This is a genomic window from Pseudescherichia sp. L3, from assembly GCF_024656065.1.
Lineage (GTDB): Bacteria > Pseudomonadota > Gammaproteobacteria > Enterobacterales > Enterobacteriaceae > Pseudescherichia.
The window spans coordinates 51,770-167,112 of sequence record NZ_JANKYC010000003.1; the positions used below are offsets into that span (position 1 = coordinate 51,770).

A 115,343-nucleotide genomic window follows, 5' to 3' on the forward strand; every position below is an offset into this window, starting at 1 on the left:
GTCGCCCGGCTGATCGACACCCTGATTGGCTGCCTGATCGCCTTCGGCGGGATGGTCTGGCTCTGGCCGCAGTGGCAGAGCGGTCTGCTGCGCAAAAACGCCCATGATGCCATTGAGAAGGATCAGGATGCGATTCGCCTGATCCTCAGCGACGACCCGCAGCCGACGCCGCTGGCCTACCAGCGCATACGGGTCAACCAGGCGCACAACGCCCTCTTTAACTCGCTCAATCAGGCGATGCAGGAGCCGGGGTTCAATACCCACTATCTGGAAGATATGAAGCTCTGGGTGACCCATAGCCAGTTTATTGTCGAGCATATAAACGCCCTGACGACGCTGGCCCGTGAGCACACCATGCTGACGCCGGATCTGACCCAGCGCTATCTCGAGTCATGCGAAATTGCGCTTCAGCGCTGCCAGCAGCGGCTGGACTATGACGGGGCCGGGGCTTCCGGCGACGCGAATATTCTTGAAGCGCCGGAGACGCTCACCCAGGGTCCAATGAGCCCAATGGAGATGCATCTTCAGCGCATTATCGGGCATCTGAACAGCATGCACACCATCTCGTCGGTGGCATGGCGTCAGCGCCCGCATCATGGCATCTGGCTTAATCGCCGGTGGAGTAAAGATTAAGCCCGAGTGATGTTGGCCACCGCCACAGCAAAGCGCTGCATACCCTCATCAATATCCTGCTCGGTGACCACCAGCGACGGCGCAAAGCGCATCACGTCCGGCCCGGCGTTCAGCACCATCACGCCCTCATCGGCGGCCGCGTAAAGCAGATCGCGGGCGCGCCCCTTGTATTGAGGTTTTAGCTCTGCGCCAATCAACAACCCCATGCCGCGAATATCGCTGAATACGTCAAACTGCTCGTCGATCTGCTGCAAATGCTTCACAAAGCGCTGACGCTTCTCGCTCACGCCTTGCAGCACCTCAGGCGAGCTGATGATGTCAAAAGCCGCGCCCGCTACCGCGCAGGCCAGTGGGTTACCGCCGTAGGTCGAACCGTGAGAGCCCACGTGGAAGGCGCTGGCAATCGCCTCGGTGGTCAGCACCGCGCTAATCGGGAAGCCGCCGCCCAGGGCCTTGGCGCTGGTGAGGATATCCGGCGTCACGCCGTAGTGCATGTAGGCAAAGAGATCGCCGCTGCGCCCCATCCCGCACTGCACCTCATCAAAGACCAGCAGCGCCTGGTGCTGGTCGCACAGCTCACGCAGACCCTGTAAGAATTCTGGCGTTGCGGCAGTCACGCCCCCTTCCCCCTGCACCGGCTCAACCACCACCGCACAGGTGTGATCGTCCATGACCGCTTTCACTGCATGAAGATCGTTGAACGGCACGTGGATGATATCGGCGGGTTTTGGCCCGAAGCCGTCAGAGTACTTCGGCTGGCCGCCAACCGAGACGGTAAACAGCGAGCGTCCGTGGAAGGCATTATGGAAAGCAATGATTTTGGTTTTGTACGGACTGTGGCGCGTAGAGGCGTAGTAGCGCGCCAGCTTAAAAGCGGTTTCGTTGGCCTCGGTGCCGGAGTTCATAAACAGCACGCGTTCGGCAAAGGTGGTATCGATAATCTTGCGCGCCAGGCGCAGCGCCGGCTCGTTGGTAAAGACGTTGCTGGTATGCCACAGGGTTTCGCCCTGGCTCTTCAGCGCCTCTACCAGCGCAGGATGGCAGTGGCCCAGCGCCGTCACGGCAATCCCGCCGGCGAAATCAACATACTCCTTGCCCTGCTGATCCCACACTCGGCTGCCTTTGCCTTTCACCGGAATAAACTCCGCCGGTGCATAAATGGGCAGAATTACTTCGTCAAATGTTGCGCGCGTAACTGCGTTCTGTTCAGTTGCCATGTCATGCCCATCCGTTATATGCAGCAATGATTATGAAAATATAATCACAAAATATGCATAAAAAATCAGTGCATGGCAACTAAAAATCGGCATGGTTGAGAAAGTTTGCCAGTAGCGCGTGCCCCTGCTCGCTCAGGATGCTCTCCGGGTGGAACTGCACGCCCTGCAGATCCCACTCCCGATGACGAATAGCCATAATCTCCTGGGTATCGCTCCAGGCGGTCACCTCGAAGCAGTTGGGCAGCGTAGCGGGATCGATCAGCAGCGAGTGGTAGCGGGTGACGGTAAGCGGATTGTTGAGCCCATGAAACACGCCCCGCCCGCTGTGGGTAATCGGCGAGGTTTTGCCATGCATCACCTTCTGCGCCCGCACGATGGTCGCGCCAAAAACCTGCGCAATGGCCTGGTGGCCCAGACAGACGCCGAGGATCGGCAGCTGACCGGCGTAGTGACGGATGACCTCCAGCGATATGCCCGACTCGTCCGGCGTGCAGGGTCCGGGAGAGATCACGATCTTCTCCGGGGCCAGCGCCGCGATATCGGCGAGGGTTACCTCGTCGTTGCGCTTCACCACGACCTCAGCTCCCAGCTCGCAGAAGTACTGATAGAGGTTCCAGGTAAAGGAGTCGTAGTTGTCGATAAGCAGGATCATGGTGCAGCATCTTTAGGTCAATAAACGCGGTGCGCCTATTATACCTGTTTTATATCCGGCGGCGCAGGCTTGCCAGCCTGCAAAAAGTAGGCCGGATAAGCGCAGCGCCATCCGGCAACGTTCTACTCCGCTTCGCTCACCACCTGAGTGAAGATAGCGATCAGTGCCGAGAGGTCGCCCATTGCGCCGCTCTGGTTGGCCGCGCTCCAGGCGTCTGGCTCAATGCCGCGCCAGTCCAGCAGATAGCCTGCATGGATCGCCAGCTGCTCGAAGAAGATCCGCTCGGCAATGCCGTTGCCGATCCGGAACGGGTGCAGGACGTTAATTTCGCAATAGTAGTGCGCTAAACGCTCAATAAACGCGCTTTTCTCCAGGCCCTGCAACCACTCTTCATCTTCCAGCGCCTGCATCAGGGCGTTGCCCTCTTTCTCGATATAGTCAAAATTACAGAAGCGCGTATCGCCCTGATAGATGTTGACCTCACGGATCTCACCGGCCCATTCAAAGATATCCTGGTAGAGATGACGATGGATGGCGCAGAGGTGCGGCAGGCCCCGGGCAACGGGACCCAGCTCCAGCGTCGCGGCACGCAGTGCGGTAAATTCGTACGCCGCCTCTTCGAGCTGTTTCGCCTGGTGAATGCCCAGCCGGTTGCTCATCACGTTGCGGCCGGCGTAGAAGTACGGGTCGCGCCCGTCGCCAAACTTATCGCTCATGTTGCCTCCGCAGCGCCTCAAGGCGCGCCTCTGCTTCTTCTGCGTTGAGCGTTACCAGGGCGCACTCCACCCCTTCCAGCCGTCTGCTGGCCTGGAAATTGACGTTACGCTGCTGCTCCCAGAGACGGGATTTTTGCCGGTCGGTGAGTTTTTTCGCCATTGTGTCTCCCTGATGATGTGCGTCATTTGCCACAAGTATAAGCGGCATTTTCACGTTACGCAGGGAAGCAGGCGGAGCACGGGCAGGTGATGCCCGTGCAAAAAAGCGTTAGGGCAGAACTTTTGCGGAGAGAATAACCACCGGTTTCGATGGCACATTCTGATAAGGACCGACGTTGTGGGTCTGTACCTGGGAGATCTTGTCCGCGATGTCCATGCCTTTCACAACTTTACCAAAAACGGCGTAGCCGAAGTCGCGCTGGCCGTGATCGAGGAAAGCGTTATCCGCCACGTTGATGAAAAACTGGCTGGTGGCACTGTCTTTATCAGCGGTACGGGCCATGGAGATGGTGCCGCGGGTGTTGCGCAGGCCGTTGTCCGCTTCGTTCTTGATCGGTGGGTTCGGCTGCTTCTGCTGCATCTGCTCGTTAAAGCCGCCGCCCTGCACCATAAAGCCGGGGATCACGCGGTGAAAGGTGGTGTTGTTGTAGAAACCGCTGTTCACATAGTCGACAAAGTTCTTCACTGATACCGGGGCTTTCTGGCTGTTCAGCTCCAGCTCAATGTTACCGGCAGAGGTGGTTAACAGAACATGAGGATCGCCTTTTGCGGCGAAGGCAGCCGGAGAGAGTGCAGAGAGAGCAAAAATAGCCGCTACAGCCGCCAGAGTCGTTTTAACCATGTGAATTCCTACAGTGAACAGAGAAGAGAGCGAGTCGCTTGATTCTAAAGAGCATACTGCCCCCAGGCCAGCGCTTTACTCAATTTTACGAATTTGAAACAGTTGTGTCAGTAGCGCTCTGTGTCGCAACAGGCGGAAAATATGTGACACATTTCAAAATAAAATGTGCAACATGAGCAATTTTCATTTTTAAAGATTTAAATGTGTCACCTGAACGCATAAAATCTGCCCGTTCACGACGCAGTCAATGCGTTTTACACTTCTCTTCACAGGCCAGTCATGACTAACAGCAACAGAATTAAGCTCACATGGATCAGCTTCTTCTCCTACGCCCTTACCGGTGCGTTGGTGATCGTCACCGGTATGGTGATGGGCGATATCGCGAAGTACTTCGATCTTCCGGTATCCAGCATGAGCAACACCTTCACTTTCCTGAACGCTGGGATCCTTATCTCTATCTTCCTGAATGCCTGGCTGATGGAGATCGTCCCGCTAAAAACGCAGCTGCGTTTTGGCTTTGTGCTGATGGTGCTGGCCGTCGCCGCGCTGATGCTGACCCATAGCCTGGCAATCTTCTCTGGCGCGATGTTCGTGCTGGGGCTGGTGAGCGGTATCACTATGTCCATCGGCACCTTCCTGGTGACGCAGATGTATGAAGGTCGCCAGCGTGGCTCTCGGCTGCTGTTCACCGACTCCTTCTTCAGCATGGCCGGGATGATCTTCCCGATGGTGGCCGCTTTCCTGCTGGCCCGCAGCATCGAGTGGTATTGGGTCTACGCCTGCATTGGTCTGGTCTACGTCGCTATCTTTATTCTGACCATTGGCTGCGAGTTCCCGGCCCTGGGCAAACATGCTGCCCCAAGCGACAAGCCGGTGGTGAAAGAGAAGTGGGGCGTTGGCGTCCTGTTCCTCTCTATCGCTGCACTCTGCTACATCCTCGGCCAGCTGGGCTTTATCTCCTGGGTGCCGGAGTATGCCAAAGGTCTGGGCATGGACGTCAGCGGCCAGGGCAAGCTGGTAAGCGACTTCTGGATGTCTTACATGGTCGGTATGTGGGCGTTTAGCGTTATTCTGCGCTTCTTCGACCTGCAGCGTATTCTCACCGTGCTGGCAGGAATGGCGACCGTGCTGATGTATCTCTTCATCACCAGCAGCCCGGAGCATATGGCGTGGTTTATTCTGGCCCTTGGCTTCTTTTCCAGCGCCATCTACACCACCATCATTACCCTTGGCTCTCAGCAAACCAAAGTGGCGTCGCCGAAGCTGGTTAACTTTGTCCTCACCTGCGGCACCATTGGTACCATGCTGACCTTCGTGGTGACCGGACCTATCGTGGCCAACAGCGGCCCACAGGCGGCGCTGATGACCGCTAACGGCCTCTACGCCGTGGTATTCGTTATGTGCTTCGCGCTGGGCTTCGTGACTCGCCATCGCCAACACAACACTACCGCCTCCGCGCACTAAGCTATTCCCGCCCCTTTTCGTCCTGAAAAGGGGCTAGCTCCTCTCCTCCTCAAGGGTTCACTCCCATTAATCTTTAGTGGTAACTCTTCCTGCGCAAAAACCCTCTTTTTTGTATGTTATTTGCTCTACACCGAAAAGCCAGCTAATTCCGTGACTTAGAAAAAAGCTTTTAAATCAGCAATATACTCCTTAGGGAGTAGGTAAAGGTGAACTTGATTTGCATCAATAAACGCCACGGCTGAATCGTTAAGGTAGGCAGTAATAGAAAAGAAATCGAGGCAAAAATGAGCAAAGTCAGAATCGCTATTATCGGTAACGGCATGGTCGGCCACCGTTTTATTGAGGATCTCCTCGATAAAGCTGACGCTGCCCGCTTCGACATTACCGTATTTTGTGAAGAGCCGCGGAAAGCCTACGACCGCGTCCATCTCTCTTCCTACTTCTCTCACCACACCGCCGAAGAGCTCTCCCTGGTGCGCGAAGGCTTCTATGAGAAGCATGGCGTCAAAGTGCTGGTGGGCGAACGAGCTATCACGATCAACCGTCAGGAGAAGGTGATCCACTCCAGCGCGGGCCGCACGGTCTATTACGATAAGTTGATAATGGCCACCGGCTCCTATCCGTGGATCCCACCGATTAAAGGCTCCGAAACCCAGGATTGCTTTGTTTATCGCACTATCGAAGATTTGAACGCCATTGAAGCCTGCGCGCGCCGTAGCCGCCGGGGCGCAGTGGTGGGCGGCGGCCTGCTCGGTCTCGAAGCCGCTGGGGCGCTGAAGAACCTCGGCGTTGAGACCCACGTCATTGAGTTCGCACCGATGCTGATGGCCGAACAGCTTGACCAGATGGGCGGCGAGCAGCTGAAACGCAAAATTGAGAGCATGGGCGTGCGCGTGCACACCAGCAAAAATACCCAGGAGATCGTCCAGGAGGGCGTCGAAGGGCGCAAAACCATGCGCTTTGCCGACGGCAGCAGCCTTGAGATCGACTTCATTGTCTTCTCAACCGGTATTCGCCCACGCGACAAGCTGGCGACCCAGTGCGGGTTAGCAACAGCCCAGCGCGGTGGGATCATGGTGAATGACACCTGCCAGACCTCCGACCCGGATATCTACGCCATCGGCGAGTGCGCCAGCTGGAACAACCGCGTCTACGGCCTGGTTGCGCCGGGCTACAAAATGGCACAGGTGGCGGTGGACCATATCCTTGGCACCCCGAACGCCTTTGAAGGTGCCGACCTCAGCGCCAAGCTGAAACTGCTGGGCGTGGACGTCGGCGGCATTGGCGATGCCCATGGCTGCACGCCAAACTCCCGCAGCTACGTCTACCTGGACGAGAGCAAAGAGGTCTATAAACGCCTGATCGTCAGCCCGGATAACAAAACCCTGCTCGGTGCGGTGCTGGTAGGCGACACCAGCGACTTTGGCAATTTACAGCAGCTGGTGCTGAACGCCATCGAGCTGCCGGAAAACCCGGATGCGCTGATCCTGCCCGCCCACGCGGGCAGCGGCAAACCCTCAATTGGCGTTGATAAGCTGCCGGACAGCGCGCAGATCTGCTCCTGCTTCGATGTGACCAAAGGCATGCTGATCTCGGCCATCAACAAAGGCTGCCATACGGTAGCGGCGCTGAAGGCAGAAACCAAAGCCGGTACCGGCTGCGGCGGCTGTATTCCACTGGTAACCCAGGTGTTGAACGCCGAGCTGGCGAAACAGGGTATCGAAGTGAACCACAGCCTGTGCGAACACTTTGCCTACTCCCGCCAGGAGCTGTACCACCTGATCCGCGTGGAAGGGATCAAGACCTTCGACGAGCTGCTGGCCAAACACGGTAAGGGCTACGGGTGCGAAGTGTGTAAACCCACCGTTGGCTCCCTGCTGGCCTCCTGCTGGAACGAGTACGTTCTGAAGCCGCAGCATACGCCGCTGCAGGATACCAACGATAACTTCCTTGCCAACATCCAGAAAGATGGCACCTACTCGGTGATCCCGCGCTCTGCCGGTGGCGAAATCACTCCGGAAGGGCTGATGGAGGTAGGGCGTATCGCCCGCGAGTTTAACCTCTACACCAAAATCACCGGCTCACAGCGTATCGGCCTGTTTGGCGCGCAGAAAGATGACCTGCCGGAGATCTGGCGTCAGCTGATTGAAGCCGGGTTTGAAACCGGTCATGCCTACGCCAAAGCGCTGCGCATGGCGAAAACCTGCGTCGGTTCAACCTGGTGCCGCTACGGTGTCGGCGACAGCGTGGGCTTCGGCGTCGAGCTGGAGAACCGCTACAAAGGCATCCGTACCCCGCACAAAATGAAGTTTGGCGTCTCTGGCTGCACCCGCGAATGTGCGGAAGCGCAGGGTAAAGACGTGGGCATTATCGCCACAGAAAAAGGCTGGAACCTCTACGTCTGCGGTAACGGCGGGATGAAACCCCGCCATGCGGATCTGCTGGCGGCGGATCTCGACCGCGACACGCTGGTACGCTATCTCGACCGCTTTATGATGTTCTACATCCGCACCGCCGATAAGCTGACCCGTACCGCATCCTGGCTGGACAATCTGGAAGGCGGCATTGAGTACCTGAAGAGCGTGATTATCGACGACAAGCTTGGCCTGAACAGCCAGCTGGAAGCAGAGATGGCCCGCCTGCGCGACGCCGTTATCTGCGAGTGGACCGCTACCGTTAACGATCCGCAGGCGCAGGTGCGCTTCAAACACTTTATCAATAGCGATCGCCGCGACCCGGCGGTACAAATTGTACCGGAACGTCAGCAGCATCGCCCGGCCACGCCGTATGAGCGTATTCCGGTCACTCTGGTGGAGGAAACCGTATGAGCCAGTGGAACACCGTCTGTCAGCTCGCTGACATTGTGCCAGCAACCGGCGTCTGCGCCCTGTTGAATCACCAGCAGATCGCGATTTTTCGCCCGCGGGCCGATGAGCAGGTCTATGCCATCAGCAACATCGATCCCTTCTTTGAGGCCAGCGTGCTGTCGCGCGGCATCATTGCCGAGCACGACGGCGAACTGTGGGTTGCCAGCCCGTTGAAGAAACAGCGCTTCCGCCTGCGCGACGGCCTGTGCATGGAGGATGCGGACCACTCCGTAGCCCGCTTTGATGCCCGGGTTAAAGACGGCGAAGTACAGATTAAAGCGTAATACCCCGGCGGGGGTGCAATGCCCCCGCCTGTTAACCTTCTCTTTTTTAACTTTTTCTTTTTTAACTTTGGATAATCATCATGTTCGCAGACACTATCAACAAGTGTGCGGCCAACGCTGCGCGCATTGCACGCCTCTCTACAGATAATCCGCTGGGCTTCTGGATCAGCTCCGCAATGGCTGGCGCCTACGTGGGCCTGGCGATTATCCTCATCTTTACCCTTGGCAACCTGCTTGACCCGGCGGTACGTCCGCTGGTAATGGGCGCGACCTTCGGCATCGCGCTGACGCTGGTAATCATCGCCGGCTCCGAGCTGTTTACCGGCCACACCATGTTCCTGACCCTGGGCGTGAAAGCGGGCACCATCAGCCACGGCCAGATGTGGACAATCCTGCCGCAGACCTGGCTAGGTAATCTGGTAGGATCGGTCTTCGTTGCCCTGCTCTACTTCTGGGGCGGCGGTAGCCTGCTGTCGGTCGATACCAGCCTGGTGCACACCGTAGCGCTGGCAAAAACCAGTGCTCCTGCCAGCGTGCTGTTCTTCAAGGGTGTGCTCTGCAACTGGCTGGTGTGTCTGGCGATCTGGATGGCGATCCGTACCGAAGGCGCGGGGAAATTCCTTGCTATCTGGTGGTGCCTGCTGGCATTTATCGCCTCTGGCTATGAGCACTCGGTCGCCAACATGACTCTGTTCGCCCTCTCCTGGTTTGGTCATCACAGCGACGCCTACACCCTGTCCGGTATTGGGCATAACCTTTTGTGGGTAACCCTGGGGAATACTTTATCCGGAGCCATATTTATGGGACTGGGATATTGGTATGCTACCCCTCGCGCAGAGCGTCCTATACCTGCTAAAAACGCCGCGCAGGAAACCGTTAGCCCTTAAAGCGAGTTAGCGCTTAAAACTACAACGAGGTTACGTCGTGCACCATCTTCCTATTTTTTGCCAGTTACGCGATCGCGACTGCCTGCTCGTCGGCGGTGGCGATGTCGCAGAGCGTAAAGCCCGCTTACTTCTGGAAGCCGGTGCGCGGCTTACCGTAAATGCGCTGCACTTCGATCCGCAGTTTACCGTGTGGGCGGACGAAGGCATGGTCACTCTGGTAGAGGGCCACTTTAATGAGGCGCTGCTCGATCCCTGCTGGCTGGTGATTGCCGCTACCGACGACGATGCGGTCAATCAGCAGGTCAGCGATGCGGCGGAAGCGCGCCGCATCTTCTGTAACGTGGTTGATGCACCGAAAGAGGCAAGCTTTATCATGCCGTCAATCATCGACCGCTCGCCGCTGATGGTAGCGATCTCCTCCGGCGGCACCTCGCCGGTCCTGGCGCGCCTGTTGCGGGAAAAGCTGGAGTCGCTGCTGCCGCTGCACCTTGGCAAAATTGCTGGCTACGCTGGCACCCTGCGTGGACGGGTGAAGGCCACCTTCGCCACCATGGCCGAGCGCCGCCGCTTCTGGGAGAAGTTTTTCACCAACGACCGTCTTGCCCAGTATCTGGCCAACAGCGATCGCCTTGCCATCGACAACGAGACGGAGTCGCTGTTTAACACGCCGCTCGATAACCGGGGGGAAGTGGTGCTGGTTGGCGCAGGGCCGGGCGATGCCGGGCTGCTAACGCTGAAGGGCCTCCAGCAGATCCAGCAGGCGGACGTGGTGGTCTATGACCGCCTGGTCTCCGACGACATTATGAACCTGGTGCGCCGCGACGCCGACCGTATTTTTGTCGGTAAACGTGCGGGCTATCACTGCGTGCCGCAGGAGGAGATTAACCAGATCCTGCTGCGCCAGGCGCAGTCCGGCAAGCGTGTGGTGCGCCTGAAGGGTGGCGATCCGTTTATCTTTGGTCGCGGCGGCGAAGAGCTGGAGACGCTGTGCCACGCGGGGATCCCTTTCTCCGTGGTGCCGGGCATTACCGCTGCCTCGGGCTGCTCCGCCTACTCGGGCATTCCGCTGACCCACCGCGACTACGCCCAGAGCGTGCGGCTGATCACCGGCCACCTGAAAACCGGCGGCGAGCTGGACTGGGAAAACCTGGCCGCAGAGAAGCAGACCCTGGTGTTCTATATGGGGCTCAATCAGGCCGCAACGATCCAGCAGAAGCTGATCGAGCATGGGATGCAGGCGGATATGCCGGTCGCGCTGGTGGAAAACGGTACGGCGGTACAGCAGCGGGTCGTGAGCGGAGTATTGAGCGAGCTGGGTACGCTGGCGCAGCAGGTTGAGAGCCCGGCGCTGATTATCGTTGGCCGCGTCGTCGCCCTGCGTGACAAGCTGAACTGGTTCTCGCACCACTGATTTTTGAAAAACGCCCGGCGGCACTACGCTTGCCGGGCCTACATATTACATCCGAAAATTATGGCTTGGCCACAAAGCCAATCGCTGCGTATACCGCTTTCAGCGTCTCTGCGGCGCGGGCGCTGGCTTTCTCAGCTCCCTCTTTCATAATGCGCTGCAGGAAGGCTTCATCGTTACGGTAGCGGTGGTAGCGCTCCTGAAGCTCGGTCAGCATGCCAGAGACCGCTTCCGCCACTTCACCCTTCAGGTGGCCGTACATTTTACCTTCGAAGTGCTGCTCCAGCTCGGCAATGCTCTGTCCGGTCACGCCAGAGAGGATATCGAGCAGGTTAGAGACGCCCGCCTTCTCCTTCACATCGTAGCGCACGACCGGCGGCTCTTCGGAGTCGGTTACCGCACGTTTGATCTTCTTCACCACCGACTTCGGATCTTCCAGCAGGCCGATAACGTTGTTGCGGTTATCGTCAGACTTGGACATCTTCTTGGTCGGCTCCAGCAGGGACATTACGCGCGCGCCGGATTTCGGAATGAACGGCTCCGGTACTTTAAACACGTCACCGTAGATAGCGTTAAAACGCTGGGCGATATCGCGGCTCAGCTCAAGGTGCTGCTTCTGATCTTCACCAACCGGTACCTGGTTAGTCTGATAGAGCAAAATGTCTGCCGCCATCAGCACCGGATAGTCAAACAAGCCGGCGTTGATGTTCTCAGAGTAGCGCGCTGACTTATCCTTAAACTGGGTCATGCGGCTCAGCTCGCCGAAATAGGTGTAGCAGTTCAGCGCCCAGCCAAGCTGCGCATGCTCCGGCACGTGGGACTGCACGAAAATGGTGCTCTTCTCGGGATCGATCCCGCAGGCCAGGTAGAGCGCCAGCGTATCCAGGGTAGCCTTGCGCAGCTTCTCTGGATCCTGACGGGCGGTAATGGCGTGGAGATCCACGATGCAGTAGATGCAGTCGTAGTCATCCTGCATGGTTACCCACTGACGCAGCGCACCCATATAGTTGCCGATGGTCAGTTCACCTGAGGGCTGTGCGCCACTAAAGACGATGGGCTTAGTCATTTTTCTGTTCCTGATGTTCACTATATGGAAGCCCAAGCGCGGGCAGTAACTCTTTGAAATGGTCGAAGATATGATTCGGTTCGCTCAGCGCGATGGCTTCGCCGTAGTTGTAGCCGTAGGTGAGGCCCACGGCACAGCAGCCAGCCGCTTTCGCCGCCTGAATATCATTCCGCGAATCGCCAACAAACAGCAGCGCCTGCGGCGTCACCCCGAGCTTCTCAGCGACCAGCAGCAGCGGCTCCGGGTGCGGCTTTTTGTTTTTGACATCGTCACCGCCTATCACCAGCGTGAAATAGCGGGCAATATCCAGCGCCTCCAGCAGGGGCGCAACAAACGGCGTCGGCTTATTGGTTACCAGCGCCAGCGGATAGCCCTCTTCATGCAGGGCGGCCAGGGTGGCGGCTACGTCCGGGAAGAGAAAGCTGCCCTCTTCAACCACGTCGGCATAGTAACGATCGAAAAGCTTGCGCAGAATGCGGGCCTGCTCCTCTTCGGGAATAGCCGCGTGATCGATTGCCGGTTTGCCCGCCATTGCACGCTGGCTGGCGTGCTCCTGACGAGACCATGCCAGCGCCCGCTGCATCAGCACGTCAGCGCCGTTGCCGATCCACGTGACTACCCGAGCCTCACCGGCAGCGGGCAGCTCCAGGGCATAGAGCGCCTGGTCTACGGCGTGGGTCAGACCCGGAGCGCTATCGACCAGCGTACCGTCGAGATCGAAGGCAATAGCCTGAATTCCATCGATTTTCTTAGCCATGATGAACCTTTGCCAGTTCGCTGCGCATTTTATCGATCACGCTACGGTAGTCCGGCTGGTTAAAAATAGCCGAGCCAGCGACAAACATATCTGCGCCTGCGGCGGCAATTTCACCGATGTTATCCGCCTTCACGCCGCCATCAACCTCAAGGCGAATGTCATAGCCGGAAGCATCGATGCGACGGCGCACTTCGCGCAGCTTGTCGAGCGTATGAGGAATAAAGCTCTGGCCGCCGAAGCCCGGGTTGACGGACATCAGCAGGATCACATCGAGTTTGTCCATGACGTAGTCAAGCCAGCTCAGAGAGGTTGCCGGGTTGAACACCAGCCCCGCTTTACAGCCGTGCTCTTTGATCAGCTGCAGCGAGCGGTCGACGTGTTCGCTGGCTTCGGGATGGAAAGTAATAATGCTCGCCCCTGCGGCAGCGAAATCCGGGATCAAACGATCTACCGGCTTCACCATCAGGTGGACGTCAATGGGGGCGGTGATGCCATAGTCGCGCAGGGCTTTCAATACCATCGGCCCCATCGTCAGATTGGGGACGTAGTGGTTATCCATGACGTCAAAATGCACCACGTCGCCACCGGCCGCCAGCGCGTTAGCGGTGTCCTCACCCAGGCGGGCAAAGTCAGCCGACAGAATTGAAGGGGCAATCAAATACTGTTTCATCCGCATCTCCTTGAGAACTATTTTTTGTCTGCCGGGCGATAGAGCGCCAGCAGTTCGTCCACCTTTTTGCGTGTGCCACCGTTGCTGCTGATACTGCGGCGCACTTTAACCTGAAAATGCGTCGCGGCTTTGTACCACTCACGGGTGTCCGGCGTATCGTGATTCGAAATTAACACTGGGATTTGCTTACTGACCAGTAATTCCGCCATCTCTGCCAGACGCGCCTGCTCTAGCGGACTAAAGCTGTTGGTATGATAGGCGGTAAAGTTCGCCGTCGCAGAGAGAGGTGCATAGGGCGGATCGCAGTAGACCACGGAATTAACGTCGGCGAGTTCCATGCACGCCTCATACGAGAGGCAGCGAAACTCTGCGTTCTGGGCCTTTTCAGCAAAGTGGTACAGCTCGGCTTCCGGGAAGTAGGGTTTTTTATACCGGCCAAAGGGCACGTTAAACTCGCCGCGCAGATTATAGCGGCACAGACCGTTATAGCCGTGACGGTTTAGATATAAAAACAGCACCGCGCGCCGCAGCGGATCCCGGCACTGGTTGAACTCGGTACGCAGCCGGTAGTAGACCTCAGCCTGGTTATGCTGCGGCGTAAACAGCTCGCGGGCGTTGAGGACATACTCATCGGTGCGGGTTTTAACGATGTTGTAGAGACCGATCAGATCGCTGTTGATATCCGCAAGGATATAGCGAGAAAAGTCGGTATTCAGAAATACCGACCCGGCCCCGACGAAGGGTTCTATAAGACACTCACCGGGTGGTAAATGCTTTTTAATGTCGTCGAGCAGGGGGTATTTCCCCCCTGCCCATTTCAGAAAAGCGCGATTTTTTTTCATGCTGACTAACTAATGACACCCTTTGCAGCTGGGGCGTGAGCCCGACAGCATTTGCGCTTTACTCATTACTTGAGATCGGCCTGCACCTGATGCAGCGGCTTCGCCCACGGGTTTTTCGCCTGCACGTCGGCTGGCAGCGTAGAGACGGCGCGTTTAGCATCATCTTTCGACGCATAGACACCGCTTACCAATACGTACCACGGCTGACCGTTACGCGAAGTCTGATAAACCACGAAGTTTTTCAGGTTCTCTTTCTTCGCCCACGCGTTCAGGTTGTTGTAGTTCGACGAGCTGCTCAGCTGCAGCGTGTAGTGGCTGCCCGGCGCTGACTTCAGGAAACCCACGTTGCCAGTAGAGGCATTAGCCGTGGCCGCAGGCGCTGCTGCTGCCGGTGCGGCGGCCGCTGGCGCAGGGGTCGTGGCAGGCTTCGCCGACTGGGTCGGTGCCGTTGCCGTGACCGCTGCAGACGGTTTCGCCGCAGGGGCTGCGCTGGCCGTTGCTTTTGGCTGGGCCGTGCTGGTCGTCGCTGGCGCGGTCGTGGCCGCCGTCTCGGTGCGCTTCGGCTGGGCTGCTGCTTTCGGCGCGCTTTGGGTTGGCTTCGGCTCGATTACCGCCTGCTGGCGCTCGGTGCGCGGCGCGGCGCGGTGCTCGGTTGCGGAGGCCTGACGCTCAGACGCGGCGGTCTGGCGCGACTCTGCTGCTTTCGCGTTATGCACTGGCGCTACGGTAGCGGGCTCGGTTGGCAGAGTGGAGTTCACCGCCACGCTGTCTACCTGGTTTTGGTTCTGCGGCTGCGCCAAGGCGTTGTTCAGATCGCCCTGCACTTCAACGCGCTGCTGGCCTTCCGGCGCGGCAGGTGTCTGCCCCTGGGTTGGCGTAGAGGCGATCGGCGGCAGAGAGACATCCTGCGGATTACCCGCCGTTTGCTCAGCCGAAGTCGCGCCCGGCGCAGGCTGCGTGCCGTTGGCCTGGTCGGCGGCGTTATCTGACAGGTTGACGCTCTTCTCCGAGGATGCCTGTTCACTGCCGGACTTATCGGCAGGTGACTTCAGCGCGGATCCGATGCCGACGATCAGCAGGAGTAGAACCAGGATCCCCAGCCCCATCATCAGGTACTGGCGGGAGGCAGGTTTAGCGGCAGGGGCTTTTTTACGCTTGCGAGGGCGACGCTCTACGCGCTCCTCATCCACGGCGCTCTCCTCCAGCTCCTCTTCCTCATAGCTTTCATCACTCTCTTCACGTGCTTTACGCGTCCGTGAAGGGCGACGATCGTCAGCGTCCAGATCGACATCATCGAAGTTGATCTGCGGATCGCTGTCGCGTTCAGAAGACTGGCGCGTACGACCAGGACGACGATCGCTGGGATCGGTTTTCAGCTCGTCTTCTGGTTTGAATTCATCCATTTAACACCCCACTCAAAGGCTAATGCCTACCACTAGTGCGCATTGCCCGAAGTTAAACACCACGACTGGCGTGGCCAGACCTTTCTCGTTTTCACGCCTGCTGGCAATCAGCAATGGCGCCAAGAACAACATCATGTGGCACTCCGCCACGGACTTCACTCTTCCCTATCGCCAGCGGCAGGACTAAACGCATCTCGCCCGCCAGCACCTTTTTGTCACGCAGCATGTGAGGAATATACGCCTCTGCGGACATCTCCCGCGGACCGTTGACCGGCAGGCCAGCGCGCGTGAGTAAGGTAATGATTCGCTGCGTATCGTCCCGGCTAAACTGCCCGAGGCGTTCGGCCGCGCGTGCTGCCATGACCATTCCCGCCGCCACCGCTTCACCGTGCAGCCAGTTACCGTAGCCCATTTCGGCTTCGATAGCGTGACCAAACGTGTGGCCCAGGTTGAGTAAAGCACGTAAGCCGGTCTCGCGCTCGTCCGCGGCGACAACTTCGGCTTTTAGTTCACAACAGCGGCGAATGCAGTAGGCCATGGTGGGACCGTCGAGGCGCAGAAGCGCATCGAGATTCTCTTCCAGCCAGCTAAAGAATGCGGCGTCAAGAATGATGCCGTACTTGATGACTTCAGCCAGGCCAGAGGAGAGTTCGCGCGCGGGAAGCGTCGCCAGGCAGTCGAGATCGACGACCACAGAGGCGGGCTGGTAGAACGCGCCGATCATATTTTTGCCGAGAGGGTGATTCACCGCTGTCTTGCCGCCAACGGACGAATCGACCTGAGAAAGGAGCGTGGTGGGCACCTGAATAAAGCGCACGCCACGTTGATAGCTCGCAGCCGCAAAGCCGGTAAGATCGCCTACCACGCCGCCGCCAAGTGCCACCAGCGTCGTATCGCGCCCATGAGGTTTTTGCAACAGGGCGGTGAAAACCGTATCCAGTACCGCCAGGCTTTTGTACTGCTCACCGTCCGGCAGCACGACGCTGTCAACCCGCACACCCGCCTGTTCAAGAACATGGCGGATTTTTTCAAGATAGAGCGGAGCCAGCGTCTCGTTAGTGACCAGCATGACCTGGTCGCCTGACTTCAACGGCAAAAAGGAAGCTGGATCGTTAAACAAACCAGCCGCGATGGTGATTGGGTAACTACGTTCCCCAAGAGTGACGGTGATCCTCTCCATGACGCGACATCCACCTTAATTGCGTAAACCTGCAGGCGTTATAGTAAGCCAGAATCAGTTGCTTTCCAGCATATGAATAATCTGGTTTGCAACCACTTTTGCGCTCTGATCGTCGGTGCGGATGGTGACGTCGGCAATCTCTTCATAGAGAGGATTCCGTTCGTCGGCCAGCGCTTCGAGAACTTCTCGCGGCGGCGTCTCCACCTGTAACAGTGGACGCTTTTTATCGCGTTGAGTACGAGCCAGCTGCTTTTCGATAGTGGTTTCCAGATACACCACTACGCCACGGGCGGAGAGACGATTACGGGTTTCGCGGGATTTCACAGAGCCGCCGCCTGTCGCCAGCACAATGCCCTGCTTCTCGGTCAGTTCGTTAATGACCTTTTCTTCGCGATCGCGGAAACCTTCTTCACCTTCTACATCGAAGACCCAGCCCACATCAGCTCCGGTTCGTTTCTCAATCTCTTGATCAGAATCGTAAAATTCCATATTGAGTTGTTGAGCTAACTGACGCCCAATAGTGCTTTTGCCGGCACCCATAGGCCCAACCAGAAAGATATTGCGTTTCTCTGCCATTTTTTCGGTACTACTATAAGACTATTCGTTAATGGTAAACCCACTTCGCAGACACCTGGCGGAGCAGGACATGAACTGAAACCTCATATGCGTAAGTTCGAGAATCAGACTGAAAATTATCTCAATACTCGCGCTGTTTTGGCAACTGAATAAATCACCAACCTTGCGAAGAGGCCAATTGAGGTAAGACGGGAGTAGCTGACGCTCAAAATCGGTACTCCTTGTAAGCTAATTCATGTCTCACGTCAAACACCTGAGTTCAGTTCATGGCAAAAATCATCATATTTGAGCTGCGCCCTTCCCGCCTTAATGCAGCGGCATAAGGCGTGGCGTGATGAAAACCACCAGCTCGCGCCGCTTGTTATCGTTACCCTCATGGCGAAAAAGACGTCCCAGCCAGGGCACGCTGCCCAGCCCAGGCACGCTCTCGCTGCCGGATTTCTTCTGTTGCTGAAAGATGCCGCCCAACGCCAGCGTATCACCGCTGCCGACTTCGACCTGAGTTTCGATCTCCTGCTTATCGATAGCTAACACTTCGCCATCCGCCTGCTGAAGCACCTGGCCGGGCATATTCTGGCTGATATGCAGCTTCAGACGCACCCTACCGTCCTGTAGCACCGTTGGCGTTACCTCCATTCCCAGCACCGCCTCCTTGAACTCGACCGAGGTCGCGCCGCTTTCGCCGCTGGAGACCTGATAGGGAATTTCGCTCCCCTGCTTGATGCTGGCTGGCTGCTGATGAGAGGCGAGCAGACGCGGGCTGGCGATGATTTCCAGCTGCTGCGCCTGCTCAAGGGCCGACAGCTCGGCGTCCAGCATGCGGCCATTGATGCGTCCGATATTAAAGCCCACGCGCGTCGTGGCCTCGCTCACCGAGAGATCGCTACTGAGCGTGGTGACATCGCCAATTTTCCCTGCCGCCTGCGCTTCGGCTAGCGTCCACTTCACCCCGAGCTCACGCAGGCTCTTTTCATTAATCGTTACGATATGCGCCGACAGCTCTACCTGGGCGACCGGCAGATCCATCTCTGCGATCCAGCGCGCTATGACCTGCAGCGAAGCCGCGTTGTCCCGCAGCAGCAGGCGGTTCATGCGTTTGTCGGCCATCATCGTGCCCTGCGGGCTGAGCAGCTTTCCACCCGCCCTGGCCAGCTCTTCCGCCTCGGCATAGCGTAGCGTAACGCTCTTCTCCACCAGCGGCAGAGCGCTTTGCTGCTTCGCCCTGTCGGCCTTACGTTTCTCCTGCTGCTGCTCTCCCCACGCCTGGGTATGCACCTGGAGAACGCTGTTCTCTTTCTGCACGATCAGCTCCGCGCTGGAGAGCACCGTCTGCAAAGCCTGCTGCCACGGAACGTTTACCAAATGCAGAGAGAGGGTGCCGCTGACCTCTGGCGCAACGACAAGGTTGTAGCGACCCAGCTCTGCCAGGGTCTGCAGCACCTGCACCACCGGAACATCATCGACGGCCAGCGTCACCGGTAGCGGGCTTTTTGCCCATGCTGGCAGCATGCTGAGAAGCAGCCCGGCTGCCGCTATCCATTTTTTCATCCTTAGCTCCTTGTCGCTGCCACTGCCACTGCGCTGGTTCGCAACCTGCAGCGGTGGCAATGTGCAACGTCTGCTCCGTAACCGAGACGACCTGCCAGCCGGGTGGCAGACGCCCTCCCGGCGCCGCTCTGATCCACCGTCCTTCGGCGTTACGCAGCACGCCCCGGCGATGACCGTTAACGTCAATAAAACCCTGGTAGCGCCACTGGGCCAGCATCGCCGTCTGACAGCGGTCCGGCAGCGGCTGAAAAGGATCGCGCATGCCGAGCAGCAGCGGCAGGGCCAGTAGCCATACCCGGCGTGTGTCAGGAGCCATCGCTGCTCTCCAGCTCAAGGCGCAGATGCAGCACGCCCTCTTTTAACGCCAATGAAAAGGCGGTGGCCTGCATACGCTGTTTGGCGAGGCGGGCAAAGGTCTCGGGCACATCCTGCCACCCGGTTTGCAGCACCAGCTCACCGCCGCGGGCGTTCGGATGCCAGCTCAGCAGCCGGGCGCTGCCGGTCTGGAAAGCCAGCGCGGAAAAAGCGCGCTCGGGTAGGATCGCAGAGGTCGCCAGCTCCTCTGCCTGGCGCAGCGGCATCACGCCTGCCCACAGCTGGCTGCGGCTCTGCTGCTGGGCACGGATCTCGGCCAGCCGCTGCGTCTGCTCGTGTATGCATGGCCGCACCGCCAGGAGCCAGGCCAGCGCGGCGCAGCCTAAGGCGATTGTCAGCCAGATGGCGCTTCGGCTATGGGCAGAGAGCGAGAGCCAACGCTCAGGGTTGAGGTGCATGAGGCGCGTCCGGAAGCAGAGCGTAATTAAACTGCCAGCGCCCCTGGGTATCCCGCGAGGCAGCCCCGGGCTTACTCATTCGTAGCCCAGGAAACGCATTGAGTACCGTTTCCAGCTCACCTAGCGCCGCGAAGCTCACCGCATAGCCTGCCAGCGACAGCGTCCCCTGCTGAAAGCGCAGCTCACTCAGCCACGCCTGCGCTGGCAGCGCGTCAGCAAGACGGGTTAACGTCCGCTGCCACTCCCGCGTGGCCTGTAACCGCTGATGACGCTGCTGCCGAGCCTGCCGCTCTGCCTGCTGGGCAAGCAGGCGCGTCTGGCGCTGGGCCAGCCCTGCCTGCAACGTTACGCCCGCCTGCTGCACCCATGTTAGCCGCTGGTTCTCCTGCAACGCGTACATTCGCAGCACCGTGGCCAGCAGCACAATTAGCAGCAGGCTAGCAGAGAAGATCGTTATCCAGACGCGCAGGCAGCGGCGCTGCTGTCGGGCACGCCAGGGAAGAAAGTTGACCGCCTGCGCCACTATTCACCTCCCAGCGCCAGGCCAATGGCGACCGCCCAGGCCGTGCCGTTTTCCGGCAGCGGTGGGCACAGCCGCGCAATGGCGCTCCAGGGGTCGAAGCTGCCCGGTTCGACATTGCAAAGTGAGCCCTCCGCCAGCGGCAGGCCCAGCACCTGGGCCAGCTCATCAACGGTATTGGCCTCCTCATGTGCGCGCCGTCCCCAGTCGCTGCGCGTTGCCCAAAGCCACTGGCAGGCGTCACGCCAGGCCAGCCAACGCAGCGGCGGCACAAGCAGCGGAATAAAGCGCTGGAGGGCACAGGCGTCAGGGGTGATGGCCGAGAGATGCAGGTTAAGGTTATCCGCCAGCGTCATCAACGCGGCAACGTCACTGGTCTGCGCCGCCGTCACGCTGTAAGCGCGCTGTACGCTGTCATCGGTGTAGTCGATGCGCAGGTCGTCGGCAGGTATGCCCAGCTCGCGGGCGAGGCTGTTGGTCACCCACTGTAGCTGGGCGCTTTCGCCTAGCCGTACGGCGGGCCGGGGCAGCCGCTTTTGCAGCGTGCGGCCGGCTGGAAAAGCGATGCTAATCTGGTGCCTGCGCGGCAGGGTTTTACTCCATGCCTGCAACGCCATATAGAGACGTTCAGGCTGCCTAATCTGCCCGTCAATAATCGTCCCTGCTTCCAGCGGCAGCTGCCACCAACGGCGCAGCACAAAGCGGGATTTTTCCTGCGTTAGCGCGATGGCATAGACGCCATCCTGCTGAATATGAAGGCCTATTCGCCAGCGACCGAGTGCCATAAATCGCGATCTCCTTATCGTTCGTCGGGGTGACGGCTATATCAATGCATCAGGCTTGCCTTTATACTACGCCGCGATTGTTTATAAACTGCCCAAAGAAAACTAAATGGGAAATCTCCGGTGAAGTTCGTAAAGTATCTATTTATCCTTGCAGTCTGTTGCATTCTGCTGGGAGCAGGCTCGGTTTATGGCCTCTACAAATTTATTGAGCCACAGCTGCCTGACGTCGCCACGCTGAAAGACGTGCGGCTGCAAATTCCGATGCAGGTTTATACCGCCGACGGCGAGTTGATTGCGCAGTACGGCGAAAAGCGCCGCATTCCGCTGACCCTGGATCAGATCCCACCTGTTATGGTCAAAGCCTTTATTGCCACTGAAGACAGCCGTTTTTATGAGCATCACGGCGTCGATCCGGTGGGGATTTTCCGTGCTGCCAGCGTCGCGCTCTTCTCCGGCCACGCCTCTCAGGGGGCGAGTACCATTACGCAGCAGCTGGCGCGTAACTTCTTTCTCAGTCCGGAAAAGACCCTGATACGTAAGCTGAAAGAGGTCTTCCTGGCGATCCGCATTGAGCAGATGATGAGCAAGGATGAGATCCTTGAGCTTTACCTGAACAAGATCTACCTCGGCTACCGCGCCTACGGCGTGGGCGCGGCGGCGCAGGTCTATTTTGGTAAGTCTGTGGACCAGCTTACCCTGAGCGAGATCGCGGTGATTGCGGGGCTGCCAAAAGCACCCTCAACCTTCAACCCGCTCTACTCTCTCGACCGTGCGACCTCGCGGCGTAACGTGGTGCTGGCGCGTATGATGAGCGAAGGCTATATCAACCAGTCGCAGTACGACAGCGCCCGCAGTGAAGCCATTGATGCCAACTATCACGCCCCGGAGATCGCCTTCTCCTCCCCTTATCTCTCGGAGATGGTGCGCCAGGATATGGTGTCGCGCTACGGCGAGAAGGCCTATGAGGATGGCTACCGGGTCTACACCACCATCACGCGGAAAACACAGGAAGCGGCCCAGAAGGCGGTACGCGACAACGTGATGGATTACGACATGCGTCACGGCTATCGCGGACCGGCGAACGTGCTGTGGAAACTGGGCGAGAGCCCGTGGGATAGCAAAAAAATCACTGACTCTCTGCGCGCGCTGCCGACCTATGGACCGCTGCTCCCTGCCGTAGTGATGCAGGCCAATGCCCAGGAAGCAACGGCGATGCTGGCCGACGGCACGTCAGTGTCGCTGCGCATGGACGGCGTACGCTGGGCACGCCCTTTCCGCTCGGATACCGCTCAGGGCGCAACGCCGCGCCGGGTGACCGATGCAGTACAGGCCGGACAGCAGATTTGGGTTCGCCAGGTGAACGACGCCTGGTGGCTGGCGCAGGTGCCGGACGTGAACTCGGCCCTGGTCTCCATCAACCCGCAGAACGGAGCGGTGATAGCCCTGGTCGGCGGCTTCGATTTCAACCAGAGCAAATTTAATCGCGCCACTCAGGCGCTGCGCCAGGTCGGCTCGAACATCAAGCCGTTCCTCTACACCGCGGCGATGGACAAAGGGCTCACGCTGGCGAGCATTCTTAACGACGTGCCGATCTCACGCTGGGATGCCGGTGCAGGCTCCGACTGGCGACCGAAAAACTCGCCGCCAGAGTATGCCGGTCCTATTCGCCTGCGCCAGGGGTTAGGCCAGTCGAAAAACGTGGTGATGGTACGGGCCATGCGGGCGATGGGCGTCGATTACGCTGCGGAGTACCTGCAACGCTTCGGTTTCCCGGCCCAGAACATTGTTCACACCGAGTCGCTGGCGCTCGGCTCCGCCTCCTTCACCCCACTGCAGGTGGCGCGCGGCTATGCAGTCATGACGAACGGTGGCTTCCTGATCGACCCGTGGTTTATCAGCAAGATCGAAAATGACCAGGGCAAGGTACTGTTTGAAGCCCAGCCGAAGGTCGCCTGTGCGGAGTGTGATATTCCGGTGATCTACGGCGAGACGCAGAAGTCCAACGTGCTGGAGAACAGCAACGTTGAGGACGTATCCGTGTCGCAAGAGCAGCAGAACCTCACCGTGCCTATGCCGCAGCTTGAACAGGCCAACCAGGCGCTGGTGGCGCAGACCGGTGCGCCGCAGTACGCGCCGCATGTAATCAACACCCCGCTGTCGTTCCTGATTAAGAGCGCGCTGAACAGCAACATCTTTGGCGAACCGGGCTGGCAGGGCACCGGCTGGCGTGCCGGACGCGATCTCAAGCGTAACGATATTGGCGGCAAAACCGGCACCACCAACAGTTCGAAAGATGCCTGGTTCTCCGGCTACGGTCCTGGCGTCGTGACCTCGGTATGGATTGGCTTTGACGATCACCGTCGCGATCTGGGCCGGACTACCGCCTCCGGCGCGATTAAGGATCAGATCTCAGGCTATGAAGGCGGGGCGAAGAGTGCCCAGCCAGCATGGGATGCCTTTATGAAAAGCGTGCTGGACGGCGTGCCGGAAGCACCGCTAACGCCGCCGCCGGGTATTGTGACGGTGAACATCGATCGCAGCACCGGGCAGTTAGCGAACGGTGGCAACAGCCGTCAGGAGTACTTCATTGAAGGTACGCAGCCAACCCAGCAGGCGGTGCATGAGGTGGGGACAACCCTTATCGATAACGGCGAGACGCACGAGCTCTTTTAGGTGACCAATACGCCCGGCGGGGCTATTCCCGCCGGGCGTGAGTTACGCTACAGCCGTCCCTGCCCTTTCAGCCATTCGCGCACTAAAAACAGCGCGCTCACGTTGCGGGCCTCGTTGAAATCGGGGTCTTCCAGCAGATCCATCAGATGTGCCAGCGGCCAGCGCACCTGCGGCAGCGGCTCTGGCTCATCCCCTTCCAGCGACTCCGGATAGAGATCTTCCGCAACCACAATGTTCATCTTGCTGGAAAAGTAGGAGGGCGCCATGCTGAGCTTTTTCAGGAAGGTCAGCTGGTTAGCACCAAAGCCGATCTCCTCTTTTAGCTCACGGTTCGCTGCCTCATAGACGCTCTCGCCAGCGTCAATAAGCCCTTTCGGGAACCCTAGCTCGTAGGATTCAATGCCGACGGCATATTCACGGATCAGCATCACGTGCTCATCGACAATGGCGACAATCATAACGGCTTCACGGGTCGAGGGGCGCATACGCTCATACACGCGGCGAACGCCGTTACTAAATTCCAGGTCCACGCTTTCGACGTTAAACAGGCGAGATTTAGCGACCGTTTCAACGTTAAGAATGGTGGGTTTTTGCAATGATTTGCTCATTCTGATGGGTCTTTAGAGTGAAAACTTTCATCATTGTGCGGCAAACCGCACGGTTTCGGCAACGGCAATTGCCTTTTATTTACATTTGTGCAACTTAGAGGTAGGGCATTAATCATTTAGCCAGGAAAGTCAAGAGATTGAAATAAAACTAAGAATTTGCTGATATGGTCTACGACACGGCTTTGTTACCATCGCGCGCTGCTACTATTCGCTTCGCCAACAAGGTGCACCGACTACACCTCTGTAAGAAAAGTAAGATGGGAAAAGCATGAGCACCATTTTGATTTTTATCGCTGCTATGCTGGCCTGCGCTCTCCTTGCAGGGTGGTTCTTCAGACGACGTTCGCACCGTCGCTTCCGTCTGCCGTACCTGCCGGATTTTGCCGGGGCGGCGAACCGTAAGCTCACGCCGGAAGAGCGGAGCGCGGTTGAATCCTATATCGAGACGCTGTCCCGTACTCAGCAGGCGCCTGGCCTGACGGGTGCCACCGCTGCACCGATCTCCCTCTCCCTGAATGCGCAAAGCAATACGGTGCTCTCCGTCACCCACTCGATCACGCGCTACGGCATCAACAGCGACGATCTCAATAAGTGGCGCTACTTCCTCGACTCGGTTGAAGTCCATCTGCCGCCGTTCTGGGAGCAGTATATTACCGACGAGAACGTGGTTGAGCTTATCCGCACCGATACGCTGCCGCTGGTGATCTCTCTCAACGGCCATACGCTGAGCGACTCGCTTCAGGAAGCACGCGGCTACGCCCTGGAGCTGCCGTCCACAACCCAGACCTCAATTCGCGGGGAAGAGAGCGAACAGATTGAGCTGCTGAATATCCGTCAGGAGACGCGGGAGGAGTATGCCTTAAGCCGCCCTGATGGCCTGCGTGAAGCGCTCTTGATTGTGACCTCATTCCTGCTGTTCTATTTCTGCCTCGCCACGCCGGACGTTTTTGTACCGTGGATGGCCGGGGGCGCGGTCATGCTGCTCGCCGCCGGGCTGTGGGGGATCTTCGCCCCGCCAGCTAAGAATACCCTGCGTGAGATCCACTGCCTGCGCGGCACGCCCCGCCGCTGGGGCCTGTTTGGCGAGAACAACCAGGAGCAGATCAATAATATCTCGTTGGGAATTATCGATCTTATCTATCCCCGCCACTGGCAGCCCTACGTTACTCAGGATCTGGGTCAGCAGACCGATATTGATATCTATCTCGACCGTCACGTCGTGCGCCAGGGGCGGTTTTTATCCCTGCATGACGAAGCGATCAACTTCCCCTTACAGCACTGGCTGCGTAGCGCAATTATCTCCCTCGGTGCGCTGGTGGTGCTGGTTCTGCTGCTGATCTGGGTGCCGCTGGATATGCCGGTGAAATTCACCCTGTCATGGATGAAAGGCGCGCAGACCGTCGAGGCCACCAGCGTAAACCAGCTGGAGCAGGCCGGGCTACGGGTAGGCGATACCCTGAGCATTCACGGTACCGGCATGTGCAATATCCATATGCAGGAGAACTGGCGCGGGCGGCAAAACTCGCCTTTCTCACCGTTCGACTGCTCGCAAATTATCTGGAACGACGCACCGCCGCTGCCGCTGCCGGAATCCGATATCGTCAATAAAGCGAACGCGCTGATTCAGGCGGTAAACCGCCAGCTGCACCCCTCCAGCGAGGAGGATTCCCACGTCAGCGCCGCGCTACGGTCGGCGATTCAGAAGTCGGGCATGGTGCTGTTAGATGATTTTGCCGAGATCGTGCTGAAAACCCAGGACCTCTGCTCTGCCGAAGATGAATGCGCACGGCTTAAGAACGCGCTCGTTAACCTCGGCAACACCAAAGACTGGGAGACGCTGACCAAACGCGCCAGCGCGGGCAGGCTCAGCGGCGTAAACGTGCTGCTGCGTCCGGTTAGCGCCGAATCGCTGGATAACCTGGTGACCACCTCGACCGCCCCCTTCCTGCTGCGCGAAACCTCCCGCGCCGCGCAGGCGCTTAACAGCCCGGCACCGGGCGGGTTTGTGATCGCCAGCGATGAAGGCAGCGAGCTGGTGGATCAGCCCTGGCCGCCCATCGCGCTGTCTGACTATCCCCCGCAGGAGCAGTGGAACGAGTTCCAGCGGCTGGCGCAAATGCTGATGCAGACCCCGTTTAGCGCCGAAGGTATCGTCACCAATATCTATACCGATGCCAACGGAACGAAGCATGTCAGCCTGCATCGGATGCCATCCAGCGCCGGACTGTGGCGCTATATTGGTACCGCCCTGCTGCTGCTGGCGATGATCCTCTGCACCCTCTATAACGCCGTTCAGGCGATACGCCGCTACCAGCGTCACCGCTCACGCCTTGCCGATATTCAGGAGTATTACGATAGCTGCCTGAACCCGCAGCTGCTGCAGGCCTCCGATAGCCCATCAGATCGCTTTATCTGATAAAAGCAGCGCGCGCCAGGGTGTGCTACCCTGTCGCGCTTATCCGCTCGCAGGAGTCTCTCATGCATATTGATATCAACTGGCAGGACGTAGAGACCGTGCTGCTGGATATGGACGGCACGCTGCTGGATCTGGCGTTTGATAACTATTTCTGGCAAACGCTGGTGCCGGAAACCTTCAGTGCTGCACGCGGCCTGACGCCATCCGACGCACAGGCGCAGATGCAGGCGGAGTATCATGCCGTGCAGCATACGCTAAACTGGTACTGTCTGGACTACTGGAGCGAACGTCTCGGCCTTGATATTTGTGCCATGACCACGGCCGAGGGCCCGCGTGCCGTTATGCGCGAAGATACCGTGCCCTTCCTGGATGCGCTGAAGGCCTGCGGCAAGCGCCGAATTTTGCTCACTAACGCCCATCCGCACAACCTGGCGGTGAAGCTTGAGCATACCGGACTGGGCGCACACCTTGATTTATTACTTTCTACCCACACATTTGGTTATCCGAAAGAGGATCAACGACTGTGGCAGGCCGTTGTTGAAGCTACCGGTCTGAACCCGGAGAAGACGCTGTTTATTGATGACAGCGAGCCGATTCTGGATGCGGCGGCGGCATTCGGTATTCGTTACTGCCTCGGCGTCACCAACCCTGACTCCGGGCTGGTGGAGAAGCGCTATCAGCGTCATCCCGGACTCAACGACTATCGCCGCCTGATCCCCTCACTGAAGTGAAGGAGATGCGATGAAAGAGAAGCCCGCGCAAGACGTCCGCTTAGACAAATGGCTCTGGGCGGCGCGCTTTTACAAAACCCGTGCTCTGGCCCGCGAGATGATCGAGGGTGGCAAGGTGCACTACAACGGGCAACGCAGCAAGCCGGGGAAAACCGTCGAGCTGAACGCCATTCTGACGCTGCGTCAGGGAAATGATGAACGCACGGTGGTGGTAAAAGCCATCACCGAGCAGCGCCGTCCGGCAAGCGAGGCGGTGGCGCTGTATGAAGAGACGGCTGAAAGTATTGAAAAACGCGAGAAGATGGCGGTAGCCCGCAAGCTGAACGCGTTAACGATGCCGCACCCGGAGCGCCGCCCGGATAAAAAAGAGCGCCGCGACCTGATGAAATTTAAATACGGTGATGACGCGTAGTCGTCGCCCTCCAGAGAGATAATTATGGCCCAACACGACCAATTACACCGCTATCTGTTTGAAAACTACGCTGTTCGTGGCGAGCTGGTAACGGTATCCGAAAGCCTGCGACAGATCCTTGAAAACCATAGCTACCCGCAGCCGGTGAAAAATATCCTCGCGGAGCTGCTGGTGGCGACCAGCCTGCTGACCGCCACGCTGAAGTTTGCCGGAGACATTACCGTCCAGCTGCAGGGCGATGGCCCGATGAGCCTGGCGGTGATCAACGGCAATAACAAACAGCAGCTGCGCGGTGTAGCGCGCGTTCAGGATGAGATCGCGGACGATGCCGATCTGAAAGCGCTGGTTGGCAACGGCTATCTGGTGATCACGATTACGCCGGAAGAGGGCGAGCGCTATCAGGGCGTGGTCGGTCTGGAAGGCGATACGCTGGCAGCCTGCCTGGAGGACTACTTCATGCGTTCAGAGCAGCTGCCGACCCGCCTCTACATCCGCACCGGCGAGGTCGACGGCCAGCCAGCCGCAGGGGGCATGCTGTTGCAGGTGCTGCCAGCCCAGGATACCGATTCTAATGACTTCGAGCACCTGACGACGCTGACCGACACCATCAAAACGGAAGAGCTGCTTACTCTGCCAGCCAACGAGGTGCTGTGGCGCCTCTATCACGAAGAAGAGGTGACGCTCTACGATCCGCAGGACGTTGAGTTCAAGTGCACCTGCTCCCGCGAACGCTGCGCCGGGGCGCTAAAAACCCTGCCAGATGAGGAGATCAACAGCATCCTGGAAGAGGAAGGTGAAATCGATATGCACTGCGACTACTGTGGCAGCCACTATCTGTTTAACGCGATGGATATTGCTGAGATCCGCAATAACGCCTCCCCTGCCGATCCGCAGGTACACTAATCCTCCTTGCTTTTCAGCGCGCTGCCCGACGGCGCGCTGCTTCATCCCTCTTTCCCGCAGCAAACATTTTCTGAAACCCTTACGTAATTTTGTTACCGGAAAGCGATTACACTCACAATCTTACCGATAAATTGACCTGCATTTTCCCTTTGTGAAGCATTTTCGCTATGCATGAGATGAATCCTGCCATAATTTGTCTCGCTTGCGGGTAGATGTAACCACTTTTTCACCAACGACGGCTTGTCTGGATACCTAAATCTATGAGCCTCGTCGCGGTTAACCCCTACAGAATAACCCTACAATCGCAGGCAATACATATTGGCTAAGGAGCAGTGACATGCGCGTTAATGGTTTAACCCCGCAAGATCTCATGGCTTATGGTATCAATGATGTTCAGGATATCGTCTATAACCCCGACTACGATACGCTGTATCAGGAGGAGCTCCGTCCAGACCTGGAAGGATATGAGCGGGGCGTTCTGACGAACTCGGGTGCTGTCGCCGTCGATACCGGCATATTTACCGGACGTTCGCCGAAAGATAAGTACATTGTCCGCGATGACACGACTCGCGACACCGTATGGTGGGCAGATAAAGGCAAAGGCAAAAACGACAACAAGCCGCTCTCTCCGGAAGTGTGGCTGCAGCTGAAAGCCCTGGTGACCCAACAGCTCTCCGGCAAGCGGCTGTTTATTATCGATGCCTTTTGCGGTGCGAATGCCGATACCCGCCTCGCCGTGCGTTTTATTACCGAGGTGGCCTGGCAGGCGCACTTCGTGAAGAACATGTTTATCCGTCCGACGGAGGAGGAGCTGGCTGACTTTACGCCGGACTTTATCGTCATGAACGGCGCAAAATGCACTAACCCACAGTGGAAGGCGCAGGGTCTCCACTCTGAGAATTTTGTCGCCTTTAACCTGACCGAGCGCATTCAGCTTATCGGTGGCACCTGGTACGGCGGCGAAATGAAAAAGGGGATGTTCTCGATTATGAACTACCTGCTGCCGCTTAAGGGCGTAGCCTCTATGCACTGCTCGGCTAACGTCGGTGAAGCGGGCGACGTCGCGGTGTTCTTTGGTCTCTCCGGCACCGGCAAAACCACGCTCTCCACCGACCCTAAACGCCGCCTGATTGGCGATGACGAGCACGGCTGGGATGACGACGGCGTGTTTAACTTTGAAGGCGGCTGCTACGCTAAAACCATCAAGCTCTCTCGCGAAGCAGAGCCGGATATCTATAACGCTATCCGCCGCGACGCGCTGCTGGAGAACGTTACCGTGCTCGACGACGGCACTATCGATTTTGATGACGGCAGCAAGACCGAGAACACCCGCGTCTCCTACCCTATCTACCATATCGATAATATCGTTAAGCCGGTGTCAAAAGCGGGCCACGCCACAAAGGTTATTTTCCTGACCGCCGACGCCTTTGGCGTGCTGCCTCCGGTATCGCGCCTCACCGCTAACCAGACCCAGTATCACTTCCTCTCCGGCTTTACCGCCAAGCTGGCCGGCACCGAGCGCGGCGTGACGGAGCCCACTCCAACCTTCTCTGCCTGCTTCGGCGCAGCGTTCCTCTCTCTGCACCCAACGCAGTATGCCGAGGTGCTGGTCAAACGGATGCAGGCGGCAGGCGCGCAGGCTTATCTGGTGAATACCGGCTGGAACGGCACGGGGAAACGCATCTCTATCAAGGATACGCGGGCCATCATTGACGCCATTCTCGACGGATCTATTGATGAGGCTGACACCTTCACGCTGCCAATATTTGATCTGGCGATCCCTACCCGTCTGCCGGGCGTCGATCCGCAGATCCTCGATCCGCGTAATACCTACGCCTCCCCAGAGCAGTGGCAGGAGAAAGCCACCGCGCTAGCGAAGCTGTTTATTGAGAACTTTGAGAAGTATACCGATACGCCAGCGGGTGCGGCGTTGGTGAGCGCAGGACCAAAATTGTAGTAAAACGCCGGGTGGCGCTGCGCTTACCCGGCCTACATTTTACATAGCGTTCTGGCCGCGCGTGACCGGAACGGGGAACCAGGCGCGAATTGAAAGGCCGCCGCGCTCGCTGGTGCTCAGTTCCAGCATGCCGTTATGGTTGTCGACGATACGCTGCACGATCGCCAGCCCCAGCCCGGTGCCGCTGGTGCTGCGGGCGCTGTCGCCGCGCACGAAGGGCTGGAACAGGTGCTTGCGCTGCTCCGGCTTAATACCCGGCCCATCATCTTCGACCTGGAACCAGGCGCGGTTCGCCTCGCAGCCGCTGCTGACCCGGATCCAGCCGTTGCCGTAGCGGGCGGCGTTCACCACCATATTGGCGATGGCACGCTTAATCGACAGCGGATGCATTCGCAGATAGATCTCCTGCGGATAGAGCGCTGTGTCAATTTCACGCTCGTAGCCGCTCTCTGCCGCCACCACTTCGCCCAGCACCGCGTTCAGCTCGGCTATCTCCATCGGCATCTCCTGGCCGGTTCGCAAATAGTCGATAAACTGTTCGATGATGGCGTTACACTCTTCGATATCCTTGTTGATCGACTCCGCCAGGTAGCCATCCTGCTCGCCCATCATCTCCGTGGCCAGGCGGATACGGGTCAGCGGCGTACGCAGATCGTGGCTGACGCCCGCCATCAGCAGAGTACGGTCATCGGCCAGCTGTTTAACCCCTGCCGCCATCTGATTGAAGGCCCGGGTCACGGAGCGCACCTCCGACGCGCCGTACTCGCGCAGCGGAGGTGGGATCTGCCCTTTCCCCACCTTCAGCGCCGCGTGCTCAAGATCCACCAGCGGCCGGTTCTGAATACGAATAAAGAGCCACGCCCCGCCTATCGCCAGCAGCATAATCGCCAGGGTGTAGCGGAACAGCGGCGAGAAGTCGCCCTGATGGATCTCGGTAAGGGGCACCCGCACCCAGATATTGGGCGACAGCCAGGTCTTCAGCCACACCACCGGCGAGCTTTTGTTTACCTCAACGCGGACTTCCGTTGGGCCGCCCAGCTGCTGCGCCATCTGCTGACTTAAAAAACCATAGTGCTGCGCCCAGCGCAGACCGGCATCTTCCGCCGCCTCGTTCGAGTAGAGCGAAATGCCCAGCTCGCGGTAAATCTCCCGGCGAAAAGCCGGGGGCACCACCAACTGCGTGCCATCCTCCAGCTGCAGCTTGTCGGTCATCAGCATACGGACTTCGTACGCCAGCACCTTATTAAACTGTTGCAGGCTGGGCAGGATCGCAAAGTTCAGCACCACCAGATAGGTTGTCACCAGGCTGACAAACAGCAGGGTGACAATCAGCAGTAGCGTGCGGGCAAATGAACTTCGCGGCGAGAAGCGCAGTCGCCTCATGCTTTAGAGCCGTCCGGCACAAAGACGTAGCCCAAACCCCAAACGGTCTGTATATAGCGCGGGTGCGCCGGATCCTCTTCCACCATGCGGCGCAGGCGGGAGATCTGCACATCAATGGAGCGCTCCATGGCCGAGTATTCGCGGCCGCGCGCCAGGTTCATCAGCTTATCGCGGGAGAGGGGCTCACGCGGATGGCTGACCAGCGCCTTCAGTACCGCAAACTCGCCGCTGGTGAGCGGCATCGGCTCATCTTCGCGGAACATTTCACGGGTGCCGAGGTTAAGCTTAAACTTGCCAAACTGAATGACGGCCTCATCCTGCGACGGCGCGCCGGGCAGCTCGTTGGCCTGGCGACGCAGCACCGCGCGAATGCGGGCCAGCAGCTCGCGGGGGTTAAACGGCTTCGGAATATAGTCGTCCGCGCCGATCTCCAGCCCCACGATACGGTCAACCTCTTCCCCTTTCGCCGTCACCATAATGATCGGCATTGGGTTGCTCTGGCTACGCAGACGGCGGCAGATGGACAAACCATCCTCGCCGGGAAGCATCAGGTCGAGTACCATCAGATGGAAGGATTCACGGGTAAGCAGGCGATCCATCTGTTCTGCGTTGGCTACGCTGCGAACCTGGAAGCCTTGCTCGGTGAGATAACGTTCCAGCAGTGCGCGCAGGCGCATATCGTCATCGACGACCAGAATCTTATAATTCTCTTGCATTGTTTGTACTCCCAAAGGTTCGGATAATATAGGTATGTATTCTAAAAAAGTGTGCGCCGACCACCAGCTAAATCTGGTATACATTCTAGTCGAAATTGTTACAAAGCATATTTAACAGCAGCTTAAAGGCAGAAACCGGATGAAAACGCCACTTATCACCCGAGAAGGTTACGACAAGCTTAAACAGGAGCTGGACTATCTCTGGCGTCAGGAGCGCCCGGAAGTCACGAAAAAGGTGACCTGGGCGGCAAGCCTCGGTGACCGCAGCGAGAATGCCGACTATCAGTATAATAAAAAACGCCTGCGGGAAATTGACCGTCGCGTCAGATACCTAACGAAATGCCTGGAAAACCTGAAAATTGTTGATTACTCCCCGCAGCAGGAGGGCAAAGTCTTCTTTGGCGCGTGGGTTGAGATCGAAAACGATGATGGCGACACCAAACGCTTTCGCATCGTGGGCTACGACGAAATTTTTGGCCGTAAGGACTACATCTCTATCGACTCCCCGATGGCCCGTGCGCTGCTGAAGAAAGAGGTCGGCGATCTGGCAGTCGTCCAGACGCCGGGCGGCGAAGCAAGCTGGTACGTCAACGAAATCACGTACGTTAAAGAGTCTTAGAGCATCCTCTCCGGCTGGCATTTTTGCCAGCCAGTCCGTATAACTATCCCCCTGATTTTCGATCCACTACTCGATCCACTAGATGAAATAGCCATGATGAATGATTCGCTCTGCCGCATTATTGCGGGTGATATTCAGGCCAGAGCCGAACAGGTAGAAGCTGCCGTTCGCCTGCTTGATGAAGGGAACACCGTGCCGTTTATTGCACGTTATCGTAAGGAAGTCACCGGCGGGCTGGATGATACGCAACTGCGTAACCTGGAGACCCGCCTGGGCTACCTGCGGGAGCTGGAGGAGCGTCGTCAGGCGATCCTGAAGTCCATCGGCGATCAGGGTAAACTGACTGACGATCTGGCGAAGGCCATCACCGGCACGCTGAGCAAGACCGAACTCGAAGATCTCTACCTGCCCTACAAGCCGAAACGCCGTACCCGCGGGCAGATCGCTATTGAAGCTGGCCTGGCGCCGCTGGCGGATCTGCTGTGGAACACGCCGTCGCACGATCCGCAAACCGAAGCGGAGAAGTTTATTGACGCCGATAAAGGCGTGGCCGACAGCAAAGCCGCGCTGGACGGCGCGCGCTACATCCTGATGGAGCGCTTTGCTGAGGATGCGGCCCTGCTGGCGAAGGTGCGCGACTACCTGTGGAAAAACGCCCACCTGACGTCGACCGTGGTCGCTGGCAAAGAGGAAGAGGGCGCGAAGTTCCGCGACTACTTCGATCACCATGAGCCGATCTCCAACGTGCCGTCCCACCGCGCGCTGGCGATGTTCCGCGGCCGCAACGAAGGCGTGCTCCAGCTGGCGCTGAATGCCGATCCGCAGTTTGATGAGCCGCCGAAAGAGAGCCACTGCGAGCAGATTATTAGCGATCATCTGGGTCTGCGCCTGAACAACGCCCCGGCGGACAGCTGGCGTAAAGGCGTGGTGAGCTGGACGTGGCGCATCAAGGTGCTGATGCATCTGGAGACCGAGCTGATGGGCACGGTGCGTGAGCGCGCCGAAGATGAAGCCATTAACGTATTTGCCCGCAACCTGCACGACCTGCTGATGGCGGCCCCTGCCGGGCTGCGTGCGACCATGGGTCTCGATCCCGGCCTGCGTACCGGCGTGAAGGTGGCGGTTGTCGACGGCACCGGCAAGCTGGTGGCGACCGATACTATCTATCCCCACACCGGGCAGGCAGCGAAAGCCGCCGCCGTCGTGGCTGCGCTGTGCGAAAAACATAACGTGGAGCTGGTGGCGATCGGTAACGGTACTGCCTCCCGCGAAACCGAGCGTTTTTACCTCGACGTGCAGAAGCAGTTCCCGCAGGTGAAAGGCCAGAAGGTGATCGTCAGCGAGGCGGGGGCATCCGTCTACTCCGCCTCCGAGCTGGCGGCGCAGGAGTTCCCCGGTCTTGACGTTTCGCTGCGTGGCGCGGTCTCCATTGCCCGTCGCCTGCAGGATCCGCTGGCGGAGCTGGTGAAGATCGATCCGAAATCCATCGGCGTCGGCCAGTATCAGCATGACGTCAGCCAGACCCAGCTAGCCCGTAAGCTGGATGCGGTGGTAGAGGACTGCGTAAACGCCGTCGGCGTCGATCTCAATACCGCCTCCGTGCCGCTGCTGACCCGCGTGGCGGGCCTGACCCGCATGATGGCGCAGAACATCGTGGCATGGCGCGACGAGAACGGTCAGTTCCACAACCGCCAGCAGCTGCTGAAGGTGAGCCGTCTTGGGCCGAAAGCCTTTGAGCAGTGTGCAGGGTTCTTGCGTATTAACCACGGCGATAACCCGCTGGATGCCTCCACCGTTCACCCGGAAGCCTACCCGGTGGTCGAGCGCATCCTGGCCGCGACCGAGCACTCTCTGCGCGACCTGATGGGCAACAGCAGCAATCTACGCGGTCTGAAAGCGTCTGACTTTACCGACGAGCGCTTTGGCGTGCCGACGGTAACCGACATCATCAAGGAGCTGGAAAAACCCGGCCGCGACCCGCGCCCGGAGTTCAAAACGGCCACCTTTGCCGATGGCGTTGAGACCATGAACGACCTGCAGCCGGGAATGATCCTCGAAGGCGCGGTCACCAACGTCACCAACTTTGGTGCCTTTGTGGATATCGGTGTCCATCAGGATGGCCTGGTGCACATCTCTTCTTTGGCGAATAAGTTCGTTGAGGATCCTCATACGGTGGTGAAAGCGGGCGACATTGTCAAAGTGAAGGTGCTGGAGGTTGACCTGCCCCGCAAGCGTATCGCCCTGACCATGCGTCTGGACGAGCAGCCAGGCGAAGGCAATGCCCGTCGCGGCAACGGCAACAGCGCGCCGCGTGAACCCGCTGCCCGCCAGGCGAAGCCGCGCGGTCGTGAGGCTCAACCCTCAGGCAACAGCGCGATGATGGACGCGCTGGCAGCGGCGATGGGTAAAAAACGCTGATCCCCTTACCCCCTGCGCGTTAATTTATCGCGCAGGGGAAAGTTTATTCAAACGGTAAATAAATATAATCTCCGATGTTGCTACAACGTATATTAATTAATTCTCGTTGTTAAAAGCTCCACGCGGAATATTGCGCTAAATCAAAACAAATAGTCATTCTTACCTAATTCAACACTCCTACACATTTTAATGATTGATGATAAAAACTATTATCATTACCATTGTCCTGTTGATTATTTAACCATTGATCTAGTAGGTCCTATGTCCTTCTCGCCAGCCAGCGCGTGGAAAATCGTGGGATTTTCCCGTGAAATTAGCCCGGCCTACCGGCAAAAACTGCTCTCTCTGGGCATGCTCCCCGGATCATCATTTAATGTGGTGCGGGTCGCTCCCTTAGGCGATCCGATTCATATTCAAACCCGGCGCGTCAGCCTGGTATTACGCAAAAAAGATCTCGCGTTATTAGAGGTGGAAGCGCTGCCGCGTTAACGGCGCTCCACGCAATGAGTCTATTATTATGAAAAAATTAACCCTTGGCCTTATTGGTAATCCTAATTCCGGCAAGACAACCCTTTTTAATCAGCTAACGGGCGCGCGCCAACGCGTAGGCAACTGGGCGGGGGTCACCGTCGAGCGCAAAGAGGGCTCCTTTACCACCACCGATGCGCAGGTGACGCTGGTCGACCTGCCCGGCACCTACTCGTTGACCACTATCTCGTCGCAAACCTCCCTCGATGAGCAGATCGCCTGCCACTATATTCTCAGCGGCGACGCCGATATGCTGATTAACGTCGTCGATGCCTCTAACCTGGAGCGTAACCTCTACCTGACGCTACAGCTGCTGGAGCTGGGTATCCCCTGCATCGTCGCGCTGAACATGCTGGATATTGCCGAGAAGCAACAGATCCGCATCGATATCGACGCCCTTGCTACGCGCCTTGGCTGTCCGGTAGTCCCGCTGGTCTCGACGCGCGGACGCGGCATTGAAGCGCTGAAGATGGCCATCGACCGTCATCAGCGCAACAGCGATATCGAGCGGGTTCACTACGCTCAGGCCCTGGTGCGTGAAGCTGACACGCTGGCGCAGGCGATGGCCGCCGATATGCCCCTTCAGCAGCGCCGCTGGCTGGGTTTGCAGATGCTGGAGGGTGATATCTACAGCCGCGCCTATGCCGGTGACGCCGCCCACAGGCTGGATGCGTCGCTGACGCGCCTGGGTGAGGAGATGGCCGATCCGGCCTTGCACATTGCCGACGCCCGCTACCAGACCATCGCCGCCATTTGCGACACGGTCAGCAACACCCTTACCGCCGAACCGAGCCGCTTTACCGCCGCGATGGACCGGATCATCATCAACCGCGTGCTGGGCCTGCCAATCTTTCTGCTGGTGATGTACGTCATGTTCGTGCTCGCCATCAACATCGGTGGCGCTCTGTCGCCTATTTTCGACACCGGTTCGGTCGCTCTATTTATCCATGGTACGCAGTGGCTGGGTTATACCCTGCACTTCCCGCAGTGGCTGACCATCTTCTTGGCCCAGGGGATTGGGGGTGGGATCAACACCGTACTGCCGCTGGTACCGCAGATCGGCATGATGTACCTGTTCCTCTCCTTCCTTGAGGACTCAGGCTACATGGCGCGGGCGGCCTTTGTGATGGATCGCCTGATGCAATCCCTTGGCCTGCCGGGTAAATCCTTTGTGCCGCTGATCGTTGGCTTCGGCTGCAACGTCCCGTCGGTGATGGGGGCGCGCACCCTTGATGCGCCGCGCGAGCGTCTGATGACCATCATGATGGCACCCTTTATGTCCTGCGGCGCGCGGCTGGCTATCTTCGCCGTGTTTGCCGCTGCCTTTTTCGGCCAGGAGGGGGCGCTGGCGGTCTTCTCTCTCTACCTGCTCGGCATCGTGATGGCGATCCTTACCGGCCTGATGCTCAAACACACCATTATGCGCGGCGAAGCATCGCCCTTTGTGATGGAGCTGCCGGTCTACCACGTTCCCCATCTGAAGAGCCTGGCGATCCAGACCTGGCAGCGGCTGAAGGGCTTTGTGCTGCGCGCCGGGAAGGTGATTGTCATCGTCAGCATCTTCCTGAGCGCCCTGAACAGCTTTACGCTGAGCGGGACGGCGGCCACCACCATCAACGATTCGGCGCTGGCCGCCGTCAGCCGGGTCTTTACCCCGCTGCTGAAGCCCATCGGCGTCCACGAGGATAACTGGCAGGCTACCGTCGGTCTCTTCACCGGTGCGATGGCAAAAGAGGTGGTGGTTGGCACGCTAAACACTCTCTATACCGCCGAGAACATTGAGCAGGAGGCCTTCGATCCAGCAACCTTCAGCCTGACGCACGAACTCACCGGTGCCCTGGAAGAGACCGGGCAGAGCCTGGTCGATACCTTTAGCCTGAGCGTGCTGGCTAACCCCATTGAGGCCAGTAAAGGCGACGGTGAGATGGCGACCGGCACCATGGGAGTGATGGGCGAAAAATTTGGCAGCGCCGCCGCCGCGTACAGCTATCTGATTTTTGTCCTGCTCTATATTCCCTGTATCTCGGTAATGGGGGCGATCGCCAGAGAGTCGAGCCGCGGCTGGATGGGTTTCTCTATTCTCTGGGGGCTGAATATCGCCTACTCGCTGGCAACGCTCTTCTACCAGGCCACCAGCTTTAGCGCCCATCCGCGCTACAGTCTGACCTGCATTCTGGCGGTGGTGCTGTTTAACGTTCTGCTGCTGGGTGGGCTGCGCCGGGCCAGAAGTCGGGTCGACGTCAATCTGCTGGCAACGCGCAAAACGGCGGCCATTGACGTACGCATTGAAGAGGAAGCCGGGGGATATCTGAGCGGCAAATGTAAAAACTGTCCGCAGGGTAAGGCTTGTCAGCACTAACAGTAGATACTGCGCTAAAGAACAGGGCGGGCGCGCTGCCCGCCTGACGTAGATTACTTGTAGACATCCGCCGTGGCACGAATGTCTTTACTGATTTTGTCCCCGCTGGTGATCACATAGTACTTGCCGCCCAGCGCATCGGCTTTCTTCACCAGCTCTGCCCGGGCGTCCATTGGTGCTGACGTATCCGACGTGCTGACGGTGCCGATTTTGGTCAGATTCATCTCTTTAATCTTATCTTTCTGCACCTCTTCCGCCGCCATCACGCTAAACGAGAGTGCACCAATAACCAGAGATACGACGATACCTGCTGTACGTTTCATAGCCTTTACTCCATACGGTAGTGGATGCCATTACGCTTTTTGTTGGAACGCCAAATAGATAAATACGTTTAAATTTTAGTCTGTCCCAGCCGTTTCGCCAGCTGCTGCGTAAACTCCACCAGCCTCTGACAAAATGCCTCAGGGTGCGAAATGAAGGGCGCATGCGCCGCCTTAGCAAATACCTGCGACTCGCTCTCCGGCCACAGCGCGTCCAGCCACGGCACGATTTTGCGCGGGACCAGCCCGTCAAGACGCCCGTAGAGACGGAGGAACGGCTGCGTCAGCTGCGTCAGCGGCGCGCGCAGATCGGCCGTTTTCAGGATCTCCAGCCCGCCGTTGAGCACCTCTACCGACGGCATCGGCAGGGCCAGTACGGCGTGCTTCAGCTTACGGGCATCGTCCCGAGCAGTTTCCGTCCCCAGGGTTTGCAGCGCCAGAAAACGCTCTACCGTGCGCTGAAAGTTATCGCTCAGCTGCTGCTGGAAGCCGGACAGCACCTCGGGTTTAATGCCCGGCCAATCGCCTTCGGCGCTGAAGCAGGGAGAGGAGGCGACCGTGACCAGGGCGCTCACGCGACCGGGAGCGCTTAACGCCGCCTGGCTTGCCACCAGCCCACCGAGGCTCCAGCCAAGCCAGATCGCCTCTTTTGGCGCATGGGCCAATACAATCTCCGTCATCTCGGCCAGGGTCAGCGCGCCAAAGCCGGTGCTGCGACCGTAGCCTGGCAGATCCACCAGGTGCAGGGTAAAGTGCGAGGCCAGCTCCGCCGTAATGCAATCCCACACCTCTGCATTCAGTCCCCATCCGTGCAGCAGCACAAGATGACAATTTCCTTCGCCTTTGGTTTGCCACCAGATGTCGTTCATCCGCTATTGTTCTCTTCTCATGTCCAGGAGGGTACGTATGCTAACAGCGCCAGGCTTGTGCTGGCTATGCCGAATGCCGCTCGCCCTGCCCCGCTCAGGGATCTGCTCTGTCTGCCGTCGAACGATTCAGCTCACTGATAGCGTATGCCCACAGTGCGGCCTGCCCGCCGCCAGCATAACCCTGCCCTGCGGCCGCTGCCTGCAAAAGCCGCCGCCGTGGCAGAGGCTGGTGGCGGTCAGCGCCTACGCTCCGCCGCTGAGCACGCTGATCCACCAGCTGAAGTTCTCCCGTCGACCGGAGCTGGCTGCGGCGCTGGCCCGGCTGCAGCTGCTGGCGATTATTAATGCCCGCCGTACCACACGGCTCGCGCTGCCGGACCGCATCGTTAGCGTGCCACTCTATTCGCATCGCCAGTGGCAGCGGGGCTTTAATCAGAGCGATCTGCTCTGCCAGCCGCTGGCACGCTGGCTGGACTGCCGCTACGCCAGCAACACCCTGACCCGCGTTCGCCCGGCCCTGACCCAGCATTTTCTCAGCGCTCGCCGACGAAGAAGCAATCTCAAAAATGCCTTCCGCCTTGAATTGCCGCTTGACGGCCTCCATATGGCTATTGTGGATGATGTCGTCACTACCGGCAGCACCGTTGCGGAGATCACCCGTCTGCTGTTGCAGGGCGGCGCGGCGACTGTTCAGGTATGGTGCCTATGTCGAACCTTGTAGAGGCGCGATGATGGGCGTATTATAACCGAGTAAAACAGTCAACTATTTAGGCCATTGCTATGATCCATATTTCCGACGCAGCTCAGGCGCACTTTGCCAAACTGCTGGCAAATCAGGAAGAAGGAACACAAATCCGCGTATTTGTGATCAATCCAGGCACGCCAAATGCCGAGTGCGGCGTCTCTTACTGCCCGCCGGATGCAGTGGAAGCAACGGATACCGCGTTACCCTTTTCGCTGCTGACCGCGTATGTCGACGAGCTGAGCGCACCGTATCTGGAAGATGCGGAGATCGATTTTGTCACCGACCAGCTGGGCTCGCAGCTGACGCTGAAGGCACCTAACGCCAAAATGCGTAAGGTGACTGACGATGCCCCGCTGATGGAGCGCGTTGAGTATCTGCTCCAGTCGCAGATCAACCCGCAGCTGGCTGGTCACGGTGGCCGCGTTACGCTGATGGAGATCACCGACGAAGGCTATGCCATTCTGCAGTTTGGCGGCGGCTGTAACGGCTGTTCAATGGTCGACGTCACGCTGAAAGAGGGGATCGAGAAGCAGCTGCTGAACGAGTTCCCTGAGCTGAAAGGCGTGCGCGATCTGACCGAGCACCAGCGCGGCGAACACTCCTACTACTGATCGTCGTTCGTCCTGTCTGCTCCTGCTATGCCCGGCGGCGCTTCGCTGACCGGGCTTCTTGCCTCTGCTGTATAATATGACCCACGTCGCACTTCTAAAATTTACCCGCCCAAAGTGATTCTATTCGCCTGCATGTTACCCGTATCATCCCTCCGTGCAGTTAAAACTACTTAATAAGCCAGTTACTTTGTAGATAAGCGTTACCCATAACATCATAAAGGCCAGGTAAACCATGCCACTTATCATCGTTGCTCTCGGTGTTGTTCTATTACTTCTGTTAATGATCCGCTTTAAATTAAACGGCTTCATTGCATTGATCCTGGTGGCGCTTGCCGTTGGGCTGATGCAGGGAATGCCGGTAGATAAAGTTATCGCCTCCATTAAGGCAGGCGTCGGCGGTACCCTCGGCAGCCTCGCGCTGATCATGGGCTTCGGTGCCATGCTGGGTAAGATGCTGGCGGACTGCGGCGGTGCCCAGCGGATCGCCACGACCCTGATTGACAAGTTTGGTCAGAAATATATCCAGTGGGCGGTGGTATTAACCGGTTTTACCGTCGGCTTTGCGCTGTTTTATGAAGTGGGCTTCGTGCTGCTGCTGCCGCTGGTGTTCACCATCGCGGCGAAAGCGCGCGTGCCGCTGCTCTATGTAGGTGTGCCGATGGCCGCCTCGCTCTCTGTGACCCATGGCTTCCTGCCGCCGCACCCAGGCCCGACCGCTATCGCCACCATCTTCCATGCTGATATGGGCAAAACCCTGCTCTACGGTACGCTGCTGGCTATCCCGACCGTGATCCTGGCCGGTCCGGTCTATGCGCGTTTCCTGAAGAAGATCGATAAGCCGATCCCGGAAGGCCTCTATAACGCAAAAACCTTCACCGAAGCAGAGATGCCAAGCTTTGCCGTCAGCGTCTGGACCTCGCTGGTGCCGGTGATCCTGATGGCCGGGCGCGCCGTCGCAGAGATGATCCTGCCAAAAGGCCACCCGATTCTTGCCTACGCTGAATTCTTTGGCGACCCGGTGATGGCAACGCTGATTGCCGTGCTGATTGCCATCTTTACCTTTGGCCTTAACCGTGGCCGCTCAATGGATCAGATCACCGATACCATCACCTCCTCGATTAAAATCATCGCCATGATGCTGCTGATTATCGGCGGCGGCGGTGCGTTCAAGCAGGTGCTGGTAGACAGCGGCGTGGATAAATACATCGCGGCGATGATGCACTCCACCAACCTGTCGCCGCTGTTTATGGCGTGGTCGATTGCCGCCGTGCTGCGTATCGCCCTGGGCTCTGCTACCGTGGCGGCCATCACCGCTGGCGGGATCGCGGCTCCGCTGATTGCCACTACCGGCGTCAGCCCTGAGCTGATGGTTATCGCCGTCGGCTCCGGCAGCGTGATCTTCTCCCACGTGAACGATCCAGGGTTCTGGCTGTTCAAGGAGTATTTCAACCTGAGCATCGGTGAGACCATGAAGTCATGGTCGGCGCTGGAGACCATTATTGCGGTATGCGGCCTAATCGGCTGTCTGCTGCTGGGAATGGTGATCTGATTGATGTACCCGGCGGCGCTGCGCCGCCGGGTAATGATTTACTTCTTCGATGCCGTCTTACGCCGCTTGTCCAGATCCTTCACCAGCCTGTTCACCTTCTCATCAGCAAACATCTTCTCCAGCGACGTCGACAGTTTGCGCCGCCAGTTTTTGTACTGGTAGCTGGTGCCCGGCACGTTGACGGGATCGGCCATATCCAACCAGTCCTCTGGCTGTAGCCCAAGCAGCGCACTGCTGCTGTCGGCAATATAGCGTTGCAGACCCCGGTTGAGGGTAGCATTCATCGCCATGCGAGCCGCCTTGCGCCCGGTGCTTTTCGGCAGACAGCCGTGCTGATGCAGCGCGTCCAGCAGGCCCTGCTTCGCCCGCTCACGATCCGCATACAGCTCACGCAGCACCTCTTCGTCCGGATAGAGTCCCAGCGTTTTACCGAGGGTTAGATCGTCCGCTTCCCAGTAACCGCGCAGGGTCGGCAGGTCGTGGGTTGTCGCTACCGCCATCGACTGGGCAGGCCATAACTCTGGAGCACGCACCCGCTTTTTATCATCGCTTTCGAAATAGAGCACCTTGTAGGAGTAAACCCCGCTGTCGCGCAGCTTGCTGACGATCTCCTTCGGCACGGTGCCGAGATCTTCGCCAATCACCATGCAGCTATGGCGTTTACTCTCCAGGGCAAGGATCGCCAGCATGTCATCCACCGGGTAGTGAACATAGGCCCCCTGATCCGCCGTCTCGCCGTAGGGGATCCACCACAGACGCAGGAGCGACATCACATGGTCGATACGCAGCGCGCCACAGCTCTTCATGTTGGCTCGCAGGAGCTGAACAAACGGCTCATAGCCACGGGCGGTGATGATATGCGGATCCATCGGCGGCAGGCCCCAGTTTTGCCCCAGCGGCCCAAGAATATCCGGTGGCGCACCCACGGAGGCCTCCAGGCAGTACAGCTCGCGATCGCACCAGGTTTCTGACCCGCCCTCGGCAACGCCTACCGCCAGATCGCGGTAGAGGCCAATCGGCATCGCAAAGCCCTGGCTGGTCTCCCAGCACTCCGCCAGCTGCACCGCAGCCAGCCACTGTAGCCAGAGGTAGAAATCCACCTCGTCGGCGTGCTCCTGACAGAAGGCTTTTACCTGCGGGCTGTCGGTATGCCGGTAGGCTTCCGGCCACACCGGCCAACCCCAGCGCATCTCATCCTCTTTTACCTGATACTCATGCAGGGCATCAAACGCGGCCTGCCAGTAGAGGCCTTCGCCCTGCTGCTGCACAAAACCGCGAAACGCCGCCATCTGCTCGTCGTCTTCCGCCCGATCGGCAAAGCGACGCCACGCCATTTTCAGCGCTGCCAGCTTAAGGGCGGTGACGCCGGCATAGTCGACCCACTCGCTGTCCCGCGCCGCATTGAGCGCTTTCTGGGTGGAGTCCATCTTCCACCACGCCTGCGCCTCGTCGCTGCGCTGGTAATCCTCGATGGCGTTAACGTCGATATAGAGCACGTTAAGCCAGCGCCGTGAAGAGGGGCTATAGGGGCTGGCGCTCTCCGGCATCGCCGGATAGAGAGCATGAACCGGGTTGAGGCCGATAAACGCCCCGCCCCGCTTCGCGACCTCGACCAGCATGGCCTTCAGATCGCCGAAATCGCCGATACCCCAGTTTTTCTCCGAGCGCAGGGTATAAAGCTGAACGGTGGCACCCCACAGCTTTTTGCCCTCCAGCAGCGCCTCGGGTTCATAGCAGCGCGGCGGGGCGACAATCACCCGGCACTGCCACTGCTTTTTACCCTGGCGCAGGGTCAGCGTGTGATACCCCTCTGCCAGCGAGGCTGGCAGCGTGATCCGCTTCTTGTCGCGAAACGTCCCCTGGTGCTGCTCACCCGTTTCGGTCGTGAGCGTCCAGCTAAATTCGCCGCTGCCCTCAACGGGCAACGACAATCTTTTGCCGTGGATCAGCACCTTAACCTGCGCAACGGGGGCCGCTGCCGCCTTCTTAGCCGCAGCGGGGTGCATTGCGTTAAGCAAACGCCGTTTGGTTTCGGCACCAATTGACTGGGGTTTGCCGTGGGCGTTGATATAGTTAGGGCTAATGCCCGCCGCCAGCGCGGCGTCAGCCAGACGTTTACTTTCCATGGCGCTCCTTAGCGTTTGGCCTGCCAGATCAGGTTTTGATAGTCACGAATTGAGCGATCGGAGCTGAACATGCCGCAGCGGGCGGTATTAAGGATCGCCGCGCGGGTCCACGCCTCCTGGTCGCGATAGAGCACGTCGACCTGTTTTTGCGCCTCAACGTAGGCGGCAAAGTCAGCGGCAACCAGGTAGGGATCGCCCCCCTCTTTGCCGATGCTGTGCAGCATCAGGTCGAACGCATGCTTGTCGCCGTCGCTATATTTACCGCTCTCCAGCTCTTTGAGGATCGCATTCAACAGCTTGTCTTTCTTGCGCCATTTAACCGGATCGTAGCCCTTCGCCTTCAGGGCCTTCACCTCTTCCACAGTATGGCCGAAGATAAAGATATTCTCTTCGCCGACCTGCTCGGCAATCTCGACGTTGGCACCATCCAGCGTGCCCACGGTGAGCGCGCCGTTCAGTGCCAGCTTCATGTTGCCGGTACCAGAGGCCTCTTTTCCTGCGGTAGAGATCTGCTCGGAGACGTCCGCCGCCGGGATCAGCTTCTCGGCCGCCGAGACGCAGTAGTCCGGCAGGAAAACCACCTTCAGCTTGTCGCCCACGCTGGGGTCGTTGTTGATCGCCTCTGCCACCTTATTGATAGCAAAAATAATGTTCTTCGCCAGGTAGTAGCCCGGTGCGGCTTTGGCTCCGAACAGGAAGACGCGCGGCACGCGATCTGCCGCCGGGTTCTCACGGATCTCTTTGTAGAGCGCGAGGATGTGCAGCAGATTCAGGTGCTGACGCTTATACTCATGCAGGCGCTTGATCTGAATATCAAAAATAGCGTTAGGGTTGATCTCGATACCGGTACGCGCTTTCACAAACGCCACCAGCTGCGTCTTGTTCTCCTGCTTGATAGCGCGGTACTGCTGACGGAAGCTGGCGTCGTCGGCATACTTCTCCAGGCCCAGCAGCTGGTCGAGATCGTTTGCCCACTCTCTCTTCAGCGTCTTATCAAGCAGCGCGGCAAGCGCCGGGTTGCACTGCTTGATCCAGCGGCGCGGGGTGATGCCGTTCGTGACGTTATGGAACTTGTTCGGCCACAGCTGGTGATACTCCGGGAAGAGATCCTTCACCACCAGGTCCGAGTGCAGCGCCGCCACGCCGTTGACCGCGAAGCCGCTCACGACGCAGAGGTTAGCCATGCGTACCTGGCCGTCATAGACCACCGCCAGCTTCGCCCACACCGCCTCGTTGCCCGGCCAGGTTTTCACTACCTGCTTTTTAAAGCGGTCGTTGATCTCTTTGATGATCTGCATATGGCGCGGCAGCAGCGGTTTCAGCAGCCGCTCATGCCAGTTTTCCAGCGCTTCCGGCATCAGCGTGTGGTTGGTATAGGCAAACAGGCGGCTGGTAATTGACCACGCCTCGTCCCAGCTCAGCTGATGCTCGTCGATCAGCACGCGCAGCATCTCCGGAATGGCGATGGTCGGGTGGGTATCGTTGAGCTGGATCACTTCGTAGTCGGGCAGCTCCGCCAGCTTGCGCCCGGCCAGATGGTGGCGGCGCAGAATATCCGCGACCGAGCAGGCGCACTGGAAATACTGCTGCATCAGGCGCAGCTTTTTACCCGCGGTATGGTTGTCGTTAGGGTAGAGAACTTTAGTCAGCTTTTCAGCGTCGATACCCTGCTGTTCGGCACGCAGGAAATCGCCGTCGTTAAATTTAGTCAGATCGAACGGGTGAGCGTGTTTAGCCTGCCACAGTCGCAGAGGCTGCGCTACGCCGTTCCGGTAGCCCAGCACCGGCAGATCCCACGCCTCGCCGATCAGAGAAAACGCCGGCTCCCAGCGCCCGTCCCGGCTCACCTTGCCGCCAAGATTGACCTTAACGTCCAGCGCGGCGTTGTGCTGGAACCAGGGGTAGCTGCCGCGATGCCAGTCGTCCGGGGCCTCCTGCTGCTGCCCGTCGACAAAGGACTGGCGGAACAGACCGTACTGATAGTTCAGGCCGTAGCCGATAGCGGGCTGACCTACCGTCGCCATCGAGTCCAGGAAGCAGGCTGCCAGCCGGCCTAAGCCACCGTTGCCCAGCGCCGGATCGATCTCCTCTTCCAGCAGGTCGGTGAGATTGACGTTATGCGTTTGCAGCAGATCGCTCACCTCCTGATACCAGCCCATATTAAGCAGGTTGTTGCCGGTCAGGCGGCCAATGAGGAACTCCATGGAGATATAGTTTACGTGGCGCTGATCCTCTGCGGGTTTGGCTACCGCCTGGGCAGCAAGCTGCTCCGCCAGCGCGCCGCTAACCGCGTGCCACCACTGGTGGGGGGTCATCTCTTCGGCGGAACGGAGACCAAAACGCTGCCACTGACGCGTCAGGGCGGCGGCAAACTGAGCTTTGTTAAAGGTTGGCTGTGACATAGCAAACGGGGATCCTGTAAGTAAAAACAACGTTAGCGCTAGTTTGCCTGGCCCCTGGGTTGACTTCCTCATCCTGCCAGGGAAAAGCCCAGGAGGAGCCGCAGGGATGAGCCAAAAGTGTGACCGCTGCCACTTAAAGTTAGCTGTAAAAAGGCGAATTACTCAAAAATTCAACGGTCAGCTGGCACAAAAACGCATGCGAAAGTATGAGGACATTATCGGCAGGTAACCGGGAGGGCGCTCAAGGAAATGAAATGGCGTTTCATATATACATACATGAATTTAAATTTACTGCGGCGAATCATAGATACAAATATTAACAACCTTACCCATCGAACCCTATTAACTACCACTTTCGACCTATGGATTTTGAATATCAACAACCTAATCTAACTCTGCCAAAAGTGAATATTACATTCTGCTCCATTTGCCCGCAGGCTAGTTACCACGTGCCCTCGCTACCTGTCGGGCGTTTTATTCAGCCAGGTTATGAAAATGTGACACGGTGCAAATTCAGCGCCGTAAAATTCGGACATAACTTGCAATAGAATCCATTCTGACCGACCTTATTAGTCATTAATTACGAAGCGCAAAAAAATTCCTTTTTCTTCGTTCCCTCACAGTGAAGTGATAACTATGTTGATTCCGTCCAAATTAAGTCGCCCGGTTCGTCTTGACCATACTGTGGTCCGCGAACGCCTGCTGGCTAAACTTTCCGGCGCGAACAATTTTCGTTTGGCTCTGGTTACCAGCCCGGCTGGCTACGGCAAAACGACGCTTATTTCACAGTGGGCTGCCAGTCAAGCCGATCTGGGCTGGTTCTCGCTCGATGAGGGGGATAACCAGCCGGAGCGATTCGCCAGCTATCTTGTCGCCGCCGTGCAGCAGGCGACCGGCGGACACTGCGTCTCCAGCGAGGCGATGGCGCAGAAGCGTCAGTACGCCAGCCTCCCCTCGCTCTTTTCACAGCTCTTTATTGAGCTGGCAGAGTGGCAGCGTCCGCTCTACATCGTTATCGATGACTATCATCTGGTGACCAACCCGGTGATCCACGACGCGATGCGTTTCTTCCTTCGTCATCAGCCGGAAAATCTGACCCTGGTGGTGCTGTCGCGCAACCTGCCACAGCTGGGCATTGCCAACCTGCGCGTGCGCGATCAGCTGCTGGAAGTCAGCAGCCAGCAGCTGGCCTTTACTCATCAGGAGGCAAAGCAGTTTTTTGATTGCCGCCTGAACGCCCCGATTGAAGCGGCGGAGAGCAGCCGTCTGTGCGACGACGTGGCCGGATGGGCCACCGCCCTGCAGCTGATTGCCCTTTCGGCCCGGCAGAATAACAGCTCAACCCAGCACTCTGCCCGCCGCCTGGCAGGGATTAACGCCAGCCATCTGTCGGACTATCTGGTCGATGAGGTGCTGGACAATATCGATTCCACCACCCGCCAGTTCCTGCTGAAAAGCTCCCTGCTGCGCTCGATGAACGATGCGTTGATCGTCCGCGTCACCGGCGAAGAGAACGGCCAGATGCGGCTGGAGGAGATCGAGCGCCAGGGGCTGTTTTTACAGCGTATGGATGACTCCGGGGAGTGGTTTAGCTACCACCCGCTGTTCGGCAGCTTTTTACGCCAGCGCTGCCAGTGGGAGCTGGCCACCGAGCTGCCGGATATTCACCGCGCGGCGGCAGAGAGCTGGATGGCGCAGGGCTTTCCGAGCGAGGCCATTCATCATGCGTTAGCGGCGGGCGATGGCACGATGCTACGCGATATTCTGCTGCACCACGCGTGGGGCCTGTTTAACCACAGCGAGCTGACCCTGCTGGAGGCGTCGTTAAAGGCGCTGCCGTGGGAGAGCCTGCTGGAGAACCCGCGTCTGGTGCTGCTGCAAGCCTGGCTGATGCAGAGCCAGCACCGCTATAGCGAAGTGAATACCCTGCTGGCCCGCGCCGAGCAGGAGATGGACATGACGGCGGATCACGCGCTGCAAGGTGACTTTAACGCGCTGCGCGCCCAGGTGGCGATTAACGATGGCGATCCGGTAGAGGCCGAGCGGCTGGCGATGATCGCGCTTGAAGAGCTGCCGCTGGCTAACTTCTATAGCCGCATCGTGGCGACCTCGGTGCATGGCGAGGTGCTGCACTGCAAGGGGCTGCTCAGCCACTCTCTCACCCTGATGCAGCAAACCGAGCAGATGGCGCGCCGCCACGACGTCTGGCACTACGCGCTGTGGAGCCTGATCCAGCAGTGCGAGATCCTGTTTGCCCAGGGCTTCCTGCAGGCTGCCTGGGAGTGCCAGGAGAAGGCGTTCACGCTGATCCGCGAGCAGCATCTTGAGCAGCTGCCGCTGCACGAGTTTTTGCTGCGTATCCGCGCCCAGCTGCTGTGGGCATGGGGACGTCTTGATGAATCCGAAGCGGCTGCCCGGGAAGGCATGACCGTGCTCTCTGCCTATCAGCCTCAGCAGCAGCTGCAATGCCTGGCTCTGGTAGTGCAAAACTCGCTGGCGCGTGGCGATCTGGATAATGCCCGCAGCCACCTTAACCGGCTGGAGAACCTGCTCGGTAACGGACAGTATCATAGCGATTGGGTGTCCAATGCTGACAAAGTGCGGGTGATCTACTGGCAGATGACCGGCGATAAGCAGGCTGCCGCCCAGTGGCTGCGTCAGACGCCGAAATCAGAGTTTGCCAATAACCACTTCCACCAGAGCCAGTGGCGCAACGTTGCCCGGGCGCAGATCCTGCTGGGAGACGTGGCGTCGGCGGAGATGGTGCTGGAGGAGCTGAACGAGAACGCGCGCAGCCTGCGGCTGATGAGCGATTTGAACCGTAACCTGCTCCTGCTAAACCAGCTTTACTGGCAGGCCGGACGTAAGAACGATGCTCAGCGGGTGCTGATAGAGGCCCTGACGCTGGCAAACCGCACCGGCTTCGTTAGCCACTTCGTGATTGAAGGCGAGGCGATGGCGCAGCAGCTGCGGCAGCTGATTCAGCTTAACGCCCTGCCAGAGCTAGAGGGCCACCGCGCCCAGCGCATTCTGCGTGACATAAACCAGCATCATCGCCACAAGTATGCCCACTTTGACGAGCGCTTTGTTGAACGTCTGCTGACCCACCCGGAGGTCCCGGAGCTGATCCGCACCAGCCCACTGACCCAGCGGGAGTGGCAGGTGCTGGGGCTGATCTATTCTGGCTACAGCAACGAGCAGATCGCCGGCGAGCTGGCAGTCGCGGCGACCACCATCAAAACCCACATTCGTAACCTCTACCAGAAGCTGGGCGTCGCCCACCGCCAGGATGCGGTACAGCACGCGCAGCAGCTATTGCAGATGATGGGCTACGGCGTCTGAATTGTCGGCCGGGCAAATGCAGTGCCGCCCGGCGTGATTTTTAGCACAGTTCCAGCTGGATATTGTGGCTCTTGATTACGTCCAGCACGCCGGCGGGCGGCATCACGTCGGTATAGACCGCATCTACCATGCTGATGCTGCCCATGTTAACCATGGCATTGCGGCCATATTTGGAGTGATCCACTACCAGCATCACGTGACGTGAGTTGTCGATAATCGCCCGCTTGGTGCGCACCTCGTGGTAGTCAAACTCCAGCAGCGAGCCGTCGGCGTCAATGCCGCTGATCCCGAGAATGCCAAAGTCGAGGCGGAACTGGGAGATAAAGTCGAGGGTCGCCTCGCCGATAATTCCCCCGTCACGGCTGCGCAGTTCGCCCCCGGCCAGAATAATGCGGAAATCCTCTTTCACCATCAGGGTGTTGGCGACGTTGAGGTTATTGGTGACGATGCGCAGGTGATTGTGATCCAGCAGCGCATGCGCGACCGCTTCCGGCGTGGTGCCGATATCGATAAACAGCGTTGCCCCGTCTGGGATCTGGCTGGCGACTTTGCGGGCAATCCGCTCCTTCTCCGCCGTCTGGGTGGCTTTACGATCGTGCCACGGGGTGTTTACCGAGCTGGAGGGGAGCGCCGCGCCGCCGTGGTGGCGCAGGATCATGTTCTGATCGGCCAGATCGTTTAAATCGCGGCGAATGGTCTGCGGGCTGACGGCAAACTGCTCTACCAGCTCCTCGGTACTGACGTAGCCCTGCTTTTTTACCAGCTCGATGATGGCATCGTGGCGCTGAGTCTGTTTCATTGCAATGTTCCTGAGCTTTTATGTTCGTTTTCGCGTATCAACAAAGGCCATCGCCAGCCCCACGGCCAGGCCGGTGACGTGCGCGCCGTTGGCGATAGACATGCCAAACAGATCAAACCAGCCGGCAATTAACCATATTAAGGAAAAGGCTATCAGGCCTCGTGGCAAATAGACACCGCTTTGCGGATCGCGCTCGCCGCGCAGCCAGGCGTAGCCCATCAGCGCATACACCACGCCGGAGAGGCCACCAAACCACGGGCCGCTAAACTTGTGCTGCACATAGCCGCTGAGCAGCGCGCTGATAAGCGTGATTACAATGAGCTTGCCGCTGCCGAGGCGCTTCTCGACCGCCCCGCCGATGTACCACCACCAGAGCAGGTTGAAGAGAATATGCATCACGGAAAAGTGCATCAGAGCGTGGCTGAAGTAGCGCCAGAGATCGAACCGCAGCGAGGGATCGAAAGGCCACGCCAGCCACATCATGACAATCTGATCGCCAAGCGTGCTCATCAGGATAAACACCAGCACGCAGAGCAGCGCGACGATCAGCGTTACCGGCCCGGCCCGCTCGCGCAGGGTGGCGAAGAAGGGGTAGCGACGATAGTGCAGGCCGCTATTCACCTGCCCTGATTGCCAGCTGGCCGCCAGGTAGCGCGGATCTTCCGGGTTCTGCTGGAAGCGCGCCAGCTCTTCGCGTACGCGTCCGGCCTGGCTCTCGTCCGCCAGCCAGACGTCGCTGGTGTCATGGTGTTGAATAGTCAAAACAACGCCCTGGGTTTGCATATAGTCAACAAACGCCTGGGCGACGCGCGGGTTAGCAAAGGAAGTGATCATCAACATGCTGGCGGTCGCTTTTTCCACACAAAAGAGGGCAGTATAGCGGGTTATGACGCCGCTGACTAAAGCGTACCGTGGGCCACTTCCGCCGGGAAGTGACGATGCCAGGCGTCAAAGCCGCCGTCGACGCTGTAGACCTGGTCAAAACCCTGCTGCAACAGGTACTGGGCGGCACCTTTGCTGCTGTTGCCGTGGTAGCACATCACCATCACTGGCGTATCAAAGTCGTTCTGCTGCATAAACGTCCCCAGCGTATCGTTGGTCAGATGAAACGCGCCGGGGGTATGGCCCATGGCATAGCTTTGCGGATCGCGGATATCGACCAGCACCGCCAGCTTCTGATGCATCTTCTGGTGGGCTTCTTCTACATTAATACACTCAAACTGATCCATTTCGCTCTCATCTTGGTTGGGTATGCGCGTTATACATTCTCTCTCTAATTTTACGTCGTTCCGCCAGGTAAACGCCATTATGTTATGCGTATCACTCTAAATTGTTTTTTTGATGTTACCAAAAGCGCGTTCGTTTGCTATTATGAGCGATATCGAACATTTTTGAGCTTTTACGAAAGTGCATGAGGTGAGCATGGAAACCAAAGATCTGATTGTGATAGGTGGGGGCATCAACGGTGCCGGTATCGCGGCAGACGCCGCCGGGCGTGGTCTTTCCGTGCTCATGCTGGAGGCGAATGACCTGGCCTGTGCCACCTCCTCGGCCAGCTCGAAGCTGATCCACGGCGGCCTACGCTACCTGGAACACTATGAGTTTCGCCTGGTGAGCGAGGCGCTGGCGGAGCGTGAGGTGCTGTTGCAGATGGCACCGCATATCGCTTTCCCGATGCGTTTTCGCCTGCCCCACCGTCCGCACCTGCGTCCGGCGTGGATGATCCGCATCGGCCTGTTTATGTACGATCACCTGGGCAAACGTACCAGCCTGCCCGGCTCTACCGGTTTGCGTTTTGGCTCAGAGTCGGTGCTGAAGCCGGAGATCGTGCGCGGATTCGAATATTCTGACTGCTGGGTCGACGATGCGCGTCTGGTGCTGGCGAATGCGCAGATGGTGGTGCGTAAAGGTGGTGAGGTGTTAACCCGTACCCGGGCGACCTCGGCACGTCGCGAAAACGGTCTGTGGATCGTGGAAGCCGAAGACATTGATACCGGCGAGAAATACCGCTGGCAGGCGCGAGGCCTGGTAAATGCCACCGGCCCGTGGGTGAAGCAGTTCTTTGACGAGGGGATGCAGCTGCCGTCGCCGTATGGCATCCGTCTGATCAAAGGTAGCCATATCGTGGTGCCGCGCGTGCACTCGCAGAAGCAGGCCTATATTCTGCAAAACGAAGATAAGCGTATCGTGTTTGTGATCCCGTGGATGGACGAGTTCTCTATTATCGGCACCACCGACGTTGAGTATAAAGGAGATGCACAGCACGTTGAGATCGACGAGGGTGAGATTAACTACCTGCTGAAGGTCTATAACGCGCACTTTAAAAAGCCGCTAACCCGGGACGATATTGTCTGGACCTACTCCGGCGTGCGTCCGCTGTGCGACGATGAGTCCGACTCACCGCAGGCCGTTACCCGCGACTATACTCTCGATATTCGTGATGACGAGGGTAAAGCGCCTCTGCTCTCTGTCTTCGGCGGCAAGCTGACAACCTACCGCAAGCTGGCCGAACACGCGCTGGAGAAGCTGACGCCGTACTACAGCGGCATCGGCCCGGCGTGGACAAAAGAGTGCGTACTGCCCGGGGGCGATATTGCTGGCGACCGTGACGACTACGCGGCGAAGCTGCGCCGTCGCTATCCGTTTATCAGCGAGCCGCTGGCACGCCACTACGCCCGGACCTACGGCAGCAACAGCGAGCTGATCCTTGCCGGTACGTCGTCCGTTGAAGATCTTGGGGAGAATTTTGGCCATGAGTTCTACGAGGCCGAACTGCGCTATCTGGCAGAGCATGAGTGGGTGCGTCGCCTCGACGATGCTATCTGGCGTCGGACGAAGGTCGGTATGTGGTTAAACGCGGAAGAGCAGTCTCGGGTGGCGCTGTGGCTGGCTAGCTGGGCTAAGCGTGAATTGTCATTAGCATCATGATTAAAACGCCCGGTGGCGCTATGCTTACCGGGCCTACGTGTAGGCCGGGCAAACGCAATGCTGCCCGGCGTTTTTACAGTTTTACAGGCGTATCGGCTTAATATCCCAGATTTTATCCGCGTACTCCTTGATTGTCCTGTCAGATGAGAAGTAGCCCATATTGGCGATGTTATGCATCGCTTTAATGGTCCACTCTTCTGGCTGGCGGTAAAGCTCATCCACCCGATCCTGACAGTCAACGTAGCTGCGAAAATCTGCCAGCACCTGATAGTGATCGCCGAAGTTAAGCAGGGAATCCACCAGATCGCGGTAGCGGCCCGGCTCATCACGGTTAAACACGCCGGTGGCAATCTGCGTCAGGACGTTGTTCAGCTCTTCGTCTTTATCATAGTAGTCGCGCGGCTTATAGCCTTGACGACGCAGCGTCTCAACCTCATCCGCCGTATTACCAAAGATAAAGATATTGTCATCACCCACGTGCTCCAGCATCTCGACGTTTGCGCCATCCAGCGTGCCGATGGTCAGCGCACCGTTGAGGGCAAACTTCATGTTACTGGTCCCGGAGGCCTCCGTTCCCGCCAGCGAAATCTGCTCGGAGAGATCCGCTGCCGGAATGATCAGCTGCGCCAGGCTGACGCTATAGTTCGGAATGAACACCACCTTCAGCTTGTCGCCAATCTGCGGATCGTTGTTGATGACCTTCGCCACATCGTTGATCAGATGAATAATATGCTTCGCCATGTAGTAGGCCGAGGCCGCCTTACCGGCAAAGATATTGACGCGTGGCACCCAGTCCGCATCTGGATCGGCTTTGATGCGGTTATAGCGGGCGATAACGTGCAGGACGTTCATCAGCTGACGCTTGTACTCATGGATACGCTTGATCTGTACGTCGAACAGCGCCTTCGGGTTTACCACCACGTTAAGCTGCTGGCCGATGTAGAGCGCAAGACGCCTTTTATTCTCCAGCTTCGCCTGGCGTACAGACTGGTTCAGCATCGGGAAGTCGATGTGCTGCTCCAGCTCGCTAAGCTGGCTCAGATCGGTTCGCCAGGTACGCCCGATATGCTCATCAAGCACATCCGACAGCGACGGGTTAGCCAGCGCCAGCCAGCGTCTCGGCGTGACGCCGTTGGTGACGTTGGTAAAGCGCCCAGGAAACACTTTCGCAAAATCCGCAAACAGCGACTGCACCATCAGGTTTGAGTGCAGTTCGGAGACACCATTGACCTTATGGCTGGTCACAACGGCCAGCCAGGCCATACGCACCCGACGGCCGTTGGACTCGTCGATAATCGAGACGCGGCTAAGCAGACCGGTATCATTCGGATACTGCTCCTGCACCGTCTTCAGGAAGTAGTCATTGATCTCAAAGATAATCTGCAGATGACGCGGCAGAATTTTACCCAGCATGTCTACCGGCCAGGTCTCCAGCGCCTCGCTCATCAGCGTATGGTTGGTATAGGAGAAGATCTGGCAGGTGGCCTCAAAGGCATCATCCCAGGTGAACTTATGCTCGTCTATTAGCAGACGCATCAGCTCAGGGATCCCGAGCACCGGATGGGTATCGTTGAGGTGAATAGCAACCTTATCCGCGAGATTGGCATAGGTCTTATGCAGCATGAAATGGCGGTTAAGAATATCCTGCACCGTCGCCGAAACAAGGAAATACTCCTGGCGCAGACGCAGCTCGCGGCCGGAATAGGTCGAGTCATCCGGGTAGAGCACGCGGGAGACGTTTTCCGAGTGGTTTTTATCTTCCACCGCGGCAAAATAGTCGCCCTGGTTGAATTTACCGAGATTAATCGCGCTACTGGCCTGAGCATTCCACAGCCGCAGCGTATTGGTGGCGTCGGTATCAAAGCCGGGGATGATCTGATCGTAGGCGACCGCCAGGATCTCTTCGGTCTCTACCCAGCGGGTCTTTTTCCCCTCCTGCTGGATCCGACCGCCGAACCGCACCTTGTAACGGGTGTTGTGGCGTTTGAACTCCCACGGGTTGCCGTACTCCAGCCAGTAGTCCGGGGACTCTTTCTGGCGACCATCAACGATGTTCTGCTTGAACATACCGTAGTCGTAGCGGATGCCGTAGCCGCGCCCTGGCAGACCAAGCGTAGCCAGCGAGTCGAGGAAGCAGGCAGCCAGACGCCCCAGGCCACCGTTGCCGAGGCCGGGGTCGTTCTCTTCGTCGATCAGCTCTTCAAGATCCAACCCCATCTCTTCCAGCGCGTTTTTAACGTCGCCGTAGATGCCCAGCGCCAGCAGGGCATTAGAGAGGGTGCGGCCAATCAGAAACTCCATCGACAGGTAATAGACCTGGCGCGTCTCCTGAGAGAGCTGCGCACGGTTTGAGCGCAACCAGCGCTCAACCAGGCGGTCACGCACGGCGAACAGGGTGGCGTTCAGCCACTCATGTTTATTGGCGATGGCCGGATCTTTACCAATGGTAAACATCAGCTTATAGGCAATGGAGTGCTTTAACGCCTCAACGCTGAGCGTCGGTGATGTATAGGTAAAGGGTACATTCATAAACGTGATTCCTGGTGCTCTACTTCAACCGATAATAGAGATCCCGATAGGATTGAGCGGCAACCTGCCAGCTAAAATCCATATTCATCGCCTGACGCTGAACAAAGCGCCACAGCGAAGGCCGGGACCACAGCACAAAAGCACGCCTTATTGCCCTAAGCAGCGACCAGGCATTGCTGTCTTCAAACACAAATCCGCTGGCGATACCGTCCGCCAGGTTCTCAAGTGAGCTGTCTGATACGGTGTCAGCCAGCCCACCGGTACGCCGTACCAGCGGCAGCGTGCCGTACTTCAGTCCGTAGAGCTGCGTCAGGCCGCACGGCTCAAAGCGGCTCGGCACCAGAATCACATCCGCGCCGCCCATAATGCGGTGCGAGAAGGCTTCGTGATAGCCGATCTGAACCCCTACCTGCCCCGGATGCTCGGCGGCGGCGGCCAGGAAACCCTCCTGCAGCACCGGATCGCCTGCGCCCAGCAGGGCCAGCTGTCCCCCCTGCTCCAGCAGGCCGGGCAGCGCCTCCAGCACCAGATCCAGTCCTTTCTGACTGGTCAGGCGGCTGACGACGGCAAAGAGCGGGATCTTCTCATCGACCTTTAGACCCATCGCAATTTGCAGCTGACGCTTGTTTTCTGCCTTATCTTCCAGCGAGTCGCGGGTAAAGCGTGACGCCAGCAGCAGGTCGGTTGCCGGATCCCAGATCTGCTCATCAACGCCGTTGAGGATCCCGGAGAGGCGGCCCTCTGCGTGGCGCTGGCGCAGCAGTCCTTCCATGCCGTACGCAAACTGCGGCTCGGTGATCTCCCGCGCGTAGGTGGGGCTAACCGCCGTAATGTGATCGGCAAAATAGAGCCCCGCCTTCAGGAACGAGAGCTGGCCGTTAAACTCTACGCCATTAACACTAAAGAATGACAGTGGCAGATCTATTTCACTCATGTGATGAGCATAAAACATACCCTGGTAGGCTAAATTATGCACGGTAAATACGGACTTCGCCGGATGGCCACGCGCGGCAAGGTAGGCGGGGGCCAGCCCGGCATGCCAGTCGTGGGCATGGACAATGTCCGGACGCCAGAACGGATCGAGACCGCAGGCCATCTCGCTGCCGACCCAGCCGAGCAGGGCGAAACGCAGCACGTTGTCGGTATAGGCAAACAGATTCGTATCGTGATACGGGCTGCCGGGACGGTCATAGAGGTGTGGGGCATCAATCAGATAGATACCCACGCCGTTATAGTGGCCGTAGAGCAGCGTGATGTGTCCGGCAAACGTCTCTCGTCGGGACACCACTTTCGCATCAGTAATACCGCGCCGAATATCAGGGAATGCCGGCAGCAGTACGCGGGTATCAACACCACCGGCTATTTGCGCCGCAGGGAGTGCACCAAGTACATCTGCCAGACCACCGGTCTTGAGCAACGGGAACATCTCAGAACATACATGTAAAACCTGCATTCTCGCTCCTGTTAAAAACCGCTACCGTATGCGGGCGGTAGCGGTAAACCAGCGCGCGGACCCCTTCCGCGCAAGGTTATGATTTGATGCCGTCACTCTTTTAATTTGCTTAACATCTCGCGCGTGACCAGCACAATGCCTTCTTCTGAACGGTAGAACCGACGGGCATCCTCTTCTGCATTTTCACCAATGACCATGCCCTCGGGTATTTTACAGGCGCGGTCAATAACGCAGCGGCGCAGGCGGCACGAACGTCCTACCCAAACATCCGGCAGCAGAACCGACGAGTCGATATTGCAGAATGAGTTAACGCGCACGCGCGGGAACAGCACCGACTGCACCACCACCGAACCGGAGATAATGCAGCCCCCCGACACCAGCGAATTAAGCGTCATTCCATGGCTACCCGATCTATCCTGTACAAATTTAGCAGGCGGTAGCGATTCCATGTGGGTTCGGATAGGCCAATTTTGATCGTACATATCCAGTTCGGGTGTTACGGAGGCAAGATCGAGGTTAGCCTTCCAGTACGCCTCCAGGGTTCCCACGTCGCGCCAGTAAGGCTCGGCGTCTGGATCCGACTGCACGCAAGAGTGCGGGAAGGCATGGGCAAAGGCCTCGCCGGCTTTCGTCACTTTCGGGATAATATCCTTACCGAAATCGTGATTAGAGTTCTCATCCTTGTCATCCTCTTCCAGCAGCGCGTAGAGATACTCTGCGTCGAAAATATAGATCCCCATGCTGGCCAGAGATTTGGTGTCATCCCCTGGCATCGTCGGCGGATTGGCAGGCTTCTCAACGAAATCGATTACTTTTTCGTTTTCATCTACCGCCATCACGCCGAACGCCGTTGCTTCTGCTTTTGGTACCGGCAGGCAGGCGACGGTGCAGCGTGCGCCCTTCTCAACGTGGTCGATCAGCATGCGCGAGTAGTCCTGCTTATAGATGTGATCGCCCGCGAGGATGACAACGTACTCCGCATTGTAGCGGCGAATGATGTCTAGGTTCTGGGTGACCGCATCCGCCGTGCCGCGATACCAGTTCTCACCGTGTAAGCGCTGCTGGGCGGGAAGGAGATCGACAAATTCGTTCATCTCTTCGCTAAAGAAGGACCAGCCGCGCTGGATATGCTGCACCAGGGTGTGCGACTGATACTGGGTGATCACGCCGATACGACGGATACCGGAGTTAAGACAGTTGGAGAGCGCAAAATCGATAATACGGAACTTGCCGCCAAAGTGTACCGCAGGCTTGGCGCGTGTGGTGGTCAAGTCTTTGAGACGCGTGCCACGCCCTCCTGCCAGGATCAGGGCTACAGATTTTAATGGCAGCTGGCGCGCTAACATTAGCGGATCGTTGTTATCTAATCTAACCATGATGAACTCCTTTTTTTATGACCTTCGAAAAACGCATACTCCATGCGCGGGCCCATGCCAGACAGCCACTACCACCGGATTATCCTCACCGGCAAATGGAGGAACGGCGCGCCATTCCCCGTCGGGTAATACAATCTCTGTAACCTTATCCGTATTGTTCAGCGTAATCAGGAAACGTTCTGAAAGCAGGATTTGCAGATGGCCTGACCCATGCTCCCACTCCTGCACGCTTAAAGGCTGGGCATCCTTGTTCAGCCAGCTGACGTTACCGTCACCCTCTTCCCACCAGGCATTCTGCGTTAATGCCGGGACCTGCTGGCGAAGATGGATTAAGGTGGCCACGAAGGTGGTTAACCCGTCATTTGCCTTTTCCCAATCAAGCCAGGTCAGCGCGTTGTCCTGGCAGTAGGCATTATTGTTACCATGCTGGCTATGTCCCTGTTCATCACCCGCCAGCAGCATTGGCGTACCTTGTGACAGCAGCAGCGTGACCAGTAGGGCATGGACACTGTCTCGCCGCCGCTCAATCACATACAACGATCCGCCTAATCCCTCTGTACCATGATTATTGCTGTGATTATTGTTAGTGCCGTCGCGATTCTCTTCACCGTTGGCCTCGTTGTGCTTATGGTTAAAGCAAACGCAGTCGCGTAGCGTGAAACCGTCGTGCGCCGTCACCAGGTTAATCGACGCGGCGGGAAGACGCCCGCTGCGTCTGAACACATCCCCCGAACCGGCAAAGCGCGTGGCAAATCGGCCCAGAGAGAGATCCTTCGCCAGCCAAAAACGGCGGGAAGCATCGCGAAACTGATCGTTCCACTCAGCAAACAGCGGCGGGAAGTTACCCACCTGGTAACCGCCCTCACCCACGTCCCACGGCTCGGCAATCAGCTTCACTGCCGAGAGCAGCGGATCGTTTTTTATCGCCTCAAACAGCGGCGCACGGGCATCAAAGTGCGGCGTGCGCCCCATCACCGTCGCCAAATCGAAGCGGAAGCCGTCGATGTGGTACGTCTCTACCCAATGCCGCAGGCACTGGTGCGCATACTCCACTACGCCAGGATGGCTCAGGTTCAGGGTATTACCGCAGCCGGTCCAGTTGGCGTAATCGCCATTATCTCTGATCCAATAATAGCTACGGTTATCGATTCCGCGCAGGGAGAAGGTCGGGCCTTCAAGATCAACCTCAGCGCTGTGGTTCAATACGATATCGAGGATCACCTCAATACCGGCTTTGTGCAGCGCTTTGACCGCCTCGCAAAACTCCTGCTGGGCGCGGTCAGGATCGCTGGCGTAGCGCGGATCGAGGGCAAACATCGCCAGCGGGTTGTAGCCCCAGTAGTTGCTCAAGCCCAGCCGCTGCAGGCGCGGCTCGCTGGCGAAATGCGCCACCGGCAGCAGTTCCAGAGCCGTGATCCCTAGCCGTTTAAAGTAAGCGATCATCACCGGGTGGCCGAGGGCCCGGTAGGTGCCGCGTATCGCCTCTGGAATGTCCGGATGCAGATACGTCAGCCCCTTAACATGGGCCTCATAGATCACCGTTTTGCCCCAGGGATTACGCGGCGGGGCGTCATCTTCCCAGTCAAACGCCTCGTTAACGACCACGCTCTTTAACGCAATCCCCGCGTTGTCGTGCGGATCGGGCGCAGCAAAGCCACCGTGAAAAAGCGGATGATCGATAGCCTCTCCCTCTACGCGATGGGCGCAGGGGTCAACCAGCAGCTTTGCCGGATTAAAGCGGTGGCCCGCCGCGGGATCCCAGGGGCCGTGAACCCGGTAGCCATAGCGCAAACCGGGACGCGCCCTCTCCAGAAAACCGTGCCAGACGTCGCCGCTGTGGGCAGGCAGGTCATAGCGCTGTTCATTCCCTTCATCGTCAAAGAGACAGAGCTCAACCCGCTCTGCGTTTGCCGAGAAGAGCGTGAAGTTCACGCCGTTGCCCTCGTAATGCGCGCCAGGTGGCGCAGGCTTACCTGCCGCCAGCTTCGTCATTCACCCTCCCTCACCAACCAGATGGTAGAGAGCGGCGGCAGCGTCAGGCTGAGCGAGTTATCGCGACCGTGGCTAGGGATGGCATCGCTGTGCACGCTGCCGTAATTCCCGGCGTTGCTGCCGTGATAGTGCATTGAATCCGTATTCAGTACCTCACGCCAGCGGCCCGGCTGATTGATGCCAAAACGGTATTCATGGCGCGGCTCCGGCGTAAAGTTGCTGGCCACGATAATTTCATTTCCGTCTTTGTCCCGGCGTACGAACACAAACACCGAACGCTGGCTATCGTCGACCACCAGCCATTCGAAACCGTAGCCATCGAAATCAAGCTCGTGCAGCGCTTTATGGTGACGATAGGTGGTGTTGAGATCGCGCACCAGCCGCTGAACGCCGTGGTGCCAGTTATCGCCGCCCTCCAGCAGATGCCAGTCAAGGCTGCTGTCGTGGTTCCACTCACGGCCCTGAGCAAACTCGTTGCCCATAAAGAGCAGTTTTTTACCCGGGAAGGCCCACATCCAGCCGTAGTAGGCGCGCAGGTTGGCAAACTTCTGCCATGCATCACCCGGCATGCGATCAAGAATCGATTTTTTGCCATGCACGACTTCATCATGCGACAGCGGCAGAACGAAGTTCTCGGTGTAGTTGTAAATCATCCCGAACGTCAGCTTATCGTGATGATACTGACGGTAGATGGGATCGAGCTTGAAGTAGTCGAGGGTGTCATGCATCCAGCCCAGGTTCCACTTGTACCAGAAGCCCAGCCCACCGTTATCCGATGGCCGCGATACGCCTGGAAAATCGGTGGACTCTTCGGCCATGCTCACCGCCCCTGGTACCTGCTCGCCCAGCTTGCGGTTAGTGCTACGCAGGAATTCGATGGCTTCAAGGTTCTCGCGACCGCCAAACTCGTTGGGGATCCACTCCCCCTCTTTGCGGCTGTAGTCACGGTAGATCATGGAAGCCACCGCATCGACGCGCAGGGCGTCAATACCAAAGCGCTCAACCCAGTAGAGCGCGTTACCCACCAGATAGTTACTGACCTCACGGCGACCATAGTTATAGATCAGCGTGTTCCAGTCCTGATGGTAGCCCTCGCGCGGATCGCTATGCTCATAGAGATCGGTTCCATCGAACTCAGCGAGGCCGAATTCATCCGACGGGAAGTGGCCTGGTACCCAGTCAAGGATCACGTTCAGACCCGCCGCGTGGGCAGCCTTGATAAAGTAGCGGAAGTCATCCCGCGTGCCGAAGCGGCGGGTGGGCGCATAGAGGCCCGTTGGCTGATAGCCCCAGCTGCCATCAAACGGATGCTCGTTGATCGGCATCAGCTCTAAGTGGGTAAAGCCCATCCACTTGGCGTAGGGAACCAGCTGCTCTGCCAGCTCGCGATAGCTCAGCCAGAAGTTATTGTCGGTATGGCGACGCCATGAGCCGAGATGCACCTCATAGATAGAGATCGGCTGGTCAAACTCGTTGGCTCGCTTGCGCTCTTCGGTCTGCTCGACCTTTTCCGGCAGGCCGCAGATCATGGAGGCGGTTTCCGGGCGCATCTGCGCCTCGAAAGCATACGGGTCGGCCTTGATGCGCAGATTACCGTTGGCGTCGATCATCTCGAATTTGTAGATCTGCCCATTCTGCACGCCGGGGATAAACAGCTCCCAGATGCCGGACTCTTTGCGCAGGCGCATGGGATGACGACGGCCATCCCAGTAGTTAAATTCGCCTACTACCGAGACGCGTTGGGCATTCGGTGCCCAGACGGAGAATTTGGTACCGGTCACGCCGTCCATGGTATCGGCGTGCGCACCCAGGGTCTCATACGGCCGCAGGTGCGTGCCCTCTGACAGCAGCCAGGCATCTAAGTCCTGAATGAGAGGACCAAAGCGGTATGGATCGTCTAGCAGATTAGCGTGATCGTGCCAGTGAACGGCAAGCTGGTAGCGGAAAGGATTTTTACGGCGTTGAATGATACCGGCAAAGAAGCCACGTGAATCAAGGCACTCTAGCCTGGCCAGCTTGCGTCCGGTTTTCGTTTCGATAACCCACACTTCGGTGGCGTCAGGCAGCAACGCGCGGACTTCCAGCCCGGCATTGGTGCGGTGCATACCGAGTACGGAAAAGGGATCCGCAAAATGGCCTGCTATTAGCGCGTTAATCACGTCTCTATCGACAAGACTGGACATGGTTTTTTTATCCTGTTCTCAATGTGCCACATTTTTTTCGCCAGCCACATCCAGCTGGCCTGAAACTGTTCCAATCTAAAGCATAGACAAGGCTTCCCCTGTCTCCTGATAAATTTGGCTGAATTGCGACTACATTATGTATTTACCAAAATTGCCGCTGTGTTTGTTCACAAAAAATGTGCAAAAAAAAGGAGGTGACGCAGCACCTCCTCATAAACAGTGATCGTTACGCCAGCTGGCGCAGCATCCGTCGTAGCGGCTCGGCGGCTCCCCACAATAGCTGATCGCCGACGGTGAAGGCGGAGAGATACTCCGGCCCCATGTTGAGCTTGCGCAGACGGCCAACCGGGGTAGTCAGCGTGCCGGTGACCGCCGCCGGGGTCAGCTCACGCATGGTGATCTCACGGTCGTTCGGCACCACTTTCGCCCACTGATTGTGGGCCGCCAGCAGAGACTCAACGGTCGGGATAGAGACATCTCTCTTCAGCTTGATGGTAAAGGCCTGGCTGTGGCAGCGCAGCGCACCCACGCGCACGCAGAGGCCATCCACCGGAATAACCAGATCGGTATTGAGGATCTTGTTGGTCTCTGCCTGGCCCTTCCACTCTTCACGGCTCTGGCCGTTATCAAGCTGCTTATCAATCCACGGGATCAGGCTGCCCGCCAGCGGTACACCGAAGTTATCAACCGGCAGCTCGCCGCTGCGGGAGAGCGTCGTGACCTTACGCTCGATATCGAGGATAGCCGAGGCCGGATCCGCCAGCTCGCCGGCAACGTGGCCGTGCAGCTGGCCCATCTGCGCCAGCAGCTCACGCATGTGGCGCGCGCCGCCGCCGGAGGCCGCCTGGTAGGTAGCAACCGAAACCCAATCCACCAGGTTCTCGGCAAACAGGCCACCCAGCGACATCAGCATCAGGCTAACGGTGCAGTTGCCGCCGACAAAGGTTTTCACTCCGTTGTTCAGGCCCTGGGTAATAACGTCCTGGTTCACCGGGTCAAGAATGATGATGGCATCATCTTTCATGCGCAGCGAGGAGGCCGCATCGATCCAGTAACCCTGCCAGCCGCTTTCACGAAGCTTTGGATAGATTTCATTGGTATAATCGCCGCCCTGGCAGGTGACAATAATGTCGAGTGCCTTCAGCGCCTCCAGATCAAATGCGTCCTGCAGCGTGCCCGCCGCGCCTGTACCGAAGGTCGGTGCTGGCTGGCCAAGCTGGGACGTAGAGAAGAAGACGGGGCGAATGGCATCGAAGTCGTGCTCTTCTACCATGCGTTGCATGAGTACAGAGCCGACCATACCGCGCCAGCCGATAAAACCAACATTTTTCATAGCGTATTTCCTGCAGAGGTGTGTGCTGTTTGAGCGATCCAGATCTTTTTACTGGTATACCTCACACATTACAAAATGCAGCTAAAGTCGCAAGTGAAATTAATCAATGATAGTGTCGCCGTCAGAAATAGCGCTTATCAGCGGCCATTTAGGGCGTGCCTCAGGGAAACGAAGCAATGAATGATATTCTCTCCATCGCGGTGCTGTTGATCCTGATTATGGATCCGCTTGGCAACCTGCCTATCTTTATGTCGGTGTTGAAGCATACCGAGCCGAAACGCCGACGGGCGATTATGATCCGCGAGCTGCTGATTGCCCTGCTGCTGATGCTGATTTTCCTTTTTGCCGGCGAGAAGATCCTCTCATTCCTGAACCTGCGCGCCGAGACCGTCTCTATCTCCGGCGGCATTATCCTGTTCTTAATCGCCATTAAGATGATCTTCCCCAGCCCCGAGGGTGGCAGCTACGGCATGCCCGCCGGTGAAGAGCCGTTTATTGTACCGCTGGCGATCCCGCTGGTGGCGGGCCCCACTCTGCTCGCCACGCTAATGCTGCTTTCGCACCAGTATCCGAATCAGATGGGCCATCTGGTGATCGCCCTGATGCTGGCGTGGGGCGGCACGGTGGCGATTCTGCTGCAGTCGACGCTGTTTTTACGCCTGCTCGGTGAGAAAGGGGTTAACGCGCTGGAGCGTCTGATGGGACTGGTGCTGGTCATGCTGGCAACCCAGATGTTCCTGGACGGCATTCGGGTGTGGATGAAGGGATAGCGGTACCTGAAGACGCCCGGGGGGCAGTATGCTAAAATTTGTACACTATAGGAGGTAAATTTTATGCCTAAAAATCTTTCTCCGAGTGTGGCGAGCAAGGTTCGTCATCTTGCTGCCTTTCACCATGTGTCAGATAAGTGTGACAGCACGAGCCGCATGGCTATGGCCATTACGCGTCTGGCTGGCGATACTGTCATTCTTGATAACGTTGAGCAGTTACTCGTCAATTTGAAGAGGAAAGGCGTGCTCACGAAAGCCGAAACGCTTTCACTTCAGGCTGACTATCTCAAGGAAAAGCGGAAAATCTGACAGGGATCTGTGTATGATTTTTGACCCATTCGGTGACTTCGAAACGGCCGGATATTTACAAAACTCATTAGGGTTGAAAGACCCTAATGAGGTGAAACAGTCTGAGCACCTTGTGTTTGAACTGGGAATAGAAGACGCGATTAGCTTTCTCTCCTCTCTGAAGTCCATAAATTACACGTCGCTACTTAAGGTTCATGAACTTCTCTTTTCGGATTTTTATCCCTGGGCCGGGCGTGACCGTCATGCGTTGACACCTAACCTGGCCGTCTTTAAGGGCTCCGCTGACAATCCACGTCATACAACTTTCGAACATCCCAAGGGTATTAAACTTGCTGTAGATTATGCGTTACGACTGGCAGCAGACTGTGAGAATTTCAAAGCAAAACCTGGCGAGGTGATGGGGCTTTTAGCTTTTGCTCATCCTTTTCTTGATGGTAACGGGCGAACGATTTTGTTAGTTTTTATGGAGCTCGCGTTCCGCGCAGGCTTCGCCATCGACTGGGCTCAGACTGATAAAGATGATTATTTATATGCGCTTAGCGCTGAGATTGGCGATCCTGCCAAAGGTTATCTCAATGCCTACCTGAAACCATTCGTTGTAGATATATCAAACCGTGATCAATGGCCTGAACTGATTGCAGGTATTAAGGGACTTGATGGGTTAGACAAAGAGAATGTGTCTTATGGCAACCTGGACGATCCTGAGATTCAGAGACTCTACGCTGTAACCCGGTATTACTCCTCTTCAGATCCCCACTCACATTAAACAAAAAGGCAGCCGCTAAAAGGGGCTGCCTTTTTGATAGCAGAAGTTTAGCTTAGCAGCGAGAAGGCAATCATCCCGACAATCGCGCCCGTGGTGCCGAGGATGGTTTCCATCATCGTCCACGTCTTCAGCGTCTGTGCTTCGGTTGCGCCGGTAAACTTACCGAACAGCCAGAAGCCAGCATCATTGACGTGGCTAACCACGATAGAGCCGCCTGCGATGCAGATCGACAGCGCAGCCATCTGTGCGCCAGAGAAGTGCAGCTGCTCAATCACCGGCATCACCAGACCCACCGCGGTCAAACAGGCCACCGTTGCCGACCCTTGAATAATACGCACCGCCGCAGCCAGCACGAAGCAGGTGATAGCAATAGGCAGGCCCATGCCGGTCAACGCTTCGCCCAGGGCCGGACCGACGCCGGAATCCACCAGCACCTGCTTAAAGACGCCGCCTGCACCGATCACCAGCAGAATAATGCCCGCCGGCTGCAACGCCGTCCCGCAGATCGCCATCACTTTGTCTTTCGCCATGCCCTGACGATACGCCAGGCCGTAGATGGCGACCAGGCACGCCACCAGGATGGCGGTAAACGGATGGCCGATAAACTCCAGCCACTCGTAAAGCGTAGAGCCCTGCTCAACGAAGCGGGCGGCGATGGTTTTCAGGCCGACCAGCACCAGCGGCAGCAGGATCAGCGCCAGGCTGAAGCCGAACGACGGCATCTTGCCTTCGCCGAGATGCGGCTCGCTGATATCATCCGGAATATGCAGCTCAACGTAGCGGCTGATAAAGTTGCCCCACAGCGGCCCGGCAACCAGCATGCCCGGGATCGCCGCGCAGAGGCCGATCAGGATCATCCAGCCAAAGTCGGCGTGCATCTGAGACGCCAGCAGCATCGGCGCTGGCCCCGGCAGCAGGAAGGCCGCCGCCGCCGCAACCCCGGCAAATAGCGGGATGACCAGCTTAACCAGGTTAGTGCCCGTATGGCGCGCCATGGAGAAGGCGACGCTGATCAGCAGCACAATCGCCACTTCAAAGAAGAGCGGCAGCGCACAGATCAGCCCCGCAAGGCCGATAGCATAGTGCGCCCGGCTGTGGCCGAAAGATTTCAGCATCCTGACCGCGATCTGATCCACCGCGCCGGTCTCATGCAGAATTTTGCCGAACATCGCTCCCAGCGCGACCACTATGGCGAGGAAGCCCAGCGTGCCGCCCATGCCTTTTTCCATGGTTTTGGCAATGGCGTCGAGCGGCATGCCGGAAAAGAGCCCTGCGCCAATAGAAACCACCATCAAAGCAATGAAGGCGTGAAGACGTGCCTTCATCACTAAAAACAGCAGCAGCAAAACCGAGCCGACCGCTGTCAAAACAAGCGTTAAAGTACCCACTGTACTGCCTTAATTTTTTATTTATTAATCACATCAATAGTGCTGGCCACCACGCCGTCGAGCGGCTGGTCGATATCCACAATTAATACGTCGCTCTCGTCTGCCTTTGGCTCCTCCAGCGCTTCAAACTGAGTTACCAGCATCTGCGTCTTGAAGAAGTGGCCTTTACGCGCTTTGAGGCGGGCTTCGATCACGTCGAAATCACCCTTCAGGTAGATAAAGGAGAGGTTGGGATTGCCGTCGCGCAGCAGATCGCGATAGCTCTTTTTCAGCGCCGAGCAGACGATCAGCGACACTTTATTGGTGCGCTGCATCGCGAAGGCGGCATCGTTCAGCGCCTGCAGCCAGGGCTTGCGGTCGTCATCGTTCAACGGCTCGCCAGCGGCCATTTTGGTGATATTGCTGCGCGGATGGAGAAAGTCGCCATCCAGGAACGCGGCATGCAGCTGATGGGCTACTTCGCTGGCAACGGCGGATTTTCCACTGCCGGATACGCCCATCAGGACATAAACGTGGTGATCGTGATTAGTCGTGCTCAAAGGTCGCTCCCACAGAGACAAAAGGTAGATTGTTACGGGTAACAGTTATCGGTAACATTTTCCTGCTGGGGCGAGTGAGAAGCAATAAGCCGTACTCTCCGAAGTGAATAAGTGTGAGCTACTTCAAATTTGTCAGACTAAATAGATCCACCTGGTGACAATGTGAAACCTAAATCTAACATTTTCGGCGTCACGACCTCACCGCGAATGCGCGCCAGCAGGCGCTCGGCACCAATGCGGCCCATGCGTTCACGCGGCGTCAGCACGCTCGCCAGCTGAGGCTCCATCACCTGGCCAATATCATGGCCGTGGAAACCGGCAATCGCCATGTCATCCGGGATTTTTAATCCTAAACGCTGGCACTCGAACGCCGCCCCCACCGCAAGGTCATCATTGGTACAAAAAATACCGTTGAGCTGCGGATATTCGCGGCGCGCCTGGCGCATCAGTTCAATGCCGGATGAGTACGACGAGGATTGCTCCATCATCACGCTGTACGGCGTCAGGCCGGCGTCGCGCATCGCCTGCTCATACCCCTGCTGTTTGATAATAGTACGTTCGTCGAGACGTGCACCAAGATAGGCGACGTGGTGATGGCCGCGCGCCACGATGGCCGCAGTCATCTGGCGGGCAGCATCGAAGTTATCAAAGCCAACGGCGATGTCGAGACACGGCGAGCAGCTGTCCATCAGCTCCACCACCGGAATACCCGCCACCTCGATCATCTTTAGGGTCCGCGGCGTATGGCTACGCTCGGTAAGGATCAGGCCGTCGATGTTCCACGACAGCATTGACTCCAGCCGCTCCTCCTCCATCTCCGGCTTGTAGCCATAGTGGGCCAACATGGTCTGATAGCCATGGGCATCGGTGACGCTTTCGACACCGCGCAGCACTTCAGCGAAGACCTGGTTGGTCAGAGAGGGAAGCAGCACGCCGATAGCGCGGCTGGTAGCGTTTGAGAGGATGTCAGGTGCGCGATTAGGAATGTAGCCCAGCTCGTCCAGCACCGCTGCAATTTTGCCACGCAGCGCCACGGAGACTTGCTCCGGGTTGCGTAAAAAACGGCTGACGGTCATTTTGGTCACGCCAACGCGATCTGCAACGTCCTGAAGTACGGGTCTTTTCTTTTTCATCGTCCTGAGCGGGGTAAACGGGAGAACATTGTTTTAGTTTACCACGACGCAGGCGCAACCTCCCCGCTGATAAGGAGAGGTGGCGCACTTTATTTAACACATCATACCGGTGGCAGGTCGAACAGCAGGATTTCACTGTCGCTGTCTGCATGAATCGACAGCGCCTGCTCGTCCCAGATAGCCAGACCATCAGCAGTGGTGGCGGTGGTCCCGTTAACAGAGACGCTACCTTTCACCACCTGGATCCACACCTTACGTCCGGCGGTAATCTGGTAATCCCCCTGCTCGTCTTGTGACAGCGCCCAGCGGGAGAGCTCCATATCCTGGTTCACTTTCAGCGAGCCGTCCCGGGCATCTGGAGAGAGCACCAGCTGGCGACCATGGGCGGCGTCAAAGCGGCGCTGCTCGTAGCGCGGTGCAATGCCGGTTTTTTCTGGAATGATCCAGATTTGATACAGGTGCAGAGGCGCTGTTTTGCTCGGGTTGTACTCAGAGTGGCGCACCCCGGTTCCGGCGCTCATGATCTGAAACTCACCGGCTGGCACCTGCTCTTTATTACCCATGCTATCTTCGTGCTCCACCGCCCCTTCCAGCACGTAGGTTAAAATTTCCATGTCTTTATGGGGATGGGTACCAAAACCCTGGCCGGCGTCGATCATGTCGTCATTAATGACGCGCAGCGCCGAGAAACCCATAAAATTTGCATCATAGTAGTTGGCAAAAGAGAAGGTATGCCATGAGTCCAGCCAACCATGATTTGCGTGACCACGTTCGTTTGCTTTGCGTAAGAAAATCATTTTTTCACCCCCGACTGTTTTCGATGGAGTAAGTGTGTACCCGATCGACCCAGGATGATAGAGGGTGAAAATTGACTCCTCTGTTCAAAAATTATGAACAACTTATAAAACAGCAAAAAACCTTATTTAGCGAGGGTTACCGTGGCAGGTGCGGCCTGCTCAAACCCGCGTTCGAGGATCTCAAGGTTGGTTAACACCTCAGATTCCTTGACGTAGTTTTCTGCGCCTTCTGTCAGGGTGGCATAAAGGGCATCGTAGACGCGGCCATAGTCGCCTGGCTCCGGCTGCCACTCTTCGCGCACCGTCTCTCCGGCGTCGTTGAGGTACTCCAGCGTTGCCCGCGTGTCGTCGGCAGCAAACCCAGCTTCGCCCGGCATAATATTGGCCTTCAGGCTGGTCTCCTGCTGGTCAATCCCATACTTGATAAACGAGCCGCGGGTACCGTGGATGATAAATTTCGGGTAGTCGATTTTGACATAGTGGCTGGTCTTCACAATCGCCTTCAGGTCGCCGTAAAAGAGTTGCGCCTCAAAGGTGTCGTCCGGGTTGGCTTTATTACGCAGGCTGCGGATGTCATAGGCGACATGGTCCGGGCGGCCAAACAGGGAGATGATCTGATCCAGGGTATGCACGCCGAGGCCAAAGAACATGCCGTCCTGCGGCAGGCCCGGTTTGGTCTCTGCTACCGGACGGAAGTAGTCAATGTGGCTCTCGATTTCGACAATCTCACCCAGCTTGCCGCTCTCAATGGCTTTTTTCGCCGTCAGGAAACAGCTGTCAAAGCGACGGTTCTGGTAGGGCGTAACGGTGAGGCCTTTGCTTCTCGCCAGCTCGAACAGGGTAATGGCTTCGGCCATCGAGGGGGTAAAAGGCTTCTCTACCAGCACGTTTTTACCCGCCTCCAGAGCGCGCTTCGCGTACTCAAAGTGGCTATCGGCATGGGTGCAGACGATCACCAGCTTCACCTGTGGATCGTTGAGTACCTCGTCGAGATCGCTGGTGAAGTGGATGTGCTGATACTGAGGATACTGCTCTTCCGGCTTGGGATGGCGGCGGAAGATGTGTGCCACGTGCCAGCTCGCTTTGCGATTGAGAACATAGGGAAGGTGGTAGCGGGTGGTACTTTTACCAAAGCCAATAAATGCGCAGTGCAGCGTCATGGGTCACCTCTTTTTTAAAACAGTGCCCATAACCATAGCGCAAAGTAGAGCCCGACAACACGTCTCCCAATACCCCCTCTCAACCGTCGACGTCGCAGCCAGGTTGATACATAAGCAAAAAAAAAGCCAGCATAGGCTGGCTAAGATAATACTGGAAGCAATGTGAGCAATGTCGTGCTTTCAGGTTCACCGTAGTAGCGCCTGAACGCATAGCAATAATAATCATTATCATTCGCACTTGTCTAATACTTTTTGCAAAAAATGGCAGTTGACGAAGATTTTGAATTAACGGATGTTGGAGAGGAGTGTTAACTAACTGAGGATAGAGGAAAATGAGTGAGATAGTGATACGCCACGTCGAAGCCCGCGATGCCGAGCCATTACGCCTGATGTCAGCGCAGCCGGAGATGTATCACCATCTACTACAGCTACCCTACCCCTCTCAGGAGCTTTGGCAGGAGCGCGTTAAGTCCCGGCCCGGCCACCGTATGCTCGTCGCCACTATTGATGGGGAAGTCGCTGGGCACATTGGCATCAGCGTAGAGCAGAATCCGCGCCGCAGCCACGCGGCAGAGTTTGGTCTTGCCGTCTCGCCCGCCTTTCGCCAGCGGGGCGTCGCCAGCGCCCTGATGAAAGCCATGATTGATGTGTGCGAGAACTGGCTGCGCATTGAGCGTATAGAACTGTCGGTGTATGCCGATAACGAAGCCGCTGTCGCGCTCTATCGCAAGCATGGATTTGAGATCGAAGGCACCGCCAAAAAGTACGCTCTGCGCAACGGCGAGCTGGTGGACTCCTACTTTATGGCACGGATGAAATAAGAGATTGCCGGGTGGCACAGCGCCACCCGGCCTACACATTAATACCCCGCCGTTAAGTCATCCACCGAACGCGGATCCGACGCGCCATACAGCGCCCCGTCTTCACCTACCATGATGCTTTGGGTGCTGCCCATCGCCTCCTTCAGCGCCACTTTCTGTCCCTTCTGCTCCAGCATTTTCAGCGTATCCGGGCTAAAGCCCTTCTCTACGCGCAGCTCGTCAGGCAGCCACTGATGATGGAAGCGCGGCGCGTTAGTCGCTTCGGCCACGTTCATTTTAAAATCGATGCTGTTGACCACCATTTGCAGCACGGTGGTGATAATTCGGCTCCCGCCCGGGCTGCCGGTTACTAGCCAGGTTTTACCGTCTTTAACAACGATGGTTGGGGACATCGACGAAAGCGGACGCTTGTTTGGCCCCACAGCGTTGGCATCGCCACCCACCAGCCCATACACGTTTGGCACGCCCGGCTTGGCCGAGAAGTCATCCATCTCGTTGTTGAGCAGAATGCCGGTATTGCCCGCCACAATCCCGGTGCCAAAGACGGTGTTCAGGGTATAGGTCACCGCCACCGCGTTACCGTCTTTATCCACCACCGAGAAGTGGGTAGTCTGGTTACTCTCGTAAGGCGCCAGCTTGCCGGGACGGATCTGGCTCGACGGCCTGGCCTTGTTAACGTCGATCTGCTGGGCAATGGATTTGGCATACTCTTTATTGGTCAGCGCCTGCCACGGCACTTTGACAAAGTCCGGGTCGCCAAGGTACTCCGAGCGGTCGGCATAGGCGTACTTCTCCGCCTCGGCCATCACCTGCATGGCATCCGCGCTGCCAAAGCCATATTTCGCCAGGTCGAAGTTTTCAAGGATATTAAGGATCTGCACGATATGGATCCCGCCTGAGGAGGGCGGCGGCATGGAGAAGACCTGATAACCTCTGTAGTCGCCGCTGATGGGGGTGCGCTCCACCGCCCGGTAGGCCGCCAGATCCTCTTTGGTCATCAGGCCGCCGTTCTTGCTCATCTCCTGGGCGATCTGATCGGCAATCGCCCCCTTATAGAAGGCATCCGGCCCCAGCTCGGCAATCATCTCCAGGCTCTTGGCCAGATTAGCCTGAACCAGCTTGTCACCTTTCTTCAGCGGCTCGCCATTTTTCCAGAAGATCGCCTTGCTGTTGTCGTGATTGGGCAAGACTTCGCTGCCGTAGGTTTTCAGATCCTCCGCCAGGGCGTCATTAACCGTAAAACCCTGCCGGGCCAGCTTGATGGCGGGCTGCACCACCTTGTTCAGCGGCAGCGTGCCGTACTTCTCCAGCGCCAATGAGAAACCCGCCACCGTGCCGGGGGTACCGGTCGCCAGATGAGAGGTCAGGGATTTTTTACTGTCGGGGTTGCCCTGGTCGTCGAGGAACATATCCCGGCTGGCCTGGGCCGGGGCCATCTCACGGAAGTCGATGGCGGTGGTAGTCCCGTCTTTGGTACGCAGCAGCATGAATCCGCCGCCGCCGAGGTTTCCGGCCTGCGGATGGGTCACCGCCAGCGCATAGCCCACCGCTACGGCGGCATCCACCGCGTTACCGCCCTGCTTTAGAATATCAACACCCACGCGGGTGGCGGCGGCATCCACCGACGCCACCATCCCCTGCGGCTCGCGCACCGGGTGGAAAGTATCGGCTTCAACGCCGTAGGAGACGGGGGGCGCTTCCGGCTGCGGCGCGGCGGCCACGCCAAAACAGCTTCCAGCGACCAGCGCCGCGATAGCGGCCCAGCGCGCAAACTTAGGCTTACTCATCATTATTCTCCAGGAAAAATGGCTGATATTGCTGCTTAATCCTGGTTCACAACGCTAAAAAACGCACAGTCTTTGCGCTGAGCAAGTAAACTTAACTGATCCACCTACAGGAGGACATCACGATGAAATACCTCTTATCTCTGGCTCTGTTGCTACCGCTTAGCGTTTTCGCGCAGCCGATCAATACCATGAATAACCCGAACCAGCCGGGGTATCAAATCCCCAGCCAGCAGCGGATGCAGACCCAGATGCTGAATCAGCAAAGCCAGCAGAAAGGCATGCTGAACCAGCAGCTTCAGACCCAGACGCGCATGCAGCAGCAGCACCTGGAGTCGCAGATCAATAACAACTCCCAGCGCATGCTGGATTCGCAGCCGGGCAGACTGGATAACAGCCGCGAACAGATGTTGCCCAACACTAGCGGCAGCATGCTAAATCCGTCCGGCACGCCGCAGCCCACTATTCCCCTGAAGACGATGAGTCCTTAGGGCTGGAAATCCGGGCCGATAGTGTCGATGCGATCGGTACAGATGCAGTCCACGCCCCAGCGTAGCAGCTCCGCCGCACGCTGGGGCTGATTGACGGTGTAGACCAGAATATGCAGCCCGGCTGCTTTAATCTCTGCCGTCCGCTGTTCATCCAGCAGCTTGTGGTTAAGGTGTAGCGAGACGCAGCCGAGGCGCGTTGCTAGCGCACGCCAGTCTTCGCGCCACGCGTCCAGCAGCAGACCGCGCGGCAGCTCCGGGGCGGCCTGCTGCGCGGCCTCCAGAGCATCAATTTCAAATGAGGAGAGCAGCGGCGGTGTCATGCCCTGCCAGAGCGCCCGCGCCGCCAGCGCCACCGTTTTTCCCGTCAGCGGCCCGGTACCCGTGGTCGGCTTGATCTCAATGTTAGCCATCATGCCATGCTGCCGGCAGCGATCCGCCACCTGCGAGAGCAGCGGCAGCGGCTCGCCCTTGAACGCGCCGCTAAACCAGCTCCCTGCATCCACCTTCAGCAGATCGCTCCACGGCAGATCGCCCGCCACACCCCAGCCGTTGCTGGTGCGCTCCAGGTTATCGTCGTGCAGCAGGAAGATCTCCCCGTCGCGGGAGAGCTTGACGTCAAACTCGATCATGGTGTGACCGAGGCGCGCGCCGGTATCGATGCCCGCGAGGGTATTCTCCGGGGCCAGCTTGCCGCCGCCGCGATGGGCGACGACAGTGGGGTAAGGCCAGTGACTCATAAACGTTGTCCTGTTTCACCATCAAAAAGGTGCAGGTGGCTCTCGGGCATGTTCAGCCACAGCGTACTGCCCGGTGTCGGGCGATCGTGATGCGGTAGCCGCACCACCAGCTTCTGCTCGCCCCAGCGGCCGTGGGCCAGGTTATCCGCCCCCAGCATCTCCAGGGTATCTATTACCAGCGGAATGCCGCCTGCGGATTGTGAGCTTAGCGTAATATGCTCCGGGCGGATACCCAGCGTCATCTTGCGCCCGGCGTAGCCCCGGTAGTACCAGTTGATGGGCAGAGCCATACCGCTCTCCAGTTCAAAGTGATCCCCGGCGGTGCTGATGCGCCCATCCAGCAGGTTCATCGCCGGACTGCCGATAAAGCTCGCCACAAAGCGGCTGGCCGGTTTCTCATACACTTCTACCGGCGTGCCGATCTGCTCCGCCACGCCCTTGTTCATCACCATCACCCGCTGCGCCAGGGTCATGGCCTCAACCTGATCGTGGGTGACGTAGAGCGAAGTGGTCTTCAGGCGGCGGTGCAGCTGCTGAAGTTCGAGGCGCATCTGGACGCGCAGCTTGGCGTCGAGGTTGGAGAGCGGCTCATCAAACAGAAAGACGGCAGGATCGCGGACGATCGCCCGGCCCATCGCTACGCGCTGACGCTGGCCGCCGGAAAGCTCCCGCGGGCGACGTTTCAGCAGGCTATCCAGCTCCAGAATACGCGCTGCCTCTTTGACCCGCTCGGCGATGTGCGCTTTACCCATGCCGCGAATTTTTAATCCCCACGCCATATTCTCTTCCACGCTCATATGCGGATAGAGGGCATAGTTCTGGAATACCATGGCGATGCCGCGCTCTTTCGGCTCCATCTCGGTTACTCGCTGGCGGTCGATCCAGACGTCGCCGCTGGTGACCCGTTCCAGCCCGGCCACCATCCGCAGCAGGGTCGACTTGCCGCAGCCGGAGGGGCCGACCATCACGATAAATTCGCCATCCGACACGTCCAGGGTCAGGGGTTGGATCACCTGAGTCTTGCCGCCGTCCCAGCTTTTGCTTACTGCCTGTAGTTTTAATCCAGCCATGTTTTTACCTACTTCTCACTGTCGACCAGGCCACGCACAAAGGCACGCTGCATGGCTAATACGATAACAACGGGGGGAATCAGGGTCAGCAGCATCGCCGCCATCACCTGGTTCCACTGGGTAGTGCCCTCCCCGGTAGCAATCATCCCTTTAATTCCCGCCACGGCAGTGCCCAGGTTGACGTCGCTGACGATCAGCAGCGGCCACAGGTACTGATTCCAGCCGTAGATAAAGGTGATGACAAACAGCGCCGCAAGGTTGGTTTTCGACAGCGGCAGCACGATGTCGCGGAAAAAGCGCATCGGCGATGCGCCGTCAATGCGCGCGGCTTCGATCAGCTCGTCCGGCAGGGTCATAAAGAACTGACGAAACAGGAAAGTCGCGGTGGCCGAGGCCATCAGGGGCAGCGTCAGCCCGGTGTAGCTGTCGAGCATCTTCAGGTTGGCGATCACCTCTACCGTCGGGAAGATACGCACCTCCACCGGCAGCATCAGGGTGATAAAGATCATCCAGAAGAAGAGATTGCGCAGCGGGAAGCGGAACCAGACGATGGCAAAAGCAGAGAGCATCGAAACCGCAATCTTCCCTACCGTAATGCTAAAAGCCATGATGAAGCTGTTGAGCAGCAGTAGCCAAAACGGCGCGCTGTTGGCTCCCACACCCTGCAGCCAGATGGTCTTCAGGTTATCCAGCAGATGGCTGCCGGGGATCAGCGTCATCGGCGTCTCGAACACCGCCCGGTTGTCCAGCGTGGCTGCCACAAAGGCGACGTAGAGCGGAAAGAGAATGGCGGCGATGCCGAGGATCAGCATCACATGGCTGAAGAGGGTCAGCCCGCGTCGGTTTTCAATCATTGGTAGCGCACCTTACTCTCGACGTAGCGGAACTGGACGACCGTCAGGGCGATCACCAGCAGCATCAGCACCACCGACTGGGCGGCAGAGGCGGAGAGATCCAGCCCGGCAAAGCCTTCCCGGTAGATCTTGTAGATCAGCGTGGTAGTGGCCTGCACCGGTCCACCGGCGGTCGCGGCATCGATCACCGGGAAGGTATCGAAGAAGGCATACACCAGGTTGACCACCAGCAGAAAGAAGCTGACGGGGGCGATCAGCGGCAGCGAAAGCTGGAAGAAGCGACGCACCGGTCCGGCACCGTCAATGGCGGCGGCCTCTACCAGCGAGCGGGGAATTGACTGTAGCGCGGCGAAGAAGAAGAGAAAGTTGTAGCTGATCTGCTTCCACACCGAGGCAAAAACCACCAGAAACATCGCCTGGCCGCTGTTCTGGGCATGGTTCCAGCTGTAGCCAATCTGCTCCAGCGCGTGGGTAATCAGCCCGCGCCCCGGGTTGAAGAGAAAGATCCACAGCACGGCGGCGATGGCAGGTGCCACGGCGTAGGGCAGCAGCATCAGCGTCTGATAAAAGCGGCTGCCGCGCACCACGTAATCTACCAGCGCGGCAAAAAAGAGCGAGGCCAGCAGGCCAGAGAAGGTCACCAGCGCGCTGAACTTTATCGTCGTCCAGAAGGAGTCCAGATAGTAGCTGTCATGCAGCAACGCCATAAAGTTGTCCAGCCCAACGAACTGGCTGGAGAGACCGAACGGATCGACGCTCTGCACCGAGTACCACAGCGCTTCACCCGCGGGCCAGATAAAAAAGATAACGGTAATAATCAGCTGCGGCGCGACCAGCGCATAGGGAAGCCAGCGCGAGCGGAATACCGGACGGGATGATGACATAGGGCGTTTTATTCCTGAGAAAACGCCGGGTGGCGGCTACGCCTGACCCGGCCTACGGATTGCTGCAACGTTTATGATTTGGTGGACTGCTCAAAGCGGCGCAGCAGCTGGTTACCCCGCTCTACCGCGCTGTCCAGCGCCTGCTGCGGGGTTTTCTTGCCGGTCCAGACCGACTCCAGCTCTTCATCCACGATGGTGCGGATCTGCGGCATGTTGCCGAGGCGCAGCCCTTTGGTGAACGGCAACGGCGGCTTGTTCAGCATCTGGCGGGTGGCGATATCCGCGCCTGGATTCTTGTCGTAGAAGCCCTGCTCGCGGGTCAGATCGTAAGCGGCGGTGGTGATCGGCAGATAGCCGGTCTTCTGGTGCCACTCGGCCGCATTTTCCGGCTTCGCCAGGAACTCAAGGAACTGGGCAACGCCGGTATAGGTCGGTTTATCTTTGCCCTGCATCACCCACAGGCTGGCCCCGCCGATGATGGCGTTCTGCGGCGCGCCCTTCACGTCGGCGTCATACGGCATCATGCCCACGCCGTAGTTAAATTTGGCGTACTGACGAATATCCGCCAGCGAACCAGACGAGGCGGTAGTGATCGCGCAGTCACCGTTATAGAACTTCTCGGTGGACTCATCCTTGCGCCCGAAGTAGCTGAAGTCGCCTTTTTTGTTGAGATCGGCCAGCATCGCGATGTGCTTGACCTGCTCCGGCTTGTTGAACTCCAGCACCGCGTCGGTGCCGTCAAAGCCGTTGTTTTTAGTGGCGACCGGCAGACCGTGCCAGGCGCTGAAGTTTTCGATCTGGATCCAGCCCTGCCAGCCGCTGGCGTAGCCGCACTTCATGCCGGCTGCTTTTAGCTTCGCGGTGTAGGCAGCAAGATCCTGCCAGGTTTTCGGCGGCTGCTCTGGATCTAAGCCCGCTTTTTTGAAGGCATCTTTGTTGTAGTAGAGCACCGGAGTGGAGCTGTTGAACGGCTGGGAGAGCAGATGGCCGGATTTCGCATCGGTGTAGTAGCCGGAGACGGTCGGCACAAACTGCGACTCGTCAAACTTGATACCCGCATCGCTGAACACTTCATACACCGGCTTAATGGCTTTCGAGGCCATCATGGTCGCGGTGCCGACTTCATAGACCTGCAAAATGGCAGGGGCGTTACCGGTACGGAAGGCGGCAATCCCGGCGCTCAGGCTCTGCTCGTAGTTGCCTTTGTAGACCGGCACAATTTTGTAATCTGGATGGGTATCATTAAAACGTTGCGCCAGGGAGTCCACCTCTTTACCCAGCTGCCCTTCCATCGAATGCCAGAACGGAATGGTGGTCACTGCCATAGCCTGACCTGCAAACGCCAGACCTAACGCTAATCCTAAAGCTGTATGTCGTAACGATATCATTCGGTTATCTCTCTTGTTGTGCCGGATGCGCGATATCACGCTTTTCGTGCTCGCGAAGTAACATGACACGCTCAAATGACAGAAAAATAACCGTTTGTTTACAAAAGTATGACAGAGAGGCGGCAGAGGGATGATGAAACGGTGACGGTACGATGGCGGGTAAATCTTACCCGCGCAGACGGTGGGCGATCTCCTCAAGTGACAGCTGACCCGCAGCCGCGGCCACCGTTAGCTCGACGTAATCGGCATTAGCTGGCAGCGAGATGCCGTTACGCTTAAGGAACAGCAGCGTGATGAACAGGGCCGTGCGTTTATTACCGTCGTTAAAGATATGTCCACGGGAGATGGCAAGCAGGTGCATCGCGGCGAGGGTCCAGATATCGGATATCCCTTCGTATTCATGTTTGTTTAAGACGCGATACAGCAAGGCTTCAGCTCGCCCCGGGTCGGGCATGCCCGCTACGCCTGGCGTTACGCTTAGAAGCTTATCGTGAAAACGTATAATCTCTTCTGCTGAGATGAACTGAAGCGTCATTTATCGGCCAGTTCCCTGATTTCGTTGCCATGTACGCTCATGATGGCGTCAAATTCCGCATCCAGCTTTGCCGCCTGGTAACGTTCAAACTCTTCAGTGCTGATGATCACCGCTGGCTTGTGCCCGCGACGCGTAATGGTTACCGGTGTGCCAGCCGCTGCCGAATCCAGCGCCGCTGCAAGATTTTGTCGGACTTCACTGTAGCTCATTGTACGCATAGCGCCTCCTCTTAAGTACGCGTTTATTGTACAACTAACCCGTACAGAAGCGTGAGCATTTCCAGGCCCGGCAAGCTTGTCGCAGGGCCTGGAAAGGAACTTACTTAGCCGCCGAGGTAGGCGCTGCGCACCGCTTCGTTGGCCAGCAGCGCGTCGCCGGTATCGGACAGCACCACGCGACCGTTCTCCAGCACGTAGCCGCGATCGGCGAGCTTCAGCGCCTGGTTGGCGTTCTGCTCCACGAGGAAGATGGTCATCCCCTCTTTGCGCAGCTGCTCGATGGTGTCAAAGATCTGCTGGATAATGATCGGCGCAAGACCAAGAGAGGGCTCGTCGAGCAGCAGCAGACGCGGCTGGCTCATCAGTGCCCGACCGATGGCCAGCATCTGCTGCTCGCCGCCGGACATGGTCCCGGCCCGCTGAATACGGCGCTCGTGCAGGCGTGGGAACAGCTCATAAACCCACTTGAGGCGGGTATGGAACTGGTCACGATCGGCAAAGAAACCGCCCATCGCCAGGTTCTCCTCTACCGTCATGCGCGAGAAGACGCGTCGCCCTTCCGGGACAATCGCCACCGCTTCACGCATGATTTTCGCCGTCTGCCAGTCGGTAATGTCTTTACCATCAAAGACAATGCGCCCGCTGCTGGCGCGCGGATCGCCGCACAGGGTACCGAGCAGCGTGGTCTTACCCGCGCCGTTGGCCCCGATCAGGGTGACGATTTCACCCTGGTTGATATGCAGGCTGACGTCGTGCAGCGCCTGGATTTTGCCATAGTGGGCACTTACCTGGTCAAAAGATAACATCACGTTTTCCATCTTAGGCCTCGCCCCCATTATGCTTCACCTAAATAGGCGCGGATCACGTCCGGGTTGTTACGAATCTGCTCCGGCGTGCCGTTTGCCAGCGGCGTGCCCTGGTTTACCACGTAGATACGGTCGGAGATACCCATCACCAGCTTCATATCGTGCTCAATCAGCAGAATAGTGGTGTTGTGATGGTTACGCAGCTCAACGATCAGCTCGTCCAGCTCTTTGGTCTCTTTCGGGTTCAGCCCGGCCGCTGGCTCGTCCAGCATCAGGATCTCCGGCTGGGTCACCATGCAGCGAGCGATCTCCAGACGACGCTGGTCGCCGTAGGCCAGGTTGCTGGCCTGACGGTTAGCGTGCGCCAGCAACCCGATGCGGTCCAGCCAGGTCGCAGCGCGATCCAGCGCTTCACTCTGGGCGCGGCGGAAAGCAGGCGTTTTCAGCAGGCCGGAGAAGAGGCCGGTCTTGAGCTGCTGATGCTGGGCCACCAGCAGGTTCTCAATCACCGTCATCTCCCGGAACAGACGCACGTGCTGGAAGGTACGCACCACGCCCATGCGGGCAATCTGCTGCCCCGGCAGCCCTTCCAGGTGCTGGTCACGCAGCATGATGGTGCCGCCGGTGGGCTTATAGAAGCCGGTCAGGCAGTTAAAGACCGTGGTTTTGCCCGCGCCGTTTGGCCCAATCAGGGAGACAATCTCCTGCGGATGCAGATCCAGCGCGACGTTGTTTACCGCCAGCAGCCCGCCGAAGCGCATCATCAGGCCGTTAACGGACAGTAATGGCTCACTCATGCCTGCTCTCCTTTCACGTGTCCGCTTTTCAGTTTCAACTGCGGACGGGTCATTGGCAGCAAGCCTTCAGGACGCCAAATCATCATCAGTACCATCAGACCACCCAGCATTAACATGCTGTACTCATTGAAATCACGCATCAGCTCACGGGAGACCACCAGCAGGATCGCCGCAAGGATAACCGCGAACTGCGAGCCCATCCCACCCAGCACCACAATCGCCAGCACAAAGGCGGACTCGGCAAAGGTAAAGGATTCCGGGCTGACGAAGCCCTGACGGGCGGCGAACAGCGTACCGGCAAAGCCAGCAAACCCGGCGCTGATGGTAAAGGCGGTCAGCTTGATGCGGGTCGGATTGAGGCCCAGCGAGCGGCAGGCGATCTCATCCTCACGCAGCGCTTCCCACGCCCGGCCCAGCGGCATGCGCAGCAGGCGGTTGATCACGAACAGGGTAAAGACCATCAGCAGCAGCGCCACCAGGTAGAGGAACACAACCCGGTCGCTGGGATCGTACTTCACGCCGAAGAAGTTGCTGAAGGTATCCCAGCCGCCTTCGCGGGCGGTACGGCTAAACTCAAGGCCAAACAGCGTCGGTTTCGGGATCTGGCTGATACCGTTCGGGCCACCGGTCACTTCGGTGTTGTTGAGCAGCAGAATACGCACGATCTCGCCGAAGCCGAGGGTCACGATCGCCAGATAGTCACCGCGCAGGCGCAGCACCGGGAAGCCCAGCAGGAAGCCCGCCGCGGCGGACACCAGCCCCGCCAGCGGCAGGCAGGTCCAGAAGCCGAGGCCGTAATAGTGGTTCAGCAGGGCAAAGGTATAGGCTCCGATGGCGTAGAAGCCGCCGTAGCCCAGCACCAGCAGACCCGAGAGGCCGACCACCACGTTCAGCCCGAGGCCGAGGATAATGTAGATCATGGTCAGGGTGGCGATATCCACCGTGCCGCGTGAGACCACAAACGGCCACGCCACGGCAGCGACCAGCAGGGCAACAAGGAACAGCTTCTGCTTAACCGTCGACCCGTCAATGGCGGGCAGGATAAACTTCGGCCCGGAGACGTTCTTCAGCCCTTTTTGCATCAGTGGACGCAGAAGCTGGAACAGAAAGACCACGGCGGTGCCGATAAAGACCCACTGCCAGCGGATATCCGCCGCGCTGCCGACTACCAGCTTAGTGCCGTCGAGACTCAGCTGGACGCCCATAAAGACGCCGGCCAGCACAAAGAAGAGCGCAGCGGAGAGCAGCGCCATCGCAAAATGCATCGGTTTCATACTTTTTCAACCTCCGGGCGGCCCAGGATACCGGTTGGCATTACCAACAGCACCAGGATCAGCAGCGCAAACGACACCACATCTTTATACTCGGTACTCAGATACGCGGAGGAGAGCGATTCGGCCACGCCGAGGATCAGGCCGCCAATCATCGCGCCAGGAATACTGCCGATCCCACCCAGCACCGCGGCGGTAAAGGCCTTCATCCCGGCCATAAAGCCGATGTAGGGGTTAATCACGCCGTAGAACTGGCCGAGCAGCACGCCCGCCACGGCGGCCATCGCCGCACCGATCACGAAGGTGAGCGCGATAACGCGGTCGGTGTTAATTCCCAGCAGGCTGGCCATCTTTAAATCTTCCGCGCAGGCGCGGCAGGCGCGGCCCATGCGGGAGTAGCGGATGAACAGAGTCAGCGCCAGCATGGCAACGAAGGTGACGATCCAGATCACCAGCTGCATGGTGGTGATCGAGGCGGAGAAGTTCTCGCTGCTGCCGATAGTCCACTGACCGTTGAACAGGCTTGGCAGCGCCACGTCACGTGACCCTTCGGTCAGGCTAACGTAGTTTTGCAGGAAGATGGACATCCCGATGGCGGAGATCAGCGCGATCAGGCGTTTAGAATTACGCACCGGGCGATAGGCCACCCGTTCGATACTCCAGCCGTAGGCGCTGGCGATCACAATCGCGCCAACGAATCCGGCGGCCACCAGCAGCCAGCTGCTGTCGATGCCCATCATCATCAGGGCGGCGATGATCATAAAGGAGACATAGCTACCGATCATATAGACCTCGCCGTGGGCGAAGTTGATCATGCCGATAATGCCGTAGACCATGGTGTAACCGATGGCGATAAGTGCATAGGTGCTTCCCAGCGTCACGCCGTTAAACATCTGCTGCAGGAAGTAGAGAAACTGCTCGGACATAACGTAACCTTTCTAAACTCGCCCGGCTAAGCGGGCGATTGAGATTTACTGAGCTACCGAAGACGAACCATCGGCATGCCATTCAAAGACACCGAACTCAAATCCCTTATCCGTGCAATCGCACCCGCGCTCAACGTCTTCGCGTTCCTTCTCATAACCTGAAATCCCCATTACCGTCGTGATGTGTATATATTTTGTTTTATTATGGTTAAAAAGCATTCTGTACTTTTATTGAACAACGCTATTTTTACCAGCTTGCTTAATGGTTTAGCGCAGTTTTTACCGTAAAACCTGAGTAAATACTCTATTTTTCAGGCTATTAAGCAGAGATAATATTCTGTATTGATACAGAGATAAACAAAAAAAAGCGCCTCTTCCAGCATAAAATAATGGGACAAAGAGCGGAATAAATCACTACTCCATAGATAAATAAACTGCCTGTTTTTCGATCCCTGACGTTTAAAACTGCTTCAGCGGCTGCGTTAAAAGTATTCAGCTGATCCCGACAGCGAAAAAGTGAAAGCGTCTGGCTAAGGAAATTGAGTACACTGCTGTCATCTTTTGAGATTTGGACCCGCAGTGAATGAAACTGACCATCATCCGTTTAGACACGTTTAGCGACCAGGATCGCATTGATTTAGCTAAAATTTGGCCGGAGTACTCCGCATCGTCGCTGAACGTTGACGATACGCACCAGATCTACGCCGCCCGTTTTAATGAGCGACTGCTGGCGGCGGTGCGAGTGACCCTCAGCGGCAGCGAGGGGGCGCTGGATTCTCTGCGCGTGCGGGACGTGACGCGTCGTCGTGGCGTAGGGCAGTACCTGATTGAAGAGGCGATGGCGCGCAATCCAGACGTGACCCGCTGGTGGATAGCGGACGTCGGCGTCGAAGATCGCAGCGTTATGGCTGCCTTTACCCAGGCGCTGGGCTTTAGCCCGCGGCAGAACGGCTGGGAGAAGCGGCTGTAGCGGCTATGAAAAAAGCCTTTCGATAGATTTTGTCGGATAAAAAAGCGCGTGCGCGTTTTCTCCTGTTAGCGGGATAAATCCCAGCGAGAGATAAAACGCATGCGCTTTCTCATTCATGGCCTCAACAAATAGACCATGAATACCCACCGCCTGGGAGGCGGAATAGACTACCTTCATCGCATGGGAAACCAATACCGAACCCCACCCTTTTCCCTGCAGAGAGCGATCGACGGCCAGGCGGCCTAAGGTGACGCTGGGAACGTTTTTGTAAGGGATTTTCTTCTGCTGTGACTTTGACGGCAGGGCAACACGTTCAAAGCAGCTTCCTGACAGAGTGTAGTAGCCTAGCACCCGCCGTTCCGGCGTTGTTGTTCGAAGAATATAGGCGCGCAGGATTTTTCCACCATGCTGCCGTTTGAGATGCTCGATTAAAAAGAGACTGAGACCCGTTTCCCCGCAGTCGAAATGCTGCCAGTCATACTCCGCATCCTCTACGAAGATCTCTATCGTCAGGTTTTCCACGGTTCACTCCATGTCTTGAAGACGTTTCGCCGCGCGGTGAAGTTTCTCATTCGGTGAGGGTGGGTTACCGAGCGCTTCCATGACGCGGGTCCAGGATTCGTCGTTAAGAATAACCCGGCGATGCTGCTCAATAACTTCTGCGGCTCTTTCTGCTGCGCTAGTGAGCATAAACTGAGTGACTGACTGATTGGTCAGGGCCGCAGCCTCCTCAATGATGCTTTTGTCATCGTCAGTTAAACGCAGATCGATACGCTGCTTTTTTAGTGCCGTCATGATGTCTTCTCCAGCTATCAGCGTGAAAGCATGATAGCGTATATGTACGGATATTTACCGTACATTTATTTTATGCTTGTCGGTATAAAAATTCAACGCCTGCCGTGTGAGAAGACAATAAAAAAGCCCGGTGGCGCTAGCGCTTACCGGGCCTACGGGATCAAATTAGCATATCCATTTTCCCCAGCATTTCGTGTTGCAGGCAGGCGGCAAGTTCGGAAATCCCCGGGAGCTTACATGAGTAAGTGACCGGCGTTGAGGAACGCAGCCAACACACCTGCGGCGCGAAAGGCGACGGGAAAATTATTTGGCGTCGGTTGCGGTACCGTTGGCATGCCAGGTAAACACGCCGAACTCAAAGCCCTTCAGATCGCCCTTCTCATCCCACGTCAGCGGGCCCATTACGGTCTCTACCGAGTTGGCTTTCAGCCAGGTGGCGATTTCTGCCGGATCGGCAGACTGATTCAGGCCTGCCTGCAGCGACTGCAGCGCGGCGTAGGTGGTCCACACGAACGCGCCGCTCGGATCCTGTTTCTTCGCTTTGATCGCATCTACAATCGGTTTGTTCGCCGGAACCTGATCGTAGTTCTTCGGCTTGGTTACCAGCATGCCTTCTGCGGATTCGCCGGCGATGTTAGAGAGCGATACGTTCGCGACCCCTTCCGGGCCCATAAACTGAGTTTTCAGGCCAGCAGCGCGGGCCTGGCGCAGGATCTGGCCCATCTCAGGGTGGTAGCCACCGTAGTAAACAAAATCAATATTCTCTTTCTTCAGGCGCGCCACCAGCGTGGAGAAGTCTTTCTCACCGGCGGTAATGCCGTCAAAGAAGACCACGTTCGCGTTGCCTTTCTTCAGGTTATCCTGCACGGCGCGGGCCAGGCCTTCACCGTACTGCTGTTTGTCGTGAACAATGGCGATACGCTGCGGTTTCACCTTTTCCAGAATGTATTTCGCCGCGGTCGGGCCCTGGTCAGAGTCAAGACCGGTAGTGCGTAATACCAGCTTGTAACCACGCGCGGTCAGCTCCGGCGCGGTCGCCGCAGGCGTGATCATCAGAATGCCTTCGTCTTCGTAGATATCAGAAGCTGGCTGGGTAGAGGAGGAGCAAAGATGGCCGATAACATATTTAATGCCGTCGTTAATCACTTTGTTCGCTACCGCAACGGCCTGTTTCGGGTCGCAGGCATCATCATATTTTACAATTTGCAGTTTTTCGCCTTTGATACCGCCCTTCGCATTAATGTCTGCAACGGCCTGCTCCGCACCGGTAAACTCCTGATCGCCGTACTGCGCAACCGGACCGGACATTGCGCCCACCACGGCCACTTTAATGTCTGCCTGTGCCATGGTGCTGAACGCCAGCGCAATACATCCTGCCAGTAACGCTTTACCCTTCATTTTCATCCTGAGATTCCCCATTGTTCTGGTTGTAACGTTTGTTGTGATGTTGTTTTATGGCGCTTTATTTCATATATGCGTCTGCTGTACGCGCCTTTTCAGCACACTATGCTAAAACATACCCCATTTTTATCTTTTAGGAATAGCTATTTTGAAATGTAAATCGTGTATGCCCGGCAGATCGTTGCCGCCGGGCGTGCGAGTTACTGTGTTAACGAGCGGGAGATGATATCGAGCGCCCGGCGGAACTGCGCATCGGGGATGGTAAGCGGATAGAGGAAGCGGATCACGTTGCCGTAAACGCCGCAGCTGAGCAGCAGCAGGCCCGCCTCCAGCGCGTGGGCCTGCACTTTCTGGGTAAAGGCAGGCGACGGCTCGCCGGTTTGCGGATCGCTAAACTCCACGGCGACCATAGAACCCAGGGCACGCACCTCAGCGATGTACGGGCAGCTGGCCCTGGCGTTGTTCAGCGCCGCGACCAGCGCCTCGCCGAGCACGCGGGAGCGCTCGCAAAGCTGCTCCTCTTCAATGACCTCCAGCACCGCCAGCGCAGAGGCAATTGCCAGCGGATTGCCGGCGTAGGTGCCACCCAGCCCACCCGGAGCGGGGGCATCCATCACCTCGGCACGACCGGAGACCGCCGACAGCGGCATGCCGCCCGCAAGGCTCTTCGCCATGGTGATCAGATCCGGCCTGACGCTGTAGTGCTCCATCGCAAAGAGCTTACCGGTACGGGCATAGCCGCTCTGTACCTCGTCAGCGATGAGCAGGATACCGTGCTGGTCGCAGAGCTTACGCACGCCCTGCATAAAGTCATCGGGCGCAATAACAAAGCCGCCCTCACCCTGCACCGGTTCCAGCAGAATGGCTGCCACCTGATCCGGGGCAATATCAGCTTTAAAGATACGATCCAGACTGTTCAGAGCATCCTGGGTTGAGACATTGTGCACCGCATTGGGGTACTGAGCATGGAAGATCGAACCGGGGAAAGGGCCAAAGCCCATTTTGTAGGGAGCGACTTTACCGGTCAGGGCCATCGTCATTGAGGTCCGGCCATGGAAGCCGCCGCCGAAAGCGATTACGCCGGGGCGTTTGGTATAGGCGCGGGCGATTTTAATCGCGTTCTCAACCGCTTCCGCGCCGGTTGAGAAGAAGGCGGTTTTTGCCGGCCCCTCGACCGGCACGCGGGCGTTGATCTTCTCCGCCAGCGTCACGTAGCTCTCATAGGGCACCACCTGATAGGCCGTATGGGTAAAGGCGTGCAGCTGTTTCTCTACTGCCGCCACGACTTTCGGGTGGCGATGGCCGGTATTCAGTACCGCGATCCCGGCGGCGAAGTCGATCACCTCGTTGCCCTCTACGTCCCACAGCGTGGCGTTCTCTGCTCTTTCGGCGAAGAAGTTACACATGACGCCGATGCCGCGTGGCGTCGCCTGTAGACGCCGTTCGTTTAGTTCGTTATTTTTCACCCTGTCCCCCTGAGAAATACCCATGCATAGCGCATCTGTAAGTGTTTGCCAGGGGCTAAAAATTCGCCAGAGCGGGCGCTAAAAAAACAAAACCCCCGGACTTTCATCCAGGGGTTTAGCAGGTGACTGCGCTTAAGTTAGGCTTCGATAGCCGCGCGCAGCTTTTTCATCGCGTTCTTTTCCAGCTGGCGTACGCGCTCAGCCGAGACGCCGTACTGGTCGGCCAGCTCCTGCAGCGTGGACTTGTTATCTTCGTCCAGCCAGCGGGCGCGAATAATCGCCTGGCTACGCTCGTCAAGACCCTGCATCGCGTCGGTCAGGCGGTTTGCCGCCTGCTCTTCCCAGTTATCATCTTCAATGCCATCGGCAAAGTTAGACGATTTATCCTGCAGGTAGAGCACCGGAGCCATCGGCTGGCTGTCGGACTCGTCGTCAGAGGACATATCAAAGGTCATGTCCTGCGCGGCCATACGGGACTCCATCTCACGCACGTCTTTACTGGAGACGCCCAGCTCGCGTGCGACCATTTCGACTTCGTCCTGGTTGAACCAGCCCAGACGCTGCTTGGATTTACGCAGGTTAAAGAACAGTTTACGCTGCGCTTTGGTGGTGGCGACCTTCACGATACGCCAGTTACGCAGTACGTATTCATGAATTTCGGCTTTGATCCAGTGCACCGCGAACGAGACCAGACGCACACCCACTTCCGGGTTAAAGCGGCGCACGGCCTTCATCAGACCGATGTTGCCTTCCTGGATTAGGTCTGCCTGCGGCAGGCCATAGCCCGAGTAGTTACGAGCAATATGAACAACAAAGCGCAGGTGAGACAGGATCAGCGTTTTAGCTGCTTCCAGATCGCCCTGGTAATGCAGCTTTTCAGCCAGCGCCCGCTCTTCATCAGCCGTTAACATCGGCCAAGCGTTAGCAGCCCGGATATACGACTCCAGGTTACCAACAGGGGCTAAAGCTAAAGTTTGCATTTCTTTGGTCATTCAAATCCTCTCAATAGACTTCTTACTGGCGGCGGTTCGTTCCTTTCATCTTTTCAGGAACAGGCACAAACATGCCAGCGATTGTGAGCAACGAGAATATCATCCACATTTTTATCAGACAGTGATTTTATCCACAAGTTCAATGCCGTCGTGTGAATAGATTACGCACAAATTGTGACACAGCGTTGATAAAAACAGATGCAGGGGAGAAGAGTTAACAGGGACTCTTTCCCTGCAAGACATCAAGTGCAGGGAAAGAGTATATCAAAAAATCGCTTAGTCAGGCGTAAAGTGACGTAAATGTTGTACCGTCGCCAGCCAGGCGGCCAGCCAGCCGATCATTGAGCACACCAGCAGCAGCAGCAGACATTCGTCAAACGACAGACCGTCGAGGTTGAACTGGGTACCAAATACCTTCGCCACGTCGGCTACGGCAGAAGAGAGCCGCATGACCAGCACCTCGGACAGGATCAGCGACATCAGCGCTCCGCTAAAGCCCAGCAGCGCCCCGCCATACAGGAACGGACGCAGGATAAAACCGTCGGTTGCGCCAATCAGCTTCTGGACGTTGATGGTATCGCGGCGGGAGAAGATGCTCAGACGCACGCTGTTACCGATCACCAGGAAGACGGCGGCCACCATCAGAACACCGATCATCGCCGATACCCGGCCCACCAGCCCGGTTAGCGCCGTCAGGCGGGCAAACCAGCTGTCGTCCATACGCACTTCATCGATACCGTTGATGCGCGTAATACGATCCCGCAGGGTGTTCAACGACTCGGTGCTCTGGAAATCGAGCTTGGGCACCACGACCGCCACGGCAGGAAGCGGATTCTCTTCGAGCATATCCAGCGCGCCGCCAAACCCGGACCAGTTACGGAACTCGCCGAGGGCGTCCTCGCGGGAGAGATAGTTGACCTTCTCCACCCCCTGCTCCGACTGCAGCTGGCCTACTACCTGCTGGGCGGCGTTATCATCCAGCGCCTTATCGAAGTAGACGGTGATCTGCGGCGACGGATAGTACTGGGTCGCCGCCTGGTTGACGTTCTTATAGACCATGTAGCAGACGCTGGGCAGCGTCAGGGAGATGGCAATCACCATTACCGTCAGGAAGGTTGCCAGCGGCTTGCTCTTGAGATCCTGCAGCGCGCCGCTAAACGCATAGCGCATCTGCTCATTGAAGACGTTACTCTTCCGCGAACCGGGCTTAGGCGGTGTCTTGCTGCGTCCGGACGGAGGACGGCTGCCGCCCGTGCCAGGCTTGCGGAAGCGATCGAACTTGCCGCCAAACTGACGAATTTGATTTACTGCGTCGCGTTTATTCACCCGCCAGGCCTCCATGCAAATGGCCGTCGCTCAGGCTCAGCGTCCGATATGAACGACGGGAAATCAGTCCGATGTCGTGCGTCGCCATCAGTACGGTGACCCCGACGCGGTTAAACTCTTCGAACAGGCGCAGAATGCCTTCCGAAAGCGCCTCATCAAGGTTACCGGTCGGTTCATCCGCCAGCAACACCGCAGGCTTGTTGACCACGGCGCGGGCGATACCCACGCGCTGCTGCTCACCGCCAGAGAGTTGGATCGGAAAATTTTTCGCTTTGTCCAGCAGCCCGACCTTATCCAGAGCCGCAGAGACGCGGCGGCGAATGTCATCCCCGCTGGCCCCGGCAATAATTAGCGGGATAGCCACGTTGTCGTAAACCGTGCGGTCCATCAACAGATGGTGATCCTGGAAAATCATGCCGATCTGCCGACGCAGAAACGGCACTTCGCGGTTCTTCAGGCGGCTGATATCATGCCCCCCAAAGAAGATTTTCCCGGCGCTTGGCCGCTCAATACCACAGATCAGCTTGAGCAGCGTACTTTTCCCTGCGCCAGAGTGGCCGGTCAGAAATGCCATCTCGCCCTGCTGCAGGTGAAAGGTCACCCCCTGCAGCGCTTGTCTCCCACCGAGATAGGCCTTGCTGACGTGTTCAAAGCGAATCATTGTTAATCCTCTCGGGCAAAAAGTGCCTCTATAAAATCGCCCGCATTAAACGGACGCAAGTCCTCTATACGCTCGCCAGTCCCGATATACCGAATAGGGATCCCGAACTGGTCGGCGACGGAGAAGATTACCCCGCCCTTCGCTGTACCATCCAGCTTGGTCAGAGTGATCCCCGTCAGGCCTACCGCTTCGTTAAACAGGCGGGTCTGGCTTACTGCATTCTGCCCGGTGCTGGCATCAATGGTCAGCATCACTTCGTGCGGCGCATCAACGTCCAGCTTTTTCATGACGCGGACAATCTTTTTCAGCTCTTCCATCAGGTGCGCTTTATTCTGCAAGCGACCGGCGGTATCGGCGATCAGCACGTCAACGCCGCGTGATTTCGCTGCCTGAATCGCATCGAAGATGACCGAAGCGGAGTCCGCACCGGTGTGCTGGGCAATCACCGGAATATTGTTGCGCTGGCCCCACACCTGGAGCTGCTCAACCGCTGCCGCGCGGAAAGTATCCCCTGCAGCCAGCATCACCGATTTACCCTGCTGTTCAAACTGACGGGCCAGCTTACCGATGGTCGTGGTTTTCCCGACGCCGTTGACGCCCACCATCAGAATAACAAATGGCGTTTTGCCTTCAATATTAAGCGGCGCATCAACTTTTGCGAGAATATCGCCCATCTCCGCCTTCAGCAGGCCGTAGAGCGCCTCGGCATCCTGCAGCTGTTTGCGGCTGGCGCTCTCTGTCAGCGTGGCGATAATTTTACGCGTCGTCTCAACGCCAACGTCCGCCACCAGCAGTTGCTCTTCCAGCTCCTCGAACAGATCATCATCGATTTTTTTGCCGCGGAAAAGGCTGATAAATCCGGAACCGAGATTCTCTTTCGTTTTCAGTAGGCTGCGTTTCAGACGCGCAAAGAACCCCTCTTTGGTGGGCTTCTCCTGCTCCAGAGGTGCGACCTCAACGGGCTCCTCCTCCAGAACGATCTCCTCCTCGGCAGGCGCAGAGAGCGCAGCGGCTTCCAGCTCCTCGTCGGTGAGTTCACGCTGATCGTCTTCGGTTAACCACTCTTCTGCTTCCGGCTCAATGGGGGCAACCTCTTCCGCCTGCGGCAGCGCTTCCTCGGCAAGGTACACCGGCGGCTGAGCGTGCAGAGGCGCTTCCTGCGGCGCGGCTGGCTCTTCTATAACCGCTTCCGGCGCCGTTTCTGCAACCTCTTCCCGGGCAACTACCTGCTCCGTCACCTCGACGACGTCGGCGGCAAAAGCTTCCGATTCGGCTTCGCTATGTGGGGCAGGCTCCGCTTTTGCTTCGGCCTCTACTTCTTTTTCAATTTCTTGTTCAACAACCGCCTGCTGCTGGATCGGCTCTTCCGGCTGCGGTTCAATCTGCTGCTCAGGCTCTGCCTGCTGCGGCTCCTCTTTTGGGCCTAAGCCCAGCCAGGAGAGGAAACCCCGTTTTTTCTCTTTTGCCATTTGCGACTACACTCCTCGCGGTTAATTCATGGCACAGCCCGTATTGTCCTAAACCTAGTCGCAAACAGGGACTGAAAATTGTGTAAGTAATTCGTTAGTCTAACACTTTCCTGATTCTACAGCACCGCCTGCGGATTAAGGTTTCGTCCAGCGTCGCCCGCCGCTAAAATAGCGGCCTAAAAATTGTGACCAGAGCCAGCATTATGAAAAAACCCAACCGAGCCGCCAGCGGCCAGATACGCATCATTGGTGGTCAGTGGCGCGGCCGCAAACTACCGGTTCCGGACAGCCCCGGCCTGCGTCCAACGACGGATCGCGTCAGAGAGACCCTGTTTAACTGGCTGGCTCCCTCAATGGTAGACGCCCGCTGCCTCGACTGCTTCGCCGGCAGCGGTGCGCTGGGCCTGGAGGCGCTGTCGCGCTACGCGGCCTCTGCGACGCTGATAGAGATGGAGCGCGGCGTTGCCCGCCAGCTGCAACAGAACCTGGCGACGCTGAGCGCCACCCAGGGCAAAGTTGTTAACGACAATACGCTTACGTTCCTCAATCAGAGCGGAACCCCGCATGATATCGTCTTTGTCGATCCGCCGTTTCGTAAGGGCCTGCTCGACGAGACGCTGCGGCTGTTGGAAAATAACGGCTGGCTGGCGGATGACGCGCTAATCTATGTAGAGAGCGAAGTGGAAAGCGGGCTGCCGCCCGTGCCGACACATTGGGATCTGCACCGTGAAAAGATAGCCGGACAGGTGGCTTACCGCCTCTATCACCGGCACGTACCTTTATCATCGCTACGTACAGGGAGCGTAACATGCTGATTAATTTAGGCCGCCTGATGATGCTGTGCGTCTGGGCATTTCTGATCCTTAACCTGGTTCACCCCTTCCCGCGTCCGCTGAACATCTTTGTTAACGTGGCGCTGGTTTTCACCGCCTTTATGCATGCCTTACAGATGGTAATGATGAAGACCGCCCTGCCAAAAGATGGCCCGCAGATGACCGCCGCCGAGCAGTGGCGCATCTTTCTGTTTGGCGTCTTTGAGCTGCTGGTGTGGCAGAAAAGGCTTAAGCAGAAGAAGTAATCGGACGGACCCGCGTTGTCATCTGTCCGTCACGGCCACTACACTGAATAGCAAGGGTGTGGGCATAACGCCCATGAGACAGTAACGAATTCAAGGAATTAAGATGCTTTGGTCGTTTATCGCCGTATGTTTTTCCGCCTGGCTCTACGTGGACGCGTCCTATCGCGGGCCCGCCTGGCAACGCTGGGTCTTTAAACCCGTCACGCTGCTGCTGCTGCTGTTGCTGGCCTGGCAGGCACCGATGTTCAACGCCGTCAGCTATCTGGTGCTGGCCGGTCTCTGTGCGACCCTGGTGGGCGATGCGCTAACCCTGCTGCCGCGCCAGCAGCTGCTCTACGCTATCGGGGCGTTCTTCCTCGCGCATCTGCTTTACACCATCTACTTCGCCAGCCAGATGACGCTCAGCTTCTTCTGGCCACTGCCGCTGGCGTTGCTGGTGATTGGAGTGCTGCTGATCGCCACGATCTGGACGCGACTTGAGGAGCTACGCTGGCCTATCTGCACCTTTATCGCGATGACGCTGGTGATGGTCTGGCTGGCTGGCGAGCTGTGGTTCTTCCGTCCGACTAGCCCGGCGCTGTCGGCGTTTGTTGGTGCCGTCCTGCTGCTGTTGAGCAATATCGTCTGGCTGGGCAGCCACTACCGCCGCCGCTTCAAAGCAGACAGCGCCATTGTTAGCGCCTGCTATTTTGCCGGTCACTTCCTGATTGTTCGCTCCCTCTACATTTAACGCTTGACTCTGGAGTCGACTCCAGAGTGTATCCTCTGGTTAATGAGAAAATTATCATTGACCGGAGGACGTTATGTCTGTTCCTGAAAAGTCCAAAAAAGCGCCACAGTTTACGGCGTTTAAGCCCGCCCCTGCGCCGGTCCAGGAGGAGTGCTGCTGTGCGGAAGCGTGCGAAACGCAGCGTACCGCCCCCCTGCCGGCGAGTGGCGATCGTTACAGCTGGGTGGTTAACGGCATGGACTGCGCCGCCTGCGCGCGCAAAGTGGAAAACGCGGTCAGGCAGGTTGCCGGCGTTGAACAGGTTCAGGTGCTGTTCGCCACCGAGAAGCTGCTGGTTAACGCCTCGGGCAACGTTAGCGCTCAGGTAGAGGCCGCGGTCAGAAACGCCGGTTACTCTCTGCGCAGCGAATCAGCCCCGGTCGAGAAGAGGTCTTTCCTGCAGGAAAACCTGGCGCTTATCACGCTGATCGTCATGATGACGCTGAGCTGGGCGCTGGAGCAGGTCAACCACCCGCTCGGTAATCTGGCCTTTATCGCCACCACCCTCGTCGGCCTCTACCCTATCGCCCGCCAGGCGCTGCGCCTGATGAGAAGCGGCAGCTGGTTTGCCATTGAGACGCTGATGAGCGTGGCGGCCATCGGGGCGCTGTTTATCGGCGCAACGGCAGAGGCGGCGATGGTGCTGCTGCTATTTTTAGTCGGTGAGCGTCTTGAGGGCTGGGCTGCCAGCCGGGCGCGGAAGGGCGTCAGCGCTCTGGTGGCGCTTAAGCCCGAGACCGCGACTTTAGTCGTTAACGGCGAACGTAAAACGGTGGCGATAGATTCGCTGCGGCCAGGCGATGTGATTGAGGTCGCCGCTGGCGGCCGCCTGCCTGCCGATGGGGCGCTGCTTAGTGCTGACGCCAGTTTTGATGAGAGCGCCCTGACTGGCGAGTCCATTCCCGTGGCGCGCGCCGCCGGGGAAAAGGTGCCTGCCGGGGCCACCAGCGTGGATCGTCTGGTCCAGCTTAACGTGCTATCAGAGCCGGGCGACAGCGCGATTGACCGTATCCTCAGGCTGATCGAGGAGGCCGAGGAGCGCCGCGCCCCTGTTGAGCGCTTTATCGATCGCTTCAGCCGCATCTATACCCCTATTGTTATGCTCATCGCCCTGCTGGTTGCGGTTGTGCCTCCGCTGCTCTTCAGCGCCCCGTGGGAAGGCTGGATCTACAAAGGGCTGACCCTGCTGCTCATCGGCTGTCCGTGTGCGCTGGTGATCTCCACGCCAGCGGCGATCACCTCCGGGCTGGCGGCAGCGGCACGCCGGGGTGCGCTGATTAAGGGCGGCGCAGCGCTGGAGCAGCTCGGGCGCGTGCGGCATATCGCCTTCGATAAAACCGGCACCCTGACGCTGGGTAAACCGCAGATCACGGGAATGTATCCTCATCACACCAGCGAGGAGACGCTGCTTACGCTGGCCGCTGCGGTTGAACAGGGTTCGACCCACCCGCTGGCACAGGCCATTGTGCGTGAAGCCGAGGCTCGCGGGCTGGCGATCCCACGCGCCACGGCGCAGCGCGCGCTGGTGGGATCGGGTATAGAGGCCGACGTCGAGGGCAAAAAAGTGCTGATCTGCGCGGCAGGTAAGTTTGCGGCTGTCGAATTGAGCGAGCGCATTCACGCCCTGGAAGCGGCCGGGCAGACGGTGGTTATTGTTGCTGAAGATGGCGAGCTAAAAGGCGTGCTGGCGCTGCGGGACACCCTGCGTGATGATGCAAGGCAGGCGGTTGCTGACCTACATCGGCTGGGCGTGCAGGGGACGATCCTGACGGGCGATAACCCACGCGCGGCGGCGGCGGTTGCTGGCGAACTGGGGCTTGAGTTCAAAGCCGGGCTGCTGCCGGAAGATAAAGTCGCGGCGGTCACCGCGCTAAACGATCGTGCGCCGCTGGCGATGGTTGGAGACGGCATTAACGACGCCCCGGCAATGAAGGCGGCCACTATCGGTATCGCGATGGGCAGCGGCACCGACGTGGCGCTGGAGACCGCCGACGCGGCGCTGACCCACAGCAGGCTGACCGGACTGGCAGAGATGATTACCCTGGCGCGAGCAACGCACGCTGACATTCGGCAGAACATTGCCATTGCGCTGGGGTTGAAGGGCATATTTTTAGTGACTACGCTGCTGGGGATCACCGGACTCTGGCTGGCGGTGCTCGCCGACACCGGCGCAACGGTGCTGGTAACGGCGAACGCGTTACGTTTGTTACGCGGGCGGTGAAACGCCGGGTGGCGGCTTCGCCTGACCCGGCCTACGGTTTTGTAGGCCCGGCAAGCAGAGCGCCGCCGGGCTTCACGCTTACTGCATCCCTAATACTCCCGGCAGCCACAGCGAAATCGCCGGGATATAGGTCACCATTGCCAGCACCACCAGCAGCATGGCGTAGAAGGGCATCATTGCCTTTACTACCGTTTCGATCTTCTGCTTGCTCACCGCGCTGGCAACAAACAGCACCGAGCCAACCGGCGGTGTGATCAGCCCGATCCCGAGATTAACCATCATGATCATGCCGAAGTGCACCGGATCGATCCCCAAAGAGTTGGTCACCGGCAGCAGCACCGGGGTCAGGATCAGGATCAGCGGGGCCATATCCATCAACGTGCCCACCAGCAGCAACATGATATTGAGATACATCAGAATGACGTACTTGTTATCCGACAGCGAGGTGAAGAACTCGGTGATGCGCACCGGCAGCTGCATATAGGTCATGACCGCGCCGAACGCTGCCGCAAAACCGATCAGGATCATCACGATGGTGACGGTCTTTACCGTACGGCACATCAGCTTCGGCAGCTCGCTCCACTTGTAGTCGCGGTAGATAAACATGGTCACGAAGAAGGCCCACAGGCAGGCCACCGCCGCCGACTCGGTGGCAGTAAAGATCCCCGACAGGATGCCGCCGAGAATGATCACTACCGTCATCAGCCCCCACAGGGCATCGAACAGGATCTTCAGCGCCTGCTTAAACGGGATCCGCTCCCCTTTCGGGTAGCCGCGCTTATGGGCAAAGCCAAGGCAGAGGATCATCAGGCACAGCCCGAGCAGCAGTCCCGGTAACACCCCAGCGATGAACAGGGTAGCGATAGAGACCGTGCCCCCCGCCGCCAGAGAGTAGATCACCGAGTTATGGCTGGGTGGAATGAGAATGGCCTGCACCGAGCCGCTGGCGGTCACCGCCGCCGCGTACTCACGCGGGTAGCCTTTCTTCTCCATCTCCGGGATCATCACGCTGCCTATAGAGGCCGTGTCCGCTACCGACGAGCCGGAAATCGCACCGAAAAAGGTCGAGGCGACGATATTCACCAGCGACAGGCCGCCGCGAATAAAGCCGACAAAGACGTAGGCAAAGTTAACCAGACGCCGGGCAATGCCCCCTTCCGCCATGATCGCGCCCGCCAGGATAAAGAACGGGATCGCCAGCAGGGTAAACTTGTTCACCCCGCTAGTGATCTGGATCATCAGCGCCTCAAGAGGCAGATCGATCCACAGCGCACCAGCGACCGCACTTAGCCCAACGGCGAAGGCCACCGGCATACCCAGCGCCAGCAAGATGGCGAGGGTGAACAACAAAACAAACGCATCCATCTTTCACCCCTTAAGTATGGTTACCGAGCAGCACGACCGGACGATTTTCCTGCGATCCAAACAGCAGGCGCTCAAGTACAAACAGGATCAGGATCGCCGACCCCAGCGGCAGCGGGAGATAGCTCTCCCCGGAGGTCAGGATCGGGAACTCGGCGACGGGCTGCTCCCACAGCTCCACGCACAGCCAGAAGCTGTACCAGAAAATGATCAGGGAGATCCCCAGCATCAGCAGATCCACCACCCGAGCGCACAGGGTCTGCAGCGCTGCGGGCAGCCGGTCGGTAAGCATGTTCACCGCAATGTGTGACCCGGCGCGGTAGCTGACCGCCGCGCCGATAAAGGTAAAGGTCACCATGCAGATAATGGCGATTGGCTCCGGCCAGGACTCACCGCGGTTAAGCACGTAGCGCGAGAAGATGCCAATGGGGATCACAATAGTCATCACCAGCAGCGCCGCGCCCGCTACGACCATCGCAAGCAGGTACAGACGGTCCATCCACTTCAGGTAGCGTTCGGACATACGTCCTCCACAAAACGGGTCTGATTTACTTAACGTCGGCGATGGCTTTCATCAGATCCTGATGCTTATCGCCATACTGGGCGCGCACCGGCTCTGTCGCTTTGATAAAGACCGATTTGTCGATGTCGTGGAACTGGACGCCGCCCGCCTTCATCTTGTCGAGCGCCTGCTGGTTATAGGCATTCCACAGCTTGCGCTGTTCAAACTGCGCTTCGCGGGCCAGGGTGAGGATTTTTTTCTGATCGTCAGCGCTGAGCTTGTCCCACTTCACTTTGGAGTAGAGCAGCATCTCTGGGGTAATGAAGTGGCCGCTGAGGGTGTAGTTTTTTGCCACCGGCATATAGTTGTGGGCCACAAAGGTCGGCGGGTTGTTCTCTGCTCCGTCAATCACACCGGTTTGCATGCCGCTGTAGACCTCGCTCACGCCCATCGCCACCGAGTTAGCTCCCATATCTTTCAGCGTGGCCAGCGCCACCGGGCTACCCTGCACGCGGATCTTTTTGCCCTTCAGGTCTTCTGGTTTGACAATCGGATCCTTGGTGATCAGGTTGCGGGTGCCGGAGTCCATCCAGCCGAGAAATACCAGCCTGGATTTCGGGTTGGCGGTGAGCTTCTCGCCGATCTGCTTGCCGATATCACCGTCGATAATTTTGTGCATGTGGTCTTCATCGCGGAAGACGTAGGGCAGCGTAAAGACTTCGATGTCCGGCAGGATCGCCGCCACCGGTGCCATGGAGACGCGGATGATGTCGATAGCGCCCATCTGCGCCTGCTCGATCATCTGCTTTTCATCCCCAAGTACGCCGCCAGGGAAGACTTTGATCTCCAGCTTACCGTCGGTTTGCTGTTTCAACTTTTCGCCCATCTGCTCTACGGCCACCACGTTGGGATAACCCTGCGGATGAACATCGGCAGCTTTGATGGTTTGAGCAGCAACAGAGGAGGCAAAAGCAGTCAGGCACAGAGCGGCTAACAACGGCTTCAAGGTCGTTTTCATTGAGTCAACTCCAGGGTAGTGAGGTAAGCGGCAAACAGCGTTTTATTTTTACGCTTAAAAACTACACTACGCCTGGAGAAGCAGAGGTGAAGCGGTTCACAAAAGTAATAAGATTGTGAAACGATGGTTCAATTATGTGACAACGGTAGTCCAAATGATGTTAATAAACGGTGTTATTGCCCTTTACGCAGCAGATAACGGTACGGCAGCGCCTCCACCTGCTGGGCGACCAGCTCGTGCTCCATAAAGCGGCAAAATCCGGGAATATCGCGCGTGGTAGCGGGATCGTCGGCGATAATCAGCAAGGTTTCCCCGGCCTGCATGGTGCGTACGGTTTTACGTACCATCATCACAGGTTCCGGGCAGCGCAGCCCCTGAGCGTCAAGGGTATGGTCTGGCGTAGTAAAGAGATCGGTCATTTTTAGCTCATTCCGTCAAAAACCGCTGTAGTTTACGCCGCGATCATCGCAATGCAAACCATGTTAACGATTGCGTGCATTTTAACCATTGCAAAGTGGTGCTAAAGCAGTATGATGCGGCGGTTCAAATTGGGTTCCCTCACCCCAACTCATAAAAAGGTCACAATATGACGCAGTTCTCGCAATCTCAGCGCATGAAGGCGCTGTTCTGGCTATCGCTTTTTCATCTGCTGGTGATCACCTCCAGCAACTATCTGGTACAGCTGCCGATCTCGGTGTTTGGTTTCCATACCACCTGGGGCGCGTTTAGCTTTCCCTTTATCTTCCTCGCCACCGACCTGACCGTGCGTATTTTTGGCGCACCGCTCGCCCGGCGGATCATCTTTGCCGTCATGATCCCGGCGCTGATTATCTCCTATATCGTCTCGTCGCTGTTTTATATGGGCAGCTGGCAGGGCTTTGGCGCGCTGACACACTTTAACCTGTTCGTCGCCCGCATCGCCGCCGCAAGCTTTATGGCGTATACCCTGGGGCAGATCCTCGACGTGCGCGTCTTTAACCGCCTGCGTCAGAATCGCCGCTGGTGGCTTGCCCCGACCGTCTCCACCGTGTTCGGTAACGCCAGCGATACCGTTGCCTTCTTCTTTATCGCCTTCTGGCGTAGCCCGGACGCGTTTATGGCCCAGCACTGGACCGAAATCGCGCTGGTAGACTACAGCTTTAAGGTGCTTATCAGCATTCTGTTCTTCTTGCCGATGTATGGCGTATTGCTGAATATGTGCCTGAAAAGACTGGCGGATAAATCTGAAATTTCTGCGTTGCAGGCCAGTTAAAGGTACGCCTTCTAACTTGTGATAAGATGGGCCTATGAGCCGTTTTGGCCGTTTATTGAAAGGAAGAAGTCAATGCGCAATCTGGTTAAGTATGTCGGGATTGGCCTGCTGGTGTTAGGGCTGGCGGCCTGTGATAACAACGATGCGAAAACGCCTGCACAGGGTGCCGCGTCGGAGAGCAACGCGACCGGTCAGCCGGTGAGCCTGCTGGATGGCAAGGTGACCTTCTCCCTGCCTGCCGACATGAGCGATCAGAGCGGAAAGCTGGGTACCCAGGCGAATAATATGCACGTCTACTCCGACGCCACCGGCCAGAAAGCGGTGATTGTGATCGTTGGTGATACCACCAATGAAGAGCTGCCGGTGCTGACGAAACGTCTGGAAGAGCAGCAGCGCAGCCGCGATCCGCAGCTGCAGGTGGTGACCAATAAATCCATCGAGGTGAAAGGTCACACGCTGCAGCAGCTGGACAGCATCATCTCCGCAAAAGGCCAGACCGCCTGGTCCTCCGTGGTGCTGGGTAAGGTTGATGGCAAGCTGCTGACCATCCAGGTCACGCTGCCGGCAGAAAACCAGCAGCAGGCGCAGAGCGCAGCAGAGAATATTATCAACACTATCGTGATTAACTAATTGTTGATTAACTAATTGTTGATTAACTAATTGTTGATTAACTAATTGTATGTAACGCCCGGCGGCGCGCTGCTTGCCGGGCCTACGACTCGGAAACGGTCTCCATTGGAGGCCGTTTTTTTAACTGCCACGCCAGCAGCAACGCCACCGCTACCAGCCCAGCCGCCGCAATATAGATTGACGAGACGCCGGTCCACGCCATCAGCAGCCCGGCCGCCGGCCCGGTGATGCCCAGGGCCAGGTCCATAAACACCGTATAGGTCGCCAGCGCCGCGCCCTGATTCTGCTGCGGCACCGCTTTAACCGCCACGACGCCCAGCGCCGGGAAGACCAGCGAGAACCCCGCCCCCGCCAGCAGCACGCCGACTTTCGCCATCCAGGGCGCAGAGGCAAGGCCGGTGAGCATTAATCCCAGCGTCTCAACCGCAAAGCAGATCAGCGCCACGTTGAGGCCACCTAGCCGGCTGATGCTATTGGGGAAAAAGAGGCGTGCGCCGATAAATGCACAGCTAAAGAGCGTCAGGGCAAAGGCCGCACCATCCCAGCCTTTCGCATCGTAGAAAAGGGTAATAAAAGTAGCGATAACGCCAAATCCGGCAGAGCCCAGCGCCAGCGCCATGCCGTAGAGCCAGATCCGCCCCAGTACGTCGCGAAACGGCAGCGGCTTGCCTTTACTCACCTTCACCGCCGGACGAGTCAGGGCAAAGAGGAACGCCACCAGCGCCACGGCCATGATAGTGAGGGACAGTCCGGTCAGGCCAACGTAGTGAAAGCAGAGCACGCCCAGCGGTGCGCCGAGCGCCATCGCGCCATAGGAGGCGATACCGTTCCAGGAGATGACCTTGCCGATGTGCAGCGACCCCACCGTGCCTACGCCCCAAAGCGTCGAGCCGGTACCGGCAAAGCTCTGACCTACGCCGAGGATCACCCTGCCGACGCAGAGCAGTGCCAGGCTGACGATGGGCCAGCCGCTGCCTATACTCGCCAGCAGGTAGCCGACGCCGCTCAGAAAGCAGCCGCACAGGCCAAAGAGCACGATCTTTTTTGGCCCCAGACTATCGGCATAGCGCCCGGCGTGCGGGCGGCTCAACAGCGTGGCGAAATATTGCAGGCTGATCACCAGCCCTGCCCAGAAGGCGCTAAACCCCATAACGTCGTGGACATAGCCCGGCAGTACGGCCAGCGGCAGACCAATAATGAAGTAGCTTGCGAAGTTAAATATAACGACGGAGATAATGCGCAGGTTAAGGCGCACTCCGCTTAGCGCCGGGTCGGCGACGGGTTCAGGCATCAAGCTCACCAGTTTTACAACGGTTCTTTACAGGAGTGTTTCACTATTACCACGGCGAGGCGTGAAAATCAGCCTTCACAATAAGATTATCCGTCTTAAACGAAGCCCCAACAAGGCACTACACTTAACGTGCACAGCGATAAAAGGAATTCAACATGCTCAACATATTGCCTGAAAAATCTGGTGATAAAGCAGGACTGCACATTCTTGTCAAACTGGCCGCGCTGGTGATTATCCTTGCGGGTATCCATGCGGCGGCCGATATTATCGTCCAGCTTCTGCTGGCGCTCTTCTTTGCTATCGTTCTTAATCCTCTGGTCACCTGGTTTTTACGTCGTGGAATTAAACGCCCCCTCGCAATAACTATCGTGGTGGTGGTGATGCTGGTGGTGCTTACCGCCCTGTTTGGCGTGCTCGCTGCTTCGACAACCGACTTTATTAATCTGCTACCGAAATATAACCGGGAGTTAACGCGCAAAATTGTCGCCCTCCAGCAGGCGCTGCCTTTTTTGAATCTGCACATCTCGCCGGAGCGTATGCTGCAGCGCATGGACTCCGATAAGATGATGACCTTCGCCACCACGCTGATGGCGCAGCTCTCTAACGCCATGGCCAGCGTCGTTCTGCTGGTAATGACGGTGGTGTTTATGCTGTTTGAAGTTCGTCACGTGCCCTACAAGCTGCGCTTCGCGCTGAATAATCCGCAGATCCACATCGCGGGCCTGCATCGGGCACTGAAAGGCGTTTCGCACTATCTGGCGCTCAAGACACTCATTAGCCTGTGGACCGGGGTAATTATCTGGCTGGGGTTGATGCTGCTGGATGTTCAGTTTGCCCTGATGTGGGGCGTGCTGGCATTCCTGCTGAACTACGTGCCCAATATCGGCTCCGTGCTGTCGGCTATCCCGCCGATGATTCAGGCGCTGCTGTTCAACGGCTACTATGAATTTTTCATGGTCGGCGCACTCTTCCTGGTCGTGCATATGCTGCTGGGCAACATCCTTGAACCGCGCATGATGGGCCACCGGCTGGGGATGTCTACACTGGTGGTGTTCCTCTCGCTGCTGGTGTGGGGATGGCTGCTGGGACCGGTGGGCATGCTTCTCTCGGTCCCGCTCACCAGCGTGTGTAAAATCTGGATGGAGACCACCAAAGGGGGCAGCAAGCTGGCCATCCTGCTGGGTCCAGGACGGCCAAAGAGTAAGCTACCAGGGTAATCTTAGTCCTTTCCCGCCGCTTGCTGTGCTGGCGGCGGGAAAGCAGGCAAGGTCAATTTGATAGAGGCAATCTCGGGGATGCGTACCGCTGGCGTTCTTATATCCCGAAGCAGAACGTTGATATTGGTTGCCTGCGGATCAATCCTCTGAAGCAGTGAAAGGCGAAAGAAGATGTCTTTCAACCAGCTACATGGACTTAAATCAATAGCGAAAATTTTCAGGTACGCTTCTGCTTTAAAAACCAGATCGTAAAGCGTTACCGGATCGAAGCCAAACACGCTCTCTTTGTAGCAGTTGCGTAAGGTAGTTAATGATTCAGAAGGATGCAACGTACCTTGGGTTAAATAGCTACGCTGAAAATAGTCCTCTACCTGAACAAACTTGTCTAATAGAGGCAATGCATAAAGACCTGCTCCGCTCAGTAGCTGGTTAAATTCTTTTAGCGCCATAGTAAAAGCCAAGTTAGGTTGGCTTATCTCGATACGTAAGCTGGGATTGAAACCAGTCGTACCTTCTACCTGAATAATGTCACAGTATCGGTCATCCTGTAGACCCAGCACGGTCTCAACCAACGTAAAGGTCATGGCATAGCGCGTATTTACGGCGATAAATTTCAGTAACCCATTGTAGTGACGCGGAGATCTTTTTATCTGCAAATTATGAAATATCCCGACTAGCAGAATGGCAATGATACGAGAAAGCAATGGCTGTTTATGTTCGTCGCGGATCTGCCGCAGCGTCAGAAGGTACTCCTTGCTCTCTTCGCTAACGTTCAGGGCAAAATATTTTCTTAGATAGCTGTTTAGGCGTTGCAGGTTAAATTGCCAGCTAGCTGCACCAATATGAACAGAGGGAGAAAAAACATATTTTAGAAGCGCGTTAATCCGTGTTTTAGACTGTGAAATATGTTCCTCAATGCCTCGGTCTTGGTGAAATAGCGTAATCCATGCCTGTAGCGCTTCATGGCGCTTTGCGTGGCCAAGCCAGCGGCAGCGTAAGAAGAAGTCTGCTGCTCTTCCCAGCCGTAACGCATCGTCTTGTGGAAAGCTGTTAATTACATCGAGGTAGAGCGTACGATCCGGAAGCACCAGCGTGAGTAATCCATACTGCAGTTCCGCCATTTTGGCTTCATCTTCAGTCATATCAAGAGGATTTGCCACAATTTGCTGGAGTAACATCAATATATCGCTCTGGCAAATTGTCGCTACTTCTCGATCAAGCAGGATTTTCTTGGGTAGCGTACCGCGCAGACTTTTAAAAATATTTCTAACAAAAAGGCCCGCCAGCTGAAAAGTTTTATACTGCTCGGCAATGTCGTACACATCTTCAGAACTAAGATGTTCTCCCCTCAATCGTCTATTACTTTCTTTAATCTCTCGTTCGATCTCTTCAAGACTTTCAGAGCAGCCCACCCGGCAGAAAGTAAACTCTTTCGCTATGGAATTTCGATCGGCATTATCTTTAAGCGCCTTGCCAAAAGAGAACGGGATAATTTTCTTAAGTTGCCTGGCTAAGTGCACGTGCAGCGCATGATCAGGATCCTCAATTAACGCCTCAAAAAGTGCAAGAATCACCCTCAGTAAAATCCGCTCTTCACGGTGAATTTCTAAGGGCTGCAAGATATGCGCAAGTTGGCGGAGATAGGGCAGCATAAAGAAAAAGAAAAGACGCTCATTAAATTTTTCTTCAGGATATTCAACTGTTAACTCGCTTTGCCAAAGCTGGTTAATCAGCAGTTCAATTTGCTCAAGGTAACCTGTAATAAGCGGCCACGCCCGAGACTGGTAACCCTGACAAAAGAGCTCAACAAGCCGGGTTTTTATTAACTCGTCGCGGGCTACCTGCTGCTCCGCAATAAGCAGCGTTACGGCGTTAAGATTCTTATCAATCAGACCCAGCCATGCGCCCACTTCTGAAAAAAATGCATGGCTATCAGGAAACGCCTCTCGCATAAAAACCTTTTTTATCAATTGGATAAGTGAAAAAGATACTTTATTTTTTAACCACCTGATTTTTGCATAGTCCGCAGCCTTAGGCAATCTGCCACCATAGTCATGCGTTGTTAGCTACGGCTTTCGATACACTAACCCTAATTATTTATCTGGAGGCAGAGAATGGAAGATATCACCGATTCGCTTAAAAATGCTGTAGGTCAGCTGGCAAATGTGCTGGAATCCAGTCAAAACAAATATAACCGTGCCATGTACGATTCCCAGCCGCCGCAGATCCAGAAAACGATTCTGCAAAATTGCTATGACAACGGTATGCCCGCAAAAAAAATCGCCATTATGACCGGCGTTCCGTTGAGCACTGTTTATAGCAAGATTAAAGCCCGTTGAGAGAACATACGCAGCACCTGATGAGGCAGGTGCTGCCATGCTTAATGGTTAGACGATGATTTCTACGGGGCTGCCTCCGTCCGGTGAGCCTACTTCAGGTTTTCCGGGAAGTTCTCTGGCAGCTCGCTGGCTGCACAGTCGATGACGCTGTCGTTATTTGCCCCGCAGTCGCGTACAAAGGTGATGGTCGCGAACTCATCGATCACCTCCGTTGGGTAGGCAGGCCCCGCCTCGCGATATGACTCCATAAGCGGAATATGATCGTTCTGGAAACAGACGGTTTTTTCCGGATTGTTTATGACCCAGCGCGGGAAGAAGATCGTCCCGTGGAACAGCCGGTCACCGAGGTTAACAATCAAGCTAACGTCGGTGCCGGTCGGCTCGGTCCAGGAAATTTTGTAGGTGCTCTCACCCACCCGCACGATCCAGGCATGCTGATCTTTCACCCAGCGATTGCCAACAATCCCGCTATGAATACGGTAGTCCAGCGTCGACTCGTTTTTCACATAAATCTCGTAATTCCAGCCGTTGTCGTAGGTGTAAACCAGGTGTTTACCGACAAATCCACTCAGATCGTGTTTATCAAAGCTGTTCATTTTTTACCTCCTTCATGTGATAGAGATAGCGTACCGCTGCAAATTATGGATTAATAACGCTGATTTTGGATGGAATTAATTAACTTTTTAGATAATTTATGCACAAGACAACCCTGGAGCAGTGGTCACTGCTGGAAAAAGTGATTGAGCTGGGCAGCTTTGCCAAAGCCGCCGAAGAGACGCATCGCAGCCAGTCATCGGTGAGCTACAACCTGGCGCTGTTGCAAGAGCGTTTGGGCATCGCGCTGCTCGTGCCGGAAGGGCGACGCGCTGTGTTAACGCCTGCCGGGGAGCTGCTGTTAACCCAGGTTAAGCCCTTGCTGAAGGCCTTTGCCTATGTCGAAACGCGTGCGTCAACCTTGCGTAACGGTATGCGCACTCGCCTTGATTTGGTGGTCGACAGCATCTTTCCCCGCAGCCATCTGTTTGCCATCTTGCGTCAGTTTCAGCAGCGCTACCCCCAAACGCAGGTGCATCTCACCGAAGCCCAGGAAAACGTTGCCCTACCCGCGCACAGTGAAGCCGACGTGATGATCCTGCCGCGCCGTCAGGATATGACCGGACGCGGGGAGTGGCTGATGAACGTAGATTTCATCGCCGTGGCCCACCGCGATCATCCGCTCTTTGCATTGAGTACGTTAGATGACGAAACGCTCTCTGCCTGGCCGCTGATCCGCATCGCCGGGAGTGACAGTGCTCAGCAGTCCACCAGCGAAGCCTGGACCTTCTCAACCATCGATGCCGCGATTGACGCAGTGATGTATCAGGTGGGGTATGGCTGGCTACCGGAAGAGCGGATCCGCGAGCAGCTGGAGGCGGGCGTCTTAAAAACGCTGCCCCTCGGCCATGGCGTGCGCCGCGCTACGCCCCTGCACCTGATTGTAAAGAAAGACTTAATGCCGATGGATGAACAGGTGAAGACACTACTGAAACTCCTGACCTCTGCTAAGTAGCGTCTATGCTTAACGTTCAATAACGACATCTACGGGAGCAAACGATGAAGATTGATTTAACGGGCAAAGTTGCGCTGGTAACGGCGTCTACCGCCGGGATTGGATTTGCGATTGCGCGCGGGCTGGCGGAGAGCGGTGCGGAAGTGATCCTCAACGGCCGCAGCCAGGAGAGCGTGAACCAGGGCATTCAGCAGCTGCAGCAGGCGGTGCCGGGTGTAGAGGTGCGCGCCACTATCGCCGATCTCAGCACGCCTGAAGGCGTTGAATCAGTACTGAAAACCGCCGCGTCCGTGGATATCCTGGTTAATAATGCAGGCATCTATGGCCCGTCCGATTTCAGCGCCACCGACGACGCCACCTGGGATACGTACTGGCAGACCAACGTCATGTCCGGCGTTCGCCTGGCGCGTGCCCTGCTGCCGGGGATGGTGAAGAAGGGCTGGGGTCGGGTGGTCTTTATCTCTTCTGAATCGGCGCTTAACATTCCGGCGGATATGATCCACTACGGCGTGACCAAAACGGCGCAGCTCTCCCTGGCGCGCGGGCTGGCAAAATACGTGGCGGGCAGCGGCGTGACGGTCAACAGCGTGCTGCCGGGCCCAACGCTTTCCGACGGCTTTGCCGCCATGATGCAGAGCGAAATAGACAAAACCGGCAAATCGCTGGAGACGGTCGCCACCGAGTTTGTGAAAGCCAACCGTCCCACCTCAGTGATCCAGCGGGCCGCCACGGTGGATGAAGTCGCCAATATGGTGGTTTACGTCTGCTCAACTCAGGCCTCGGCGACCTCCGGCGCGGCGCTGCGCGTCGACGGTGGCGTGGTAGACGATATTGTATAACCCAGCGTGGAGACGCGTTATGCCTATGCAAATCTCACGCTGTGTGCTGGCCGCCCTGCTCTTCAGCGGAGCGGCTGCGGCAGCAGAGTACGGTGAACACCTGGAGGGTTTTAGCTACCCTTGGGAACTCAAAAAGTTTGATTTTCAGTCGCAGAAACAGCCGCTCAGCATGGGCTACATGGATCTTCAGGCGGATAAACCCAACGGTCATACGGTCGTGCTCCTGCACGGTAAAAACTTCTGCGCCGCCACCTGGGAGAAGACGATCCGCGTCCTGCACGATGCCGGGTATCGGGTCGTCGCCCCGGATCAGATTGGCTTCTGCACCTCTACCAAGCCCGCCAGCTATCAGTACAGCTTCCAGCAGCTGGCGCGCAATACCCATCAGCTGCTGGACTCGCTGGGGATCAAGAAAGCTACGGTGATAGGCCACTCTACCGGCGGGATGCTGGCCACCCGCTACGCCCTGATGTACCCGCAGCAGACCGAGAAGCTGGTGATGGTCAACCCCATCGGCCTTGAGGACTGGAAAGCCAAAGGCGTGCCCTACCGCAGCGTTGACGAATGGTATCAGCGGGAGCTAAAAACCAGCGCCCAGAGCATCAAAGCCTATGAGCAGAAGACCTACTACATGGGCAACTGGAAGCCGGAGTATGACAGGTGGGTCGATATGCTGGCCGGGCTAAGCAACGGGCCGGGTAAGGAGCGCGTAGCGTGGAACTCTGCCCTGCTCTACGACATGATCGCTACTCAGCCGGTAGTCTATGAGTTTAAGGATCTGCGGGTACCGACGACGCTGTTTATCGGCACCGGGGATACTACCGCCCCAGGCAGCGATACCGCGCCACCGGAGGTGAAAAAGGCCGTGGGTAACTATAGCGTGCTGGGCAAAGAGGCCGCGAAGCAGATCCCTGGCGCGACGCTGATAGAGTTTGACGGCATGGGCCACGCCCCGCAGATGGAAGATCCGGCGCGCTTCCACGCGGCATTGCTTAAAGATTTACGATCGTAATCTGGAGCGGGTGAGTTAAGGGAGTAAAATATGTTTTTTATCTGGACGCTGATACCCGCTCTGTACGTGATAGCGCGGTTTATTCTGCCGCTGTCGCTGCCGATGTGGGTACGCGCAGGATTGGCGCTGGTGCTGCTGGTGGCGGGCGAATTTCACCTGCTGGGCAAGCTGTTCTTCGGCAGTATGTTCTCCCCCGAATGGCCTGAGCCGGTGATGATCGCCCAGGGCTGGCTGTTTGGTTCTATCGTGATGTTTGCCGGGCTGCTGCTGGTGCGCGACGTCGTCGCCCTGCTACTGAAGTGGCTGCTGCGTAAGCGTCTGCCGCAAACCTCATCCGGCGTAGCGCTGATGGTGGTTGCGCTGGTGCTGTCGGGCATCGGCGTGAAACAGGCGATTGAGATCCCGGCGGTGCGCACCGTCGAGGTAAATTTCCCCGATCTGCCCCCCGCCTTTGAAGGTTTTAAAATTGTCCAGCTGACGGATATCCACGCCAGCCGCCTGCTGCCGAGGGCATGGGTAGAGCAGGTAGTGGCGAAAGCTAACCGGCTCAATCCTGACCTGGTGGTGCTGACCGGGGATATGTCCGACGGCACGGTGGACCGCCGCTTTAAGGATGTCGAGCCGCTCTCCCGGCTCCAGGCCAAAAGCGGTCTCTATGCCATTACCGGCAACCATGAGTACTACTTTGACTATGTCGGGTGGATGAAGATTTACCGCCAGCTGAAGATCCCTTTTCTGCAAAACAGCCACGTGCGCATTACGCGCGGCGATGAGTCTATCGTGCTGGCGGGCGTCAACGACGAAGCAGCCCAGCGCGTCGAGGAGACTGGCCCGGACCTTGAGCAGGCGCTAAAGGGCGTTCGTCCCGATGACAGCATTATCCTGCTCGATCACCGTCCGGGTTCGGCCCACGACAACGCCAGGCACAACGTGAAGCTACAGCTCTCCGGCCATACACACGGCGGGATGATCCGCGGGCTGGATCTGCTTGTCAGTCCGGCAAACAACGGCTTTGTCTCCGGGCGCTATCAGGTGGGGAATATGATCCTCTATGTCAGCAACGGCACGGGCCTGTGGAACGGCTTCCCGCTGCGGCTGGGTCACCCGTCGGAGATCACCGAGCTGATCCTGCACCGCAGCGCGGCTCGATGACTGTTATAAAATTGTAACAATAATTACTTAGTCTGACGGCGTCACTTTACTCTCTGGTTAACCAAAGGACGCCGTCGTGAGCAGACCGTTAAAATCCCTATTCAAAAAAGAACATAGCGAAGAGATCAGTAACCGCAGCGCCAACCCGGTATTTTCAGACGTCGCAAACGTCTTTCTCTCCCGCCGCCGCCTGTTGCAGATGGGCGTGGTCGCGGGCGCGGCGGTCTCCTTCCCGCTGCTGGTCAAACCCGAGTCGGCCTTTGCCGCCGTTGGCCGCCCTTCCGCACTGGCTAAGGCAGTCTCGCTGGGGTTCACCAGCATCCCCGTCTCTTCTGAAGATACGGTGATTGTGCCAGAGGGTTATATCGCACGGCCGTTCTATCGCTGGGGCGAGCCGGTGGGTCTGAAGGATGCGATGCCCGCGTTCAAGACCGACGGCAGCAACACTACCGACGAGCAGGCAGCCCAGGCGGGCATGCACCATGACGGCATGGCGTGGTTTAGCCTGCCGCAGGGCGGAGACAGTTCCGATCATGGCCTGCTGGCGATGAACCATGAGTACATTGATAACGGGATGCTGTTCAAGGATGGCGACGCCAACTGGGATCTCAACAAAGCCCGCAAGGGGCAGAACGCGATGGGCATCTCGGTTATCGAAGTGCAGAAGCGCGGCGAAGGCTGGCAGGTGGTGCGCCCCTCCTCATTCGCCCGCCGCATCACCGTTAACACCCCAATGCAGCTCACCGGTCCGGCGCGCCATCAGCCGCTGATGAAAACCGCCGCCGATCCGCAGGGGGAGCAGGTGCTGGGCACCATGCAGAACTGCGCCAACGGCCACACGCCGTGGGGAACCTACCTCACCTGCGAAGAGAACTGGTCCGATATTTTTGTGAAGAAGGCGGATCGCAACGCGCTGGAGAAGCGCTACGGCATTAGCGACAAAGATGACTCCTATCGCTGGAACGAGGTGGACGAGCGCTTCAGCGTGGATAAAACCCCGAACGAGCCGAACCGCTTTGGCTGGGTAGTGGAGATCGACCCTTACGATCCGACCTCCACACCGCGCAAGCATACGGCGCTGGGCCGCTTCAAGCACGAAGGGGCAATGGTCACCCTCGCCGCAGACAACCGCGTGGTGGTCTACATGGGCGACGACCAGAAGTTTGAGTACATCTACAAGTTTGTCTCGGACAAAAAGTACGATCCGGCTAACCGCCAATCCAGCATGGATCTGCTCACCTCTGGCACGCTCTACGTGGCGAAATTTAACGAGGACGGTAGCGGCAGCTGGCTCCCACTGGTCTTTGGCGAGAACGGTCTCGATCAGAGCCACGGCTTCGAAAGCCAGGGCGATATGCTGATCAAAACCCGTCTTGCCGCGGACGTTGTGGGCGCGACCAAAATGGACCGCCCCGAGTGGATCACCGTCGATCCGAACACCCCCGGCAGCGTCTACTGCACCCTGACCAACAACAGCGATCGCGGTAAAGAGGGCAAGGCCCCGGTAGATGCTGCCAACCCGCGCGCTAATAATCAGTTTGGTCACATCATGCACTGGCTGGAAGAGAACAACGATCCGGCGTCAGGGCGTTTTAAGTGGGATATTCTGGTGATGGCGGGCCGCACCGACGGCAACGATGCGCAGGCCAAAGGCTCCATGCAGGGAGCCGCGTTTGGTAGCCCAGATGGTCTCTCTTTCGACCATCGTGGCGTGCTGTGGATCCAGACCGACGTCTCCTCCAGCACCATTAACCAGAAAGCCTACGCTGATATGGGTAACAACCAGATGGTGGCTACCATTCCGGGCACCAACGAGTATCGTCGCTTCCTCACCGGGCCGCGCGGCTGCGAGATCACCGGCATCGCCTTTACGCCGGATAACCGGACGCTGTTTATTAATATTCAGCACCCTGGCGAAGTAGGCGATGGGATTACCGACCCGGCAAACCCGCGCGCGGTGTCGAACTGGCCGGATGCCGACCCCAACGGCCGCCCACGCTCATCAACGGTAGTCATTGTGAAGGCCGACGGCGGGCTGATAGGAAGCTAATACCGTCCCTGAGCTTGCTTTAACTGCTGTACCTGAACGCATTAAATTCCAGATGTGGCAACATGTCTGGAATTTTTACTCTTTGGGTAGAGAGGCATTTTTAGTGCCGCATCAACAAATGCCCTTTCTTCTTTATAAATTTATATGCTTTATAAGCGGGCCTAAGAGGCATAAATATATATAATATGATAACCCCAAAAAATAGAGTAATTGAATAAGATACAAGATTTTGTTGAGTGCCGTTGCATGCCGTATAGATCCACCCCAACACGAGTATCATTATGATTACTAAGGAAAAGATAAATCGCTTCCTTAGCTGAGAAAGCAGCCAATAGTACGGATAGCCTTCCTTTTCAGCATGTTGCCGAAGAGCTAAAACTTCTTTTCCTGTAAAGCCTTCTTTTAATAAAAGCCTTTCGACTTCAGCGCTATCCATGCTCGCTTCCACTTATCGGTTAATTGCTTTTTATACTATAACTACAGGTTTGATCTAATACCAGCCCGGATGAATACAGAATCTAAGTTATAATAACCGCCTGTTTGATGCCGTAAAGGAGACCCGCGAAATGGACATATCGATAAAAGAGAGCATTATCCCGATTATTTCCGCAACGGTGGCGATAATCTCCATGCTCATAGCCAGACGATCGCTGGCGCAGAGTAAGGTCAGCGCCCGTCTGGCCAGCTATAACGCGCGCGGCAGCTACGATGTTTTCCTGACAAAAGACAGCCGATTTAAACGCTCTTTTGGTGATGCAAATCACCAGGTCAAAATCTATAGTTCAGTGATGTCTGGCACTATCGATTTTGATTATGAAATCAATATTGTGGCAATAAACGGCGGTATTTACCGGGCGCAGCTGTTTGAAAATATAGAAAAGCGGGAATACATCGGGATCAGCACCACTGGCCCTGAGTTAAGAACCTCCATCCCTAAACACAGCCCGCCCAAAGAGTATGCTAATCAAGGCCGGGTCTCTTTTTATGGCACACCGCTCTTTCCCTACTTTTCCGCAGCAGGCCGCGAGGGTGATGCCGATGAGCAGGATGCCATCCAGCTTAACCGTTATCATCAGTATATTGAGATCAGTGATTTTTGCGGCAACACAGAAATTTGGTACCTGGCGTTTTCACTGCACCTCTCCAGGCAGGAAGGTGATTTTAATAAG

107 protein-coding genes (2 of these 107 running past the window's edge) are annotated in these 115,343 nt (G+C 57.5%); 41 read left to right on the plus strand and 66 right to left on the minus strand.

Features of this window, described 5'->3' with window-relative positions:
* Positions 1-633 carry the final stretch of a YccS/YhfK family putative transporter gene (locus NR795_RS15595; RefSeq protein WP_257758682.1) on the plus strand. It extends 1,449 nt beyond the left edge of the window, so 633 of the gene's 2,082 nt are visible here — the last part of the coding sequence; its start codon lies off the left edge, out of view; the stop codon is at positions 631-633.
* Here NR795_RS15595 and NR795_RS15600 read toward each other — a convergent pair.
* The 5 genes from NR795_RS15600 to ppiA form a co-directional block, all read right to left on the minus strand.
* On the minus strand, positions 630-1,850 hold the full coding sequence (locus NR795_RS15600; protein ID WP_257758683.1) for an aspartate aminotransferase family protein: 1,221 nt from the start codon (positions 1,848-1,850) through the stop codon (positions 630-632). The two genes, NR795_RS15595 and NR795_RS15600, sit on opposite strands and share 4 nt — an antisense overlap.
* A 79-nt stretch (positions 1,851-1,929) precedes the next feature.
* Positions 1,930-2,502, minus strand: a complete 573-nt coding sequence (pabA, locus tag NR795_RS15605) for an aminodeoxychorismate synthase component 2 (RefSeq protein ID WP_257758684.1) — start codon at positions 2,500-2,502, stop codon at positions 1,930-1,932.
* 122 nt (positions 2,503-2,624) lie between these two features.
* Positions 2,625-3,218 carry a putative adenosine monophosphate-protein transferase Fic gene (locus NR795_RS15610; protein WP_144818060.1) on the minus strand — a complete coding sequence of 198 codons (594 nt, stop codon included), beginning with the start codon at positions 3,216-3,218 and terminating at the stop codon, positions 2,625-2,627.
* Positions 3,208-3,378, minus strand: coding sequence for a YhfG family protein (locus NR795_RS15615; RefSeq protein ID WP_144818059.1), 171 nt, complete (start codon positions 3,376-3,378; stop codon positions 3,208-3,210). Before NR795_RS15615 ends, NR795_RS15610 begins: the two co-directional genes overlap by 11 nt.
* A gap of 108 nt (positions 3,379-3,486) precedes the next feature.
* The gene (ppiA, locus tag NR795_RS15620) at positions 3,487-4,059 is read right to left on the minus strand and encodes a peptidylprolyl isomerase A (protein ID WP_257758686.1); all 573 of its coding nucleotides are present in this window, start codon (positions 4,057-4,059) and stop codon (positions 3,487-3,489) included.
* A 279-nt stretch (positions 4,060-4,338) separates the two neighbouring features.
* On the opposite strand from ppiA, the gene tsgA reads away from it, so the two are divergent.
* From tsgA to cysG, 5 genes are all read left to right on the plus strand, one after another.
* A complete protein-coding gene (gene tsgA, locus NR795_RS15625; RefSeq protein ID WP_222889373.1) occupies positions 4,339-5,523 on the plus strand; it encodes an MFS transporter TsgA in 1,185 nt (394 codons plus the stop codon).
* Positions 5,524-5,807: 284 nt separating this feature from the next.
* Positions 5,808-8,351 (plus strand): nitrite reductase large subunit NirB, encoded by a 2,544-nt coding sequence (gene nirB, locus NR795_RS15630; protein ID WP_257758687.1) that lies wholly within the window; start codon positions 5,808-5,810, stop codon positions 8,349-8,351.
* A complete protein-coding gene (gene nirD, locus NR795_RS15635) occupies positions 8,348-8,674 on the plus strand; it encodes a nitrite reductase small subunit NirD (protein ID WP_257758688.1) in 327 nt (108 codons plus the stop codon). Before nirB ends, nirD begins: the two co-directional genes overlap by 4 nt.
* A gap of 80 nt (positions 8,675-8,754) precedes the next feature.
* Entirely contained in the window at positions 8,755-9,561 is an 807-nt protein-coding gene (nirC, locus tag NR795_RS15640) for a nitrite transporter NirC (RefSeq protein ID WP_144818055.1), read from the plus strand.
* Between the two features lie 37 nt (positions 9,562-9,598).
* Positions 9,599-10,972, plus strand: a complete 1,374-nt coding sequence (cysG, locus tag NR795_RS15645; RefSeq protein WP_144818054.1) for a siroheme synthase CysG — start codon at positions 9,599-9,601, stop codon at positions 10,970-10,972.
* Between the two features lie 58 nt (positions 10,973-11,030).
* Here cysG and trpS read toward each other — a convergent pair whose 3' ends face one another.
* The 12 genes from trpS to pilM form a co-directional block, all read right to left on the minus strand.
* Positions 11,031-12,035, minus strand: coding sequence for a tryptophan--tRNA ligase (gene trpS, locus NR795_RS15650; protein ID WP_144818053.1), 1,005 nt, complete (start codon positions 12,033-12,035; stop codon positions 11,031-11,033).
* Positions 12,028-12,792 carry a phosphoglycolate phosphatase gene (gene gph, locus NR795_RS15655; RefSeq protein WP_257758689.1) on the minus strand — a complete coding sequence of 255 codons (765 nt, stop codon included), beginning with the start codon at positions 12,790-12,792 and terminating at the stop codon, positions 12,028-12,030. The genes trpS and gph overlap by 8 nt, the downstream gene beginning before the upstream one ends.
* On the minus strand, positions 12,785-13,462 hold the full coding sequence (gene rpe, locus NR795_RS15660) for a ribulose-phosphate 3-epimerase (RefSeq protein WP_042393104.1): 678 nt from the start codon (positions 13,460-13,462) through the stop codon (positions 12,785-12,787). Before rpe ends, gph begins: the two co-directional genes overlap by 8 nt.
* Positions 13,463-13,479: 17 nt before the next feature.
* Positions 13,480-14,304, minus strand: a complete 825-nt coding sequence (gene dam, locus NR795_RS15665) for an adenine-specific DNA-methyltransferase (RefSeq protein ID WP_144818051.1) — start codon at positions 14,302-14,304, stop codon at positions 13,480-13,482.
* Between the two features lie 65 nt (positions 14,305-14,369).
* Entirely contained in the window at positions 14,370-15,707 is a 1,338-nt protein-coding gene (gene damX, locus NR795_RS15670; RefSeq protein WP_257758690.1) for a cell division protein DamX, read from the minus strand.
* 91 nt (positions 15,708-15,798) lie between these two features.
* A complete protein-coding gene (gene aroB, locus NR795_RS15675; protein ID WP_144818049.1) occupies positions 15,799-16,887 on the minus strand; it encodes a 3-dehydroquinate synthase in 1,089 nt (362 codons plus the stop codon).
* Between the two features lie 54 nt (positions 16,888-16,941).
* Positions 16,942-17,463, minus strand: coding sequence for a shikimate kinase AroK (gene aroK, locus NR795_RS15680; RefSeq protein WP_003861630.1), 522 nt, complete (start codon positions 17,461-17,463; stop codon positions 16,942-16,944).
* Between the two features lie 306 nt (positions 17,464-17,769).
* Complete coding sequence (gene hofQ / locus NR795_RS15685) at positions 17,770-19,011, minus strand: DNA uptake porin HofQ (protein WP_257758691.1); 1,242 nt, start codon at positions 19,009-19,011, stop codon at positions 17,770-17,772.
* The gene (locus NR795_RS15690) at positions 18,920-19,327 is read right to left on the minus strand and encodes a DUF2531 family protein (RefSeq protein ID WP_257758692.1); all 408 of its coding nucleotides are present in this window, start codon (positions 19,325-19,327) and stop codon (positions 18,920-18,922) included. The genes hofQ and NR795_RS15690 overlap by 92 nt, the downstream gene beginning before the upstream one ends.
* Positions 19,317-19,784: a hypothetical protein gene (locus NR795_RS15695; protein WP_144818046.1), complete on the minus strand. Its 468-nt coding sequence runs from the start codon at positions 19,782-19,784 to the stop codon at positions 19,317-19,319. The genes NR795_RS15690 and NR795_RS15695 overlap by 11 nt, the downstream gene beginning before the upstream one ends.
* Positions 19,768-20,307, minus strand: a complete 540-nt coding sequence (locus NR795_RS15700; protein WP_257758693.1) for a PilN domain-containing protein — start codon at positions 20,305-20,307, stop codon at positions 19,768-19,770. The genes NR795_RS15695 and NR795_RS15700 overlap by 17 nt, the downstream gene beginning before the upstream one ends.
* Positions 20,307-21,089 carry a pilus assembly protein PilM gene (pilM, locus tag NR795_RS15705; protein ID WP_144818044.1) on the minus strand — a complete coding sequence of 261 codons (783 nt, stop codon included), beginning with the start codon at positions 21,087-21,089 and terminating at the stop codon, positions 20,307-20,309. Before pilM ends, NR795_RS15700 begins: the two co-directional genes overlap by 1 nt.
* Positions 21,090-21,209: 120 nt before the next feature.
* On the opposite strand from pilM, the gene mrcA reads away from it, so the two are divergent.
* On the plus strand, positions 21,210-23,762 hold the full coding sequence (gene mrcA, locus NR795_RS15710) for a peptidoglycan glycosyltransferase/peptidoglycan DD-transpeptidase MrcA (RefSeq protein ID WP_257758694.1): 2,553 nt from the start codon (positions 21,210-21,212) through the stop codon (positions 23,760-23,762).
* 47 nt (positions 23,763-23,809) lie between these two features.
* Here mrcA and nudE read toward each other — a convergent pair whose 3' ends face one another.
* Entirely contained in the window at positions 23,810-24,370 is a 561-nt protein-coding gene (gene nudE / locus NR795_RS15715) for an ADP compounds hydrolase NudE (protein ID WP_042393123.1), read from the minus strand.
* Between the two features lie 268 nt (positions 24,371-24,638).
* On the opposite strand from nudE, the gene NR795_RS15720 reads away from it, so the two are divergent.
* From NR795_RS15720 to pckA, 5 genes are all read left to right on the plus strand, one after another.
* Positions 24,639-26,786 (plus strand): intracellular growth attenuator family protein, encoded by a 2,148-nt coding sequence (locus tag NR795_RS15720; protein WP_144818042.1) that lies wholly within the window; start codon positions 24,639-24,641, stop codon positions 26,784-26,786.
* Positions 26,787-26,848: 62 nt separating this feature from the next.
* On the plus strand, positions 26,849-27,517 hold the full coding sequence (gene yrfG / locus NR795_RS15725; protein ID WP_257758695.1) for a GMP/IMP nucleotidase: 669 nt from the start codon (positions 26,849-26,851) through the stop codon (positions 27,515-27,517).
* 10 nt (positions 27,518-27,527) lie between these two features.
* A complete protein-coding gene (gene hslR, locus NR795_RS15730; protein ID WP_144818040.1) occupies positions 27,528-27,929 on the plus strand; it encodes a ribosome-associated heat shock protein Hsp15 in 402 nt (133 codons plus the stop codon).
* 24 nt (positions 27,930-27,953) lie between these two features.
* Complete coding sequence (gene hslO / locus NR795_RS15735) at positions 27,954-28,832, plus strand: Hsp33 family molecular chaperone HslO (protein ID WP_144818039.1); 879 nt, start codon at positions 27,954-27,956, stop codon at positions 28,830-28,832.
* A gap of 337 nt (positions 28,833-29,169) precedes the next feature.
* Positions 29,170-30,789 (plus strand): phosphoenolpyruvate carboxykinase (ATP), encoded by a 1,620-nt coding sequence (gene pckA, locus NR795_RS15740; RefSeq protein ID WP_257758696.1) that lies wholly within the window; start codon positions 29,170-29,172, stop codon positions 30,787-30,789.
* Positions 30,790-30,828: 39 nt separating this feature from the next.
* Here the strand turns inward: pckA and envZ are convergent, their stop codons facing one another.
* Complete coding sequence (envZ, locus tag NR795_RS15745) at positions 30,829-32,172, minus strand: two-component system sensor histidine kinase EnvZ (protein WP_257758697.1); 1,344 nt, start codon at positions 32,170-32,172, stop codon at positions 30,829-30,831.
* Positions 32,169-32,888, minus strand: coding sequence for a two-component system response regulator OmpR (gene ompR / locus NR795_RS15750; protein WP_042393138.1), 720 nt, complete (start codon positions 32,886-32,888; stop codon positions 32,169-32,171). The genes envZ and ompR overlap by 4 nt, the downstream gene beginning before the upstream one ends.
* A 139-nt stretch (positions 32,889-33,027) precedes the next feature.
* On the opposite strand from ompR, the gene greB reads away from it, so the two are divergent.
* The 4 genes from greB to feoB all read left to right on the plus strand — a co-directional run bounded on the left by greB (position 33,028) and on the right by feoB (position 38,812).
* The gene (greB, locus tag NR795_RS15755) at positions 33,028-33,507 is read left to right on the plus strand and encodes a transcription elongation factor GreB (RefSeq protein ID WP_222889357.1); all 480 of its coding nucleotides are present in this window, start codon (positions 33,028-33,030) and stop codon (positions 33,505-33,507) included.
* Between the two features lie 93 nt (positions 33,508-33,600).
* Positions 33,601-35,925 (plus strand): Tex family protein, encoded by a 2,325-nt coding sequence (locus tag NR795_RS15760; RefSeq protein WP_257758698.1) that lies wholly within the window; start codon positions 33,601-33,603, stop codon positions 35,923-35,925.
* Between the two features lie 261 nt (positions 35,926-36,186).
* Positions 36,187-36,414, plus strand: coding sequence for a ferrous iron transporter A (gene feoA / locus NR795_RS15765; protein WP_144818086.1), 228 nt, complete (start codon positions 36,187-36,189; stop codon positions 36,412-36,414).
* 28 nt (positions 36,415-36,442) lie between these two features.
* The gene (feoB, locus tag NR795_RS15770; RefSeq protein ID WP_257758699.1) at positions 36,443-38,812 is read left to right on the plus strand and encodes a Fe(2+) transporter permease subunit FeoB; all 2,370 of its coding nucleotides are present in this window, start codon (positions 36,443-36,445) and stop codon (positions 38,810-38,812) included.
* A 53-nt stretch (positions 38,813-38,865) separates the two neighbouring features.
* Here the strand turns inward: feoB and NR795_RS15775 are convergent, their stop codons facing one another.
* The gene (locus tag NR795_RS15775) at positions 38,866-39,135 is read right to left on the minus strand and encodes a YdgH/BhsA/McbA-like domain containing protein (RefSeq protein WP_144818033.1); all 270 of its coding nucleotides are present in this window, start codon (positions 39,133-39,135) and stop codon (positions 38,866-38,868) included.
* Between the two features lie 68 nt (positions 39,136-39,203).
* On the minus strand, positions 39,204-40,001 hold the full coding sequence (gene bioH, locus NR795_RS15780; RefSeq protein ID WP_257758700.1) for a pimeloyl-ACP methyl ester esterase BioH: 798 nt from the start codon (positions 39,999-40,001) through the stop codon (positions 39,204-39,206).
* A gap of 37 nt (positions 40,002-40,038) precedes the next feature.
* Here bioH and gntX point away from each other — a divergent pair, with 37 nt between their 5' ends.
* From gntX to gntT, 3 genes are all read left to right on the plus strand, one after another.
* Complete coding sequence (gntX, locus tag NR795_RS15785) at positions 40,039-40,722, plus strand: DNA utilization protein GntX (RefSeq protein ID WP_257758702.1); 684 nt, start codon at positions 40,039-40,041, stop codon at positions 40,720-40,722.
* A gap of 59 nt (positions 40,723-40,781) precedes the next feature.
* On the plus strand, positions 40,782-41,357 hold the full coding sequence (nfuA, locus tag NR795_RS15790; RefSeq protein ID WP_144818030.1) for a Fe-S biogenesis protein NfuA: 576 nt from the start codon (positions 40,782-40,784) through the stop codon (positions 41,355-41,357).
* A 232-nt stretch (positions 41,358-41,589) separates the two neighbouring features.
* The gene (gene gntT / locus NR795_RS15795) at positions 41,590-42,906 is read left to right on the plus strand and encodes a gluconate transporter (protein ID WP_144818029.1); all 1,317 of its coding nucleotides are present in this window, start codon (positions 41,590-41,592) and stop codon (positions 42,904-42,906) included.
* Positions 42,907-42,944: 38 nt separating this feature from the next.
* Here gntT and malQ read toward each other — a convergent pair whose 3' ends face one another.
* Positions 42,945-45,032 carry a 4-alpha-glucanotransferase gene (gene malQ, locus NR795_RS15800; protein WP_257758703.1) on the minus strand — a complete coding sequence of 696 codons (2,088 nt, stop codon included), beginning with the start codon at positions 45,030-45,032 and terminating at the stop codon, positions 42,945-42,947.
* 8 nt (positions 45,033-45,040) lie between these two features.
* Positions 45,041-47,434: a maltodextrin phosphorylase gene (gene malP / locus NR795_RS15805; RefSeq protein ID WP_144818027.1), complete on the minus strand. Its 2,394-nt coding sequence runs from the start codon at positions 47,432-47,434 to the stop codon at positions 45,041-45,043.
* A 636-nt stretch (positions 47,435-48,070) separates the two neighbouring features.
* Between malP and malT the strand changes: the two genes are divergently transcribed.
* The gene (gene malT / locus NR795_RS15810; protein ID WP_144818026.1) at positions 48,071-50,776 is read left to right on the plus strand and encodes an HTH-type transcriptional regulator MalT; all 2,706 of its coding nucleotides are present in this window, start codon (positions 48,071-48,073) and stop codon (positions 50,774-50,776) included.
* Between the two features lie 40 nt (positions 50,777-50,816).
* On the opposite strand, the gene NR795_RS15815 is transcribed toward malT, so the two are convergent.
* Genes NR795_RS15815 through glpE form a run of 3 tightly spaced genes read right to left on the minus strand, consistent with a single transcriptional unit; the run spans position 50,817 to position 52,804 of the window.
* Positions 50,817-51,575, minus strand: coding sequence for a DeoR/GlpR family transcriptional regulator (locus tag NR795_RS15815; RefSeq protein ID WP_144818025.1), 759 nt, complete (start codon positions 51,573-51,575; stop codon positions 50,817-50,819).
* A gap of 18 nt (positions 51,576-51,593) precedes the next feature.
* Positions 51,594-52,415 (minus strand): rhomboid family intramembrane serine protease GlpG, encoded by an 822-nt coding sequence (glpG, locus tag NR795_RS15820; RefSeq protein ID WP_144818024.1) that lies wholly within the window; start codon positions 52,413-52,415, stop codon positions 51,594-51,596.
* A 59-nt stretch (positions 52,416-52,474) separates the two neighbouring features.
* Complete coding sequence (gene glpE, locus NR795_RS15825) at positions 52,475-52,804, minus strand: thiosulfate sulfurtransferase GlpE (protein WP_103820339.1); 330 nt, start codon at positions 52,802-52,804, stop codon at positions 52,475-52,477.
* A gap of 193 nt (positions 52,805-52,997) precedes the next feature.
* Here glpE and glpD point away from each other — a divergent pair, with 193 nt between their 5' ends.
* Positions 52,998-54,503, plus strand: a complete 1,506-nt coding sequence (gene glpD / locus NR795_RS15830; protein ID WP_144818023.1) for a glycerol-3-phosphate dehydrogenase — start codon at positions 52,998-53,000, stop codon at positions 54,501-54,503.
* 81 nt (positions 54,504-54,584) lie between these two features.
* Here glpD and glgP read toward each other — a convergent pair whose 3' ends face one another.
* The 6 genes from glgP to asd all read right to left on the minus strand — a co-directional run bounded on the left by glgP (position 54,585) and on the right by asd (position 65,369).
* Positions 54,585-57,032: a glycogen phosphorylase gene (glgP, locus tag NR795_RS15835; protein WP_257758706.1), complete on the minus strand. Its 2,448-nt coding sequence runs from the start codon at positions 57,030-57,032 to the stop codon at positions 54,585-54,587.
* 19 nt (positions 57,033-57,051) lie between these two features.
* Complete coding sequence (gene glgA, locus NR795_RS15840; protein WP_144818021.1) at positions 57,052-58,485, minus strand: glycogen synthase GlgA; 1,434 nt, start codon at positions 58,483-58,485, stop codon at positions 57,052-57,054.
* Between the two features lie 92 nt (positions 58,486-58,577).
* A complete protein-coding gene (glgC, locus tag NR795_RS15845) occupies positions 58,578-59,861 on the minus strand; it encodes a glucose-1-phosphate adenylyltransferase (RefSeq protein ID WP_257758707.1) in 1,284 nt (427 codons plus the stop codon).
* Between the two features lie 15 nt (positions 59,862-59,876).
* Positions 59,877-61,853 (minus strand): glycogen debranching protein GlgX, encoded by a 1,977-nt coding sequence (glgX, locus tag NR795_RS15850; RefSeq protein WP_257758708.1) that lies wholly within the window; start codon positions 61,851-61,853, stop codon positions 59,877-59,879.
* Positions 61,850-64,036, minus strand: a complete 2,187-nt coding sequence (gene glgB / locus NR795_RS15855) for a 1,4-alpha-glucan branching enzyme (RefSeq protein WP_144818018.1) — start codon at positions 64,034-64,036, stop codon at positions 61,850-61,852. Before glgB ends, glgX begins: the two co-directional genes overlap by 4 nt.
* A gap of 226 nt (positions 64,037-64,262) precedes the next feature.
* Positions 64,263-65,369, minus strand: a complete 1,107-nt coding sequence (gene asd, locus NR795_RS15860; protein WP_257758709.1) for an aspartate-semialdehyde dehydrogenase — start codon at positions 65,367-65,369, stop codon at positions 64,263-64,265.
* Between the two features lie 176 nt (positions 65,370-65,545).
* Between asd and NR795_RS15865 the strand changes: the two genes are divergently transcribed.
* The 3 genes from NR795_RS15865 to NR795_RS15875 all read left to right on the plus strand — a co-directional run bounded on the left by NR795_RS15865 (position 65,546) and on the right by NR795_RS15875 (position 67,214).
* Entirely contained in the window at positions 65,546-66,139 is a 594-nt protein-coding gene (locus tag NR795_RS15865; protein WP_042393172.1) for a YhgN family NAAT transporter, read from the plus strand.
* 63 nt (positions 66,140-66,202) lie between these two features.
* On the plus strand, positions 66,203-66,448 hold the full coding sequence (locus tag NR795_RS15870) for a hypothetical protein (RefSeq protein ID WP_257758710.1): 246 nt from the start codon (positions 66,203-66,205) through the stop codon (positions 66,446-66,448).
* 13 nt (positions 66,449-66,461) lie between these two features.
* Complete coding sequence (locus NR795_RS15875) at positions 66,462-67,214, plus strand: Fic family protein (protein ID WP_257758711.1); 753 nt, start codon at positions 66,462-66,464, stop codon at positions 67,212-67,214.
* 47 nt (positions 67,215-67,261) lie between these two features.
* Here the strand turns inward: NR795_RS15875 and gntU are convergent, their stop codons facing one another.
* From gntU to NR795_RS15900, 5 genes are all read right to left on the minus strand, one after another.
* Positions 67,262-68,602, minus strand: a complete 1,341-nt coding sequence (gene gntU / locus NR795_RS15880; protein WP_144818016.1) for a gluconate transporter — start codon at positions 68,600-68,602, stop codon at positions 67,262-67,264.
* Between the two features lie 17 nt (positions 68,603-68,619).
* Positions 68,620-69,141 (minus strand): gluconokinase, encoded by a 522-nt coding sequence (gene gntK, locus NR795_RS15885; RefSeq protein ID WP_222889345.1) that lies wholly within the window; start codon positions 69,139-69,141, stop codon positions 68,620-68,622.
* A gap of 137 nt (positions 69,142-69,278) precedes the next feature.
* Positions 69,279-70,274, minus strand: a complete 996-nt coding sequence (gntR, locus tag NR795_RS15890; RefSeq protein ID WP_222889344.1) for a gluconate operon transcriptional repressor GntR — start codon at positions 70,272-70,274, stop codon at positions 69,279-69,281.
* 101 nt (positions 70,275-70,375) lie between these two features.
* The gene (locus NR795_RS15895; RefSeq protein ID WP_222889343.1) at positions 70,376-71,071 is read right to left on the minus strand and encodes a pirin family protein; all 696 of its coding nucleotides are present in this window, start codon (positions 71,069-71,071) and stop codon (positions 70,376-70,378) included.
* A gap of 122 nt (positions 71,072-71,193) precedes the next feature.
* Positions 71,194-72,231 (minus strand): oxidoreductase, encoded by a 1,038-nt coding sequence (locus NR795_RS15900; RefSeq protein WP_222889342.1) that lies wholly within the window; start codon positions 72,229-72,231, stop codon positions 71,194-71,196.
* Positions 72,232-72,563: 332 nt separating this feature from the next.
* Between NR795_RS15900 and yhhY the strand changes: the two genes are divergently transcribed.
* Positions 72,564-73,052 (plus strand): N-acetyltransferase, encoded by a 489-nt coding sequence (gene yhhY / locus NR795_RS15905; protein ID WP_144818011.1) that lies wholly within the window; start codon positions 72,564-72,566, stop codon positions 73,050-73,052.
* 38 nt (positions 73,053-73,090) lie between these two features.
* Here yhhY and ggt read toward each other — a convergent pair whose 3' ends face one another.
* The gene (gene ggt / locus NR795_RS15910) at positions 73,091-74,839 is read right to left on the minus strand and encodes a gamma-glutamyltransferase (protein WP_257758712.1); all 1,749 of its coding nucleotides are present in this window, start codon (positions 74,837-74,839) and stop codon (positions 73,091-73,093) included.
* Between the two features lie 122 nt (positions 74,840-74,961).
* Here ggt and NR795_RS15915 point away from each other — a divergent pair, with 122 nt between their 5' ends.
* Positions 74,962-75,327 carry a DUF2756 family protein gene (locus NR795_RS15915; protein ID WP_144818009.1) on the plus strand — a complete coding sequence of 122 codons (366 nt, stop codon included), beginning with the start codon at positions 74,962-74,964 and terminating at the stop codon, positions 75,325-75,327.
* On the opposite strand, the gene ugpQ is transcribed toward NR795_RS15915, so the two are convergent.
* The 11 genes from ugpQ to livH form a co-directional block, all read right to left on the minus strand.
* Positions 75,324-76,064 (minus strand): glycerophosphodiester phosphodiesterase, encoded by a 741-nt coding sequence (ugpQ, locus tag NR795_RS15920; RefSeq protein WP_257758713.1) that lies wholly within the window; start codon positions 76,062-76,064, stop codon positions 75,324-75,326. The two genes, NR795_RS15915 and ugpQ, sit on opposite strands and share 4 nt — an antisense overlap.
* Complete coding sequence (locus NR795_RS15925; RefSeq protein ID WP_257758714.1) at positions 76,061-77,134, minus strand: sn-glycerol-3-phosphate import ATP-binding protein UgpC; 1,074 nt, start codon at positions 77,132-77,134, stop codon at positions 76,061-76,063. Before NR795_RS15925 ends, ugpQ begins: the two co-directional genes overlap by 4 nt.
* An 8-nt stretch (positions 77,135-77,142) precedes the next feature.
* Complete coding sequence (gene ugpE / locus NR795_RS15930) at positions 77,143-77,988, minus strand: sn-glycerol-3-phosphate ABC transporter permease UgpE (protein WP_144818006.1); 846 nt, start codon at positions 77,986-77,988, stop codon at positions 77,143-77,145.
* Entirely contained in the window at positions 77,985-78,872 is an 888-nt protein-coding gene (gene ugpA / locus NR795_RS15935; RefSeq protein ID WP_144818005.1) for a sn-glycerol-3-phosphate ABC transporter permease UgpA, read from the minus strand. The genes ugpE and ugpA overlap by 4 nt, the downstream gene beginning before the upstream one ends.
* Before the next feature lie 71 nt (positions 78,873-78,943).
* A complete protein-coding gene (gene ugpB, locus NR795_RS15940) occupies positions 78,944-80,260 on the minus strand; it encodes a sn-glycerol-3-phosphate ABC transporter substrate-binding protein UgpB (protein WP_144818004.1) in 1,317 nt (438 codons plus the stop codon).
* A 166-nt stretch (positions 80,261-80,426) separates the two neighbouring features.
* The gene (locus tag NR795_RS15945; protein ID WP_257758715.1) at positions 80,427-80,795 is read right to left on the minus strand and encodes a type II toxin-antitoxin system death-on-curing family toxin; all 369 of its coding nucleotides are present in this window, start codon (positions 80,793-80,795) and stop codon (positions 80,427-80,429) included.
* Entirely contained in the window at positions 80,792-81,013 is a 222-nt protein-coding gene (locus NR795_RS15950) for a type II toxin-antitoxin system Phd/YefM family antitoxin (RefSeq protein WP_257758716.1), read from the minus strand. Before NR795_RS15950 ends, NR795_RS15945 begins: the two co-directional genes overlap by 4 nt.
* Positions 81,014-81,117: 104 nt before the next feature.
* Positions 81,118-81,831, minus strand: a complete 714-nt coding sequence (gene livF, locus NR795_RS15955; RefSeq protein ID WP_042393287.1) for a high-affinity branched-chain amino acid ABC transporter ATP-binding protein LivF — start codon at positions 81,829-81,831, stop codon at positions 81,118-81,120.
* A gap of 17 nt (positions 81,832-81,848) precedes the next feature.
* Positions 81,849-82,616 carry a high-affinity branched-chain amino acid ABC transporter ATP-binding protein LivG gene (gene livG, locus NR795_RS15960; RefSeq protein ID WP_103820364.1) on the minus strand — a complete coding sequence of 256 codons (768 nt, stop codon included), beginning with the start codon at positions 82,614-82,616 and terminating at the stop codon, positions 81,849-81,851.
* Positions 82,613-83,890, minus strand: coding sequence for a high-affinity branched-chain amino acid ABC transporter permease LivM (locus NR795_RS15965; protein ID WP_257758717.1), 1,278 nt, complete (start codon positions 83,888-83,890; stop codon positions 82,613-82,615). Before NR795_RS15965 ends, livG begins: the two co-directional genes overlap by 4 nt.
* A complete protein-coding gene (gene livH / locus NR795_RS15970) occupies positions 83,887-84,813 on the minus strand; it encodes a high-affinity branched-chain amino acid ABC transporter permease LivH (RefSeq protein ID WP_144818002.1) in 927 nt (308 codons plus the stop codon). Before livH ends, NR795_RS15965 begins: the two co-directional genes overlap by 4 nt.
* Positions 84,814-85,396: 583 nt before the next feature.
* On the opposite strand from livH, the gene panM reads away from it, so the two are divergent.
* On the plus strand, positions 85,397-85,783 hold the full coding sequence (gene panM / locus NR795_RS15980) for an aspartate 1-decarboxylase autocleavage activator PanM (RefSeq protein WP_144818001.1): 387 nt from the start codon (positions 85,397-85,399) through the stop codon (positions 85,781-85,783).
* A gap of 3 nt (positions 85,784-85,786) precedes the next feature.
* Here the strand turns inward: panM and NR795_RS15985 are convergent, their stop codons facing one another.
* The 8 genes from NR795_RS15985 to ftsY all read right to left on the minus strand — a co-directional run bounded on the left by NR795_RS15985 (position 85,787) and on the right by ftsY (position 93,893).
* A complete protein-coding gene (locus NR795_RS15985) occupies positions 85,787-86,305 on the minus strand; it encodes an N-acetyltransferase (RefSeq protein WP_257758718.1) in 519 nt (172 codons plus the stop codon).
* 3 nt (positions 86,306-86,308) lie between these two features.
* Entirely contained in the window at positions 86,309-86,578 is a 270-nt protein-coding gene (locus NR795_RS15990; protein ID WP_144817999.1) for a DUF1778 domain-containing protein, read from the minus strand.
* Positions 86,579-86,881: 303 nt separating this feature from the next.
* Entirely contained in the window at positions 86,882-87,982 is a 1,101-nt protein-coding gene (gene livJ, locus NR795_RS15995; protein WP_144817998.1) for a branched chain amino acid ABC transporter substrate-binding protein LivJ, read from the minus strand.
* A gap of 197 nt (positions 87,983-88,179) precedes the next feature.
* Positions 88,180-89,445 carry a 4-aminobutyrate--2-oxoglutarate transaminase gene (locus tag NR795_RS16000; RefSeq protein WP_257758719.1) on the minus strand — a complete coding sequence of 422 codons (1,266 nt, stop codon included), beginning with the start codon at positions 89,443-89,445 and terminating at the stop codon, positions 88,180-88,182.
* A gap of 137 nt (positions 89,446-89,582) precedes the next feature.
* Positions 89,583-90,437, minus strand: a complete 855-nt coding sequence (rpoH, locus tag NR795_RS16005; RefSeq protein WP_042393216.1) for an RNA polymerase sigma factor RpoH — start codon at positions 90,435-90,437, stop codon at positions 89,583-89,585.
* 276 nt (positions 90,438-90,713) lie between these two features.
* Complete coding sequence (gene ftsX / locus NR795_RS16010) at positions 90,714-91,763, minus strand: permease-like cell division protein FtsX (protein WP_144817996.1); 1,050 nt, start codon at positions 91,761-91,763, stop codon at positions 90,714-90,716.
* Positions 91,756-92,424: a cell division ATP-binding protein FtsE gene (gene ftsE, locus NR795_RS16015; RefSeq protein ID WP_042393218.1), complete on the minus strand. Its 669-nt coding sequence runs from the start codon at positions 92,422-92,424 to the stop codon at positions 91,756-91,758. The genes ftsX and ftsE overlap by 8 nt, the downstream gene beginning before the upstream one ends.
* A 2-nt stretch (positions 92,425-92,426) precedes the next feature.
* The gene (gene ftsY / locus NR795_RS16020) at positions 92,427-93,893 is read right to left on the minus strand and encodes a signal recognition particle-docking protein FtsY (RefSeq protein ID WP_257758720.1); all 1,467 of its coding nucleotides are present in this window, start codon (positions 93,891-93,893) and stop codon (positions 92,427-92,429) included.
* Positions 93,894-94,096: 203 nt separating this feature from the next.
* Here ftsY and rsmD point away from each other — a divergent pair, with 203 nt between their 5' ends.
* The 4 genes from rsmD (at position 94,097) to zntA (ending at position 97,961) form a co-directional block, all read left to right on the plus strand.
* Positions 94,097-94,708 carry a 16S rRNA (guanine(966)-N(2))-methyltransferase gene (rsmD, locus tag NR795_RS16025; protein ID WP_144817994.1) on the plus strand — a complete coding sequence of 204 codons (612 nt, stop codon included), beginning with the start codon at positions 94,097-94,099 and terminating at the stop codon, positions 94,706-94,708.
* Positions 94,702-94,971 carry a DUF1145 family protein gene (locus NR795_RS16030; RefSeq protein ID WP_103820374.1) on the plus strand — a complete coding sequence of 90 codons (270 nt, stop codon included), beginning with the start codon at positions 94,702-94,704 and terminating at the stop codon, positions 94,969-94,971. Before rsmD ends, NR795_RS16030 begins: the two co-directional genes overlap by 7 nt.
* 103 nt (positions 94,972-95,074) lie before the next feature.
* On the plus strand, positions 95,075-95,701 hold the full coding sequence (locus NR795_RS16035; protein ID WP_042393226.1) for a lysoplasmalogenase: 627 nt from the start codon (positions 95,075-95,077) through the stop codon (positions 95,699-95,701).
* A 73-nt stretch (positions 95,702-95,774) separates the two neighbouring features.
* Positions 95,775-97,961, plus strand: a complete 2,187-nt coding sequence (zntA, locus tag NR795_RS16040) for a Zn(II)/Cd(II)/Pb(II) translocating P-type ATPase ZntA (RefSeq protein WP_257758721.1) — start codon at positions 95,775-95,777, stop codon at positions 97,959-97,961.
* A gap of 78 nt (positions 97,962-98,039) precedes the next feature.
* On the opposite strand, the gene NR795_RS16045 is transcribed toward zntA, so the two are convergent.
* The 4 genes from NR795_RS16045 to tusA all read right to left on the minus strand — a co-directional run bounded on the left by NR795_RS16045 (position 98,040) and on the right by tusA (position 101,262).
* Positions 98,040-99,326, minus strand: a complete 1,287-nt coding sequence (locus tag NR795_RS16045) for a TRAP transporter large permease (protein WP_257758722.1) — start codon at positions 99,324-99,326, stop codon at positions 98,040-98,042.
* A 10-nt stretch (positions 99,327-99,336) separates the two neighbouring features.
* Positions 99,337-99,846, minus strand: a complete 510-nt coding sequence (locus NR795_RS16050) for a TRAP transporter small permease (RefSeq protein ID WP_257758723.1) — start codon at positions 99,844-99,846, stop codon at positions 99,337-99,339.
* Between the two features lie 25 nt (positions 99,847-99,871).
* On the minus strand, positions 99,872-100,843 hold the full coding sequence (locus tag NR795_RS16055) for a TRAP transporter substrate-binding protein (protein ID WP_144817989.1): 972 nt from the start codon (positions 100,841-100,843) through the stop codon (positions 99,872-99,874).
* Between the two features lie 173 nt (positions 100,844-101,016).
* Entirely contained in the window at positions 101,017-101,262 is a 246-nt protein-coding gene (gene tusA, locus NR795_RS16060) for a sulfurtransferase TusA (RefSeq protein WP_154056941.1), read from the minus strand.
* 167 nt (positions 101,263-101,429) lie between these two features.
* On the opposite strand from tusA, the gene NR795_RS16065 reads away from it, so the two are divergent.
* Together NR795_RS16065 and NR795_RS16070 are read left to right on the plus strand one after the other, a co-directional pair.
* Entirely contained in the window at positions 101,430-102,095 is a 666-nt protein-coding gene (locus tag NR795_RS16065) for a 7-cyano-7-deazaguanine/7-aminomethyl-7-deazaguanine transporter (protein WP_144817988.1), read from the plus strand.
* A 72-nt stretch (positions 102,096-102,167) separates the two neighbouring features.
* A complete protein-coding gene (locus NR795_RS16070) occupies positions 102,168-102,725 on the plus strand; it encodes a DcrB family lipoprotein (protein WP_144817987.1) in 558 nt (185 codons plus the stop codon).
* A gap of 82 nt (positions 102,726-102,807) precedes the next feature.
* Here NR795_RS16070 and NR795_RS16075 read toward each other — a convergent pair whose 3' ends face one another.
* Positions 102,808-104,016, minus strand: coding sequence for an MFS transporter (locus NR795_RS16075; protein WP_238082549.1), 1,209 nt, complete (start codon positions 104,014-104,016; stop codon positions 102,808-102,810).
* Positions 104,017-104,171: 155 nt separating this feature from the next.
* On the opposite strand from NR795_RS16075, the gene NR795_RS16080 reads away from it, so the two are divergent.
* On the plus strand, positions 104,172-105,233 hold the full coding sequence (locus NR795_RS16080; RefSeq protein WP_257758724.1) for an AI-2E family transporter: 1,062 nt from the start codon (positions 104,172-104,174) through the stop codon (positions 105,231-105,233).
* Between the two features lie 2 nt (positions 105,234-105,235).
* Here NR795_RS16080 and NR795_RS16085 read toward each other — a convergent pair whose 3' ends face one another.
* Entirely contained in the window at positions 105,236-107,272 is a 2,037-nt protein-coding gene (locus tag NR795_RS16085) for a hypothetical protein (protein ID WP_257758725.1), read from the minus strand.
* A 75-nt stretch (positions 107,273-107,347) separates the two neighbouring features.
* Between NR795_RS16085 and NR795_RS16090 the strand changes: the two genes are divergently transcribed.
* A complete protein-coding gene (locus tag NR795_RS16090; RefSeq protein WP_257758726.1) occupies positions 107,348-107,572 on the plus strand; it encodes a hypothetical protein in 225 nt (74 codons plus the stop codon).
* A gap of 89 nt (positions 107,573-107,661) precedes the next feature.
* On the opposite strand, the gene NR795_RS16095 is transcribed toward NR795_RS16090, so the two are convergent.
* Positions 107,662-108,168: a phenolic acid decarboxylase gene (locus tag NR795_RS16095; RefSeq protein ID WP_144817984.1), complete on the minus strand. Its 507-nt coding sequence runs from the start codon at positions 108,166-108,168 to the stop codon at positions 107,662-107,664.
* Between the two features lie 98 nt (positions 108,169-108,266).
* Between NR795_RS16095 and NR795_RS16100 the strand changes: the two genes are divergently transcribed.
* From NR795_RS16100 to NR795_RS16120, 5 genes are all read left to right on the plus strand, one after another.
* Positions 108,267-109,121, plus strand: coding sequence for a LysR family transcriptional regulator (locus tag NR795_RS16100; RefSeq protein WP_144817983.1), 855 nt, complete (start codon positions 108,267-108,269; stop codon positions 109,119-109,121).
* A 44-nt stretch (positions 109,122-109,165) separates the two neighbouring features.
* Positions 109,166-109,960, plus strand: coding sequence for an SDR family NAD(P)-dependent oxidoreductase (locus tag NR795_RS16105; RefSeq protein ID WP_144817982.1), 795 nt, complete (start codon positions 109,166-109,168; stop codon positions 109,958-109,960).
* Positions 109,961-109,979: 19 nt separating this feature from the next.
* Positions 109,980-110,972 (plus strand): alpha/beta fold hydrolase, encoded by a 993-nt coding sequence (locus NR795_RS16110; protein WP_257758727.1) that lies wholly within the window; start codon positions 109,980-109,982, stop codon positions 110,970-110,972.
* A 30-nt stretch (positions 110,973-111,002) separates the two neighbouring features.
* Complete coding sequence (locus NR795_RS16115) at positions 111,003-112,124, plus strand: metallophosphoesterase (RefSeq protein WP_144817980.1); 1,122 nt, start codon at positions 111,003-111,005, stop codon at positions 112,122-112,124.
* Positions 112,125-112,200: 76 nt separating this feature from the next.
* Positions 112,201-114,174, plus strand: coding sequence for a PhoX family phosphatase (locus tag NR795_RS16120; RefSeq protein WP_257758728.1), 1,974 nt, complete (start codon positions 112,201-112,203; stop codon positions 114,172-114,174).
* Between the two features lie 100 nt (positions 114,175-114,274).
* Here NR795_RS16120 and NR795_RS16125 read toward each other — a convergent pair whose 3' ends face one another.
* Positions 114,275-114,610: a hypothetical protein gene (locus NR795_RS16125; protein ID WP_257758729.1), complete on the minus strand. Its 336-nt coding sequence runs from the start codon at positions 114,608-114,610 to the stop codon at positions 114,275-114,277.
* 193 nt (positions 114,611-114,803) lie between these two features.
* Between NR795_RS16125 and NR795_RS16130 the strand changes: the two genes are divergently transcribed.
* Positions 114,804-115,343 carry the 5' portion of a hypothetical protein gene (locus NR795_RS16130; protein WP_257758730.1) on the plus strand. Its footprint extends 276 nt past the window's final position, so only the first 540 of its 816 coding nucleotides appear in the window; the start codon lies at positions 114,804-114,806; the stop codon falls past the right edge of the window.

Bases quoted from the DNA above. Each gene is read 5' to 3' on its own strand.
- NR795_RS15915 (WP_144818009.1), top strand. From the start codon at position 74,962: ATGAAATACCTCTTATCTCTGGCTCTGTTGCTACCGCTTAGCGTTTTC.
- ftsE (WP_042393218.1), bottom strand. From the start codon at position 92,424: ATGATTCGCTTTGAACACGTCAGCAAGGCCTATCTCGGTGGGAGACAA.
- NR795_RS15875 (WP_257758711.1), top strand. From the start codon at position 66,462: ATGATTTTTGACCCATTCGGTGACTTCGAAACGGCCGGATATTTACAA.
- NR795_RS15870 (WP_257758710.1), top strand. From the start codon at position 66,203: ATGCCTAAAAATCTTTCTCCGAGTGTGGCGAGCAAGGTTCGTCATCTT.
- NR795_RS16100 (WP_144817983.1), top strand. From the start codon at position 108,267: ATGCACAAGACAACCCTGGAGCAGTGGTCACTGCTGGAAAAAGTGATT.
- NR795_RS16095 (WP_144817984.1), bottom strand. From the start codon at position 108,168: ATGAACAGCTTTGATAAACACGATCTGAGTGGATTTGTCGGTAAACAC.
- ugpE (WP_144818006.1), bottom strand. From the start codon at position 77,988: ATGATTGAAAACCGACGCGGGCTGACCCTCTTCAGCCATGTGATGCTG.
- glgB (WP_144818018.1), bottom strand. From the start codon at position 64,036: ATGTCCAGTCTTGTCGATAGAGACGTGATTAACGCGCTAATAGCAGGC.
- NR795_RS15895 (WP_222889343.1), bottom strand. From the start codon at position 71,071: ATGATTTTCTTACGCAAAGCAAACGAACGTGGTCACGCAAATCATGGT.
- NR795_RS16030 (WP_103820374.1), top strand. From the start codon at position 94,702: ATGCTGATTAATTTAGGCCGCCTGATGATGCTGTGCGTCTGGGCATTT.
- rsmD (WP_144817994.1), top strand. From the start codon at position 94,097: ATGAAAAAACCCAACCGAGCCGCCAGCGGCCAGATACGCATCATTGGT.
- tsgA (WP_222889373.1), top strand. From the start codon at position 4,339: ATGACTAACAGCAACAGAATTAAGCTCACATGGATCAGCTTCTTCTCC.
- rpe (WP_042393104.1), bottom strand. From the start codon at position 13,462: ATGAAACAGTATTTGATTGCCCCTTCAATTCTGTCGGCTGACTTTGCC.
- NR795_RS16125 (WP_257758729.1), bottom strand. From the start codon at position 114,610: ATGGATAGCGCTGAAGTCGAAAGGCTTTTATTAAAAGAAGGCTTTACA.
- glgC (WP_257758707.1), bottom strand. From the start codon at position 59,861: ATGGTTAGATTAGATAACAACGATCCGCTAATGTTAGCGCGCCAGCTG.
- NR795_RS15600 (WP_257758683.1), bottom strand. From the start codon at position 1,850: ATGGCAACTGAACAGAACGCAGTTACGCGCGCAACATTTGACGAAGTA.
- glpD (WP_144818023.1), top strand. From the start codon at position 52,998: ATGGAAACCAAAGATCTGATTGTGATAGGTGGGGGCATCAACGGTGCC.
- ppiA (WP_257758686.1), bottom strand. From the start codon at position 4,059: ATGGTTAAAACGACTCTGGCGGCTGTAGCGGCTATTTTTGCTCTCTCT.
- NR795_RS15945 (WP_257758715.1), bottom strand. From the start codon at position 80,795: ATGACGCTTCAGTTCATCTCAGCAGAAGAGATTATACGTTTTCACGAT.
- NR795_RS16065 (WP_144817988.1), top strand. From the start codon at position 101,430: ATGACGCAGTTCTCGCAATCTCAGCGCATGAAGGCGCTGTTCTGGCTA.
- nirB (WP_257758687.1), top strand. From the start codon at position 5,808: ATGAGCAAAGTCAGAATCGCTATTATCGGTAACGGCATGGTCGGCCAC.
- NR795_RS15865 (WP_042393172.1), top strand. From the start codon at position 65,546: ATGAATGATATTCTCTCCATCGCGGTGCTGTTGATCCTGATTATGGAT.
- NR795_RS15950 (WP_257758716.1), bottom strand. From the start codon at position 81,013: ATGCGTACAATGAGCTACAGTGAAGTCCGACAAAATCTTGCAGCGGCG.
- gntX (WP_257758702.1), top strand. From the start codon at position 40,039: ATGCTAACAGCGCCAGGCTTGTGCTGGCTATGCCGAATGCCGCTCGCC.
- NR795_RS15695 (WP_144818046.1), bottom strand. From the start codon at position 19,784: ATGCACCTCAACCCTGAGCGTTGGCTCTCGCTCTCTGCCCATAGCCGA.
- NR795_RS16075 (WP_238082549.1), bottom strand. From the start codon at position 104,016: ATGCCTGAACCCGTCGCCGACCCGGCGCTAAGCGGAGTGCGCCTTAAC.
- livJ (WP_144817998.1), bottom strand. From the start codon at position 87,982: ATGAAAATGAAGGGTAAAGCGTTACTGGCAGGATGTATTGCGCTGGCG.
- pckA (WP_257758696.1), top strand. From the start codon at position 29,170: ATGCGCGTTAATGGTTTAACCCCGCAAGATCTCATGGCTTATGGTATC.
- NR795_RS15900 (WP_222889342.1), bottom strand. From the start codon at position 72,231: ATGACGCTGCACTGCGCATTTATTGGCTTTGGTAAAAGTACCACCCGC.
- NR795_RS16050 (WP_257758723.1), bottom strand. From the start codon at position 99,846: ATGTCCGAACGCTACCTGAAGTGGATGGACCGTCTGTACCTGCTTGCG.
- bioH (WP_257758700.1), bottom strand. From the start codon at position 40,001: ATGAACGACATCTGGTGGCAAACCAAAGGCGAAGGAAATTGTCATCTT.
- NR795_RS16035 (WP_042393226.1), top strand. From the start codon at position 95,075: ATGCTTTGGTCGTTTATCGCCGTATGTTTTTCCGCCTGGCTCTACGTG.
- ugpA (WP_144818005.1), bottom strand. From the start codon at position 78,872: ATGTCATCATCCCGTCCGGTATTCCGCTCGCGCTGGCTTCCCTATGCG.
- livF (WP_042393287.1), bottom strand. From the start codon at position 81,831: ATGGAAAACGTGATGTTATCTTTTGACCAGGTAAGTGCCCACTATGGC.
- envZ (WP_257758697.1), bottom strand. From the start codon at position 32,172: ATGAGGCGACTGCGCTTCTCGCCGCGAAGTTCATTTGCCCGCACGCTA.
- NR795_RS15815 (WP_144818025.1), bottom strand. From the start codon at position 51,575: ATGAAACAGACTCAGCGCCACGATGCCATCATCGAGCTGGTAAAAAAG.
- NR795_RS15990 (WP_144817999.1), bottom strand. From the start codon at position 86,578: ATGACGGCACTAAAAAAGCAGCGTATCGATCTGCGTTTAACTGACGAT.
- greB (WP_222889357.1), top strand. From the start codon at position 33,028: ATGAAAACGCCACTTATCACCCGAGAAGGTTACGACAAGCTTAAACAG.
- hofQ (WP_257758691.1), bottom strand. From the start codon at position 19,011: ATGAAAAAATGGATAGCGGCAGCCGGGCTGCTTCTCAGCATGCTGCCA.
- nudE (WP_042393123.1), bottom strand. From the start codon at position 24,370: ATGAGCAAATCATTGCAAAAACCCACCATTCTTAACGTTGAAACGGTC.
- ftsY (WP_257758720.1), bottom strand. From the start codon at position 93,893: ATGGCAAAAGAGAAAAAACGGGGTTTCCTCTCCTGGCTGGGCTTAGGC.
- yrfG (WP_257758695.1), top strand. From the start codon at position 26,849: ATGCATATTGATATCAACTGGCAGGACGTAGAGACCGTGCTGCTGGAT.
- NR795_RS15925 (WP_257758714.1), bottom strand. From the start codon at position 77,134: ATGGCTGGATTAAAACTACAGGCAGTAAGCAAAAGCTGGGACGGCGGC.
- asd (WP_257758709.1), bottom strand. From the start codon at position 65,369: ATGAAAAATGTTGGTTTTATCGGCTGGCGCGGTATGGTCGGCTCTGTA.
- panM (WP_144818001.1), top strand. From the start codon at position 85,397: ATGAAACTGACCATCATCCGTTTAGACACGTTTAGCGACCAGGATCGC.
- feoB (WP_257758699.1), top strand. From the start codon at position 36,443: ATGAAAAAATTAACCCTTGGCCTTATTGGTAATCCTAATTCCGGCAAG.
- malT (WP_144818026.1), top strand. From the start codon at position 48,071: ATGTTGATTCCGTCCAAATTAAGTCGCCCGGTTCGTCTTGACCATACT.
- NR795_RS15690 (WP_257758692.1), bottom strand. From the start codon at position 19,327: ATGGCTCCTGACACACGCCGGGTATGGCTACTGGCCCTGCCGCTGCTG.
- aroK (WP_003861630.1), bottom strand. From the start codon at position 17,463: ATGGCAGAGAAACGCAATATCTTTCTGGTTGGGCCTATGGGTGCCGGC.
- NR795_RS15965 (WP_257758717.1), bottom strand. From the start codon at position 83,890: ATGAAACCGATGCATTTTGCGATGGCGCTGCTCTCCGCTGCGCTCTTC.
- hslO (WP_144818039.1), top strand. From the start codon at position 27,954: ATGGCCCAACACGACCAATTACACCGCTATCTGTTTGAAAACTACGCT.
- gntR (WP_222889344.1), bottom strand. From the start codon at position 70,274: ATGAAAAAGAAAAGACCCGTACTTCAGGACGTTGCAGATCGCGTTGGC.
- NR795_RS16115 (WP_144817980.1), top strand. From the start codon at position 111,003: ATGTTTTTTATCTGGACGCTGATACCCGCTCTGTACGTGATAGCGCGG.
- nirD (WP_257758688.1), top strand. From the start codon at position 8,348: ATGAGCCAGTGGAACACCGTCTGTCAGCTCGCTGACATTGTGCCAGCA.
- nfuA (WP_144818030.1), top strand. From the start codon at position 40,782: ATGATCCATATTTCCGACGCAGCTCAGGCGCACTTTGCCAAACTGCTG.
- nirC (WP_144818055.1), top strand. From the start codon at position 8,755: ATGTTCGCAGACACTATCAACAAGTGTGCGGCCAACGCTGCGCGCATT.
- pilM (WP_144818044.1), bottom strand. From the start codon at position 21,089: ATGGCACTCGGTCGCTGGCGAATAGGCCTTCATATTCAGCAGGATGGC.
- NR795_RS16105 (WP_144817982.1), top strand. From the start codon at position 109,166: ATGAAGATTGATTTAACGGGCAAAGTTGCGCTGGTAACGGCGTCTACC.
- ggt (WP_257758712.1), bottom strand. From the start codon at position 74,839: ATGAGTAAGCCTAAGTTTGCGCGCTGGGCCGCTATCGCGGCGCTGGTC.
- NR795_RS16110 (WP_257758727.1), top strand. From the start codon at position 109,980: ATGCCTATGCAAATCTCACGCTGTGTGCTGGCCGCCCTGCTCTTCAGC.
- damX (WP_257758690.1), bottom strand. From the start codon at position 15,707: ATGGATGAATTCAAACCAGAAGACGAGCTGAAAACCGATCCCAGCGAT.
- glpE (WP_103820339.1), bottom strand. From the start codon at position 52,804: ATGGATCAGTTTGAGTGTATTAATGTAGAAGAAGCCCACCAGAAGATG.
- glgP (WP_257758706.1), bottom strand. From the start codon at position 57,032: ATGAATGTACCCTTTACCTATACATCACCGACGCTCAGCGTTGAGGCG.
- rpoH (WP_042393216.1), bottom strand. From the start codon at position 90,437: ATGACCAAAGAAATGCAAACTTTAGCTTTAGCCCCTGTTGGTAACCTG.
- NR795_RS16070 (WP_144817987.1), top strand. From the start codon at position 102,168: ATGCGCAATCTGGTTAAGTATGTCGGGATTGGCCTGCTGGTGTTAGGG.
- NR795_RS16090 (WP_257758726.1), top strand. From the start codon at position 107,348: ATGGAAGATATCACCGATTCGCTTAAAAATGCTGTAGGTCAGCTGGCA.
- ugpQ (WP_257758713.1), bottom strand. From the start codon at position 76,064: ATGAGTCACTGGCCTTACCCCACTGTCGTCGCCCATCGCGGCGGCGGC.
- glpG (WP_144818024.1), bottom strand. From the start codon at position 52,415: ATGTTGATGATCACTTCCTTTGCTAACCCGCGCGTCGCCCAGGCGTTT.
- gntT (WP_144818029.1), top strand. From the start codon at position 41,590: ATGCCACTTATCATCGTTGCTCTCGGTGTTGTTCTATTACTTCTGTTA.
- glgX (WP_257758708.1), bottom strand. From the start codon at position 61,853: ATGACGAAGCTGGCGGCAGGTAAGCCTGCGCCACCTGGCGCGCATTAC.
- zntA (WP_257758721.1), top strand. From the start codon at position 95,775: ATGTCTGTTCCTGAAAAGTCCAAAAAAGCGCCACAGTTTACGGCGTTT.
- malQ (WP_257758703.1), bottom strand. From the start codon at position 45,032: ATGGAAAGTAAACGTCTGGCTGACGCCGCGCTGGCGGCGGGCATTAGC.
- livG (WP_103820364.1), bottom strand. From the start codon at position 82,616: ATGAGTGAGCCATTACTGTCCGTTAACGGCCTGATGATGCGCTTCGGC.
- hslR (WP_144818040.1), top strand. From the start codon at position 27,528: ATGAAAGAGAAGCCCGCGCAAGACGTCCGCTTAGACAAATGGCTCTGG.
- NR795_RS15760 (WP_257758698.1), top strand. From the start codon at position 33,601: ATGATGAATGATTCGCTCTGCCGCATTATTGCGGGTGATATTCAGGCC.
- aroB (WP_144818049.1), bottom strand. From the start codon at position 16,887: ATGGAGAGGATCACCGTCACTCTTGGGGAACGTAGTTACCCAATCACC.
- yhhY (WP_144818011.1), top strand. From the start codon at position 72,564: ATGAGTGAGATAGTGATACGCCACGTCGAAGCCCGCGATGCCGAGCCA.
- trpS (WP_144818053.1), bottom strand. From the start codon at position 12,035: ATGACTAAGCCCATCGTCTTTAGTGGCGCACAGCCCTCAGGTGAACTG.
- feoA (WP_144818086.1), top strand. From the start codon at position 36,187: ATGTCCTTCTCGCCAGCCAGCGCGTGGAAAATCGTGGGATTTTCCCGT.
- NR795_RS16045 (WP_257758722.1), bottom strand. From the start codon at position 99,326: ATGGATGCGTTTGTTTTGTTGTTCACCCTCGCCATCTTGCTGGCGCTG.
- ompR (WP_042393138.1), bottom strand. From the start codon at position 32,888: ATGCAAGAGAATTATAAGATTCTGGTCGTCGATGACGATATGCGCCTG.
- glgA (WP_144818021.1), bottom strand. From the start codon at position 58,485: ATGCAGGTTTTACATGTATGTTCTGAGATGTTCCCGTTGCTCAAGACC.
- NR795_RS15615 (WP_144818059.1), bottom strand. From the start codon at position 3,378: ATGGCGAAAAAACTCACCGACCGGCAAAAATCCCGTCTCTGGGAGCAG.
- gph (WP_257758689.1), bottom strand. From the start codon at position 12,792: ATGGCTAAGAAAATCGATGGAATTCAGGCTATTGCCTTCGATCTCGAC.
- NR795_RS15775 (WP_144818033.1), bottom strand. From the start codon at position 39,135: ATGAAACGTACAGCAGGTATCGTCGTATCTCTGGTTATTGGTGCACTC.
- tusA (WP_154056941.1), bottom strand. From the start codon at position 101,262: ATGACCGATCTCTTTACTACGCCAGACCATACCCTTGACGCTCAGGGG.
- NR795_RS15720 (WP_144818042.1), top strand. From the start codon at position 24,639: ATGAGCACCATTTTGATTTTTATCGCTGCTATGCTGGCCTGCGCTCTC.
- malP (WP_144818027.1), bottom strand. From the start codon at position 47,434: ATGTCACAGCCAACCTTTAACAAAGCTCAGTTTGCCGCCGCCCTGACG.
- dam (WP_144818051.1), bottom strand. From the start codon at position 14,304: ATGAAAAAAAATCGCGCTTTTCTGAAATGGGCAGGGGGGAAATACCCC.
- livH (WP_144818002.1), bottom strand. From the start codon at position 84,813: ATGTCCGAGCAGTTTCTCTACTTCCTGCAGCAGATGTTTAACGGCGTG.
- pabA (WP_257758684.1), bottom strand. From the start codon at position 2,502: ATGATCCTGCTTATCGACAACTACGACTCCTTTACCTGGAACCTCTAT.
- ugpB (WP_144818004.1), bottom strand. From the start codon at position 80,260: ATGATATCGTTACGACATACAGCTTTAGGATTAGCGTTAGGTCTGGCG.
- NR795_RS16080 (WP_257758724.1), top strand. From the start codon at position 104,172: ATGCTCAACATATTGCCTGAAAAATCTGGTGATAAAGCAGGACTGCAC.
- NR795_RS15610 (WP_144818060.1), bottom strand. From the start codon at position 3,218: ATGAGCGATAAGTTTGGCGACGGGCGCGACCCGTACTTCTACGCCGGC.
- NR795_RS16055 (WP_144817989.1), bottom strand. From the start codon at position 100,843: ATGAAAACGACCTTGAAGCCGTTGTTAGCCGCTCTGTGCCTGACTGCT.